The organism is Pontixanthobacter luteolus (assembly GCF_009828095.1).
Lineage (GTDB): Bacteria > Pseudomonadota > Alphaproteobacteria > Sphingomonadales > Sphingomonadaceae > Pontixanthobacter > Pontixanthobacter luteolus.
Genome location: NZ_WTYP01000002.1, coordinates 227,410 through 342,752 on the forward strand (window position 1 = coordinate 227,410; position 115,343 = coordinate 342,752).

Here is a 115,343-nt window from a genome sequence, read left to right on the forward strand (position 1 = left end):
GCAATCACCCGCCCGACGCAGTTGCTGGACGCAGTGCTCGCCGCTGGCCGCAAGGGCCTGTCGAGCCAGCGCTACAAGGGTCTGGGCGAAATGAACGCGGAACAGCTGTGGGAGACCACTCTGGACCCGGAAAATCGCGCATTGCTGCAGGTCAAGGTGGAGGATGCGGACGTTACCGACGAGATCTTCACCCGGCTTATGGGCGATGTCGTCGAGCCACGCCGTGAATTCATTCAGGACAACGCTCTCAACGTCGCCAATCTCGACGTTTAGAGGCAGGCGACGGGTATGAGCAAACGCCTGTCGGAGCGGCTGCGCAACCCGTTCGCCCGGAATACGGTCACGCCTGCGAAGTTCGGCATGTCGCGGCAAAAATCCGAGAACCATCCACTGTGGCTGGCACTGGCCGCAGCGATCATCATCGTTCTGCCAAAACTGCCGCTCGGCAATTACATAATCTATCCGTTCATGATCCTGACCACGTGGTTTCATGAGATGGGGCACGGGCTGACGGCAATCCTGCTGGGGCACGAATTCAAGGAGCTGGTAATCTTTGCCAGCGGGAGCGGATACGCTCTCACAATGTCGCCGCCAGACACCTTTGCGTTGTCGCAGGCACTCATCAGCATGGGCGGACCGCTGGGTCCGGCGATTTTCGGATCACTGCTGATTCTGGCCTCGCAAACCGACCGGGCACGGCGGCTGGCGCTGTACACGCTGGGTTTCGTGATCATCCTGTCGACTGCAATCTGGGTCAGGAGCCTGGTCGGCTGGCTGGTCCTGCTGCCGATGGGTGCTGCGATCCTTTTCACCGCGCAGAAAGCCACTCCGGAAATCAGCCGCTTTGCAGTGCAGTTTCTGGGCGTGAATGCGGCGATCAGCATGTTCGGGCAGTGGCGCTATCTGTTTTCGGTCGGCGGAACGATTGGCGGATCGCATCAGAAATCCGATACCGCAGCGATTGCAGATCAGCTGCATTTGCCGCACTGGTTCTGGGCAAGCGGGCTGATCCTGATTGGCTTGTTGATGATTGGTGCCAGCCTGTACCGTGTCTTGCGCAAGCGGGACACGCAGTGGACGGTCCATTGACGACCCGCAGCAACGAAGCGCGGGGCAGGCTGATATACGGGGAGGGCCAACAATGACGGATCAGACAAGCAAGATCGGCATCGAACGGGGCGGTTTCATCCTGTTCCTTGCGTTGGTCACTCTGGGTGTCATCCTCGTGGTGCTGCCTTTTGCGCGCCCGCTGTTGTGGGCCGCGCTGGCTGCGATCATGTTCCAGCCGCTATACCGATGGATGCTACCCCGCTGCGGCGACAGCCCGAACAGGGCGGCAATTGCCACCTTGCTGATCATTACCTTTGCCGTGGTCCTGCCTACATTCCTGATCGGCAGTGTGGTTATCGAAGAAGCGGTTGCGGTGTTCTTTGCCTTTCGCGACGGCAATATCGACGTGTCGGCTTGGTTCACGCAGGTGTTTGACGCATTGCCCGGCGGCATCCAGTCCGCGCTGGAAAGCTTTGGCCTCGGCAATCTCGACGGGCTTATCAACCGCACGCAGGATTTTGCTCGCGAAAGCACCGGCATGATCGCCCAGCGCGCTGTGGCCATCGGCAGCAGCGCCGCAGGGTTTGTGCTGGCATTCGGCGTCGGACTTTACGTCACCTATTTCCTGCTTCGCGACGGGAAGAAGATCGGAGCGGCTGTCGTGGCAGGGCTGCCGATGCAACCCGCGATTGCAAATGAATTGGCGGAAAAATTCCTGTCCATCGTTCGCGCCACGATCAAGGGATCGGTGGTCGTCGGGCTGGTTCAGGGCGCACTCGGGGCGATCACTTTCTGGATCGTCGGGATGCCATCGGTGATGCTGTTCGGCCTGCTGATGGCAGTGTTCTCCCTGCTCCCCGCACTTGGCCCTGCGCTGGTATGGGCACCGGTTGCGATTTACCTGCTCGCCACGGGGGCTATCTGGCAGGGGGTCGTGGTCATCGCCTCCGGCGTGCTGGTGATCGGCATGGCGGACAATGTCCTGCGGCCCATTCTGGTGGGGCGGGATACCGGCATCCCCGACTGGATCATCCTGATCACAACGCTGGGCGGAATTGGCCTGATGGGTCTTGCCGGAATCGTGGTCGGCCCGTTGCTTGGCGGCCTGTTCCTCGCCGGATGGACCATCGCGCGGCAGCAGCGCGAAGCCGAAGCGGCCGTCTTATAGCGTGACCTGTGGCTGATCGCGTGACCTATGATGCCATCATCCTTGGCGGCGGAGCTGCCGGCCTGTTCTGCGCCGCACGTGCAGGGCAGCGCGGCAAGCGTGTACTGGTGCTCGAACGCGCCGCCAAACCGGGGAAGAAAATCCTGATTTCAGGCGGCGGGCGGTGCAATTTCACCAATATCGGCGCGGGGCCTGCCAATTACCTTTCCGCCAATCCCCATTTCGCCAAGTCTGCGCTCAGCCGTTACACGCCCCGCGATTTCCTGGACCTTGTCGAAAGCCACGAAATTGCCTGGCACGAGAAAACTCTGGGCCAGTTGTTCTGCGATGACAGTGCCAAACAGATTGTCGCGATGCTGCTGTCCGAATGCGAAAAGGCGGCCGAGTTCGGCGGACAGGTCGACCTGCTGTGCGATCACGAAGTAACCGATGTGGCGTACGAAGACGGTGCCTATCTGGTAACTGCCAATGGTACACTGTTCGGTGCGCACACTCTGGTCATTGCGACCGGCGGGCCGTCGATCCCGAAAATGGGCGCGACCGGATTTGCCTATGACCTTGCGCGCCAATTCGGTCTGAAAGTGGTCGAGCCCCGGCCTGCGCTCGTCCCGCTGACGCTGGGCGGCGAAGATGTGCTGTTCCGCGATCTGTCCGGCGTCGCGGCTCAGGTCGATGCGCATTGCGGCAAGACACAATTTCGCGAAGCGGCACTGTTCACGCACCGGGGGCTTTCCGGCCCATCGATCCTGCAAATCTCGTCTTACTGGCAACATGGCCGACCGATTGCGATCAATTTTCTGCCGCAGCACGGCGAGGGGTGGCTGCTCAATGCCAAGAACGAGCAGCCGCGAAGCACCCTGAAATCCCGCCTCAAGGAAGACTTGCCTGATAGGCTGGCGACTACGCTGGCTGAAAGGATCGGCATCGAAACCGAGCTTGGCAACACGCCGGACAAGGCACTGCGGCAGGCAGAGGCCCGGCTTGCCCGATGGGAATTTTGCCCCAACGGGACCGAGGGGTTTGCCAAGGCTGAAGTCACTGCGGGGGGAATCGATACTGCCGAACTTTCATCAAAGACGATGGAGTCCAGGAAGCAACCCGGCCTTTACGCGATTGGCGAGGCGGTCGATGTCACCGGCTGGCTGGGCGGCTATAACTTTCAATGGGCATGGGCATCTGCAGAGGCCGCAGCGCAGGCGATCTGACTGGCTGTCTGACAGGCTGGCTGAAAGGCGGCGCGGTCTTTACATCGTCATCTTGAAGCACCACCGACACTTCATGACATTTTTGCCCCGCACATCGCCCCGTATATCGCCCCGCGCATCGATTGCCGCCGTCTTGTCTGCCCTTGCCTTGTCGGCCTGTTCGACATTGCCCGATGCAGCGCCGCGTGCCGCGCCGGAACCAGCGACTCTCAAGATCGTCGGGCTGAATGATTTCCACGGCAACATCGAACCGATCCGCAGACCGATAAACGTAACCGACAATGCTGGCGAGACGCGGCAAGTGCACGCGGCTGGCGCGGCCTATCTGGCATCGGCGGTGCGCAAATATCGTGAGGGCGGAGATTACAGCCTGGTTATCGCAGCGGGCGACCTGATCGGCGGCAGCCCGCTTGCCTCTTCCATCTTTCTCGATGAACCGGCCATTGGCGCGATGAACCGGATCGGGCTGGATTTCAACGCAGTCGGCAATCACGAATTTGACCGCGGCTGGCGCGAACTGAAACGCATTCAGAACGGCGGCTGCGAGAAAACCGGTCTGCGCGAACCGTGTCAGGTCGAAAACCCCTATCCGGGCGCTGAATTCCGCTTTCTGGCCTCGAATGTCATCATGCCCGACGGGACCACACTGTTCCCGTCATACGGCGTACGCCGCTTCGGCGAAGGCGCTGCTGAACTGGCAGTTGGCGTCATCGGTCTGACGCTGAAAGATACACCGACCCTCGTCACCCCGAGCGGAGTCGCAGGGCTGACCTTTGCTGACGAAGCGGCATCGATCAATGCAGTCGTCCCTGAGCTGGTGAAGCAGGATGTCGACCTGATCGTGGTGTCGATCCATCAGGGGCTTTACACCGAAGTCGGCTATAACGACAAAAGCTGCGGCGGCGTTTCCGGACCGCTGATCGACATTCTGAAACAGGTCGATCCGCGAGTCGATGTGGTTATTTCGGGCCATACACACCGCGCCTACGTTTGCGATTTTTCCGCCATCGACCCGCAGCGCGAATTCCTGGTTACCAGCGCCGGATATGGCGGATCCATGCTGACCGACATCACGCTGACGGTCGATCCGGTGAGCGGCACGGTGCTGAGCAAATCGGCCGACAACATCGTCGTGCAAATCGCGGGTGAGGATGATGCGGCAGACGCATCGCTGGAAATATTCCAAGCCGACACCGAAGTTGCCGCTTATGTCGCGCAATACGTGGCCGCCTCAAGCGCGGCGGCACAGCGCCCGGTAGGGAAAATCCCGGCTCCGGCTGATGATCCCGGCCCGTCAACCGAAGAAACCGCGCTGGGCAATCTGATCGCGGATGCCCAGCTGTTCGGCACGCTGGATGCCGGCGCGCAGATCGCCTTCATGAACAATTCGGGTATCCGCACGGGATTGCGCCCTACCGATGACGGCACGATCACCTTCGGCGACATCTACACGGTCCAGCCGTTCGGCAACACGCTGGTCACGAAAAGCTTTACCGGGGCGCAATTGCTGGCCCTGCTGGAACAGCAATTCGACGATCAGGGATTTGTTCAGACATTCTCCGCCTCGCAAGGTTTCACGATGAGCTGGGATATGTCGCGGCCCATGGGTAGCCGGGTTGTTTCAGCGATGCTGAATGGCGCGCCTATCGATCCCGCTGCGACTTACCGCATCACCATGAACAGCTTTCTGGCAGCAGGCGGCGACAGCTTCACGGTGTTTGAAGAGGGAACAGATGTCGTGAACGGGCCGGTCGATCTGGACGTGATGCAAGCCTATCTGGCGCAGCAGGAAGTCACGCCATTACCGGCGATCGGACGGATGCAGGATATTACTCCCGGCAGCTGACCATTAACTGGCCAATCGGGCAAACAATCCGCCTCAGGCGGAACGCAGGCCGGTAACACCGCGGGCGCCGCCATCTTGTGCGCTAAGCCCGGCAAACATGGTGTCGATAATCTGCGCCAGCTTGTCCAGCTGCAGCCTGTCTTCCAGCATCATCAGCATTTGCGGCGAGGTGTAGCAGACCACCATCTGGTTAATCAGCGTCAGCGCGCGGTCTATCTTCAGCCCTTCGAAATACCCTTCGGCCTGCGCCTGCGCGACCAGTTCGCTGAGGTAGTGATCGGCCAGATCGATATATCCGCGCACCTGCTCGAAACGGGCGGTGCCCAGCTCGCAATAAAGCGCGAACGTATCGGGGCTGCGGCGGTAGCGTTCCTGTTCGCGCACGAACCGGCGGGCGTAAAATTCATAGAATTTGCGGCGGATCGGAAGGTCTGACGCCAGCACCTCTTCCATGATTTCGATGTCGGGGGCGAACCAGTCTTCGACGATGGCGTCGAACAGGTCGCTTTCTTCGGGAAAAATCGCCTCGATCCGGGCACGCGAAACCTGCGCTTCATGCGCCAGAGTGACGCGCGTCACCTCGGAACCGCGGCGTTCGGTTACTTCGAGCGCCAGAGCGGCAAGCCGCCTGCGTTCTTTTTCTGCATCTTCGCGCGTCATCGAACCTTCCCTGCCGCACTTGGCGGTGAGGGCTATTTAGGGTCGATCGCCGGGGACTCAACCTCTTGTTCCGCCTGTATTTGGCGGGCCTGCTGTTCCAGCACCTTGTACCTGCCATATTCGGGGCGCTTCGACAGCATGAATTGGGCTATCTTGGCCAGATCTGCGCCGTAATCCCCAGTCGGGTAAATCGGCGGACCAAAGCCCAGCATCATATCGTCGTTGCAGACCCAGGCCGGTACGATGGGGACATTTGCGGCCATGGCAATATGATAGAACCCGGATTTCCAGCTACCGTCGCTCGCGCGGGTGCCCTCAGCCGCGATCACCAAGGCGAGCTGATCGCGCCGGGTAAATTCGGCGGCGACCTGATCGACCACATTGGCGCGTTTGGTCCGGTCGATGGGAATGCCGCCCATGTCGAGCATGAAGTTGCGCATGAAACCCTTGAACAGGGTGTGCTTGCCCATGAAGTTGGGATGGACGCCCTCTTCCTCGGTCGCGCCGAGGAAAAACACGAAATCCCAGTTGGACGTATGCGGCGCACCAGCAATGACAAATTTCGGCAGGTCGGGCAGGTGGCCGTCCAGCTTCCAGCCCTTCCAGTGATACAGCCAGATGATTATCCGCCGCACGATCCGCGACAAGACGGATCGTTGGCGAACCGGCTGGCTCGGCGATGTGTCGGACATGTTCTCTCCCAATGCCATCTGCCTAGCAGTTACGTAGGGGAATGCGAGAGGACGCACGCAAAATTCTGTTCAAGCGGGATACGGACTGATGCACCGGGCAAAGTCTCGGCGAAGCGGTCATTCTCATTGGCGGCGCGGCTTACTTGCTAAAGCGTTTTCCCCACCCATTCAGGCGACGGGTCCACCATTTTTTCTTCGCCCGCGATGATGGCATCCATGATCACATCCTGAACACGCCGAATCGCGGTTTTTCAGCGATTGGCGCCTCCAGCGTGGCGGCGAAGGCGAGGCCCAGCACGTCGCGGGTTTGCGCGGGGTCGATCACGCCGTCATCCCACAGGCGCGCGGTGGCGTAATAGGGATTGCCTTCGTCTTCGTATTTCTGGCGGATCGGCGCCTTGAACGCCTCCGCTTCGCGCTCGTCCCATTTGTCCGCATCGCGGTGGACCGTGGCGAGGACCGACGCCGCCTGTTCGCCGCCCATCACCGAAATACGCGCATTGGGCCAGGTGAACAGGAAACGCGGGGAATATGCTCTGCCGCACATGCCGTAATTGCCCGCGCCGAAGCTGCCGCCGATGACGACCGTTACTTTCGGCACGGTCGCGGTGGCAACGGCTGTGACCAGTTTCGCGCCATGTTTGGCGATGCCTTCCGCCTCGTATTTCCCGCCGACCATGAAGCCGGAAATGTTCTGCAGGAACAGCAGCGGGATGCGCCGCTGACAGGCGAGTTCGATAAAATGCGCGCCCTTTTGCGCGCTTTCGGAAAATAGCACCCCGTTATTGGCGAGGATCGCGACCGGCATTCCCCAGATATGGGCGAAACCGCAAACCAGCGTGCTGCCGTAATGCTGCTTGAACTCGTGGAACTCGCTGCCGTCGACCAGCCGCGCGATTACTTCATGCACATCATAAGGTGCGCGCACATCATCGGGCACGACGGCATAAAGATCTTCCGCGTCGAATTTGGGTGGGCGCGGGTCGCGCAGTTCGATGTTTTGCGCCTGCGCGAAATTGTCGCCCAGATGGCTAACGATATCGCGCACGATGGTCAGCGCGTGCTCGTCGTTTTCGGCCAGATGATCGACCACGCCCGATTTCTTCGCATGCAGATCGCCGCCGCCCAAATCCTCTGCGCTGATTTCCTCGCCCGTTGCCGCCTTCACCAGCGGCGGCCCGGCCAGGAAGATCGTGCCCTGATTGCGCACGATCACCGTTTCGTCAGACATTGCGGGCACATAGGCGCCGCCCGCGGTGCAGCTCCCCATCACACAGGCGATCTGCGGGATACCTTGCGCGCTCATATTGGCCTGATTGAAGAAGATGCGCCCAAAATGGTCGCGGTCAGGAAAAACCTCTGCCTGATGCGGCAGGTTCGCGCCGCCGCTATCGACCAGATAGATGCACGGCAGGCGGTTCTCCATCGCAATTTCCTGCGCGCGCAGGTGCTTCTTCACCGTCATCGGGTAGTACGTGCCGCCCTTTACGGTGGCATCGTTGCACACGATCATCACCTGCCGGCCCGACACCCGGCCGATGCCCGCGATCATCCCTGCAGCAGCGATATCGTCCTTGCCATACATGCCGTTCGCGGCGAGTTGGCCGACTTCAAGGAAGGGTGATCCCGGATCGAGCAGCCGCTCGACGCGTTCCCTCGGAAGCAGTTTCCCGCGCGACATATGGCGCTCTCGGCTGCCCTCGCTACCGCCCAGTGCAGCCTTGGCGACATGCTCGCGCAAATCTGCGGCGAGCGCCTTGTTATGCTCGAAACGTGCCTTGGCGTCGGGGGTCTCGCGGTCGAGCGTAGATGTGAGAACGGGTGCGGTCATTTTCTCTCCTTGAAGCCGCCCTAAACATGTTGCAACCTCAGGCCAAGATTGAAGGGTTCGCAAAATGAAGTTTCGTCATCCGGCAATTATCTGTGCCGCCACCTTGGGCGCTACTTCGGTTCCGGCAAGCGCGGATATCTCAGCGCTTTACGAAGTCGAGTCGTACGAAGACGAGATTGACCGCGCCGTCGATTTCGCGATGACGATCGAAGTCAGCGATGAAGGCCATGCCCGCCTGCACCTGTCTGGCCGGTCGAGCTATTTTCTCATCCGCGAAGGGGCAGTTTATGCGGTCGCACGCGGGATCGACGGGCCATATGCCGAAAGGCTGGATGACCTCGAGGCCGTGATCGAAAACGCAGGGCAGGCAGGCGGAATCTCGCTCGAAATACTCGCCCAATTGCCGGAGATCGAACTGGTAAAATCCGGGACGGTGAAGGTCGGAACTTGGAAAGGGCAAGGATACGCGCAGCGCGATTACGATGATGAAATAGGGCGGCCGGAGCTGGTGGTTACCGAGGACGGGAGCCTCCGGCCAATCGGCAAAGCTTTTGCGCAGCTGATGGAAGGACGGTTCGGCGCACTGCGAAGCTTGTCTCTAACCGGCCTGTTCGGCGGTCTTGGCCTTTACGATCAAGGGGTCCGCGATTTGCTGAAGGGAGGAACTCCGATACGCATCAGGCACCTCGAATTGTCCGAAGTGTCATCCCAGGATATCGACCCTGCCCGGTTCGAACTGCCGCCGCGCGTGCTCACCCGAGACGAGATCCGTTCACAGAACGAACCGTTCGAGTGGGCACCCGCATTCGGCCGTCAGCCCGAAGGTTAACTAGCCCGCAGCCCCGATCAGTTCGCGCCCGATCAGCATCCGCCTGATCTCATTGGTGCCTGCGCCGATATCCAGCAGCTTGGCATCGCGCATATAGCGTTCGACCGGCCAGTCCAGCGTGTAGCCCGCGCCGCCCAATGCCTGCACGCTTTCCGCGGCCACCTTGAACGCATTTTCCGAAGCCAGCAGGATCACGCCCGCTGCGTCAAAGCGCGTTGTGTTACCCGCATCGCACGCGTTGGCCACCGCATAGGTGTAAGCGCGCGCCGATTGCAGCGCGACATACATGTCGGCAACCTTGGCCTGCATCAGCTGGAAACTGCCGATGGGTTTGCCGAACTGGGTGCGCTCACGCAGATACGGGATCACGGTGTCGAGGCACGCCTGCATGATGCCCAGTTGCAATCCGGCCAGCACGACGCGTTCATAGTCGAGCCCGCTCATCAGCACGCCGACGCCGCCATTGACCGGCCCCATCACGCGGTCCTCCGGCACGAAACAATCGTCAAACACCAGCTCTGCCGTGGGCGAGCCTTTCATGCCGACTTTCTCGATTTTCTGGCCGATGGAAAAACCCGCATCGCCCTTCTCGATCAGAAATGCCGTGATACCGCGCGATCCGGCGCTGCCATCGGTCTTGGCATATACCACCAGAGTGTCCGCTTCCGGCGCATTGGTGATCCAGAATTTGGTTCCGTTGAGCACAAAACCCTCTTGCCCGTCTTTCGACGCAGCCTCTGCCTTGAGCTTCATCGAAACTACATCCGACCCCGCAGACACTTCGCTCATGGCAAGGCTGCCGACATGCTCGCCAGAAATCAGTCCGGGCAGATACTTCGCCTTCTGCTCATCATTGCCCCAGCGGCGGATCTGATTGAGGCACAAATTGGAATGCGCGCCATAAGAGAGGCCAAGCGAGGCACTGGCCCGGCTGACTTCCTCAACCGCGATGACATGTTCCAGATAGCCGAGGCCAAGCCCGCCGTTTTCTTCTTCCACCGTGATCCCGTGCAGACCCAGATCGCCCATCGCAGTCCACAATTCAGCACGCGGAAAATAATCCTCACGGTCGATCTTTTCGGCCAGCGGGGCAATTTGTTCATCGGCAAAGCGGGCGGTGGTTTCACGAATCATTTCGGCAGTTTCGCCAAGCTGGAAATCGAAATCGGGTGTAGCGCGCATAAGAACTCCTTGTTGTCAGCGCGCATAGCGGAGCGCGGCCAAGCCCGCAAACGGGAGATAATTCAAATAAATCAATGGAGCTTCGCGTCATTTGGTCAGATTGGCAAAGTCGTTGATATGGCTGCATAATACCGTTACTGTTGCGCCATACGCAATGAAGACAGACTATCTAAAGCCGTGGCCCGCAGGTGAGCCCCCCGCGCCAGCGATGTGCGGCGAAGAAACGCGCATTTCGGTGCTCGCCGCCTATGGCCTCGACGCGCTGGAAGATGATCCTGAGCTGTCGGAAATAACCAATTATGTTTCGCGTCTGTGCGATGCTCCGGTTGCTCTGGTCAGCCTGGTCGAATCTGAACGCCAGCGCTTCCTGGCCCGCGCAGGTCTGGAAGAACGTGAAACACCGCGCCCGACATCATTCTGCGCACATGCCATGCTGGAACCGGAACCGATGATCGTGTCTGACGCGTTGGAGGATGACCGGTTCGAAGCTAACCCACTGGTTGTAGGGCATCCGCATATCCGGTTTTATGCCGGCGCCCCGCTGATCTCGCATGAAGGTGCGCCGCTTGGTTCTCTGTGCGTCATCGATACCAAACCGCGCCCCGAGGGGCTGACTGATCTGCAAAAGGACGGCCTGCAGGTATTCGCAGCTGCCGTGATGCGCAGACTGCGCCACCGCCGCGAGAATCTTGAACAGACAGCAAAGATTGCCGAAAGCGAAGAGCGGCTGAGAACGCTGATCGACAGCCTGCCGCACATCGCATTTTCGATTACGTCGGGCGGGAAGTTCGATTACGTCAACGCCAGGTTCGGCGAAATCGTGGGGGCTGGCGATCCCAAGACTGCCGATGACTGGCGCGCGGTGATCCATGAAGACGATCACGAGCCATTGTTCACCGACTGGTACAAGGCATTTTCTGCCGAGCAGCCGTACGAAGGACAATTCCGGCTCAAGCATAACGACGGTACTTGGCGCTGGGCTGTGTCCCATGTCATCCCGGTCCGCAGCAAAACAGGCATCAGCTGGTTCGGCACGGTGACCGATATCGACGACGCGCACCGGGCAGCCGATGCGCGCGAATTGCTGACCAACGAACTGACCCACCGGATCAAGAACATTTTCGCGGTCATTGGCGGGTTGGTCACGCTCAAGAAGAAAGAGCATGACGACACCGGTAGCTTTGCCGCCGATCTCAGCGCCACACTGCAAACTCTGGGCCGCGCGCACAGTTACGCCACGCAGGAACAGGATGCGCAGCAGGACACGCTGCACGGGCTGATCGGCAAACTGCTCGCCCCATACGGCGATCGATCGGGCCAGCGCCTGTCGCTGAACGGGGACGATGTGCCGGTACGGTCGAGGTCGGCAACGCCGCTCGCGCTGGTGTTCCACGAACTGGCGACCAATTGCGCGAAATACGGCTCGTTCTCCGAAACGAACGGCAGGGTCAGGATTACCACCGACGTAGAAGATGGGCGGATCACCATAAGGTGGGAAGAACACGATGGCCCGCCAGTCGTTAAGGCCGAAACCGAAGGGTTCGGATCACGCCTGGTGGAAGCCACGGTCAGCGGACAGTTGAACGGTTCGCTATCGCGCGAATTCACGCCGGACGGGCTTGTGGCCACACTCAACATCGCAGTCGATTCGATCTGAGCCCGATCTGGCTTTGACCTGATCCGGCTTTGACCTGGTCCGGGCTAGGCCATAGGGTCGCGCGGTGCCATCCACGCAGCCCGCTCTCTCTTTTCGCGAAACAACCAAGCGCTTTGGCGAAGTGGTGGCGGTGAACCGCATATCGCTGGACATCGAAGCTGACTCATTCGTCGCGCTTGTAGGCGAATCGGGATCCGGCAAATCGACCTTGCTCAAGACTATCAACCGTCTGGTGGAACCAGATGAAGGCAGCGTCCTGCTCGAAGGAGAGGATGTCCGCGAGGCCGATCCGCCGATGCTCCGCCGCAGGATTGGCTACGTTTTTCAGGGCGTGGGGCTGTTCCCGCACATGAACGTCGGCGAGAATATCGGTATCGGGCCGCGACTGGCCGGCAGCAAATTGTCTGCCAGCCGTATCGGCGAATTGCTGGACGGGGTTGAGCTGGATGCAAGCTATGCCGGCAGAATGCCGGACGAACTTTCCGGCGGCCAGCGGCAACGCATCGGGGTCGCCCGTGCGCTGGCCGGCAATCCGCACATTCTTCTAATGGACGAACCGTTCGGCGCACTGGACCCGGTTACCCGCGACGCGCTGGGCGGCCGGGTACGCAAACTGCACGACACGCTGGGGCTGACCACGGTGATGGTAACGCACGACATGGCAGAGGCGCTGCTGCTGGCCGACCGCGTGCTCGTCATGTCGGAAGGGCGTATTGAAGCCGATTGCACACCGCATGAGTTGCTGGACGGTGCGGGCGGATTGATCGCCCAAAAACTTGTCGCCGTGCCGCGAGATCAGGCCGCGGCGCTGGCGGAACTGGCACAATGAGCGAGATTTTCGGTGCCTTGATCGGGCTGGGCGACAAGCTGGCGGAACATGTCCTGCTGGCCGCCGCCGCCATCGCGCTGGGCATCCTGATCGCACTTCCGCTGGCGGTCTGGGCAGGCCGTTCGCAAACAGTGTCCCGTTCCGTGCTGACTTTCGCCAGCCTTGTGCAAACCATCCCCGCTCTCGCATTGCTGGCGCTGTTTTTCCCGATACTGCTGAGCCTGCGCGCGGTTTTTGGCGCAGGTCTGCCGACACTCGGCTTCCTGCCCGCGCTGCTCGCGCTGGCGCTGTATGCGCTGCTGCCGATCCTGCGCAACGCAGTCACTGCGCGCGAACATATGGCCCCCGGCGTACTGGAGGCAGCGGACGGCGTCGGCATGACCGGTTGGCAGAAACTTCGCCTCGTCGAAGCGCCTTTGGCCGCGCCCTATATCATGGCGGGGATCAGAACCGCTGCGGTTTGGACCATCGGCGCCGCCACGCTTTCCACCACTATCGGTCAGCCGAGCCTGGGCGATCCGATTTTTGCAGGACTGCAAACCCAGAATTGGGCGCTGGTTCTGGCGGGCTGTATCGCATCGGCTGGGCTGGCGATCGTGGTCGATACATTGCTCGGCATGGTCGAAAGCGGTTTCGCGAAACGGCGCAAGTGGATGGTGTGGGCCGGCATCGCCGCTGCGCTGGCGGGGGTTGCAGGGTCCGCCTGGTCGCTGCGCGAAGAAAGCGGCGGCGACACCATCGTAATCGGGGCCAAGAGCTTTTCTGAACAGTACATTCTGGCTCAGCTGGTCGGGCGGCAATTGGAAGATGCGGGTTTCCGGGTCGAATACCGCGACGGGCTTGGCTCCGCCGTGGTCCATAATGCTGTGACCACGAGCGAGATCGACATTTCGTTCGACTATACGGGCACGATCTGGACCAACCAGCTGGGGCGGACCGACAATCCCGGGCGTGGGGAGATTTTCCGGACGATTGCGGATTGGGAACAGGAAAGCACCGGCACGTTGGTGCTGGGCAGGCTGGGGTTTGAAAATGCCTACGCGCTGGCGATGCAGCAACAGCGCGCTGCGCAGCTCGGCATCCGCACGATCGAGGATCTCGCCCGCGCTGCGCCGTCACTCACGATCGGTGCAGATGTGGAGTTTTTCGAGCGGCCCGAATGGATCGCAGTTCGCGATGCCTATGATTTGCGGTTTGCTGACCAGCGCAATTTCACCTCCACATTCATGTATGATGCGCTGACCGGGGGCGAGGCCGATGTCATTTCCGCTTACACGTCGGATGGGCGGATTGCGGCTGACCGGCTGGTGATTGTCGAGGATAGCAAGGGCGCTTTCCCATCCTATGATGCGCTGGTCCTCGTATCGCCCGATGCGGCGCAAAACCCGGATTTGCTGGCAGCGTTGAAGCCGCTGGTCAGCGCCATCGACGTGGACGCGATGCGCCGGGCCAATTTTGCCGTCGACCGACTGGAGAACAAGAAATCCCCGCGCGAGGCGGCTGAACAATTGGCGCAAGAAATCGGGCTTTAGCCTGCTGGTTGTTCAGCGAGGCAGCCGATCAGCCGTTCTCAAATCCCACCCCTACCGGCCAGCCGGGTGCCGAAAGCCCCATGACCTTGAACAGGCTGCCCATTTGATCGTCGGCAATCAGGCGATCCTTCGCCTGCTGGATTTCATTGGCATATTGCGGCGCGTGCGCGGCCAGGCTCTTGGCACGGGTTTCGATGCCCAGGGCGCGTAGCCAAGCCCCCTGCGTCACCGTGCCCATATGGTGCACATCACGCGACTGGGCGATGCGGGCCAGCGTGGCAAAATCGACATGCGCGGTCAGGTCTGCGCCGCCCGGATCGGCGAAGGGGTGAACCTTGCGGTGATTGCACACCGCCTGGAATGTAGATCCTGTGGTCAGCTTTGAATGACCGTAATCGATGAACAGCGCAGCCCCGCCCTGCTCCGACAAACGGCCTGCCACTTCGTAGAGAATCGCAGCCGCCGCAGGGCAGGTTTCCAGGATAGCGCCCTCTTCGGCATTCTTGAATTCGATCGGGACTGCCGGGTCCATGTTCTGTCCGCCCGCAACGAAAGCGAACTGATCACCGTCCAGCCCGACCATCCGCTCGCGCCAGCCTTCCGGCCCGCGCACCAACTGCCGGATCGGCAATGCATCAAGAAATTCGTTGGCGACGAACATGACTGGCCCTTCGACCGGGATTGTCGAAAGATCATCGTGCCAGATTGCGCCGGGCATGGATTTAAGCTGCACATCCTTGAGCGCTGGCGATGTTTCGACAAAGTGCACCCGGGGCGCAAAGCCGTATTTCTTGGCCGAGCGCAGGGCATCTTTCGCCAGAGTTCCGCGCCCCGGCCCCATTTCAACATAGTGAACCAGTTCGTCGCGCCCGCTGCGAATCCACAGATCCGCCAGCCACAAGCCAATCAGCTCGCCAAACATCTGGCTTATTTCCGGCGCGGTAATGAAATCACCAGCATTCCCCAGCGGGTCCTTGCCCGAATAATACCGGGCATTCGCCTCTCCCATGAACTGGGTGAGCGAGATTGGCCCGGTGTTCCGGATCAAACGGCGGTAAATATCCGCAAGGCTTTGCTCGCGTTCGTCCATCAGCCGGCGGCCTTCGCTCCTCCGCTAGCGAGCGGTTCCTTGCGCAAAGCGACCAAAGTTACGACCAGCCCCAGCAGGATCAGCGGGATGGTCAGCCACTGGCCCATCGAAAGGCCGGTATTCGCCGCAAACTCGGCAAGATGTGCATCGGGCTCGCGGAAGAATTCGACGATGAAGCGCCCGCCGGCAACACCGACAGTGAATATCCCGACCAGCAGGCCGGGCCGGTAACGCGCCCGTGTCTTCCAGAACATCAACAGCAGGATAATCAGCAGAACCAAACCTTCCAATGCAGCCTCGTAAAGCTGCGAGGGGTGGCGCGGCGGCCCGGCAATCAAGGTACCGTTATAAATTTCGGGGAAGCTCATGGCCCATGGCACATCGGTGGTCCGGCCCCACAGTTCACCGTTCACGAAATTGGCCAGACGGCCCAGCATCATGCCCATCGGCACGTTGACGGCGATGTAGTCACACACGCGCATAAACGACAGATTGCCCTGCCGGCTAACCCACGCAATCGCGAGCAGGACGCCGATCAATCCGCCGTGGAAACTCATTCCGCCGTCCCACAGACGCAGCAATTTCCAGCTGACGAATCCATCCCCTTCGAAACCGACAAATAATTCCGGTTTGTAGAACAGCGCATAACCCAGCCGTCCGCCCAGAATGATGCCGAGGGTGCAATAGAAAAACAGATCATCCGCGTGGCGCTGAGCCATCGGTGCGCCCGGCGCCTTGATCATCTTCGACAGATGCCAGTAACCGAAAATAATCCCGCCGAGATAGGCGAGGGAATACCAGCGCAGGGTGAAAAACCCCAGTTCAATCCCTTCGGTAAGCCCAAGATCGGCCCATTGAATTGCCGGTCCGACGGTTTCCGAAGCTGCCGTGGCAGCCAATAGTGACAGCAAGTGCCTTACCCCCTAAGTAGCACGGTGAAACTGGATTCCGTGCGGGTCAAATCAGCATGGCTATTGGCATAGGCAGGGCTTTGGGGAAAGTCCGCTGTTGCCGGTCCACACTAAAAGATGGCGTGATCAGCCGCCGCCAAGAGGAGAGAAAACAGGATGCCCACAGAACTGGACAATGATCTGAACGCGATCATGGACGAACTGATCAAACCCGGTCAGGTTTTCGAAACGGTCGACTTTGAACAATTCGGCGTGAAAATGCCCGCGTTCAAAAATGCGCCGCCAAGTCTGGCGCATTATTTTGCCCACTTCTGCAACGAGAACAAGGAACAGACATTCCTGGTCGACGGCGACACTCGTCTGACATTCGGTGAATGCTGGGTTGCCGCGACACATGTCGCTGCCGGCCTTGCCAAGGATCACGGGGTCAAGAAAGGCGACCGGGTCGGGATCGCCGCACGCAATTCTGCCAACTGGATCATCGCCTATATGGGCGTGATCATGGCGGGCGGCTGCGCGACACTGCTCAATGGCTTCTGGACCGGTGACGAGCTGGCTTACGGCATCCGCCTTGCCGAATGCGAACTGGTGCTGGCCGATGAAGGCCGTGCCAAACGGCTCGAAGGAACGGATCACGGTGCAAAGATCGCCGTGTTCGGACATGATGGCCCGCCGTCGAACGGGCTGGCACCGATCTGGGGTGAAGGCGACACCGCCATGGCCATGCTGGGCGAACTGGGTCCAGATGATCTCGCGACGATTCTTTACACATCGGGCTCGACCGGCCAGTCGAAAGGTGCATGGTCCGATCACCGCGGGGTAGTCCAGGGCGTCTTCAGCTACATCTCGCAAAGCGCGATGGCCAAGATGCTGATGGAAGGCCGCGGCGAGGATGTGAGCGCGCAGGCCTGTGCGCTGATCGCGGTTCCGTTGTTCCATGTAACCGGCGAAGTTCCGCTGTTCCTGCAAAGCTTCGGCATTGGCCGCAAACTGGTGCTGATGCCAAAATGGGATGCGCGTGAGGCGCTGCGCCTGATGGAAGCTGAAAAGGTCAGTTATTTCGTCGGCGTGCCGCTGATGAGTTATGAAATCGCGACCCACCCGGAACGCGACCAGTTCGATATTTCTTCGTGCAAAAGTTTCGCCGCCGGCGGCGCTCCGCGTCCGGTTGACCACGTCACCAAGATCAAGAAAGCCTTCCCTGAAGGCTTCCCGCTGCTTGGCTATGGCCTGACCGAGACCAACGGCGTGGGTTGCGGCAATTTCAACGAAAACTATCTCGCCAAGCCCGGCAGCACGGGCCGGGCCAGCCGCCCGCTGGTCGAAATCGCGATCCTCGATGATGACGGCAACAAATTGCCGCAGGGCCGGGTCGGCGAAGTCTGCTTCCGCACGGTGGCGAATTTCCGCGGCTACTGGAAGAATGACGAAGCGACCGATGCGGCGTTTACCAGCGATGGTTTCTTCCGGACGGGTGATCTGGGTTATCTGGACGAAGACGAATATCTGTTCATCGTTGACCGCAAGAAAGACATCATCATCCGCGGCGGGGAGAACATTTCCTGCATCGAGGTGGAAGAGGGAATTTACGCTCACGAAGGCGTGGCGGAATGTTCGGTCTTCGGTCTGCCTGACGAACGGATGGGCGAACTCCCGGCTGCAGTCTATTACATGAAGCCCGGCCATTCGATGACGCCGGAGGAACTGCGCGATTTCATGTGCAGCAAGCTGGCCCCCTTCAAAGTGCCGCTGCTTGAGCATATCTGGCAGTCGGACAAAGCGTTGCCGCGTCTCGGCACGCAGAAAATCGACAAGCGGACCGTGCGCACCATGTATGCGGACGAGATGTCAGCGTAATCAGGCAGGATAACCATTGAACCAGGCGAAAATTCCCAAGCAGCGCAAGATCATTGATCGGAAAAAGCTGAGTGGGGATATTGCCGCGCTGGTGGCAGAACATGGCGAGAAAGCGCGTCAGCCGATCATCGATCTGCTGCGCGCTGCACTCGATGCCGGGCGTGACGAACTGGCAGAACGGCTGGCGAAGAAGCCGTCTTCCGGTCACGAATGCTCTGGCGGGCAGTCTTTCCTGATCGACCAGATCGTCAGGCTGATCCACGACCATGTGATCGAAAACGTCTACCCGCCGGGCAATCGGTCAGCCAGCGAACGCATGACCGTGACGGCGGTTGGCGGCTATGGCCGCGCAGAGATGGCGCCCCATTCAGACGTCGACATCGCTTTCCTGACGCCGTCACGCCGCACCCCGTGGTGCGAACAGGTGATCGAGGCGATACTCTATTTCCTGTGGGATCTGGGCCTGCAGGTCGGCCATTCCAGCCGCACGCTGGACGAGATGGTCAAGATGGCCAAGAGCGACCTGACCATTCGCACAGCATTGCTCGAAGGCCGCTATGTCTGGGGCGACCGCGAATTGTATGAAGAGGCCGGTCGGCGCTTCTATTCCGAAGTGGTGAACGGCACCGAACAGACATTTGTCACCGAGAAGCTGCAGGAGCGGAACGAACGGCATAGGCGGCTTGGCAACAGCCGGTATCTGGTCGAACCCAATGTGAAAGACGGCAAGGGCGGCCTGCGCGACCTGCACACGCTGTACTGGATCGGGAAATACATTCACAAGGTTCGCAGCGCATCCGAACTGGTCGATGTCGGCTTGTTCACCCCGCAGGAATATCGTTCTTTCCGCCGCGCCGAAGGGTTCATGCTGGCGGTCAGATGCCACTTGCACATCATCACTGGCCGCGCCGAAGACCGGCTTACTTTCGACATGCAGCGGGAAATCGCCAGCCGGATGAATTTTGCCGACCGGACCGGCAAGAGCGCAGTCGAACGCTTCATGCAGTTCTATTTCATCCAGGCCAAACGGGTCGGCAGCCTGACCGGCATATTCTTGGCTCATATCGACGAACAATTCGCTCAAAAGCGGGCCCGCAAGGGTTTCTTTGCCGGGTTCACAGTACGGCCGCGTATGCTCAAGGGATACCGCGTCTATGGCGGCAAGATCGCCGCGCCGGGCGACAAATGGTTTCAGGATGACCCCGTCCGCCTGATCGAGATTTTCCAGATCGCAGAGTCTGAAGGGTTGGAAATCCACCCGGAAACGATGCGCCAGGCGGATCGGGATTCGGCGCTGATCAAGGCCGACATCCAGAACGATCCGCGTGCAAATGCACTGTTTCTGGACCTGCTGGCTGGTCGCAATGACCCGGAAATGGTCCTGCGCTGGATGAACGAGGCTGGCGTTTTCGGACGCTTCGTGCCCGATTTCGGCAAGGTCAATTCGCAGATGCAGTTCGACATGTATCACCATTATACAGTCGACGAACATACAATCCGCGCAATCGGCCTGCTCAACCGGATCGAGAAGGGTGAACTGACAAAGGATCACCCACGATCCGCCAAGTTGATTCACCGCGTCAATTCACGGCGCGCCCTGTATGTGGCGGTGCTGCTGCACGATATCGCCAAGGGCCGCGGCGGCGATCATTCGGTGCTGGGCGGGGATGTGGCGGAAAAGCTGTGCCCGCGTTTCGGGCTGGATGATCAGGAAACGTCGCTGGTCGCATGGCTGGTGAGGCAGCATTTGTTGATGAGCGCCACTGCTTTCAAACGCGATCTGACCGATCCGAAAACGATCGAGGATTTCGTGATCGAGGTGCAGAGCCTGGAGCGTCTGCGCAACCTCATGATCCTGACCGCTGTCGATATCCGCGCGGTCGGCCCTGGCACATGGAACAGCTGGAAAGGCCAGCTGCTGGGCGAACTGTATGACAATGCGCAGGAACGCTTGCGGCTTGGCCATGTCAGACACGGGCGCAAGGAACGCGTTGCCGCGAAGAAAGCGGTGGTGGCCGAAGAACTGGCAGACCGCAGCGAACTGGTCGACGAGGTCGGCAAATTCTTTGGCGATGCCTACTGGATTGCCGAGCCCGAAGACGTGATCTCGCGCAATCTGGTGCAGTACAAGGTGGCTCGCGGGCTGGAAGAACAGCTGTCGATCCACTGCGAATACTACGCCGCGAGAGGTGCGACGCTGGTCAGCGTTATCGCGGCCGACCACCCTGGGCTGTTTTACCGCATCGCCGGCGGTATCCATCTGGCTGGCGGCAACATCATCGATGCCCGCATTCACACCACGCAAAGCGGTTGGGCGGTCGATAATTTCCTGGTTCAGGATCCATCAGGTTCACCATTCCGGGAGGAACGCCAGCTGGGCCGCATCAAGACGAGCATCAGCGATGCACTGGCCAACCGGATTGAACTGGCACCGCAGCTCGCGAAACGGCCGCTGCCAATCTCGCGCTCCAAGGCTTTCGTTGTCCAGCCGAGGGTTATCTTCGACAATCGCGCGTCGAACCGTTTTACGGTGATCGAGGTGAACGCCCGCGACCGTCCCGCGCTGCTCAACAGGCTGGCCCGCGAACTGTTCGAAAATCAGCTGATCGTTCAATCCGCGCACGTTACAGCCTATGGTGAACGCGCCGCAGACACATTTTACGTGACCGATTTGCTGGGGCAGAAAATCACCAGTTCAGAACGGCTTGCATCGGTTGAGAAGGCCTTGCTCGACGCTGCAAGCGACCGACGCCAGGCGGAGCTGGAAAGCGTTTAGTCGGATGGCGGTTGTGTTTTAACACATTTTCCCTAGAGGCCCCGCGACACGTTTCAATCTAGGGAGAATTCTACGTGAAATCTTATTCCTCTTTGCGCGCCCTTGCTCTGCTCGGTGCGGGCATGGCGCTTATGCCGCAGACTGCTCTGGCGCAGGACGCCAACGACCAGGAAGAGCAGTCCGAAGGCCGCGCAAGCGCACTGGATAGCTTCGACGTAATCGTTGTTACCGGCACCAAAACCAAGGACGCCGAAGACGTGCAGGATGCACCTGTCGCGATTACCGCGTTCAACGCGGAAAGCCTCGAAGCACTCAAGGTTCGCGACGTGCAGTCGCTGACGTATTCCGCCCCTAACGTTTCGCTCGACCAGGTCGGCACCAGCCGTGGTACCGCGAACTTCTCGATCCGCGGTCTGGGCATCAACAGCTCGATCCCGTCGATTGATCCGACCGTCGGCGTGTTTGTCGATGGTGTATACCTCGGCTTCAATGGCGGCGTCGTGTTCGATCTGTTCGACCTAGACAGCGTTGAAATCCTGCGCGGTCCGCAAGGCGTGCTGTTTGGTCGCAACGTAACCGGCGGCGCGGTTCTGCTGAACACCGGCAACCCGACCGAAGAATTCCAGGGCAAGTTCCGTGCAGCCGTTGACGGTCCGTTCGTCGATGGCGGCCGCGGCGGCGCCAACTACACCGTCAGCGGTGTCGTTTCCGGCCCGATCGTTGAAGATACGCTGCTGTTCAAACTGGGCGCGTATTACAACAAGGATGAAGGTTACTTCACCAACCTGTTCAACAACACCAACCACGGCGCAGCGGAAACAAAGATCTTCCGCGGCGCATTGGAAGGCCGCTTCGGCGACCTGACACTGACCGGCAAGCTCGACTATTTCGAGAGCGATGGCGATGGACCTTCGGGCCAGAACCGCGGCCTGTTTTCGCGTGACACATTCGACATGTCGATCGACGAAGAAGGTTTCTACGCGAACGAAATCTGGACCGGCAGCCTGACCGCTGAACTCGAAGTTGGTCCGGGCACCCTGACCAACATCTTCGGCTACCGCGAGTATTCCGCCGTCACACAGGGCGACATCGATTCGCTGCCGATCTTCGGCTTCCACTCCGGCACGGAAACAGAGCAGGAGCAGATTTCGAACGAACTGCGCTATGCCATGAGCTTCGACGGTCTCGAACTGACCGTTGGCGGTTTCTATTTCGACCAGTCGATTGCTTACACTGAAACCCGCGATCTTCCTCCGCTCAGCCCGCTGACTTTCTACGGTGGTGGTCAGCAGGATCACGAAGTCATCGGTGCCTTCGCACAGGGCCAGTTCTACCTGACCGACGCGCTGAGCGTGATTGCCGGTCTTCGGTGGTCGCGTGAAGAAAAAGACGCAGGCGTCACTTATGTCCGCCCGCGTCCGGCATGTTCGGTGGTTGACGGCACCTGCCCGACCACGGGCACGAACCCGTTCATCCCGACAGAGAATAACGGCTTCACCGACAATGAAAGCTGGTCGAACTGGTCGCCGAAAATCGGCCTGCAGTACGAATTCGACAACAGCCAGCTCTACGCACACTGGACCCGCGGCTATCGTTCGGGCGGATACAACTTCCGTATCACCAACGCGACCGTGTTCGAAAACGTGGTCGTACCGGCAACCGGCGGCAACTTCGCGTTTGATGAAGAGCGCGTCGATAACTACGAAATCGGCGGTAAATTCCAGACCTTCGATCGTGCTTTGACGCTGAACGCAGCCGCTTACATCACCAAGATTTCCGACATGCAGCGCGAAGTGAACCAGTCGTCGGCAACCGCCGGTGTCTCGCAGTTCATTCTGAACACTGCCGACGCAACAATCTTTGGTGTTGAAGCGGAAGCCCGTATGCGCGTTTCGGACAGCCTGCTGTTCACCGCCAATATCGGCATCATCAACGCGGAATACGATTCTGTCGCATTCGACATTTCGGGTGACGGCGTGATCGACGGTAACGATCTGGCGCTTAAGCTGCCGCGCGTTCCCGACATGACTTGGGGTGTTGGCGCGATCCACGAACTGGATCTCGGCAGCAGCTCGGTCGTCAGCCGCGTGAACCTGCAGTACCGCGATGAATTCGCCTATACCGACAACAATTTCGGTTACATTCAGGACATGACCAGCCTCGACGCTAACGTGACCTGGAATACCCCGATCGACGGTCTGGCGTTCTCGGTTTACGGCAAGAACCTGCTCGACGGCGTTCAGGCCGGTGGTGACACACAGCTGCCATTCGGCGGCCCGCTGTCCAACGGCGTGAACCGTCCGTTCGACGAAAACCCGGCTGGCGGCACACTTTCGCCGCTCAGCAAGGGTCGTCAGGTTGGCGCAGAAGTGACTTTCCAGTTCTGATCCAACTGCAAACTGCAAATTGCAATCGAAGAGGGCGTCCCGATCGGGGCGCCCTTTTTGTATTCAGTCCTGTGCCGCCAGCAGGAGCAGCGCGATCTTCTGATCATCGAAACCGACGAACGCCCATTCGACGTTCGCGGCCGAAACGGGATTCCAGCCAAAATCCATCCGGTTGGTCAGGATCGTACGGGAACGGGGTTCGAAGCAGGCCAGAAATTCGCGGCCGCATTGCCTGGCCCGTCCTTCGCCCAGCCAGCTGCGCCTGGGCAAGACCATGTTCTGGCTCAGCGCGTCTGCAAAGAATGCGATGGCAGACCGCGGCGCGCTGTCATCGTCCGACGGGTCGAGCATTTCCCAGTTCGCGCCAATCGGCCTGAGCCCTTGCGACTGGACAAACTGATCGGCCACATCCGTATGCATGATCGAAGGAGCATCCAGCTCCCCGGCCGCGAACAACACGCCCGCCTGCTGTTCCAGCGGTTCGCGCCAATCGGCGATAAACCGGTCCAGCGCGGCGGGCCTGCTTGTCATCCGCGCTCGCCGAACAGTGCCGTGCCGACGCGGATGTGGGTTGCACCCAGCATGATTGCGACCGGGTAATCGCTGCTCATCCCCATGCTCAGCCCTTCCAGACCGTTGTCTTCGGCCAGCTTGGCAAGAAATGCGAAGAACGGTGCCGGCTCGATACCGGCGGGCGGAATGCACATCAGGCCGGCGACCGGAACGCCGGCGCTGCGTGCCTGCTCGATAAAAGCAGGCAGTTCGCCAATCGGGCAGCCGCCTTTCTGATCTTCATCACCGATATTGACCTGAATGAAACACGGTACCCGTTTGCCGGTTTTGTCCATTGCCTTGGCCAGAGCCTTCAGCAGGCTGGGCCGGTCGAGCGAGTGGATGCAATCGAACAATTCGACGGCATCTTCCGCCTTGTTTGACTGCAATTGCCCGATCAGGTGCAACTGCGCATCGGGATAGTCCTGCTTCAGCGCTGGCCATTTCTCCTGCGCTTCCTGAACGCGGTTTTCACCGAAGACCCGGTGCCCTTCGGCCAGTAGCGGCGAGATCTTGTCTGGCCCTTGTGTCTTGCTGACTGCGATCAGGGTTATGTCATCGGTATCGCGGCGGGCGATCCTGGCCGTCTTGGCGATTTCTGCATTTACCGTTTCCAGCGGGCTGGCGGAGGATTTGGGTGTATTGTCCATGGCGCGCCGCTATAACGTCCGCGTGGCGCAAGACCAGACCCCCCGGCCCCTGCCAGAGCTTTGGCTGCTGAGTGATGCGCGCAACGATGCGGTCCTGGACGAGGTTCTGGCACAGCTGCCGGAACAGTCCGGCTTCATCTTTCGCCATTATCATCTGGACCCGGCGCAGCGGCGAACGAGATTTCAACAATTGCAGGAAATCGCGCGCAAGCGGCGGCATCTGGTCGTCGTCTCCGGATCGCCGGTTCTGGCCCTGAAATGGGGCGCCGACGGGGTATATGGCCCGGCTGAAGCGATGCCGCACGGCGGCGATCTGCTCAAGCTGGCGACCGCGCACAATGCCAAGGAGATCGTCTCAGCCGACAGGACCGGGGCGGATGCGATACTGCTTTCGCCTGTCTTCTCCACTGCATCGCATCCCGGCGCGAAACCGCTTGGCCCGGTTCGTTTCCGTCTGCTCGCCCGCAAAGCGAAAGCGCCTGTGATCGCATTGGGCGGGATGAACCGGGATACTGCCAAACGGCTCGGCTGGCCGCGCTGGGCGGCGATAGACGGCCTGTCCTAGGAAGGCCGCGCTACGCAGTTCGTCGCAGGGATTCTTGACGCACGAGTCCTGCGCAGTCCATGGTGCAAATTCACGGGTTCAAAGGGGTTTAATATGGCCAGCCGCGCCATCGGAAAGTCAAACACAACGGATTGGCGCGCCGCTTTCCGGCGTTCGCTGCGCCGTGCGGTGCAGATGACCGGCGCCGCAGCCCTGTTTGGCGGGACAGTGTTCCTCGGCCTCGCGCTTGCCAGCTATACCCAGACCGATCCTAGCCCCTCCACCGCAGCGGCATCCACCGATGTGGCAAACTGGATGGGCAGCGCCGGAGCATGGGCATCGGAGCGGGTGCTGTTCCTGTTCGGCCTCCCCGCAATTCTGCTGCTGCCGCTGATGTATGTGTTTGCCCGCAAGCTGTGGCGCGATGTCGAAGACGAAGACGTGCAGAACGACACCCGCTGGTGGGCACCCGTCGGCATGTTGCTGCTGGCCATGGCGCTGCTGGCAACCGTGCTCTCGCTCGCGTTCGACGGACCTGGCGGAACGCTACCAGCGTCGCTTGGCGGGATCACCGGATTGCTTGGTGCCAACGGGATCGAGGCCGTTGCCGGGCGCTTGCCCGAAGGCGCGGGCGGCTGGGCGATACTGGGCCTTGCGCTTCTTAGCCTGGCGGGCGGGGTTGCGCTGGTGACGCGTGTATTCGCGCTCGACTGGGCGCAATTGCTGACCCTTCCGGAGTTTCTGAAGCGGCGGCCTTCGCTGCCTGAAACCAGCATTCCATTCCTGCCCAAGCCGGAAAAGAAGGCGCGCAAGGCGGAGGCGAAATCTGAACCGGTGATCGACGAATCCCCGCGCCGTGCACCGACTATTACCGATCCGACACGGCCCCCGAAAAAGGCACCGCTGGCCAAGGCGAAACAGCGCGACATGTTTGCCGATTTCGAATTACCCAGCCTGGATCTGCTGGCCGAACCACCCGCCGAAAGCGCGCCCAAGCTCGACAAGCTGGCGTTGGAACGCAATGCGCGCCTGCTGGAAACCGTGCTCGATGATTTCAACGTCAAGGGCGAGATTACCGCCGTGCGCACCGGCCCGGTTGTCACGATGTACGAACTGGAGCCCGCACCCGGCGTGAAGGCCGCCCGGGTTATCGGCCTTGCCGAAGATATCGCGCGCAATATGTCCGCGATCAGCGCGCGCGTGTCGCCCATCCCGGGCAAGACCGTGATGGGCATCGAACTGCCCAATGCCGACCGCCAGATGGTCGCCTTGAAAGAGCTTGCCGCGTGCGAGGATTTTGCCGAGGCCAAGGGCGCCCTGCCAATCATTCTGGGCAAGGATATCGCCGGCGAACCGGTTGTCGCCGATCTGGCCGCAATGCCGCATCTTCTGGTCGCCGGTACCACCGGTTCGGGCAAATCGGTTGGTCTCAACTGTATCCTGCTATCGCTGCTCTACCGCTTCACCCCCGCCGAATGCCGCCTGATCCTGATCGATCCGAAGGTGTTGGAGCTGAAGACGTACGACGATATCCCGCACCTCTTGTCGCCCGTTGTTACCGAACCGCACAAATCGGTCCGCGCGCTGAAGTGGGCGGTCGAGGAGATGGAGCGCCGCTACCGGATGATGAGCAGCGTCAATTCGCGCAATATCGGCGGCTTCAACGAGAAGGTGCAGGCCGCGGTCGCCAAGGGCAAACCGCTGGGCCGCCGTGTGCAGACCGGGTTCGATCCGGATACCGGTGAAGAACTGTATGAAGAAGAGCAGCTGGACTACGAACCGCTGCCACTGATCGTTCTGATCGTTGACGAACTGGCCGACCTTATGGTCACGGTCGGCAAGGAAATCGAGGTTCTGATCCAGCGCCTGAGCCAGAAATCGCGCGCCGCCGGTATTCACCTGATCATGGCAACACAGCGCCCGTCGGTCGATGTCATCACCGGCGTGATCAAGGCCAACCTGCCCACCCGGATCAGCTTCAAGGTCACCAGCCGCATCGACAGCCGCACGATTCTGGGTGAGCAGGGGTCGGAGCAGCTGCTTGGCAAGGGCGATATGCTTTACAAGCCCAACACCGGGGCGATGGTCCGCGTGCACGGCCCATTTGTGTCGGACGAGGAAGTCGAGAGCGTGGCCGACCACTGGCGCGCGCAGGGTAAGCCGGATTACGTCGACGCCGTGACGGAAGAACCGGAAGATGGCGGCGGTCTGTCGTTCGAAGACGAATTCACCGCCAGCGATGATCCGAACGAACGCAAATACCGGCAGGCTTGCCAGATCGTGATCGAGAACCAGAAAGCGTCCGGTTCATGGCTGCAGCGGCAGATGGGCGTAGGATATAACACCGCCGCCAAATGGATCGAACGGATGGAAGAAGAGGGGCTGGTCGGTCCGGCAAACCATGTTGGCCGGCGAGAGATTTTCCGCGATCAGGATGGCAACCCACTCTAGTTAGATTGCGAGGGGTCTGACTTGCGCACCCGCCAGCGCATCTGTGCCGCCAAACGGCGTTATCCCACGCGGGAGGATGCACGGGAGGCTGCGGAGCAGGCCGATGTCGTCCTGCGCGCCTATCACTGCGATCGATGTTTCGGATACCACCTGACCAGCCGGATCAGGGCAGGCAAATAGAATTTTCGCCAGTGGACTGCCCGCTTGTTGGTTGCCGCGATCGCTGCGACTGCCGCCACGCCGCCCGTTTCCGATCACCCTGAAACACGAAGCGCCGCCCCTGCGTGATGCAAGGGCGGCGCCTGTTCCGGTATGAACCGGGTTCTGATTACTTCAGTTCGTCAGCCGTCAGAACTGTGAACTCGGTCGTCTTGGCAAGGTTCGCGGCGCGAACATCGTCAGGCGAAGCGACGAGGCCGATCTTGGCAAGCGGTCCGTCCTTGTCCCAGCTCTTGGCCCATTCTGCGACGTATTCGCGCAGGCCCGGGATCGCATCGAGATGCGCCTTCTTCACATACATGAACAGCGGACGTGCGCCGGGATATGCGAAGCTGGAAATGTTCTCATAGGTAGGTTCGCTGCCGTTCATCGGCAGACCCTGTACCTTGTCAGCGTTCTCTTCGAGATAGGAGTAACCAAACACGCCGATTGCTTTCGGGTTGCTGCTGATCTTCTGGACAATCAGATTGTCCTGTTCGCCCTGAGCGACATATTTCTGGTCGCTACGGATTTCGGTGCAGGTCTTGTCGTAAGCGTCTTCGTCGCTTTCCTTCAGCGCCTTCATTTCGGCATTCTGCTTGCACGCGGCTTCGAGGACCAGTTCCTGCAGCGCATCGCGCGTGCCCGAACCCGAAGGCGGGCCGTAAACCAGAATAGGTTCAGCAGGCAGCGAGGCATCGACGTCTGCCCATGTTTCGCTAGTCTGTTCCTGACCATAAGGGTTGGCCGCCAGCGCGCGGTAAACGATGTCCGGGGTAAGGTTCATCATCAGGCCGCCTTGGGCCGAAGCGAATGCAATCCCGTCGAGGCCGACCTGGATTTCCACCACATCGGTTACGCCGTTTGCTGCGCAGGTTTCGAATTCGGATGTCTTCATGCGGCGCGATGTATTCACAACATCGGGGTGTTCACTACCAACGCCGCCACAGAACAGCTTGATACCGCCGCCGCTGCCGGTTGATTCGATCAGCGGCGAAGCCATGCCCGGATTGGCGCGTGCGGCGTTTTCAGCAACAGCCTTGGCGAACGGGAACACAGTGGAAGAGCCAACGACCTGAACCGATTCAGGGGCAGTGTCGTTACACCCGGCCAGCGCGAGTGCGGAGGCCGCTGCAAGTGCGAATTTGGTGGTGATACGCATGGGTTTTATTCCTTGAGTGAATGTTGGTTTGGCCGTTATCGCCTGAGTGTGACGCGTTTGTGACAACGCCGGTCAGCTTCGCGTCTTAAAAGTCGACTTGGGCACGAACGCCCACGACATCCACGCCGTAGGATGTGTCTCCGCCCGCAGCCGGGAATGCGGCGTCATCGTAATTCAATCGGCCGTAATTCGCGAGCAACATGGTGTAATCGGTCGGCTTCCAGACCAGCGACAGGAAGAAGCCGTTCTGCTTGCCGCCGAGTATCCCGCCATCATTCAGGTCGAGATAGTCATAGCGCGCATTGACCTGGACCGACCCGGCCCCGCCTTCGCCAACCGGGTTGGCCGGTTTCGTGCGGTCGAACTTGCCGCCTTTGTATCCGCGTGTGTCGCCGGATGTGAGGAAATAGCCGACCTCGGCATAGCCGCCGAAGAATGTCGGATCGGTCAGCGCACCGGGGCGGCTGACTTCCTGCCAGAAACCTTCTGCGGCAAAATGCAGCGGACCGGCAATCGCGGCGGCTTCCAGGCCCAGACCGAATTCGCTGGTCGCGGCAAGCCCGCCGGTGTTGACGAAACGATCGCCGGTGAAATGCACAAGCGGACGTTGGCGGTAACGCACCGTGCTGCCGCTTTCGAGGTCGGTGTAGTGGACCGAACCACCAAGGTGCAGCTGCGTGTCGCCGACCTTTGGCATAAACACCACGCGGCCATCCGCGCTCCAGTTCTTGTTGGAGAGGTCTTCCATATTGTCGGTAAAGACACCGGCCTGGACCAGCACGTCGCCGCTGCCGAACTGGGCCGATGCACCGACGCGGCGTTCAAATCCGAACGCGTCGGTGAACGCGGCGCGTTCGATGAAGCTGGTGTGGAGCGAGCTGGTGAGTTCTTCGAGCGACTGGAAATTGTTGAACTGGCCAACGGTGATTTCAGCGTCACCTGCTTCGTAGGAAATGAGTGCGTCGGTCACCGCGACATCGTTGCCCGCAAAATCGACTTCGAATTTGTATCCGAAACCGCCCGGCATATCGCCCGACACACCCAGACGCGCACGGCGGGCTTCGCTGCCGAAACCGCCACTGCGGCCGGTTGAGGAAGGCACGCTGGTGAAACCGGCATCATATTGCAGGCGGCCGCGCGGCTTGAAGCTCCAACCGCCTTCGCCCTTGATTTCGGGCGCGCCCTTAAACGCGATTGCAGGCTGCTTCTTGTCAGCAGCGCCATCGCCATTCACCAGTTCTTCTGCCTCCGCGGTGGCCGCATCGGTTGCTGCAGCCATTGCAAAGTCGGCCTTGGCGTCAGCTTCGGCGAGCTCGCCCTCAAGCGCATTGATACGCTCTGCCATCGCAGCCATTTGCGCGCGCATTTCAGCAAGTTCTTCGGCAACAGACGCCTGGTTTGCAGTTTGAGCCATGGCTGGCTGCACCCACCCGCAACCCAGTGCGATGGCAAGCGCCGAACCCAAAGCGCGATTCCGAGAATACATGAGCAAACCTTTACAGTTCAGTGAAACATTCCTGACGCACTTATGTCCGCTATATGACAGTTTCGGGACTATCCGTAACACTCCTGCCGAGCGCCGCCAGCCGGGAACTTCGCTTGCCCCGCAGTTGTTTCACTTGTAACCGGTTTCGAAATTTCAGGAGTCCTCCCCCATGCGCATCGGTTGTCCCAAGGAAATCAAGAACCACGAATATCGCGTCGGCCTGACGCCGGAAAGCGCGCGAGAATTAATCGCGGACGGCAACGAAGTCTGGATCGAAAGCGGTGCAGGCCTGGGAATCGGCGCGACCGACGCCGAATATGTCGACGCCGGCGCCAAGATCGTCGACGGACCCGACCCGATTTTTGCCGAGTGCGAAATGGTGGTGAAGGTCAAGGAACCGCAGGCGGTAGAACGCGCGAAACTGCGCGAAGGCCAGATCCTTTATACCTACCTGCACCTTGCCCCGGATCCCGAACAAACCAATGATCTGGTCAAATCGGGCGTGACCGCGATCGCCTATGAAACCGTAACCGGTCCGCGCGGCAGCCTGCCGCTGCTCAAACCGATGAGCCAGGTTGCTGGCCGGATGAGCATTCAGGCAGGTGCCAATGCCCTGCAAAAGGAACACGGCGGACGCGGCGTTCTGCTGGGCGGCGTGCCGGGCGTATTGCCGGGCAAGGTCGTGGTAATCGGCGGCGGCGTTGTCGGTTTCAACGCGGCGCAGATGGCCGTCGGCCTTGGCGGTGATGTGGAAATCCTCGACCGCGATCCCGAAGTGCTCGAAAAAGTCGGCACCTTCTTCGAAGCGCGCGCCAGCACCCGTTTTTCCAACAAGACCAATCTGGAAGACGCCGTGCGTCAGGCCGACCTGGTAATCGGCGCGGTGCTGATCCCCGGTGCTGCTGCGCCCAAGCTGATTACCCGCGAACTGCTCTCGGAAATGAAGCCCGGCGCAGTGCTGGTGGATGTCGCAATCGACCAGGGCGGCTGTTTCGAAACATCCAGAGCCACGACGCATGCCGACCCGACCTATACCGTTGATGGTATCGTGCATTACTGCGTTGCCAATATGCCCGGCGCGGTGGCCCGCACCAGCACCTATGCGCTGAACAATGTGACCCTTCCCCACGCCCTACGCATGGCCCGCAATGGCTGGAAAGAAGCCATGCGCCGCGACCCGCATCTGGCAGAGGGGCTGAATGTCCATGCCGGCAAGGTTACCTACAAGGCAGTGGCCGACGAATTGGGCCATGAATATCTGCCGACCGCAGATGTGTTGAACCAAGACTGATTTTTCTGGATTTTTTAACCGGGTTCTAACCGGTTTGCAGATATTGGCGGGGCCATGACATGGGGGGCCCGTTCCACGCTGAGTGCGTTCGCGCTCGCGCTGTGCTGCATTCTTGCAGCAGTGCGCCCTGTGTATGCGGCGGAGGCACCCCGCTCTGCCCCCTGCTGGCAAACCCTGCCTTTATCGGCGCAAGCATCTGACTACCTTGCAGAACTCGGCCCCTGGACTTGCGAGGAAAGCGCCCCCCCGGTCGGCAATTACCGCATCGCCCTGACATGGAACGATGTGCAGGCCAGCGAGCCAAAATTTCTGGTCAGCCGGATCGGCCATTTCGGCAATGTGACGCTCGCCAGTCAGGACAAGACGGGCCGCTGGATCACCTCCCGGCACAAGGCCAATGACGCGCAGCCCCTGACCGATGGCCCGCATTTCAAACTGGCACTGCCCCAACCTGCCGATGGCAGCATCCGGACTGTCGTAATCTTCGATCGTCCGCTGCACCTGTCCACGATGACCGCTGCAAAGCTGCTGGCGGAAGATCCGGCGCTAGATCCGGATTCGATCGCTTATCAATTGCTGATCGCCGGATTGCTCGGAATCATTCTGATCCCCCTGTTTTTCGACCTCGTTTTTTGGCGTGTCCTGCGCCAGAACTTCCTGCTGTGGCACAGCGCGCTGATCGGATCTTTCGCGTTGCTGCTGCTAAGCCAATCCGGCCTCGTCAATCACATGGTCGACCTGCCGATTGAGGTTTGGCGCCGATCCCTGATCATGTCCTTCGGGGTGGCGCTGGCGGTGTCGTTCATGTTCACCCGTGCCTATATCGAAGACGACAAGATCAGTCCGGTCATGCGGCGATGGGTACCATATGCGGCCGCATGGGCCCTGATTGCATCGGCAATTCACGCGGCATCATTCGACTTCATGCGCCCGTTCGGATCGTCATTCCACAGCGTTGCCCTGGCACCGCTGATGATCCTGATACTGGCGATAATGATCGATGCGTGGAGACGCGGCAGCCGTGCTGTTCGTTTCCAGATGGTCGGATGGACACCGCTGTTCGTTGGTGTCAGCATTCAGTTGGTCACCTACATAACCCCGTTGGCGCCGCCCAACGACGCGCTGCCCATCTTCTTCTTCGGGATGCTGACAGAATCGCTCGCCACCGCGCTGGGCGTGGCCGACCGGTTCCTTGCCATCCGCCGCCAGCGCGACAAGGCGCAAGACCGCGTGGCAGCGCTTGATGCCCTGTCCAGCGTCGACCCGCTGACCGGGCTGTATAACCGGCGCGCACTCGACATTCGCATGGGCAGCCTGCGTGCCGACGGCTTCAACACGTTTGCGCTGCTTGATCTAGATCACTTCAAGACCGTCAACGACACTATCGGCCATGCCGGCGGCGATGCGGTATTGGTGGAGGTTGCAGGCATCCTTTCAGCCGACAATCAATCGCTCGGCTTCAGATTGGGCGGTGAAGAATTCCTGCTGGTGATGAAAGGCGACGATTCGCTCGATCGGGCAGAAAAGCTTCGGCAGGCAATTTCCCTGCGTGTTGCCCGCCAGATCGACGGGTTGGAGCGCATCCTGACCGCGAGCGTCGGGGCAATCGTCTTGCCCAAAGACCGCAAGGAAGCGGACATTTTCAGCGATATCTATTCGCGGGCCGACAAGCTTTTGTACGAGGCAAAGGAAGGCGGCAGAAACAGGTTGGTGTTCGAAAAACTGCGTCTGTTCAGCCCGCGCCAGCCGGATCGCAGACGCGCAGCAGCCGGCTAAGGCTCAGTTTGCTGGTTCAGGGTGCCCGGTTCAGGATGTCCCTTCAGGACCGGGCAGCACGCCACTTGCGATAATTCTTCGCCCGTTTTGCTGCCCGCATCTGGTCGGCGATCAGCGCCTTCACCGGCCAGCCGCCCATGCCGGGTTTCTTGCCCGCCGCCATCCGTTCGATCTGAACTTTGGTCAGCGCCATTACCGCGAGGGCTGACAGGGATTTGTTGGACCAGCCGACCTGCGGCAGATCGACATCTGCATTGTGCTGGCCTTGCCAGTGATTGGGCAAGTCCGGATCGCTGGCGAGCGCGCGGGCAATGCCGAGCATTTCAACGCCGAAGCCTTGCTCGTCATGCTCCAGTGCTGCCTCGGCTACTTCCAGTCGGGTAATTCCCCCCGTGACCATGATCGGCATGTCTGCAACCTTGGCAATGTCTCTCGCAAAATCGACAAAATAGGCTTCGCGCGCCTCGGTCGAATTTTTGGGGCCAGCGTCATCCTGCGGATTGCCCTGCATGGCCGGGCTTTCATAGCTGCCGCCCGAAAGCTCCACGAAATCAAGCCCGTGACCATTCAGCCACTCGACCACCTGCCTTGCATCGTCAGCGCCGAAACCGCCGCGCTGAAAATCCGCCGAATTCAGTTTCAACCCGACCCCGAAGGACAGCTTCACCCGCGCCCGCACAGTCTCCACAATACGCATCAGGAAACGGGCGCGGTTTTCCAGGCTGCCGCCCCATTCATCGTCCCGCTTATTGGTAAGCGGGGATAGGAACTGGCTGATCAGATATCCGTGCGCACCGTGAATTTGCACGCCGTCAAAACCGGCTTCCTGTGCCGCTTCGGCGGTGTCGGCAAACCGGTTTATGATCGTTTCGATCTCTGTAGCTTCCAGCCGCCGTACCGGCGCGAACATGGATGAGAACTTGCCCAGATCCAGCGCGACAGCCGACGGTGATACCGCGGTTTCGCCCAGGCTCTTGTATAGCTGCCGTCCGGGGTGGCTGATCTGCAACCAGAACTGGCCGCCGCCCGATTTGCCTATCTCCGCCCATTTCCTGAACGGCGCAAGATCGGTGCCTTTTTCCAGCACAACGGCGCCCGGCCCGGTCAGTGCAGTCGGATCGACCATGACATTGCCCGATAGGATCAATCCGGTGCCACCCTTTGCCCAGCGGTCATACAGCGTGAACAGCCGCTGTCCCGGATACTGGCCAGGCTGCTGGGCCAGGTTTTCCTCCATCGCCGCCTTGCAAATGCGGTTGGGCACAGTGCTGCCATTGGGCAGTGTGAGGGGCGTGAAAAGCGATGTATCGGTGATGGTTATTCTCCCGGATCGGAGCGGAAAGGTGCGAGCACTTCGGGCCGTACGCGGGCGAGCCGCCCGGTTTCGCGGTGCAGCATGGCCCATGTGGTGGCGGCCGAAACGATGATCTTGCCATCGGCATTGCGAAAATCGACCCGGCGCAGGCTTTTTGCGCCCTTGGCCTCATCCGGAATCCAGGTTTCCCCGGTCACGGTTTCGCCCTGTCCGATATTGCCGCGATAATCGATTTCGTGGCGGATCACGAGCCACACGAACTCGGCCGCATGGGCAGGATCAGCGACCGCATCCCAGTGTGCGGTCGCCATGTCCTGCACCCACTGCACCCACACCGCATTGTTTACATGACCCATCACATCGATGTGCTGAGGCCCGGCGATGAAAGTCTTGCGAAAGGGTTCGCTCACTCATCAATCCCGAAATGCGAGAGGATGAACGCGTATTCCTCTGCCGCTTCGTACAGCGAGGTGAAGCGGCCCGATTTGCCGCCGTGGCCTGCGCCCATATTGGTCTTCAGCAGCAGCTCGTTATTGTCGGTCTTGGTGTCGCGCAATTTGGCGACCCATTTGGCCGGCTCCCAATAGGTGACGCGCGGATCGTTCAGGCCTGCGGTTACCAGCATGGGCGGATAATCCTGCGTCGTCACCTGATCATAAGGCGAATAGCTGAGGATGTAGGCGAAGGCCTGCTTGCTTTCGATCGGGTTGCCCCATTCGGGCCACTCACCCGGCGTCAGCGGCAGGCTGGTGTCGAGCATGGTGCTGAGCACATCGACGAACGGCACGTCAGCCACGACCGCCTTCCACAAATCGGGATCAGTGTTGACCACCACGCCCATCAGTTCGCCCCCTGCGGACCCGCCGCTGGCGCTGATCATGCCTTCCTCGGTATAACCCTTGGCTGCCAGCCCCTTCGCGACGTCGACGAAATCGTTGAACGTGTTGGTCCGGTCATTCAGCTTGCCCTGCAGATACCATTTGCGGCCCAGATCATCGCCACCGCGGATATGCGCGATGGCATAGGCCATGCCGCGATCGAGCAGGCTAAGGCGGCTGGATGAAAAGCCGGGCGAAACAGCATAGCCATAAGCGCCGTAGGCATAGAGGTGTAGCGGACCCGCGCCTTCGGGGCGATCCTTGCGCATTACCACGCTGACAGGAACCTGCGTTCCATCGCGTACAGTGATTGTCTCGCGCACGGTGATGTAAAGCGAGGCGTCATATCCGCTGGGGATTTCCTGCTGCTTGAGCAGTTCCAGCGAAGCGCCGGATACGTCGTAATCATACACCGAATCGGGCGTGACCATGCTTTCATAGGAAAGGCGCAGCTTGCTCACGTCATATTCGGGATTGTTGGATAATCCGGCAGTGTAGCTCGCCTCGGGAAATGCGATCGGCGTGACTTTTGCCGAATCCGCGTAATTCCTGATCTGCACCTGATCGAGCCCGCCAAGACGGCCTTCGGTGACATAGAAATCCTTGAACAGTTCGAAATCGGTCAGGTAGAATTCGTCCGCCCCCTCGATCAGCGTCGACCATTCGGCCGGACTTTCGAACGTCGCGGTGGCAAGGCGAAAATTGACGTGGTCGTCATTGGTATGGACGAAGATTATTCCGTCGCGCAGGTCGACCGAATATTCGATGCCCTTTTCGCGCGGCCTGATCAGTATCTGTTCGCCCAGCGGGTTATCTGCGCGGACCAGACGGACTTCGTTTGTCTCGTTGTCGCCAGCTGAAATAACCAGCCAGTCTTCCTGTGCCGACAATCCCGCACTGACGCTGAAACCGATGTCTTCCTCGGTGTAGATCTGCACGTCCTGATCCGCAGATGTGCCGATGGTGTGGACGCGGACATTGTCGACCCGCCAGTTCTCGTTGGCCTTGCCATAGACGAGCATCGTGTCATCCGCCGACCAGACGAGGCTGGTGCGCGTCTCGGTGATCACATCGTCCAGCAATTCGCCGGTCTGCAGGTCCTTGACCCGCGCTGTGTATCGTTCAGCCCCGTTGTCATCGAATGAATAAGCGAGATAGCGCCCGTTCTTGCTGACGGAAAATGCGCCGAGGCGGTGATATTCCTTGCCCTCCGCCATCTGGTTTTCGTCGAGCAGCAATTCCTTGTCGCCGCCGGCAACCGGCTGCCGGTACCACAGGCGGTATTCCTTACCCTCTGCCACTTCAGTCCAGTAGAGCCAGTCACCATCCTTTTGCGGGACGGAGGAATCGTCTTCCTTCACCCGGCCCTTGAGTTCTTCGAACAGCTTTTCGACCAGCGGTTTGCGGCTTTCCATTTCCTGTTCGAACCAGGCATTTTCCGCCTTCACATAGTCCAGCACATCCTCGTCATCGACCACCGGATAGGATTGGTCTTTCAACCAGTGGTAAGGATCTGAAATGGTGATGCCGTGGTGGCTGTAACTGTGTTCCCGCTTCTCTGCGACAGGCGGAGCGGCAATTTTCTTGTCAGACAAACTTGTTTCCTCGGTTCGGGATGCATCCTGCGCCGATAGCGGCATGGCGAAAGACAGCGTGGCGATCGCAATGGCAGCGGAAGAGGCAATTCTCATGGCGGATGTCCCTGTTGGAATGATGCGACCTATGGTAATGGGTTCAGTTGAAACTATGTCGCCGGATGTACCGCGACAAGCACCGATTGAAATTCAGGACCGATTATATGCTCATGCAGACCCACGAAGCCCGCCTTTCCGCTCTGCGGGAAGAAATGAAGCGCCAGAAACTGGACGGTTTCGTGGTGCCGATTTCCGATGAGCACATGTCCGAATATGTCGGTTCCTACGCTCAGCGGCTGGAATGGCTGACCGGGTTTGGCGGTTCTGCCGGCAGCGCAATCGTGCTCTCGCATACCGCCGCGATTTTCGTCGATGGGCGCTATACCATTCAGGTCCGCGAACAGGTGGACGGGAAGCTGTTCGATTATCAGTCGACGCTGGACACCACCCATGCAAAATGGCTCGCGGCCAACGTTACCAAGGGTGCTCGCATCGGATATGATGCATGGCTCCATTCAAAGGGATGGGCCGACAGCCTTTCTGCCGCGCTCGCGCGGAAGGGCGCGGAACTGGTCGCTGTCGAAACCAATCCGATCGATGCCGTGTGGGGCGATCAGCCGAAACCTTCGAAAGCCCCTGCAATCGTCCATCCGCAGGAATTTGCCGGGCAATCTTCCGCCGAAAAACGCGCGATCGTGGCCGATTGGCTGAAGGAAGAGGAATACGACGCTGCTGTCATCAGCGCGCTCGATTCCATCGCCTGGATGCTGAATATTCGCGGCGCGGACGTGGACCGTACCCCGGTCGCGCTATCGTATCTGATCGCGCACTCCGACGGCACTGCCGAGCTGTTCATCGAACCTGAAAAGGTCACACCAGAACTGGAACAGCATCTGGGCAATGCTGTCACCATTCGGGACCGCGCCGACTTTACCCCTCACCTGAAAGATTTCGCCGGCAAGACCGTGGCCGTCGATCCCGATTACGGCGTGGCAGCGATCTATCAGGCCCTGGAAAAGGGCGGCGCAACAGCGGTTGCGGTGCGCGATCCAGCAATCCTGCCCAAGGCGATCAAGAATCCGGTCGAACAGCAGGGGCACCGTGATGCGCAGGCGCGCGACGGTGCTGCGGTCGCCAAATTCCTGCACTGGCTTTCGTATGAACCATCCAAAGGCGGCCAGACGGAACTGTCAGCAGCCGCCAAGCTGCGCGAATTCCGCGATGAAACCGGCGTTCTCAAAGACCAGAGCTTCGACACGATTTCCGCCACCGGCCCGCACGGCGCGCTCTGCCATTACCGGGTCGATGAAGACAGCAATCTCGGTATCGAGCCGGGCAGCGTTTTCCTGTGCGATTCCGGGGGCCAGTACCTCGACGGTACGACCGACATCACACGCACGGTGTGGATCGCGGGCGAAGGCGACAAAGCCCAGCCGACAGCCGAAGTGCGCGACCGTTATACCCGCGTGCTGAAGGGCCATATCCAGATTGCCCGCGCGATTTTCCCGCAAGGTACAGTTGGCGGCCAATTGGACGCATTCGCGCGTCAGTATCTGTGGGAAGCGGGCGTCGACTACGCCCATGGCACCGGCCACGGGGTTGGCAGCTTCCTCGGCGTGCACGAAGGGCCGCAGCGCATTGCGAAGGCATCGGGCGGCCAGCCGGGCACGGATCAGGAATTGTTCGAAGGCATGATCCTCTCGAACGAGCCGGGCTATTACAAGGACGGCGCGTTCGGCATCCGGATCGAGAATCTCGTGCTGGTAGAAAAGCAGGAAATCGACGGCGCAGAGGGCACCTATCTCGGGTTTGAAAACCTCACCTGGGTTCCGATGGCGCGCGATATGCTCGACCTGTCGCTGATGACCGCGGAAGAGAAAGACTGGTGGAATGCGTATCACGCAAAAACCTACGAAATCCTCGCTCCGCAGCTGGATGGCGATGTTCTCGATTGGCTGAAGGACGCTTGCGCCCCAATCTGAGCGTCCTTGTGAGCCGCTAAATGTTCCTGTATTGTTCCGATGTTGCGAGTCGCGATTAGGAGGATACTATGCTGGGATATGTAACGCTGGGAACGAACGACCTGCCGCGGGCAGCCAAGTTTTATGATGCGGTTGCGGGGGAAATGGGCGTCGGGCGAATGATGGAATTCGATCAGTTCATTGCCTGGGGCGAAGCTGGCGGAGCGCCGGGCATTGCTGCAACAAAGCCGTTCGACGGGAACGAGGCGACCGTCGGAAACGGAACAATGGCCGCGTTGATGGTCGACAGCACCGACAAGGTGCAGGCCGTATACGATGCGGCGCTGGCCAATGGCGGAACCGACGAAGGCGCACCGGGGCCGCGCGGTGATGACGGGTTTTATGCCGGATATTTCCGCGACCCGGATGGCAACAAACTCAACGTCTTCACGATGACGAAATAGGCCACCTTCCGGTGGACGCCGCGAGAAAGCTGTCCGAAAGCTGGGTGCATTTGGGCCTGGGGGCGAGCGCCAGCCCTCAGCCGCCCTTCGCGGGGATGGAATGGTACGACGCTTACGCCAAGCGGACTGCCAGCGACGGTGCCGAAGGCAGGCTGGTCAGCCAGCACAGTTTCAGTGAAGGATGGCCCACATGGGAAATGCACCCTCACGGCGCAGAGGTGGTAATCTGCATCGATGGTGAAATGACGCTGACGCAGGAATTTCCGGACGGGCGCGAAGTCCAGGTGATCCTCACGCCGGGCGATTATGCGATCAATCCGCCCGGGGTCTGGCACATTGCCGACATCGATTCGCATGCCACTGCGATCTTCATAACCGCCGGGGAAGGCACGCAGCACAGGCCGCGGTAGCTGCAATCCGCCAAAATTTCAGCTGCATGAACGGCTGTCATTTGCTGCGACAATTTGCGACATTTCAGGCCGCAACCGGGATATTCCTGCGACAATGGGTCACTAGAAAGGTATCACGAGTTGCGGCGACCCTTGATCTCCCCCCCTCCCTGACGGGGTTGCCGCAGCTCAATCGAAACGACGATTGGAGAGACTTATGAAGACCCCCACCAAGAAGATTACTCTGGCCCTTTCTGCAGCAGCTCTCGCCCTCGTTGGCGGTACCGCAATCGCAGCCCAGCAAAATGACCGCCGCGGCGCCGATGCGAACGGCGACAAGATTATAACCCTTGCCGAACACAATGCCCATGCAGACACGATGTTTGCCCGGCTGGATGCCGATGGAAATGGTGTCATCAATACGGAAGACCGTGCCGCGCGCAAGGAAGCGCGATTTGCCCGGCTTGATGCGGATGGCAATGGCGAAGTGACCAAGGCTGAAATGGATGCTGCAGCATCTGAACGGCGCGCAAAGCGTGCTGATCGTGCCGATGCGCGCTTCGCAAGGCTTGATACCGACAATAGCGGCGGTATTTCCGCAGCTGAAATGGACGCAGCCCGTGAAATGCGCAGCGAACGCCGCGGCAAGCGCGGTGACCGGATGGAAGCACGCGGCAAACGCGGCGGCGACAAGATGGCCCGCGGAAATCGGGGTAAGCGCGGAAAACAAGGCATGGCTATGCTTCGGCAGGCTGACACCAATGGCGACAAAGCCATCAGCCGCGCCGAATTCGACGCTGCGATGACCGCCCGCTTCCAGAAGATGGACACCGATAATAGCGGCTCGATCTCTCAGGAAGAACGCCAGGCTGCGCGCGCAGAGCGCAAGGCAGCCCGGCAGGCCCGCTAAATTCCGGCTGGCAAGCTTGCGCTTGCTAGGCACCTCGTCGCGGGTCTAGGCGCGGTAAGGAACTCATGACTGACACCGCGCCCACCCAATTGCTGCTCGTCGACGACGAAGCCAGTTTACGCGAACCCCTGGCGGAGTATCTTACCCGCCAGGGGTTTGTCGTGCGCGAAGCGGAAAGCGCCGCCAGCGCACGCAGCGTGCTGATGGAATTCACCCCGAACCTGATCTTGCTGGATATCATGATGCCCGGCGAAGATGGCCTTTCGCTGTGCCGGCATCTGGTGGAAACCCGCGAACTGCCGGTCATTCTGCTGACGGCCAAGGGCGAGGCGACGGACCGGATCATCGGGCTGGAAATTGGCGCCGATGACTACGTGGTAAAGCCGTTCGAGCCGCGCGAACTGGTCGCGCGCATCCGATCCGTTCTGCGCCGCACCGGCAAAACCGGTTCGAAGCCGGCACCGGAAGAAGACGCGATTTATGTCTTCGAGGAATGGCAGCTCGATCCGCTGAAACGGCGCCTCACTGATCCCGATGGGGTGGTCATATCCATTTCGACTGCGGAATTTCGCCTGCTTCAGGCGTTTCTTGAAAATCCGCGCAGAGTGCTCGACCGTGACCGGTTGCTGGACATGGTGCAGGGCCGCGAAGCGCATTTGTACGACCGGGCAGTCGATAATCAGGTCAGCCGCCTGCGCCGCAAGATCGAGGCTGACAGCCGCAATCCCGAACTTATCCTGACTGTGCGCGGGGGCGGTTACCGCTTCGCCGCCGATGTCCGCCGCCAGCCAGCGGCCCAGAGCTAAGACCATGCGGTTCTGGCCCAAGAGCCTGTTGGGGCAGGTGCTTCTCGCAGTCGCGCTGGCCTTGCTGGTGGCACAAACGATTTCCGCAGGTCTGTTATGGCGCGCCGCCGAGACGAGGCGGGACGAGGCCTTGCTCAATTCTGCTGCGTTTCGCCTGGTGGTGCCCGAGCGGCAGAACGCCCGCCGCGATCTTCGCGGTGCCGATAACAGGCCGCGCAACGATTTGCGTAATCGCACTCGCCGGTTTCCGCGCCCCTTGCGGCTGGAAACATCCGCCAGCTTCGAGTTGATGAGCGGCGAGACCCGCGAGACGCAGCTGGAAGAACAACTCGCTGGCATTCTGGCTGACCAGAATTTCTCCGCCGCAGAGTTGATCGTGATCGAACGATTGGCGCTCGATGATCCGTTCGTGCTTGGCCGCCCACGACTGATGCGGCGGGTCATCGACCAGGATCGTCCGGTCACCAAAGTCCTTGTCGCTGCTTTGAAACGGACCCCGGACAGCCAGTGGCAAATTGCGCGGGTTCCGATACCGGAGTCCAACGGAGCGGCGCTGCGCACAATCGTCTTGCAGACGCTGATTATCTATCTGGTGCTCGTCGGCCTCCATTTTCTGCTGCTCCGGCGTATTACAAAGCCGCTTGCCGCGCTGACCCGGCGCACAGAAAATTTCGGCAATGGCGGACAGATGCAAGAACCGCTGGAACCCAATGGCCCGCAGGACGTGCGCCGTCTGGTAACTGCGCATAATGCAATGGAAGCACGGATCGCCGCATTGCTCGATGAAAAAGACGTGATGCTTGGAGCGATCGGGCACGATCTGAAGACACCGCTAGCCGCGCTGAGGGTGCGCATCGAAAACGTCGAGGATGAAACCGAGCGCCGGAAAATGGCCGCCGGGATCGAGGATATCACCCGCTCGCTCGACGATATCCTTACTCTGGCGCGGATCGGCAAATCAGGCGAACCGCCCGAGCGTGCCTCGCTTTCCGCACTGGCCGCGGCAGTCGTCGAGGAATTCGAGGATCAGGGCCAACCGGTCACGCTCAATACCAATGGAAAAATCGTCCATCCGGTTTACCTGACCTGGCTGAAACGTGCGCTGCGCAATTTGATCGGAAATGCCCTGAGATACGGCGGCACCGCTGCGGTTACCCTGCGCGAAACCGGCACCCATGTCGTGCTCGAAGTGGACGATAACGGTCCCGGTATTGAAGAGGCCCGCATCGCCGAAATGCTCGAACCGTTCAAGCGCGGGGAGGCATCGCGCAACCGTGACACCGGCGGTGCAGGCCTTGGTCTGACAATCGCACGGGCTGTTGCCGAACAGCACGGGGGACGGCTGATTTTGGCGAACCGGCCCGAAGGCGGACTTCACGCAGAAATCCGGCTCCCGAAAGGTTGAGACTTAGGCGGCTCTGCGTGCAGCAGGAAATTTATCGCCTTTGCCATTCCGGCCAAGGCATCCAGCCATCCGCACCGCCAACCCCATCGCTGGCTGATGCAGACATCTGGTGCCTTGCGTCTAGCGCATCAGGCCGCCGATCAGATTGCGGACAAACCGGCCGGCAATCGGCCCGGCTAGATCGGTCGCGATCGATCCGGCGGCAGAGGTCACGCCCGATGCCATCGGGTTGGCGCGCGATTTCTTGCCCAGCACCGCAGCAGCAGCGGCGCCGGCTGCCGAACCTGCCGCAACCTTAGCCCCGCGGCTGAAGGCCTTTTCCCACAGGCTGGGCGTCTTGCGCGATTGCTTACGCACTTCGTCCTCGCCCTTTTCCTCAACTTCTTGCGCGGTCTGCGCGGCATCGGCCGCCTTGGCCGCGAGCACTTCTTCAGCGCTTTCGCGGTCAACCGCCGTGTCGTATTTCCCGTCAACCGGGCTGACGGAATTGATGATCGCGCGTTCTTTCGCGGTGATCGGACCCAGCCGGCTGCGCGGCGGCTTGATCAGCGTGCGCTGAACAACCGAAGGCGCACCGTCATCCATCAGGGTGGAGACCAGTGCCTCACCCACACGCAATTGCGTGATTGCCTCTTCCACATCGAGATCGGGATTGATCCGGAAGGTGTCGGCAGCCGCCTTGATCGCTTTCTTGTCACGCGGAGTGAACGCCCGCAGCGCGTGCTGCACGCGGTTGCCCAGCTGGCCGGCCACTTCCTCGGGAATGTCGATCGGGTTCTGCGTTACGAAGAAGACGCCGACGCCTTTCGAACGGATCAGGCGGACGACCTGTTCGATCTTGTCCTCCAGCGCCTTGGGCGCATCGTCGAACAACAGATGCGCTTCATCGAAGAAGAATACGAGCTTGGGCTTTTCCGGGTCGCCGACTTCTGGCAGCGATTCGAACAGTTCGGCGAGTAGCCACAACAGGAATGTCGCATAAAGCTTGGGGCTGCGCATCAGCTTGTCTGCAGCCAACACGTTAATGTATCCGCGCCCCTGTTCGTCGGTTTTCAGGAAATCGTCGATCTCCAGCGCGGGTTCACCAAAGAAATTGTCCGCCCCTTGCGCCTCGAAGCTGAGCAGCTGCCGCTGGATCGCGCCAACGCTCTGCTTGCTGACATTGCCGTATTTCGCAGAAAGTTCTTTCGAGTTTTGCGAGGCGTGCAGGAGAATCGACTGCAGATCGGCAAAATCGAGCAGCAGCAGACCGTGTTCATCGGCATATTTGAAGACGATCTGCAGCACGCCTTCCTGCGTGTCGTTCAGATCGAGCAACCGCGAAAGCAGCAGCGGCCCCATCTCGCTGATTGTCGTGCGGATGGGATGGCCCTGTTCCCCGTACAGATCCCAGAAGATCGCCGGGTTATCCGAATAGGCATAGTCTTCCATGCCCAGTTCTTTCGCGCGGCCTTCCAGCTTGTCGGCGTGCTTGAAAGTGGGCGATCCGGGCATCGAAATACCCGACAGATCACCTTTCACATCGGCCACGAATACCGGCACGCCATTGGCGGAGAAACTTTCTGCAAGCCCCTGCAGCGTGACCGTTTTACCCGTGCCGGTCGCGCCCGCGATCAGTCCGTGACGGTTCGCACGCCCCAGATCGAGCGATTGTTGCTCCTGATTTTCGCCTAGCCCCAGAAAGATGCTGCCCATTTTTGTCTTGCTCCGACCCTGAAATTGTATGCTGCGGCTGTGGCGCAGACACTGACTTGCGGTCAAGTATCTCGACTTGCGCGGCCAAGACGCTAAGGCTGGGCGAATGGCCGAACCTGAGCCCTTTGTACTGCTGGACGATGCGCGAGAAGACGGCGCAGCAGACGCGCATATCTTCGAAAAACCGGCCAGGATATTCGCCGCTAGGCGCGCCTCGGAAGTCGCCGATGTGCTCGCTGCTGCCGATGCCGAACGGGAAAAGACCGGCGGAACGCTGGCCGGGTATATCGCTTATGAAGCGGGTCTGGCGTTGGAGCCGCGCCTCACCGGCCTTGCCGATAAGCGTGCAGGCGGAAACGGCCCGCTGGTCTGGCTTGGCCTGTTCGAGAAAGAGCATATCCTGCCGCCGGATGCGGTTCACGACTGGCTGGCCGAGAGAGCGCAAGGCGGCGCTTCGATCGGGCCGCTTGACCCGCAATTGTCGCCCGGCGGCTATGTTGCCGCGTTCGAGAAGATGCAGGATGCGATTCGCGCCGGCGACATTTATCAGGCCAACCTCACCTTCCCGCTTGCAGGTTCATATCGCGGTGATCCGGTGGCGCTGTATTCGGCGCTCCGGCCAGCGGCGAACGCCGGTTATGGCGGGCTGATATTCGACGGCTCGCATTGGCTTCTCAGCCTGTCGCCGGAACTGTTTTTCTCCCTCCACGGAGACGCGGCCAAAGTTAAGCCGATGAAGGGCACGCGCCCACGTGGGCCGACGCCCGATGCGGACAAGGCGCTTGAGAAAGAACTCGCCGGGTCGGTCAAGGACAAGGCCGAGAATCTGATGATCGTCGATCTGATGCGCAACGATTTGTCGCGCGTTGCCGATGCCGGCAGCGTGCAGGTCGATGCGCCGTTCGCAATCGAAAGCTATCCGACAGTCCATCAGATGGTCTCGACCGTTCGGGCAAGGCTGAGCGAGGGCAAGACCGCCAGCGATCTGATCCGTGCGATATTCCCCTGCGGATCGATTACAGGCGCACCGAAAATCCGGGCGATGGAGCTGATATCAGGGGCCGAACGTGATGCGCGCGGCCCGTATTGCGGCGCAATCGGGCGGATTGGCCCAGATGGCGATGCCGCCTTCAACGTCGCAATCCGCACCTTGCGGCTTACCCCGGTCGAGAACGAACGCGGCACTGCGGTGCTGGGCGTCGGATCCGCCATCGTGGCCGACAGCCAGCCGATGGATGAATGGCGCGAGAGCATCCTCAAAGGCGGTTTTGCGCGCCAATCCTCACCAGCGCACAGCGCGCCGCAGTTCGATTTGATCGAAACCATGCTGTTCGATCCTGAGAGCGGAATCGAACTTCTCGAACTGCATCTGGAACGGATGAAGTCGAGCGCGGCGGAGCTGGGTTTCTCTTTCGACAGGCACGCGGCGCGCAACCAGATTCATGCGCTGTGTTTCGAACTGGAAAAACGTTCGAAAGTCCGCCTGCTCGCCGCCCGCAGCGGCGCGACCTCGCTGACCACGAGCGAACTGCCCGTGGGCGCTTCCGGCACATTTGACTGCATCGCCCTGCCGATCCCGGTTGATCCGGCTGACTGGAGGCTGCGGCACAAGACAACCGATCGCGGATTTTATCAGGACGCGCTGGCCGCAGCGCAGGATGCCGATGCGCGCGAAGCGATCCTTGTGCGCGGCGACGGCCTTGTAACAGAAGGTAGCTGGACCAATATCTTCGTTGAACGCGGCGAGACGCTGCTCACCCCGCCAGCTTCACTCGGATTGCTGCCGGGTGTCCTGCGCCGCTCGCTGATTGAAAGCGGCCGCGCGCAAGAGGCGGAGCTGACACTCGACGATCTTGAAAACGGCTTCCTGCTCGGAAACGCAGTGCGCGGCCTCATTCCCGGAAAGCTGAAACAATGATTTCTCCCCCTGTGCTCGCGCAAATCCCGATTGTTTACGAAGACGGCGAAGCGCTGGTTATCGACAAGCCCGCCGGTCTGCCGGTCGATCCGCCGCGCAATGGCGGAACCTGTCTGGCGGATTATTACGAAGGGCTGAAACTGGGCTTCATGCGGCCGCCCGTGGCAGTGCACCGCCTGGATACCGACACGTCCGGCTGCCTTCTGCTCGCGCGCAACCCCAAGGCGGTGAAACGCTTTGCCCGCGCGTTCGAGGAACGGCTGGTCGCAAAACGCTATCTCGGGATTATCGGCGGCGAGCTGGACCAGGAAGAGGGCACGATCGACCTGCCACTGGGCAAAGTCAGCAGCGCCGAAATGGGCTGGCGCATGGTTCACGATCCTGACGGCAAGCCTTCGATTACACACTGGAAGGTGCTGAAGGTAGAAGGCGGCAATTCGCTAATTGAGTTCAGGCCTGAAACCGGGCGCACCCACCAGATCCGCGTCCATGCCGAATCGGGGCTGGGTAAACCATTGCTGGGCGATCCGGTTTATGGGCCAGAACACGGCAAATCGGTTGGCGCGCGGCGCACAATGTTGCACGCGTCCGCAATTACCGTTCAGCGCGCAAACAAGCCGGAGATTGCCGGAATCGCTCCGATGCCGGCCGATTTCATCGATCTCGGGTTTACGGATGGATGACCTGATCGAACGGGCGCTGTCGCAGGTCGAAGAAAGCTTCATCGCCAGTTCCGGCCCGGGCGGGCAGAACGTCAACAAGGTCGCGACGGCGGTGCAATTGCGCCTCAACGTGTTCGCGCTGCGCCTGAGCCCCCCGGTTTTCAACCGCTTGAAAACCCTCGCGGGGAACCGCATGACGTCCAAGGGCGAGATCATCCTTACGGCGCGGAATTACCGCACGCAGGAGGCGAACCGCGAAGACGCCCGTACACGTCTCACCCAATTGCTGGAGGAAGCCCGGAAAGAGCCGAAAAAACGCGCCAAGAGCCGGGTCAACCGGGTCGGCAAGGAAAAGCGGATCAAGGCCAAGAAGAATCGCGGAGAGGTGAAGGCCAATCGGGGCAAGGTCAGCCGGCGCGACTGGTGACACTGCTTGACTTTTCCCCGTGAATCACCCAATGGGCGCGCCGGAACGGCGGTGCTTACTCGCGCCGCCCTTATTTTTTCGGCCATCCCCGGCCTCATTCGATTTTAGGAATACGTCATGGCGAAGCCAGCAACCGTCAAGATCAAGCTCGTCTCGACTGCAGACACGGGCTTCTACTACACGACGAAAAAGAACCCGCGGAACATCACTGAAAAGATGACTTTCCGCAAGTACGACCCCGTCGTGCGCAAGCATGTCGAGTTCAAGGAAGCCAAGATCAAGTAAGCCACGGCTTGCTTGGTACCTGAACTGCGGGAACCGTATTAGTTCAGTGACGGTTCAACGCTCTGACGCTATCAGCCGGAGCATGAACACAATGACATCCCTTTCGAAAAAGCCACTGCTCGCCGCACTTGCCGGTGCAGTGGCTTTTGCTGTGCCTGCAACATCGTTTGTAGCACCGGCGCCCCTTGCCGCCCAGCAATCCGACCTCGACCGAGCGGTCACCGCAATCCGCGGGATCAGCACGATGAAGGCCGATTTCACGCAGACCGACCGCAACGGCCAGACCGTGGCGGGCGTGCTGACACTGAAAAACCCGGGCAAGATCCGCTTCGAATACGAAAAAGACGTTCCGCTTCTGGTCGTCTCCAACGGCAAATCGCTGACCATGATCGATTACGAGGTCAATCAGGTCCAGCGCTGGCCGATCAAGAAATCGCCGCTCGGTGCGCTGCTTGATCCCAGCCGCGACGTCGCGAAATTCGGCAAACTGGTGCAGACCGGAAATCGTGATGTCGTCAGCATCGAAGTGCGCGACAAGAGCCGGCCCGAATTCGGCGTGATCACGCTGATTTTCGTTCGCGACGGTTCAGCGCCCGGCGGGCTGCAGCTGACCAATTGGGTGGCGCTCGATTCGCAGAACAACCGCACCACGGTTCGCCTGCGGAATCACCGTTATGGAGTCGCGGTTTCTGACGGTGCTTTCACCTACAAGGACCCTCGCCGTTCATCTCGCCGCCCCAGATAATCATTTCACCGATTAGCCGCCTTGTCGCTGCGACGGGCTGCTGCTGATTGTTCATTGGCTAGAAAGCCTAACAGGCATATTCTCTGACTTAGCAAAGCAGCTGGAGACATTGGTTCCCCCCTGTTGCCTCAGTCTTCGGTACGGCTGCTTTGTCAAAGCGTGACGAACGCTAACATGGAACCCTCGTGTCAATGCCCCCGACACGAGGGTTTTTTGTTGCCCGGATGCGTTTCTGTGCGCGGCCCGCCCCGCCGCAATAGACACCGCCGCGCCGCATCCCTATCTCCTGCGCATGGTTTCTGTAGCTTCCTGGAATATCAATTCCGTCCGCCTTCGCATGCCGATCGTCGAACGTTTCCTGACTGAGCAATCGGTCGATGTCCTGTGCCTGCAGGAAATCAAATGCCAGGAACACCAGTTCCCCTACGAGGCGTTTCGCAAGCTCGGCTATGAGCATTTCGCGATCCACGGGCAGAAAGGGTATCACGGCGTGGCAACTGTCAGCCGGATCCCGCTTAAGGAATTCAGCCGCCATGACTGGCAGGACAATGGCGAGGCACGCCATGTCGGCGTGGAACTGACCGGTCCGGGGCAGGACATGGTGATCGAAAATGTCTACGTGCCTGCCGGCGGCGATGTGCCGGACCGCGAGGTAAATACGAAATTCGGCCAGAAGCTGGATTTTCTGGAGCGGATGACCCGTTGGGCTGATGCGATTGACAGACCGACGCTGATCGTCGGCGATTTCAATATCGCACCGCTCGAAAGCGATGTCTGGAGCCACAAACAGCTGCTCAAGGTTGTCAGTCACACCCCGCTCGAGGTCGAAACGCTGGGCAAGTTCCGCGATGCCCACGGATGGACTGATATTGGCCGCGAATTCATCCGCGATCCGGACCGCTATTACAGCTGGTGGAGCTATCGTTCGAAAGATTACCGTGTGGGCGACCGTGGGCGGCGGCTCGACCATATGTGGGCGTCCCCCGACCTCGCCAAGATGGCGACTGCGCATCATGTTCACGAAGACGCGCGCGGCTGGGAAAAGCCGTCTGATCATATCCCGCTGGTGACGGAGTTCGATCTCTGAGCGAGACAGGCCCTTCTGCTTCGCGGCGCGTTGCCCGCGCGGTCGATGCGCTGCGCCATGGGTGGGCAATCGAGATTGATGGCGGACCGCTGCTGCTGCCGGTCGAAACGGCCATAGCTGCGGACGCAAAATCGCCGCGAATGTTGATATCGGCAGCCCGTGCCGTGACTCTGAAGATGGCGAACCAGCGCGAGGCGGCAGCTCCGCACGCGCCGGTCCTGATCCGGGGTGCGGAGCCGTTCGACCTGCCGACGGCGCGCCCGATTGCAGATCCGGCGCTCGACCTGCTCAATCCGATGAAAGGTCCGTTCAAGGCCGAGCAAATCGAGTGGCAAACGCAGGCGGAAACGGCGATGGAGCTCGCGCGGATTGCGGGGATATTGCCGGCATTCCTGGTGGCACCGTCCGGCGCAGGCGAGGCGGAATGCTTGGTGTCCGGCGATCTCGCGGCATGGTCCGACACCGCCCAGCTTAGGATCGCGACCCAGGCCAGATTGCCGGTCAATGCGAGCGAGGACGCGCGTATCATCGCGTTCCGTAGCGCTGACGATCTGCGCGAACATGTCGCGCTGGTAATCGGGCAGCAATCGGCCGACTCGGTTCCGCTGGTGCGTTTGCACTCGGAATGCCTGACTGGGGATATACTGGGCAGTCTGAAATGCGATTGCGGTCCGCAGCTCGATGCGTCCCTGGCCGCAATGGCGAAGCAGGCCGATGCAGGCGGCTGGGGTATTCTGCTGTATCTGCGGCAGGAAGGGCGCGGCATCGGGCTGATTAACAAACTGCGCGCGTACCAGTTGCAGGATCAGGGTTTCGACACGGTCGAGGCGAACCAGAGGCTTGGCCTGCCAGATGAGGCACGAGATTTCCCTGTTGCCGCAAGGATGCTGGAACTGCTCGGCGTGAAATCGATCAAGCTGATGACCAACAATCCGAAGAAAGTCGATGCGCTGGCAAAGGCGGGGGTTACAGTGGCCGAACGCGTGCCGCACCAGCTACCCGACAACCCGCATAATCGCCGCTATCTGGCGGTGAAGCGCGACAAGTCGGGGCACTTGCTTACGTGAGTGCCGTTACCCTCAGGCCCGAAAGACCGGGCGATGAGCCATCCATTCACGCGCTGACCGAGGCCGCGTTTTTGGGCACGGCGTTCAGCGACGGTAGCGAGCCTGATCTGATTGGCCAGCTGCGCAGCGACGGTGATCTGGCGTTATCGCTGGTTGCGGAGCGAGCCGATCACGGCCTTGTCGGCCATATCGCGTTCTCGCGCGTAACAATCTCAAACAATAGCGCCGACTGGTATGGTCTGGGCCCGGTTTCGGTGCTGCCCGAATTCCAGCGCAGCGGGATAGGTACCGCATTGATCAATCAGGGCATAGCCGAACTGCGCCAAGCCGGTGCATGCGGCATCGTGTTGCTGGGTGATCCCGGGTATTACGCCCGTTTCGGCTTTGAGCACGATCCTCAGCTTAGCTATCCCGGGCCGCCAGCAGAGTATTTCCAGCGTCTGGTGCTGGATGGACCGCCCCCGTCAGGCGTAGTACACTATGCCGATGCGTTTTCCGCGGCTTGACGGGTAAATTTACCCAGCGATTGGCCCATGCGAACAACGGTCAACGGCTCCAGCCCTTCGGACCATTCGACTGTGCCGGGCTCAAACAGCAGGATAACGGTAGAACCGAGCAGGAACCGGCCCATTTCATCGCCAGCGGCAAATCTGGGTGCATCTTTGCCGGCCCGCGCAAAATCGGTGCGGATCACTTTCTTGCCATGGGGCTGCACCAGACCGCCCCAGACAGTCTCGATACTTGCCACGATCATCGCCCCCACCATCACGCTGGCAACAGCGCCGCGCGGCGTATCGAACACGCAGGATAGGCGTTCGTTGCGCGAAAACAGCCGCGGCACGGATTGCGCAGTCGCCGTGTTGACCGAAAACAGGTCGCCCGGGATATATGTCGTGTGATCAAGCGTGCCAGCCGCTGGCATGTGCACCCGGTGGTAATCGCTCGGCGACAAATAGATCGTTATAAAACTGCCGCCTTCGAATTTCTTCGCCAGTTCTTCGTCACCGCCAAGCAGTTCAGCCGCGGTGTAGCTTTGACCTTTGGCCTGAACGATGCGGCCCTGCTCGATTTTGCCGAGCTGGCTGACGGCGCCGTCGGCGGGACAGAGCACACGCTGCGTTCCATCTGCCAGCGGGCGCGAACCGGGCTTGAGCGCGCGGGTGAAGAAATCGTTGAAGCTGCGATATTCGCCCTCTGGACGGTCGGCCTGCGCCATATCGACGTTATAGGTTTTGATGAAGCGCCGGATCATCCGGTCGCGCAGCCACGCGCTTTCGCTGCGGGCGAATTTGCCAGCAATCTTGGTCAAGATATGCTGCGGGGCAATATGCTGCAGCCAGATAAAGGGGGAACTCATCGAAGCTGGCTATCCTTGCTGCCGCGCCGGTTGATGGCGCTGCGCTGCACTTGGCCATCGCGGGCCGATTGGCAAGCCACGCAGGTACGAGTTCCGGGTAAAGCCTTGCGCCGCTTCACCGGGATCGGCTCCCCGCAATCGTCGCAATATTTCGCGCCGTTGCCCTCGGGCATCCGCGCACGCGCTGCCTTGACAGCGTCGCTCACCGTGTCGTCGATTTGATCCTGTACGGCGCCATCGCGCGCCCATCCGCCTGCCATTGTAATCTCCTTGCCCAATCAACGGCGCAGAGAGCGACAATGTTCCTATCGGCGTTCGAAGCGCTGCAGGCCCTGACCCAGATTGTTGTCGCGGATCACCAGATCATCGCCTGACCAGTCCGCCACGAACACCGTGCTGCGGCGAACAGACGGCGCCAGCCGGGCATCGTTTCCGGCAATTTGCAGGCCTCTGGACGGATGCAGGCGGTCTTCTGCCCCGACCGCGATGAAGGCCGAATAATTTTCCTTGTCCTGCCCCTGCACGAACCAGTTGTTTGTGATCTGGCCGGTCGCTCCTGCGGGCAGGTCGATCATGTAATTCGTGCCCCGGCCCGCTGAATCGTCAAAGCTGGAAGACGCGATGTCGACCCGCGCCGCACGTGCTTTCACATAATGTCCGCCGCGGCCCTTTTCGAACCGGCTGCGGGTAACCCGCAAATGGCCATAATCGCCGATATAGATCGAATGCGCGCAGCCGCCGCTGCCTTCGCAGGTTCCAAGACCGGAGAATGTCGACTTGTCGATCACGATCCTGCCGCCGCTGTCGTTGGCGGTCAAAATCCCCTGCTGGCTGTTCATGAACCAGCTTTGCGCGACGGTCAGATTGCCTTGCTCCAGCCGGATGCCCGCGCCGTTGAAATCGGGAACCGCCATGTTGCGGAACACCAGACCTGAAACGCTGGCGTCCCGTCCGCGCAGGACGAGCGCCGCCTTGCCTTCGCAAGTCACACCGTCGAACACGGCTTTGCCAGGCTCACTCGCCATGTAAGAGATCGCGCCCGCTGCCTGGACCGCGCATTGCCGGTAGGTGCCCGGTGCAACCGCTATTGTGCCTGTGCCGCTGCCAATCGCGTCGACGGCCTGTTGCAGGCGGTCAAAACTGCGGCCTGTCTCGACCACCGTGAAACCGCCCCGGTCCTGCGCAAAAAGCGCGCCGGCAGGGATTGCTGCAATCGCAAGCGCTGCCAGAACCAGAATGAATTTCGATGATGGCCGGCTTACTGGATATTCGAGCGGCGAAGGGTGAGCATGGTCTTCCATGCCTCTCGCGATAGCGAAAAAGGGTTAATGCCCCGCTAAGGCTTTTGGCTGCGCACCACGGACAGGAATTCGCTGCCATATGCCTCCAGCTTTTTGCGGCCGATTCCGCTGATCTGGCCTAGCGCTGCAAGATCGGCAGGGCGCCGCGATGCAATTTCCCGCAAGGTGGCATCATGAAAGATGACATAGGGCGGCACCCCCTGATCCTGCGCAAGCTGGCGGCGCAGATCGCGTAATGCGTCAAACAGCGGGTCACCGACCGGATTGGCCGCCGAATTGCCGCGCCCGCGGCCTTTGCTGCGTTTGGGCGGGATTACGATCTCTACCGGAATTTCGCCCTTGAGGATCGCAGGGGCTTCACCGCCAAGGGCCAGCCCGCCATGTTCGGTGGCAACCAGTGCGCCGCGCGCCTGAAGCGCACGTGAAAGGGGTTGCAGCATGGCCGCCTCTTCCCCGGCAACAATACCGAACACGCTCAGTTGGTCGTGCCCGCGCCCCTCGATCCGATCGTCCACGCTGCCGGTCAGCACCTTCTGGATATGTCCAAACCCGAAGCTTTGCCCGGTCCGGTACACCGCCGACAGCAACTTGCGCGCAGTCTCGGTCGCATCGGTAACTTCCGGCGGACTGAGGCAATTGTCGCAATTTCCGCAGGTTTTTGGCGGATCTTCCCCGAAATGACGCAGCAGCACAGCGCGGCGGCAATGCGGCGTCTCGATCAGGCTCGCCAGCATATCGAGCCGCGCACGCTCGTCATTACGCCGCTGTTCGGGCATATCGCCCAGTCGTTGCCTGGCCTGGGCAAAATCGCCTGCGCCCCAATACATCACTGCCCGCGCAGGATCGCCGTCGCGCCCCGCGCGGCCCGTTTCCTGGTAATACGCCTCGATCGATTTCGGGATTCCGACATGCGCGACGAAGCGCACATCGGGTTTGTCGATTCCCATGCCGAACGCGATTGTCGCCACAATCACCATGTCTTCCGATGCCACGAATGCGGCCTGGTTCGCGGCGCGCACGCCCGGTTCCAACCCTGCGTGATAGGGCAGAACAGGCCGGCCTGTTTCCGCCGCCAGTTTTGCCGCGATATCCTCCACCTTGCGGCGGGTCGGCGCATAGACAATGCCCGGGCCGGGCTGTTCGTTCATCAGATCGACTAACTGGCGAACCGGGCTGTCACGGTGAGTGACCTGATAGCGGATGTTGGGCCGGTCAAACCCGGCGAGGACCAGCCCCTCCTGCGGGATGCCGAGCTGTTCCAGAATGTCCTGCCGTGTGCGGCGATCCGCAGTGGCGGTCAGCGCCAGCCGGGGCACTTGATCGAACCGGTCGAGCAGCGGCCTGAGCTGGCGGTAATCCGGGCGGAAATCATGCCCCCATTCGGAAACGCAATGCGCCTCGTCGATCGCAAACAGCGCAATCGGCGCCGCAGTCAGCAGGTCGCAGAATTGCGGCTGGGTCGCCCGTTCAGGCGCAACATAAAGCAGGTCGAGCTCGCCCGCGCGAAACGCATCCATCGTCTCGCGCCAATCGGCATCGGCACTGGTCAGCGTTGCGGCGCTGATCCCGTTGGCCCGGGCCGAACGCAGCTGATCATGCATCAGCGCGATCAGCGGAGAGATGACGATGCACGTCCCTTCCAGCATGGTCGCTGGCAACTGGTAGGTCAGCGACTTGCCCGCCCCCGTGGGCATGACCGCCAGCGCCGATTGGCCGTCCAGTATCCGGCTGACGACTTCGGCCTGCCTGCCCCGAAATGCATCAAAACCGAATACGCTGCGCAGCGTTGCCCGTGCGGTTTCGAGGGGCGCGCCGGATGCATCGCGGAGAGCAGCCTCGGGCGGACTGACTGGATCGGCGTCGTTCATCATGCCGCCCGCTATGGCAGAGCAACCGCCGGACTTGAATTCCACGCACGTCAAAATTGGATTTGCGGCGGGGATAAGCGGCGGCTAGTCTGGATTATCGCACCCGTAGCGTTACCGCGGGACCAGTTTTGATTTTGGGAGCACACCTGATGAAGAAGATCGCTTACACTGCATTCGTATCGTCCGCCGCGCTGGCGCTCGCCGCATGCGGATCAGCCGAAGACGCCTCCACCGAGGCAGAAGCGGAAAACGTGGAAATGGCAGCTGACGAAGCGTTGGAAGACGTTGTCGAAGAGCCTGCCGAAGACGCGGAAGCTGCCGCTCCTGACGATGCAGAGCAAAGCGTGTCGGAAGCTGTCGAAGCGGAAGCCGATGATGCCGGCGCTGCTGCCGCTGCTGCTGCTGCGGACGTGATGGCCGCCGCAGAAGGCGAAGCCAACGCAGTTGCCAGCGACGTTGCCGATGCAGTCGACGACGCCCAGGAAGACGCCGAAAGCGCGATGTAATCTGCCGCGTTCCACCCGGCTGGACAATTTGGGAAGCGGGCGAGTTGCACAGGCAGTTCGCCCGCTTTTCCTTTTCAAACGGTGCGCTATGGTGATGCCATGAGGAACCTCTTGATAATCGCTGCAGTGTGCCTGACGGCAGCCTGCGGGAAAGCCGATAACGAACCGGGGCCGGGCGGCGTGACGGTGGGCGAGGCCCGCGCACTGGACGAAGCCGCCGAGATGATCGAAGCACGGCGCCTGCCAGAAGCGGCGCTGGAGCAAGAATCCAGCGAAGAGCCGAAGCAGCAAACCGAATAACAAGCACCGACGCGCCCCTGCGTCACTGAATCAGCCAGCCAAACGAGTATCCCGCACATGTATCAGCTCCTGTCCGGACTTTCGGTTATCGAGGTTTCCAGTTTCGTCGCATCGCCAACTGCGGGGCTTTACTGCGCGCAGATGGGCGCCGAAGTGATCAGGGTCGACCAGATCGGCGGCGGATTGGACTATGATCGTTATCAGCTGACAGAGGCTGGCCGTTCGCTGAGCTGGGAAAACCTGAACCGGGCCAAAAAAAGCGTCGCGCTGGATATGCGAACCGGCGAAGGGCGCGAACTGGTTCAGGAACTTGCCCGCAAGACCGGTCAATTGATCACCAATGTTCCGGAAAAAAGCTTCCTCTCGCACGCGGTCCTCAAGGAAGGTCGCGGCGATATGATCACGGTGCGGATCATGGGCTGGGGCGATGGGCGCCAGGCGATGGATTTCACCGTCAATGCGGCCAGCGGATATCCGCTGATGACCGGCCCGGCGGAATGGGATCCTGCAACCGCCCCGCCGGTAAACCAGTTGCTGCCCGCATGGGATTTCCTGACCGGCGCGTATACCGCATTTACTCTGCTGGCAGCACTCCGGCACCGCGATGCAACCGGCGAAGGCGGCGAAATCCGCATTCCGCTGGGCGATGTGGCGATCGGCACGGTCGCCAATAGCGGCGCGATGGCGGAAATGCTCTATCGCGGATCGGACCGGCAGCGGCTCGGAAATGCGATATGGGGTGCGTTCGGGCGCGATTTCCGGTCGAAGGACGGTAAGCGCTTCATGGTTGCCGCGCTCACATCGAAACAATGGTCGGGACTGATCGAAGCATTCGGCGTGGCCGAACAGATCGCCGCCATCGAAGCGAGGCACGGTGTCGAATTCGCGCACAGTGATCACAACCGCTTCACTCACCGCGAAGAGCTTTTCACGCTGTTCCAGTCGGTTGCCGATACGATGGATTACGATACGCTGGCCGCGCGTCTGGCGGCAGCGGGTACCACGTTCGAAAGGTACCGGACGATGCACGAAGCGGCGACCGATCCGGAACTGGTCACCAACAACCCGTTGTTCGGGCCGTCGCCTGAAAATCCCAGCGGGTTTGAATATCCGGCACCCGGACCGTTCGCCAACCTGCCCCAGCAGGATCGCGGTGCGCCGAAACCCGCGCCCTATCTCGGGGCGAACAGCGAGGAAATCCTTGCCGAGCGGCTCGGGCTTGGATCGGGTGAAATCGGCAAACTAATCGATTCCGGTATCGTCTCAGGCAGCGACAAAGGCGATTTCTGAAGCGCCGGGTGGCCGCGCGGTCAATCGATCGGGAAATCGTCAATCGGCTCGATAACTGAATAGGTCTCTGTCATTGGAGCATGGCCGAGGTCAGGAAATTCCAACGCTGGCGGCTCTATATGGGTGTCCGGCAGCCGGTCGAGCAAATCGCGGATTAGCGTTAGCCGGCCGCGTTTCTGATCATTGAAATCGACCAATGTCCACGGGGCGTGTTCAGTATGCGTCGCCCGCAGCATTTTTTCGCGCGCATCGGTATAGGCCGCATATTTTTCCCGCGCGGCAAGATCGATAGGCGACAGCTTCCAGCGCTTGAGCGGGTCCTCCAGCCGCTCAGCCAGCCGTTCTTCCTGATTTGCCTGATCGGTGGTCAGCCAATATTTAAACAGCAAGATCCCGTCATCCACCAGCATCCGTTCAAATACAGGCGCCTCGGTCAGAAACTGGTCGACACGGCTTTGTTCGGTGAAACCCATCACCTGTTCCACACCCGCACGGTTATACCAGCTGCGATCAAACAGGACTATTTCACCTGCCGCCGGCAGATAGGGTGTGTAGCGCTGGAAATACCACTGGGTCATTTCCGCCTCGCTCGGCTTGGACAGCGCGACGATCCGGCATTGGCGCGGATTTAACCGCTGACTTACGGCACGGATTGCGCCGCCCTTGCCCGCGGTGTCGCGGCCCTCGAACACGACGCAGATACGCGCGCCTGTGTGCCGCGCCCAGCGCGCCATTGCGACCAGCTCTTCCTCAAGCGGCTCAAGCAAATCCTCGTATTCCTTGCGCTTCAGACTGGGCATTCCTGCTCTCCTAATTCCGCCTTAACCCGCGCGGCGATAAATGGTATCAATGGAAACTATGGCCACAATAGCAGAACCACAAAGCGATTTTACCACCCTGCCGGAGATGCCGGCCGATGTCTTCACCGCTCCGCTGAAAAAGCCCGGGCATCTGGGTGACGATTGGCTGGAACCGAGCCAGGCGCAGTATGATTCCGATCAGGATGCAATCTGGAACGACCTTTTCGAGCGTCAGATGGGTGTTCTGCCCGGACGCGCGGCAACCGCTTTTATGCAGGGGACCGAGAAGCTCGACCTGGGCCGTGGCGGCGTACCTGAATTCAAGCGATTGTCTGAAGAACTGGACGCGCTGACAGGCTGGAGCGTGGTTCCGGTACCGATGCTGATTCCTGATCACGTGTTTTTCTGGCATCTGGCAAATCGCCGTTTTCCGGCCGGAAACTTCATCCGCACACGCGAGACGTTCGATTACATTCAGGAACCCGATGTATTCCATGATGTGTTCGGCCACGTCCCCATGCTGACCGATCCGACCTATGCCGATTATATGCAGGAATACGGCAAGGCCGGATGGAAGGCGATGAAGTACAACCGCCTGAAGGCGTTGGGTGCGCTGTACTGGTACACGGTTGAATTTGGCCTGATCGAAGAACAAACGGGCGACATTCGCGCCTATGGTGCGGGTATCCTGTCAGGCCCGACCGAAGCCGTGTTTGCTGTGGAGGCGGAAAGCCCCAACCGGATCATGCTGAATGTCGATCGGGTCATGCGCACCGACTATGTGATCAGCGACCTGCAGCCGACATATTTCGTTATCGAAAGCTTTGAAGACCTTTATCGGCAGACCGTGGAGCGCGATTTCGACAAGCTTTATCGTAACCTGCCGCCGGCATTTACCTATGCCAATTCAGCGGTCATCGATGTGGATTATGTGGTGAACCGGGGAACGCAGGAATATCTCCTGCGTGGTGGCCGCGGAAGCGGCGCGAAGCCTGCCTAAAGCGGCTCAGAGCCCGGTGTTGAGATTGCGGCGCACCAGATGCGCCAGCGTGATGCACAGCACCGCGCCTAACGTCGCGGCAATCACCGATGCCCCGCTGACCGCGCTCAATGGAGAGCTGGACGCAGCATAAATGCCTGCGGCAAGCGCACCGAACACGCTGGCGGTGATGTAGAGCGCCTTCTCGCGCCGCTCGTGAACGGCGACGACGATCGAAGACAACCAGCCGAGGATGCCCCCGACAGCGAGAAGAATTACTAAACCCATTTCCATTTCCAAAATACGTTACAGTGAAGAAACGCGGGGAAACGGTGAATCGTTCCGGGATGCCAGAGTCTTGCCTAGAAGATGATCAATAGCGCGATACCGAGCGCCACCCGGTAAATCACGAATACAAGCATCGAGGCTTTCCTGAGGAAGTTCATCAGGAACACCATTGTCAGCAGTGCAGCGACAAAGGTGAACGCCCCGGTCAACAGCGCGTCCATCTGCATCTGTACGGACAAGTCAGCTAGGTCGAACGCCGCCAACAATCCTGCGCCTGCAACTGCCGGAATAGCCAGCAGGAAAGAAAAACGCGCCGATTCGAACCGGGAATAACCGAGCGCACGCGCTGCGGTCATGGTTGAACCTGACCGGCTGGTACCAGGGATCAGAGCCATCGCCTGTGCAATCCCCACCAGAACCGCGTCGCGCAGCGTCAGGTCTTCGTAGCTTTTGTCCTGGCGGCCCCAACGGTCAGCCGCACCCAGCAGCAGCCCGAAGATAATCAGGTTGGTTGCCACCAGGTCGGTCGTCCGGAACCCCTCCATATAACCGCCGGTCTTCAGGAACAGGCCGGCGATCACCGCCGGGATCGTACCGGCGAGCACCCACATGAACAGCTTGCGCTGGACCGGATTGTCACCCAGCCCGATTGTCGCAAAACCGCCGCGGGCGAGACCCAGCACGTCCTTGCGGAAATAGATGATGATGGCCAGCAGCGACCCGATATGGACCGCAACGTCGATCAGCGGCCCCTGATCGGGAAGGTCCGTCAGATGCGGGATCAGGATCAGGTGCCCCGACGACGAAATCGGCAGAAATTCGGTAATGCCCTGAACGATCGCGATCAGAAGCTGCTGGAACAGTGTCATGGTCTGGCAGAATCCCTGCAAAAAGCCCGGGTAACACAGGCTCATAGAAAAGGCCGGATCGCACCACTGCAATCCGGCCCGTTCCATGGCCTTTTCAACCGTAGCAGGCAAGCCGTCTCGGCTCGCTGGTTCCGGATTTCAGGCTGGCTGTTACCAGATCGAAATGCGCTGTTCCGGGGGAATATACATCGCATTGTCGGGGGTCACGCCGAACGCTTCGTACCAGGCATCGATATTGCGAACGACGCCGTTAACCCGGTATTCTTCAGGGCTGTGGCTGTCGGTGCGCAGACGGTTGCGATAGTTTTCTTCGCGCTGCGCCGAACGCCATACCTGCGCCCATGCGAGGAAGAAGCGCTGATCGCCGGTCAGCCCGTCAATCACCGGCACTTCCTTGCCTTCGGTGGCGATCTTGTAAGCACGGTAGGCAAGGCTCAGACCGCCGAGGTCACCGATATTCTCGCCCAGCGTGAGACGGCCGTTGACGCACGTCTCGCCGTCATCGAGCGGGCAGAACGCATTGTACTGCTCGACCAGCGCATCGCCGCGCTCATCGAACGCTGCACGATCGGCATCTGTCCACCAGTTGCGCAGCATGCCGGTGCCATCGGACTTGGAACCCTGATCGTCGAAACCGTGGCCGATTTCGTGGCCGATCACACCGCCGATTGCGCCGTAATTGACCGCCGGATCAGCGCTGATGCCGAAGAACGGTTGCTGCAGGATCGCCGCGGGGAAGACGATCTCGTTCTTCGTCGGGTTGTAATACGCATTCACCGTCTGCGGCAGCATGAACCATTCGGTCCGGTCGATCGGACCGCCAAGATTGGCGATCATGTCGTTCCAGCCCCATTCGGCCGCAGCCATACGGTTGGCGAGGGGATTGTCAGGAACGATCTCCAGACCTTCATAGGTTTCCAAATTATCGCGGTAGCCGATTTTCGGATCGAAGCTGTTCAGCTTGTCCATCGCCTGCTTCTTCGTTTCTTCGCCCATCCAGTCGATGTCATCGAGGCTTTGAGCGAGAGCGACGCGCAGGTTTTTGACCAGCTCGTCCATCGCAGCCTTGTTCTCCGGCGGGAAGTAACGCTCGACATAGGACGCGCCCACCAATTCACCCAGCGCACCTTCGGTTTCGGCGATGGCGCGTTTCCAGCGTGCGCGCTGTTCAGGCGTGCCGCGCAGGGTTTGGCCAAAGAAAGCAAAATTGGCTTCGTCGAACCGGGTCGGGAGCACTTCTGCATTGGACGAAAGGAAGCCTTTGACCGTCCATGCTTGAAGCACTTCGAGCGGAGTGTTGGCTGCCAGATCGAACATCGCAGGCATACCGCCGCCAATCTTGGCAAGGGTTTCCTCGTCCAGGCCGAGTTCGCCGGCGCGTTCAGCGCTAGGGGGCAGGTCGCTGACAACGAACCGGTCGGTATCTGCAAATCCGCTGGCTGTCAGCATCGCGGCGAGCGGGAAACCGCTGGCCAGATCCGCCAGTTCATCGGCCGTCACAGCATTGTATGTCAGATCGCGGTTGCGCCGAGTGGCGCGGTCCCAGCTGACCTTGCGTGCGATGGCATCTTCGAAATCGTAAACTGCCTGCGCGGTCGCTTCCGGATCGTCATAGCCGGCTTCCTTGAACAGGAATGCCATGTATTCGCGGTACTTGGCCTGGATTTCCTGGCCCTTCTCGGTTTCGTCGAGATAATAATCCCGGTCCGGCAGGCCAAGGCCGCCGGCGCCGACATAAACCGAATAACGGGTCGGTTCCTTCGCATCGACATTCACATAACCGCCCAGAGGCGAGGAATAACCCGGCGTACCCCACAGCGTGGCGAGAGCCGCCAGCGTATCCGCACCCTGGATTGTGTCGATATATGGCTGCGCCATTGTCAGGCCAGCCGCGTCAATCGCCTCGGTATCAAGGAAAGCGTTGTAAGCATCGACTATGCGCTGTTCAGAGGCGCTCAGGCTGCCGTCACGGGAAACCAGTTCGTCCACCAGTGCTTTCACATCAGTGGTCGATTTTTCCCGCAAAAGGTTGAATGCGCCGAAGCGTGAAAATTCGGCGGGCAGCGGGTTCGCATCCAGCCAATCCTGATTGACGTATGCGAAAAAGTCATCACCCGGATTGATCGTGTCGCTCAGCAATTCGGGATCAACACCCCATTCCCCAAAGCTCATGGTCGGGGTTGCAACAACCTCTTCCTTCTTATCCATTTCACCGTGATGTTCGGCCATCGCCGGGGTGGCGGCGATCAACGCAACGGCGCTCGCGCCTGCGGCAAGAATTGTGCGAATCATGTGATTTGTGCTCCCAAAGAATCAGTCCCAGACAGTCCAGCCGGACTATCGATTGAGTGTGTCATACCGCATGCGGTAATTTCCAGCCGACATTCATCGGTTTGATATGCAGCTTGGTCGATTAAGCCGCTTCGCTGGACGCGAATTGCAGGGCCGCCAGCCTGCTGTAAAGCCCGCCAGCATCAGACAATTGCTGGTGCGTGCCCTGCTCAACGATCTGGCCGTCTTCCAGCACCACAATCCGGTCGGCAGCACGCACGGTTGCAAGGCGGTGCGCGATGACAAGCGTAGTGCGGCTCTGCATCAGCCGGTCGAGTGCCTGCTGGACCAATTGTTCGCTTTCAGCGTCTAGCGCGCTTGTTGCTTCGTCCAGCAGCAGAACCGGAGCGTCGCGCAGTAGAGCGCGTGCAATGGCGATACGCTGCTGCTGGCCGCCCGACAGCCGCGTGCCGCTTTCGCCCAGATAGGTATCCAGCCCGTTCGGCAGATCTCGCAGGAAAGACTCGGCATTGGCAGCCCGTGCCGCTTCCCAGATTTCTTCGTCATTGGCATCCCACTGGCCGTAACGCAGATTGTCGCGGGCGTTGGAGGAGAACAGCACTCCATCCTGCGGGACCAACGCAATACGCTTGCGAATCTCCGCCGGATCGGCGCTGGTCAGCGGCACGCCATCGATCCGGATGGTGCCCGCTTGCGGGTCGTAAAACCGTTCCGCCAATTGGAAGATGGTCGATTTGCCGGCACCTGAAGGGCCGACGATTGCAACCGTCTCGCCCGGCTCGACCTCAAGCGTGAAATCCTTGAGCGCAGCGGTGTCCAGCCGCGTCGGGTAACGGAAAGTGACATTGCGGAATGACAGGCTGCCGCGCGGCGGAACCGGCAGTTCCTGCGGCCGCTCTGGCGGGGCGATAGCGGGCCGTTCATTCAGCAGTTCGTTGAGCCGGCTTGCCGCGCCTGCACCGCGCAGTAGTTCTCCGTAAACCTCGGTAAGAGCGCCAAATGCGCCTGCCACTAGGCCGCCAGTGATCACGAATGCGGCGATGGTGCCTCCGCTGATGTCGCCTGTGGTGACGCCAACGGCGCCGCGCCACATTATCAGGGTGATCGAGCCGAAAATGAACAGGATGATGATCGACGTCATCAGGGCGCGCAGGAGAATCCGCTTTTTAGCGGTGTCGAATGTCGCCTCGACGGCATCGCCAAACCGGGCCTGTTCGCGCTTTTCCTGATTGAACGCCTGGACGATTTTCATCGCGCCCAGCGTTTCGGAGATGATCGCCCCAATGTCAGCCACACGGTCCTGGCTCGAACGCGAGATATTCCGAACCCGCCGGCTGAAAAACATGATCGGCCCGACGATCAGCGGAATACCGAGCAGCAGGCCCATGGTCAGCTTGGGAGCGAGGTAGAACAGGTAGATCGTCCCGCCGATCGCCATCAATATGTTGCGAAGAGCGACCGAAACCGTGGTCCCGACAACCACTTCGATCAGCCCGGTATCCGCGGTCATTCGGCTGGCGATTTCCTTGGGGCTGTTTTCTTCATAGAAGGCGGGCGCCAGTAGCAGCAGGTTTTCCTGCACCTTGCGGCGGATGTCGGCGACCACGCGCTCCCCAAGCCAGCTGACGAAATAGAACCGCAGCGCCGTGCCGATGGCCAGAACGCCGACGATCAGCAGCAGATATCGGAACCAGCGCCCGATTTCATCAGGATCGCCGCCAGCGGCAAAACCATAATCAATGATCAGCTTGAACCCGGCAGGAATCGCCAGCGTTGCACCTGCGGTAATCAGCAGCGCGACAAACGCCATTGCCACCTTGCCCGGATATTTGGCCGCTTCCGTCCAGATCATTTTGAGCGGGCCTAGCGTCTTGGCCGGCTTAGGCTCCGAATTTCCGGCCTTCTTGCCCCGTCCAAATCTCCTGCGCCCGGCAGGAGCCTGATCACTTTCTTGCAGTGTCTGATCCGCGTCCATTGCGCTGAAATAGGGAGTGCGATGGGGAAAATCCACCTGCACGGCGCGATATGAACGATAATCGCCTTCAGACGTTGCGCTTGGCAAGAAATAGGCTCATGGTGCAGTGCACAATAGGCCGTATCGGCCAACCTTTCGTCGCAGGGGACTTCATTTGCTTTATCACGCATACGAATTGCAGCGCGCCTGGATGTCCAGCGCAAGCGCCTGGGCATCGATCGGCGCTGAAATGCTGTCCAATCCCAAATTGCCGATGGGCTACATGGGCGTTGGCCCGATGGCGGCATCGGCGCTGGAAGTGTTCGCCCACGCAGCCGCCCCTTATGGCAAACCTGCATTCGGTATCGAAGCTGTGACGGTCGGCGGGAAACAACACCCCGTTTCCGAGGCGACAGTGGTGAACAAGCCCTTTGGCGATCTGAAGCGCTTTGTCCGCGAAGACCTGCCGGAAGGTGCGCCGAAATTGCTGATCGTCGCCCCGATGAGCGGACATTTCGCCACCTTGCTGCGCGGCACCGTCGAACGGATGGTCGACAGCTGCGAGGTCTACATAACCGATTGGGCAGACGCGAAAACTGTGCCGCTGCACGAGGGCAGCTTCGATCTTGATGATTATATAGATTATCTGATCGAATTCCTGGAGCATATCGGCCCCGGCGCGCACATGATGGCCGTATGCCAGCCATCTGTTCCGGCATTTGCAGCAACCGCGATTATGAACCGCGAAAACCACGAGTGCGCCCCGAAGACGCTGACCATGATGGGCGGACCGATCGACACGCGTGAGAGCCCGACGACGGTCAACGACCTCGCCATGGAACGTCCGATTGGATGGTTTCGCGAAACCGTGATTGCGACCGTGCCGCTTAGCCATCGCGGCGCGGGCCGGCGGGTCTATCCGGGGTTCCTGCAGCTGGCGAGCTTCATGAGCATGAATTTGGGCAGCCACATGCTGAGCCACTACGAAATGTTCAAACATCTGACCGCAGGCGATGATGACAGCGCCCAGGCGACCAAGGATTTCTACGACGAATACCGGTCTGTCTGCGACATGACGGCGGAGTTTTACCTCCAGACGGTCGAAGAAGTTTTCCAGACCCACGCGATCCCCAACGGCACGTTCGTTCACCGGGGGAAAATTGTCGACCTGCACGAGATTACCGAAACGGCCATTCTCGCGATCGAAGGCGAGCGTGACGATATCTCAGGGCTGGGACAGACGAAGGCCGCACTAAAGCTGGCAGACAAGCTGTCCGACAAGAAAAAGCGCTATTACATGGCCGAAGGTGCCGGGCATTACGGCATTTTCAACGGCAGCAAATGGCGTGAAAAGGTCGCCCCCGTGGTCGAGGAATTCATCGCCGAACACGGGTGATCTGCCCGCCCTTGCCAATCAGCGCGGTGGCGGGATTTCCTGAGGTTTTCCGAAGCTGAAGATACGCCTGATGATGCGGCGCGCGGTGATCAGCAGCCAGATCGTCAGGGCCAGCAGGACGGCTGCAATCGCTGCCGCCCAATACGGGTATTCATAGGCAGCGTATAACAGCCCCACAGTGGCAACATCTTCTGCGGTGGACACAGCGATATTCGAAACCGGTTCGGGGCTGGTGTTGACCACCGCGCGCGCACCGGCCTTGCCGCCATGCGCAGCCAGTGAAGCACCGCCGCCCAGCATGAACGCGATGACCTGCATGGCCGGGTCTGACGGATCGACAATTGCGAGCGCCAGCAAAGCGCCGCCGATCGGGCGCAGCAATGTATGAACCGTGTCCCATATCGTATCGAGCCACATGACCTTGTCGGCGAAGAATTCGGCAACCGCCCCAAGCGCGGCGATACCCATGACCCACGGATTCTCTAGAATCGCGAGGCTCGTCAGATGTTCCGGCACGGGCAGCGCATCCAGCCGCATCGCCAGACCGGTTGCAAAAATGCACAAATAAAGCCGCCAGCCCGCAAGCAGGCTGACGCTACCGGCGACACCAAGAATCTCTACAATACCCAAACGGCCCACCCTCCTGATCGGAGAATGGGCCGCTGGATAGTTTTAGGCAAGCCCGCCGCAATAGCGCGGGCCCGGCTACAGCTTAGAAGATCTCAAACAGACCCGCCGCGCCCATGCCGCCGCCGACACACATGGTGACGACGCCGTATTTCGCCTTGCGGCGCTGGCCTTCGCGCAGAACGTGGCCGACGCAGCGTGCGCCGGTCATGCCATATGGGTGACCGATAGAGATCGAGCCGCCGTTTACGTTCAGCTTGTCATTGTCAATGCCCAGCTTGTCGCGGCAGTAAAGCACCTGCACGGCGAAAGCTTCGTTCAGTTCCCACAGGTCGATATCGTCAACCGACAGGTCGAAACGCTCAAGCAGCTTGGGGATGGCGAAAACCGGGCCGATGCCCATTTCGTCAGGCTCGGTACCGGCAACGGCCATGCCGACATATCGGCCCAGCGGGTTGAGGCCGCGCTTTTCAGCTTCCTTGGCTTCCATCACGACAACAGCGGCGGAACCATCCGACAGCTGCGATGCGTTACCGGCAGTGATGGTCGTATCAGGGCCGAGAACCGGCTGCAGGCTTTGCAGGCCTTCGAGCGTGGTCGACGGACGGTTGCCTTCGTCCTTGGCGATGGTCACGTCCTGATCGGAAACCTCACCGGTTTCCCTGTCTTTCACCTTGTGGGTGGTGCTGACCGAAACGATTTCGTCGTCGAACAGGCCTGCTTCCTGCGCAGCGGCGGTGCGCTGCTGCGACTGGAGAGCGTATTCATCCTGCGCTTCGCGGCTGATGCCGTAACGCTGGGCGACGGTTTCAGCGGTCTGAAGCATCGGCATGTAAATCGCGCCGTGCATCGCCATCAGTTCCGGGTCCGGCATGACGCGCATTTCCGGGGTCTGAACCATGCTGATCGATTCCTGACCACCAGCTGCGACGATATTCATCCGGTCGGTGATGACCTGCTTCGCGGCGGTCGCGATAGTCATCAGACCCGAGGAGCATTGACGATCGATGGTCATGCCCGAAACGCTGATCGGGCAGCCTGCACGCAGCGCCACCTGACGGCCGAGGTTACCGGCCTGCGCACCCTGCTGCAAAGCGGCGCCCCACAGCACGTCATCGATTTCGCCCGCTTCAATGCCAGCGCGTTCGATGGCGGGCTTGAGTGAGTACGAACCGAGCGTTGCGCCAGGGGTGGAATTGAAAGCGCCCTTATAGGCTTTGCCCATACCGGTACGGGCGGTTGAAACGATTACTGCGTCGCGCATGGCGAACTCCTTCTTTGGTCGTGATTCGGTCGATTTTCCTGGGGAGGGGGTGGAAAATCAGACGAACAGCATGGTGATCCATTCGCAGATCAGGGCGGGTTTATCTTCGCCTTCGATCTCGATCGTGATTTCGCAGGTCTGCTGCCACTGGCCGGGACGCTTCTCTACCATTTCGGTCAGTTTCCAGTGGCCGCGAATGCGCTTGCCGCTGCGGACCGGGGAAATGAAGCGGGTTTTGTTTCCGCCATAATTCACGCCCATCTTCACGCCGTCGATCTTCGGAATATCCGAATTGGCCGAGAGATAGGGGATCATGGAGAGGGTCAGGAAGCCGTGTGCGATGGTGCCGCCGAACGGGGTCATCTTGGCCGCTTCTTCGTTGATGTGGATGAACTGGTGATCGCCGGTCGCGTCCGCGAACTGGTTGATCCGTTCCTGGCTCATTTCGGCCCATTCACTGGTTCCGATAACTTCGCCTGTCTTCGCTGCGATATCCTGTGGGGACATGTGCCTCTCCTTTGGCCGCTTGTGTGAAATCTGGCCGCTACATGGAGCATACAGGCGCAGAGCGCAACGCACTTTCCGTTAACGTCAACCTGACCTTACGGAATCGCGGGCCGCAAGACGGGCCAATTGCAGGAATAATCGGTCGGGCCGAAGCCCGGCACGCAGGATCAGGATGCGGCGGGCGCTTCCGGTTGGGCCGCAGCACGGCCATCAGCCGCCCTTTGCTCTCCAGACTGCAAGCGCGTTGAAGCCAGCTTCCGCTGTTTCGCTTGTTCCGGATCAGTCCGCTTGAGATAGCTCCACAATCCGCATTGCAGCGCAACCAGCATCAACACAAATGGCTGATAGGCGATGCCCTGAAACAGAGATCCCACGAGATAGATGATTTGCGCATATTGCAGCGCGGTTGCGAGCGGGGCCTGCCATTGCTGGTCCGGCCCGGTCCTGCCCCGCCAACGGCGGCGCAGCCGTTCCATCTGCCACAGTCCCAGCGCGTGCAGCCACAGCCAGAGAAACAGGCCCGGCCAGCCCTGTTCGCCGAGCATTTCGAAAATCGCCGAGTGATATGCGCGGCCGTTATCGGTCACCTCGCGGTATTCGACGGAAACTGTATTCCCGTCGAGATTCTCCTGCTTGACCGGCATGTCATAGGTGAACTTGTTTCCGCGATAGGCATCAAAACCCCCGCCCACCGGGTTGTCCTGCACATATTCAAGCGTCCATGTCCAAACCGCGACACGGGTCGAGGCGGACTGATCACCTTCATGACTGGTGATGGTCGACATCCGTTCGTAATAGCTTTGCGGAATGAACGGCAGCGCGACCAGAGCCAGCGCCGCGCCGGAAACGATAAACACCAGCCTGCGCTTCACATCGCGCATCGCCAGGCCGATCAGCACGGCGATACAGATCAGGCCTGTCCGCGCCTCTGTCCCGATTGGCATCAGCAAACATGCAAAGATCAGGGAATAGGCAAATGTCTTGACCCGCCAATCGGGTTTGAAAATTGTTCCGTGTTTCGTGAACCAGATAATTACGGGGATGCTACAGATGGCGACAGTCGCCAAGGTGGAGCTTTCGTAAATGCCGCTGTTGTCGTTGACGAAGAACAGGTTGCGTTCGTAGCCGCCGCCACCCAGCACGGTTTTCATACCCGCTGAAATCACGATCGCGGCAACCGTCAGGACCATCACCAGCAGCGCGCTTTCAATCCGCAGCCGGGTGATCATGGTGAAGGGCAGGAATATGGCGAAAAACAGCGCCTTCCATACCCACTGCCATTTCTCGTCCGCGAATTCGGGGAAGTCAGCATTGCCGGTGGTCCACATGCAATAAAGCAGCAGCACACCCATGATCGCCTGTCTTAGCGTGAATCGCGCTTCGCGCTTCGAATCGGTCAGCAGCCACCCTGCAAACGCCGCGCAGAAGGTGATCAGCGAGATCTGGATCGCGGGCATGATCGTGTAGCCCATCCGGCCCGGGCTGAGGATATCGACGTAGATATAGGCGAGCACCCAGATGAATGGTCGCCTGAAACCAATCAGCATGACCGACGCGATGAACGCGAACAGCGCAAGATCAATCATCGCCAGCAACCTCGCCCGATTGCCCGGAGTTACGAACTCTTCGACGCGACGGTTTCGCGTCGGTTTCCCGGTCCAGATCGTCCCGCCCGGCAATGCGGATCAGCGCAAGCAGGAGCAGGCCGTGGATCAGGGCAAGGGCGAAATAGTCGATCAAGGTGCGTAAAGCTCCGGTGGGTTGGACTGCCGCCCTAACAAGATGGAGTTGACGCGCCGTTAAGCTTGTTCTGGCATTCGACCATGCATGACGCGCGTTTTGCACATTCTGGACCACTCCCTGCCCCTCCACAGCGGGTACACTTTCCGCACGCGGGCAATTCTGAAGAGCCAGCAGGCCGCCGGGCTGGAGGTGCGCGGAATCACCGGACTTCGCCATGAAGCTGACGGACCGGATGTCGAGGAGGCGGACGGCCTATTGTTCCACCGCACCAGTGGAAAGGCCGAAGGGCCCGCTGGCGTGCGCGAGTGGCGCGAAATCGGCGCACTCGCTTCTGCAATCGAGGAGCTTTGTCAGGAATGGCGCCCGGATATTCTGCACGCCCATTCACCCGCCCTGTGCGGGCAAGCAGGGCTGAGAGCCTCGCGAAGGCTCGGCATACCGCTTGTCTATGAAATCCGCGCATTCTGGGAAGACGCGGCAGTGGGCAACGGAACGGGTCGAGAGAACTCGCTAAAATACCGCCTGACCCGCACGCTCGAAAATCGGGTGGTCGCCGGGGCCGATGCGGTATTCACAATCTGCAATGGCCTGCGCGACGATCTGATCGGGCGCGGTTTCGATGGCGGCAAGATCGGTATTTCGCCCAACGGCGTCGACCTGTCGCTGTTCGGCGATCCGCCGGCGCGCGACGATGGGCTTGCGCGTGAATTGGGCCTGGAAGACGGACCGGTCATCGGATTTATTGGCAGCTTCTACGATTACGAGGGGCTCGACGATCTGATCGACGCGATGCCCGAACTGCAGGCATCGCACAGCGGTGCGCAATTGCTGCTTGTGGGTGGCGGGCCTCGCGACGAATCGCTGCGTCAACAAGCGGCCGCATCCAGTGCAGCCGGCAAGATTCATTTCACCGGCCGCGTTCCCCACTCGGAAGTCGAACGCTATTATTCGCTGATCGACGTACTTGCCTATCCGCGCAAGGCAAGCAGGCTGACCGATCTTGTGACACCGCTAAAGCCGCTTGAGGCGATGGCGCAGAAGCGTCTGGTCGCGGCATCAAATGTCGGCGGACACCGTGAACTGATCGAGCACGAACAGACCGGAATACTTTTTCCCGCAGACGATCCGTCAGGCATTGCTGGCGCGCTGGATGAACTGATCAGGCACCGTGGAAACTGGCCTGCCATGCGTGAAGCAGCGGTGAAACATGTCATCCGCAATCACGACTGGGCGCAGAACATTCATCGTTATCAGTCTGTTTACCATCATTTGCTAACCCGAGGGTCCAATCGGGAAATCTCGGCCGCCGCATAGGCGCGACGGGCATTCCCAGCGGATTGAACGAGGACAACAAGTGGCAGGCACAAATAAAAGCAAATCGGCGAATCAAGCTGCGATAAGCGCCCATCCGGCGTTTCCGGCTGTCGTCGCCTTGTGGTTTGCAGCGCTGCTTGGCCTCGGCAGTCTGGTTCTGCCGATCGCGCTGCTTGAAAAAGCGGTCACCGCAACCGGCATCGCATCGATCTGGCAATCTGCCGCACCGCCGCTGGGCGTGACTGCGCGTCTCGCGATCGCCATTTCTGCTGCTTTGGCAGGGGCTGCCGCCGGTCTGTTCATCGCCCGCAAGGTCGCGCAAAGCCAAAGCACCCCTTCACCGCGCAAGGCCGATGCCAAAACCGGTGACGAGCGCACCGTAGCAACTGATCTGCCAATGCGCGCGCCGATCTCAGCCCATGAGGAGCTCGGTTCCGAAGGCTTGGACGAGCCGCTTGAAGAACCGCACATTGCGCGGGAAAACTTCGGTGGCCGGAGACGCGCGCTTGCGGTGACCGACGACAGCGGACCCAGCGATTTCTTCGAATCCGCCCCCCTCCCTGGCGGCGATGCAATCATCGATGACCATGAAGATTACGATGGCAGTGATGGCGCGGCACAGAACGCAGAGCACAGCACGAATATTGACGATGAGCCGAGCATAGCTGCCGAACCGCTTGAGCTGCATGAATTGGCCCTGGCGGAACCCGCCGCTGAGGCTGTTGAAAGCCCGTTTGCGCAGCCGATCGAGAACGAAGTTTACGAACCGCGTCCCTTCGGCGCGTCCACTGCAAGCGAATTGGCGCAGCCAGCCATCGCCGCATTGAAGAACGGCGCCCAGTCGGCGTCCGTAGAACCCGAAGACAGCCATTTTCCAAAACAGACCCCGGCGGAAATCCCGCATGGGGAGCGAGAGCCAATGTCCAGTCAAACACAGCCGTCCATGGTACCCGCACACGAACCCGCCCCGTTCGCCCCGCCAGCATCGGCCACCCCGCCTGAACAGCAGTTCACTGCGCCGGTTGAGCCAGCCGCACCGCTGGGTGAGAGACCGCTAAACGAACTGGGAATTGCGGAACTGGTGGAACGGTTCGCCATGGCGCTGCAGTCGAAATCCAATCACGTTTCTGCCCCTGCGGCTGAAGTTGAGGATGCCCGGCTGGATGATGTCCCGGCGCCAGCGTTCATTCCTGAGGCCGAAGTGGCCGCAGAACCTGAGCCGGCAGCATCGCCTTTGGTTTTCCGCCGATCCAATCCTGCGGCAGTTGAAAGCCAGCCGCAGCCTGAACCGCAGGCCCAGCCGCAATTTGCGCCTGCTGAAACCAGCCAGCCGGAACGGTTCAGCTTTTCAGCGACAGCAAACGCTTCTGTGAACAGCTTGTCTCAGGCGAGTGCAGCCATGCCCGCAGCCTTGAGGCCCCTGGGCTTCGACGACGTGCCTGATGACGACGACCAGGACGGTGATCTTGATCTCTCGCTTTCCTTTGCCCGGGCAGCCGGTCCGTTCGCTGACCCGGCAGGTGGGCCCGCAACGCCGGTCGCGGAAGACAATTCGCTACCGCAATTTGCCGCTTCAATGGCTGACGAATTGGCCCCTGAGGAGCCCGAGCTCGAAGACAATTCTGCCTACAGTTCACTGCTCTCCATGAGGAGCCAACTGGGCGGCGGGCAAGAGTTCGTCCGGATCGATGATGACTTGCCCAGCGAAGAAACCGCCGGAGTGACGGAACCAGTCGTGGTATTCCCCGGTCAGGAACAAAGTGCAGTAGCGGCTCCGGTCTTCAGCTCTGCGAGAAGCGAACCTGCCGCTGCACCGCGCCCGTTTGACGCGCCGCCTGTTGCCGGCGCACCCAAACCTGCACCGCATACGATCAGCAATTCGGCGCAGCCCAATAACGCGATGGAAACCGAGCGCGCGTTGCGAGAGGCATTGGAAAAGCTGCAGCGCATGAGCGGCGCCGCCTGAACCAACGCACACTAGAGAAAGCGCAGGAAGCCCGCCCTAGGTTTGGCGGGCTTTTTTGCGTCCGGGCTACCGAACGACAATCTATTGCCGTGCATACGATAACTTGGCCCTTCGCAGTTGCAAAAATCATTTCATGTCGCCATTACGGTGTTTCGCGACATTTTCCGTGCGTCACCTGCGGATTCGATGCGCAACATTGCCGGATTTGGCCTAGGGAGCCCTCAATCCGGCACCTGGCATGATAGGAAGAATTGAATGGGATACCCTGCGCCTGAAGGGCTGTACGATCCAAGGAACGAACACGATGCCTGCGGCGTCGGCATGGTTGCGCATATCAAAGGCAAGAAATCGCATTCGATTGTTTCGCAGGCGCTGGAAATCCTCGCCAATCTGGATCATCGCGGCGCGGTGGGCGCAGATCCCTTGCTGGGCGATGGTGCGGGCATCCTGCTGCAGGTACCCGACCCGCTTTTCCGCAAATGGGCGGATGAAAGCGGCTATGAGCTGCCGGCACCGGGCGATTATGCCGTGGCCCAGTGTTTCATGCCGCAAGACGAGGCCGCGCGCGACTTCGTAACCGAGCAGCTCGAAAAATTCGTCGCGAAGGAAGGCCAGACCGTTATCGGCTGGCGCGATGTTCCAACCACGCTGGACGGGCTTGGCAAGGCCGTGATCGAATCGATGCCGGTGATGCGGCAATGCATTGTCAGACGCGGCGAAGGCTGCGCCGACCAGAGCGCCTTCGAACGCAAGCTGATCGTCATCCGCAAGCAAACGCTCAATCCGCTCGCCCGACTGGCCGAGAAGCACGGGCTTCCGGATCTGGTCAAAACCTACATTCCCAGCTTTTCCAGCCGTACCATTGTGTACAAGGGGCTGTTGCTGGCGAACCAGGTTGGTTCGTTTTATGATGATTTGCGCGATGCCGACTGCGTGTCCGCACTCGGGCTGGTCCACCAGCGCTTCTCCACTAATACGTTCCCGAGCTGGCGTCTTGCCCACCCGTACCGCTTCATGGCGCATAACGGCGAAATCAACACGGTTCGCGGCAATGTGAACTGGATGAACGCCCGCCGCCGGACCATGGAAAGTGAACTGCTGGGCGCCGATCTGGACAAGATGTGGCCGCTCATTCCGCATGGCCAATCCGACACGGCGTGTCTCGATAACGCGCTCGAACTGCTGCTGGCTGGCGGATACAGCCTGGCGCATTCGATGATGATGCTCATGCCCGAAGCCTGGGCCAAGAACGCGCTGATGGGCCCTGAACGGCGCGCGTTCTACGAATATCATGCCGCGCTGATGGAACCGTGGGACGGGCCGGCGGCAGTCTGTTTTACCGATGGCCGCCAGATCGGCGCGACGCTGGACCGAAACGGCCTGCGCCCCGCACGTTTCTGCGTCACCACCGACGATATCGTCTGCCTGTCATCAGAGAGCGGCGTGTTGCCGTTCAAAGAGGAAGACATCACTCGCAAATGGCGTCTGCAACCCGGCAAGATGCTGCTGATCGACCTTGAAGAAGGCCGGATCATCGAAGACGCTGAACTGAAGGCCGATCTGGCCGAGGCGCACCCTTACGCCAAGTGGCTGGAGCAGGCGCAGTACAAGCTGGAAGACCTCGACGTGATCGAGCCCGAGCTGTCCGAAGTGCCAGAACCGATCGACAGCCTGCTGCAGCGCCAGCAAAGCTTTGGTTACACGCAGGAAGATATCTCCAAATTCCTAGAGCCTATGGGCCTCAGGGGCGAAGACCCGATCGGATCGATGGGCACCGATACTCCGCTGGCGGTCTTGTCCAACAAAAGCCGGCTGCTGTACGACTATTTCAAGCAGAACTTCGCGCAGGTAACCAATCCGCCGATTGATCCGATCCGCGAAGAACTGGTGATGAGCCTGCTGTCCATGGTCGGCCCACGCCCCAATCTGCTCGGCCGTGATGCCGGCACGCACAAGCGTCTCGAAGTCAGCCAGCCGATCCTGACAAATGACGATCTGGCCAAGATCCGCTCGGTCGAGGCGGCGCTGGACGGCGCATTCCGGACCGAAACCATCGACATCACCTGGGATGCGAGCAAGGGCGCAAAGGGCCTGAAACTGGCGCTGAAGGAAATGTGCTGGGCCGCCACCGAGGCGGTGCTTCAGGATCACAACATCCTGATCCTTTCCGACCGCGCACAGGGGCCGGACCGGATTCCCATGCCCGCACTGCTGGCAACCGCAGCCGTCCATCATCATCTGGTCCGCCAGGGCCTGCGGATGCAGACCGGGCTTGTGGTCGAAACCGGTGAAGCCCGCGAAGTGCATCATTACTGCGTCCTCGCAGGGTACGGCGCGGAAGCGATCAACCCCTATCTCGCGTTTGAGACCCTCGAACAGATGCGGGCGGAGAAATTCCCCGAAACGCCGCAGAGCGAGGTTGAAAAGAACTACATCAAGGCTGTCGGCAAGGGCATCCTGAAGGTCATGTCCAAGATGGGCATCTCCACCTATCAGTCTTACTGTGGTGCGCAGATTTTCGACGCGGTCGGCCTCTCCAGCGACCTGATCGATACCTATTTCAAAGGCACCGCGACCACCATCGAAGGAATCGGCCTGAAGGAAGTGGCGGAGGAGGCGGTTCGCCGCCATGCCGTCGCCTATGGCGACAATCCGCTCTACAAGGGCATGCTCGATGTCGGCGGCATCTACCAATACCGCTTGCGCGGCGAAGACCACGCCTGGACGCCGGGCAATGTCGCCAGCCTTCAGCATGCCGTGCGCGGCAACGATCCGAAGAATTACGAAGATTTCGCCCGTTCGGTGAATGAACAGTCAGAACGTCTGCTGACCATCCGCGGCCTGATGGAATTGAAGCCGGGCGAAAAAGCTGTCCCGATCGACGAGGTCGAACCCGCGGTCGAAATCGTCAAACGTTTCAGCACCGGCGCGATGAGCTTCGGCTCCATCAGCCATGAAGCGCACAGCACCCTCGCGATTGCGATGAACCGCCTTGGCGGCCGTTCGAACACCGGCGAAGGCGGCGAGGAAGTCGAACGCTTCACTCCGATGGCCAATGGCGATTCGATGCGCAGCCGGATCAAGCAGGTCGCATCTGGCCGGTTTGGTGTGACCGCCGAATATCTTGCCAATGCAGATGATATCCAGATCAAGATGGCACAGGGTGCAAAGCCCGGTGAAGGCGGTCAGCTGCCCGGCCACAAGGTTGACAAGCGGATCGGCGCGGTGCGCCATTCGACACCCGGCGTGGGCCTGATTTCCCCGCCGCCGCATCACGACATCTATTCGATCGAAGATCTCGCGCAGCTGATCCACGACCTAAAGAATGTGCAGCCCAGCGCGCGCATTTCGGTGAAGCTGGTTTCCGAAGTCGGGGTTGGCACGGTCGCCGCCGGTGTGTCGAAGTGCAAGGCCGACCACGTTACGATTTCGGGTTATGAAGGCGGCACCGGGGCATCCCCGCTGACCTCGCTCACCCATGCCGGTAGCCCGTGGGAAATCGGCCTGGCCGAAACCCAGCAGACCCTGCTGATGAACGATTTGCGCAGCCGTATCGCGGTGCAGGTCGATGGCGGTCTGCGAACCGGCCGTGATGTTGCCATCGGCGCTCTGCTGGGCGCGGACGAATTCGGCTTTGCGACCGCGCCGCTGATTGCGGCCGGCTGCATCATGATGCGCAAATGCCACCTCAACACCTGTCCGGTTGGCGTCGCAACGCAGGATCCGGTCCTGCGCAAGCGTTTCACCGGCACGCCCGAACATGTCATCAATTACTTCTTCTTTGTCGCGGAAGAGCTACGCCAGATCATGGCCGAAATGGGCTTCCGCACGATCGAGGAAATGATTGGCCGGGTCGACCGGATCGATATGAAGCGGGTCCACCGTCACTGGAAAGCTGATGGCGTCGATCTGGGCAAATTGCTCCACGTGGTCGATGTGGAAGAGGGCAAGAAACTCTACCACACCGAAACGCAGGATCACGGCCTCGCTGCAGCGCTCGACAATATACTGATCGAGAAGGCGCAGGGTGCGATCCAGAACGGCGAGCCAGTTCAGATCGATATGGAAGTGCGCAATGTGAACCGCACAGTCGGAACGATGCTGTCCGGCCTGATCGCCAAGGCGCACGGCCATGCAGGACTGAAGCCGGAAACCATCCGCATCAATCTGACCGGTGTTGCCGGGCAAAGCTTCGGCGCATGGCTGGCGCATGGGGTCACGCTCGACCTGACAGGAGACGCCAACGATTATGTCGGCAAAGGATTGTCAGGCGGACGGATCATTGTGAAACAGCCAGACAATGCGCCTCGCAAACCATCGGAAAACATCATCGTCGGCAACACCGTTCTGTACGGGGCAATCGCTGGCGAAGCCTATTTCAACGGCGTCGCGGGTGAACGTTTCGCGGTGCGCAATTCAGGGGCCATCGCGGTTGTCGAAGGCGCCGGAGATCATTGCTGCGAATACATGACCGGCGGCGTCGTGTGCGTGCTGGGCAAGACCGGGCGCAACTTTGCCGCGGGAATGTCCGGCGGTATCGCCTATGTGTACGACGAGGACGGCAGCTTCGCCGACCTTTGCAACATGGCCCAGGTCGATCTGGAAGAAATCTCCGCCACCCCGGACGAAGAGGACGGCACTGGCCGCCCGCAGCACCGGGCATCCAACGTCAATGATTTCGGAATGGGCGATCCGCTGCGCCATGACGCAGAGCGGCTGAAGATTCTGGTCGAACGGCACAAGCTGCATACTGGCAGCCAGCGTGCCGCCGACCTGCTCGACGATTGGGACAACGCACTCACCAAATTCAAGAAAATCATGCCGCGTGATTACGCCCGCGCGCTCCGCCAGTTCGAGGCAGAGCGCGAAGAGGCCGCAGCGGTCGCAGCGGAATAAGGGTCAGAAACCATGGGCAAGGACACAGGCTTTCTCGAAGTAGACCGGCAGGACCGGACCTATCTCGATCCCGGCGAACGGCTGAAGAACTACAAGGAATTTGTGGTTCCTCACGATGAAGAGGCGCTGAAGGCGCAGGCTTCGCGGTGCATGGATTGCGGCATCCCGTATTGCCACAATGGCTGCCCGGTGAATAACATCATCCCCGACTGGAATGATCTGGTATACAAGGGTGACTGGAAGAATGCGCTGGAAGTGCTGCATTCGACCAACAATTTCCCCGAGTTCACCGGCCGCGTCTGCCCTGCTCCGTGCGAGGCAAGCTGCACGCTCAACATCATCGATAAACCGGTGACGATCAAAAGCATCGAATGCGCCATCGTCGACAAGGGTTGGCAAGAGGGCTGGATCAAGCCCCAGGTGCCTGAGAAACAGACTGGCAAATCCATTGCTGTAATCGGATCGGGCGCCGCCGGGATGGCCTGTGCACAGCAGCTCGCACGCGCTGGGCACGCGGTGACAGTGTTCGAAAAGAGCGACCGCATCGGCGGCCTGCTGCGTTACGGCATCCCTGATTTCAAGATGGAAAAACATCTGATCAATCGCCGCGCCGTGCAGATGGAGGCGGAAGGCGTGACCTTCAAAACCTCGGCCGAGGTCGGCGTGGAAGTTTCTTTCAAGGCGCTTCAGGAAAACTTCGACGCGATCGTCCTGTCGGGCGGCGCGGAAGAAGCGCGTATGCTTGATGTGCCGGGTGCTGAATTGCCGGGCGTTCGCTTTGCGATGGAATTCCTGACCCAGCAGAACAAGCGCAATGCCGGCGATGATGAAGTCCGTGCGGCCCCTCGCGGCACGCTGACCGCGAAGGACAAGCACGTAATCGTGATCGGGGGCGGCGATACCGGCAGCGACTGTGTCGGCACATCCAACCGCCAGGGCGCGAAGAGCGTTACCCAGCTGGAGATCATGCCCCAGCCTCCCGAAAAAGAAGACAAGGCGCTGACCTGGCCCGATTGGCCGATGAAAATGCGCACGTCGTCCAGCCACGAAGAAGGCGCCAGCCGCGACTGGTCGGTTCTGGCCAAGCGTGTGATTGACGATGGCGGCGAAGTGGCCGGCCTGGAATGCATCCGCGTCGAATGGAAAGATCGCCAGATGGTCGAGATCGAGGGCAGCGAATTTACGCTTCCAGCGGATCTGATCCTGCTCGCGATGGGCTTCATCGGCCCCAAGAAACGCGGCCTGCTGGACCGTGCCGGTGTTGAACTGGACCCGCGCGGAAACGTGGCCGCCAATACGGTCGATTATTCCACCAGCGAGCCGGGCGTTTTTGCCTGCGGCGACATGCGGCGCGGCCAGTCACTTATTGTCTGGGCAATCCGCGAAGGGCGCCAGTGCGCGCGCGCGGTCGACGAAGCCCTGATGGGGTCCAGCGAACTGCCACGCTGAGCGTCATACTGATTGCTGACCCGGCTCTGCCGACCGGCCGATCTGATGCATCCGGCCAGATTTGTTGAAATTTAACGCTTTTCGCGGGCAGAAAGCGCGTATAAAGAATACTGACAGTAAATTGGTGCCGCATTTCGGGCGTGTGCAGTACCGATGGGAGGAATTGAATTTATCGAGCGTTGCCATGCAAGTGCCGCCGCTAAATTCCTGATATTGGTCGCTAACACCTTGATGAAAAAAAAGAATAAGTTGCTCACTCGATCAGCCTTTTGTTCAGCTTTGCTGGCGACATCCGGGTTGAGCGCGTTGCCAGCAGGCGCACAGGATGCCGCGGCAATCACCGCAGATGCGCCCGAGGCAGCCGCGCTACCCCCGGCAAAACCCGAGCAAAAGGCCCCTGGTCCGATCAAAACCCGCGTGTTGTGGTCTCAATTCACCGACATCGTAGTTTCGGGTGATGCCGATGACACGCTACGGTATGGCGGCAAAATCGATGCGTATGTCGATATCGGCGGCAGCACGGTGGGGCTGGACGACAGCATCTCGCTGCATGTGCATCCGGAATTCAAATACGGCGAAAGCAGCAATGGTGAAGTCGGCCTGATCCCGGCCAACACATTGCTCTTCTATCCTGATGAAGGCGATGTTTTCGACCTGGATATCAACATCACGAAACGCTGGAAGAGCGGGACCAGCCTCACTGTTGGCAAGCTCAACATTCTTGATCTTGCTGCGCGCATTCCTGTGCAAGGCGGCGGCGGGCATGAAGGCTTCCAGAACCTGGCACTGGCCCTCCCGCCAAGCGCAATCGTGCCTGGTTCCATAACCGGCGCGATGCTGAATGTGCCGACCGACAAGCTGATCTACCGTGTGCTGGTGTTCGACCCCGAACTGCAATCCCGGCGCAGCGGGCTGGAAGACCCGTTTTCCAAGGGCGTCGGTGTACTCGCTTCGGCGACATTGCCGGTAAAGATCGGCGGAAAGCGGGGCTATTACGCGCTCAAGATTGCCGGTTCGACACGCAGCGAAGTTGCCGCCGATGCTTTACCGGCTGCCCTCATACCGGCGCCCGGATCAAGCTTCGGCAACCGGAAAGGTGAAATCAGCGCCATTCTGGCGTTCGACCAATATATTTTCGAAGATAGCCAGAACCCCGGCAAAGGGATCGGCATTTTCGGCCAGATATATATGTCGAACGGCGATCCGACCTTCCTTGACGCAAGCGGCTTCATCGGAATCTCGGGCAATCCCAAGGGGCGGCCCACCGACCGGTTTGGCCTGACTTATTTCCGGTATTCACTCGCGGACGGCCTGGTTGATGTCCTCAACAACCGCGTCGCTCTCGAAGATGAAGAGGGCGTCGAGGCCTTCTACACGGTTCAGGTGGGCAAGCCGTTCCGCCTCACCGCCAATCTTCAGGTCGTGGATTCGGCAGTCAGCGTGCGCGATGTAGGCGTGACCGCCGGGCTGCGGCTGACCACTGCTTTCTAGCACCTGATCGCATTACCGCCTGAAGCGGGCGCAGCTTGCAACATTTGGGCAAGTGCCCGACAGGTTTGCCTGAATGAAACGGAGCAATTCTTCTCAGCGCGGTCTCGGCCTAGGGCGCAAGGCGCGTAACGCCGCCCGCTTGCTGCGCAACCGGTTGGCGATGACTTCGGGTGAGGATGCGGCACTTTCGCAAATCGCGGATGTCACGCGCCACGTGGAAAGCTTCGCCGCGCATACTGGCAAGGACCCTGCTCTTTCCACAGTTCTGGAGATCGGATTTGGCGCGCGGCCGCGGCGCGCATTCCTATTGTCCGGGTTTTTCGAACGGGTTTACGCGATCGACCTCGATGCACCCGTTCTGTCGCTCCGCGATGCCGCACGGACCTGGCGCAAAAATGGCATGGAGCGCGCCCTCAAAAGCGCGGCGCGGCACATGCTGTTCGACGCGCGCGACTGGCCGCGCTTCCATGAAACCGCAAAGACTGCTCTCCCGAATTATGCCCCCGACAAGGTGCAATTCGCCGTGGGGTCGGCAGGTGAACAAAGCGTCTGGAACGAAATTCCGCCGATCGACTTCGCATTTTCCAGCGATGTGTTCGAACATATCGAGCCCGGCGATCTGGACCGGATGCTAGGCCTGCTCCGCACAAATCTTGCGTCAGACGGTCTGGTTGTCACGCTCCCGATGGTGTTTACCGGAATACTTGGCGGGCACGATCCCGCCTGGACCCGCTGGACCGCTGACCGGATGCCTGCCGATCAGGCCTGGAGGCACCTGACTGATCCTGAGTTCGCGCCGGACACCTATCTCAACCGGCTCAGCCGTGCGCAGTTCGCGGACGCTTTTCAGCAAGCCGGATTTGAAATCCTCAAGGATCACGCTCTGCTGGGGCGACTGGGGGAACGTCATCTGACAGCGGAAAAGCGCACCGCACTCCCATTGCAGGATGATTACGAGCTATTTTCCAACCGGGTGGAGTTTCATCTGGCCTGATCCACCAACCTAGCCGGCGCGCAGGCAGTGCTGTTGTTAGCCGAGCGACCAGTCGATTGGCCGGGATCCATTCGCTTCGAGAAATTTGTTCGCCGCGCTGAAAGGCTTGCTGCCGAAGAAGCCGCGATAGGCTGACAGCGGACTCGGATGGGGACCTTTCAGGACCAGATGGTTCGGCGCCTGTCCAAGTGCGGGAATACGCGCGGCCTTCGCCTGCGCATGGCTCCCCCAAAGTATGAACACTGTTGGCGTGCCGCGCTGCGCGACGGCTGAAACTGCGGCATCGGTGATCGCATCCCAGCCCTTGCCCGCATGGCTGCCTGCCTGACCTGCTTCCACCGTCAGAGTATTGTTGAGCAGCAGAACACCCTGCCGCGCCCAAGGTTCGAGATTGCCATGGCCCGGCGGCGAGATTCCAAGGTCACTTTCCAGTTCCTTGTAAATATTGACCAGTGATGGCGGCACCTTGACGTCCCGCGCGACAGAAAAACACAGCCCGTGCGCTTGCCCCGCACCGTGATAGGGATCCTGCCCCAGTATAACGACCTTCACCTGGTCCAGCGGCGTCAGTTCAAGCGCGCGGAGGCGCTGTCCGCGCGGCGGGAATATCTGCTTGCCTGCATCCTCCTCCGCCTGCAGCCAACCACCCAGCTTGCGCGCAGCGGGCGCAGTCAGCGCAGGCTCGAGCGCGCCGCGCCAGCTATCCGGGATTGCCTCGTTCATGGCAGCCAGATTACCCCTGCATGCAAATCACCGCCAGCCGCCTCTTTCCCTTAATCCCCAATCGGCCTAAGGCGCAGCCTATGGCAGTTCATTTTCACGAAGAAGATCTACCCGAAGGCGTGCTCGCGCCGGGTCCGGTAGCGGTTGATACAGAAACCATGGGGCTGATTACCCACCGCGACAGGCTGTGCGTGGTTCAGATCAGCGATGGCAAGGGCGACGAACATCTGGTCCGCTTTGCCGTTGACAGCACATATGATGCGCCCAACCTCAAAGCGGTGCTGGCGGATCCGGAACGCCTGAAGCTGTACCACTTCGCCCGGTTCGACCTTGCCGCGATCGAATATTACCTCGGCGTGGAAGCCGGGCCGGTATTCTGCACAAAAATCGCCAGCAAGCTGACCCGCACCTACACCGATCGGCACGGCTTGAAGAATCTGGTCGTCGAATTGCTGGGCGGCGACATGTCGAAGGCGCAGCAAAGTTCCGACTGGGGCGCGCCCGTAATTAACGAGGCGCAGCGCGATTACGCTGCATCCGACGTCCGTTTTCTGCACCGCCTTTACGAGGTGTTCGTCGAACGGCTGGCGCGCGAGGGGCGTACGGAAATGGCGCAGGCCTGTTTCGATTTCCTGCCGACCCGTGCACGGCTCGATATTGCCGGCTGGCCGGAACACGATATTTTCAGCCACGCTTAAGCGAACGGAGATCAGGAACCGGCCATGGTCATCAAACGGCGGATCGAAACGGACAAGGCGAAGGAGCTGCGCAGCGCGCGGCAACATTTCGCAGCGCCCGGCGGTTCGCATGACAGGCTGGTAAGCGTTCTGGGAAAAGTGCTGCCGATGGCGGTTGGCGTTCTCGCGGCGCTGATGGTGATTACTCCGCTGTCTCCGCGCGGCGAAATTAGTTTTCTGCTGGACCGTAACAAAGTCGCCGTGATCGATGAACGACTGCGCGTCGACAATGCGCTCTACCGCGGCCAGGACAACAAGGGCCGCCCGTTTTCACTGACCGCCGACGAGGCGGTGCAGAAATCTAGCAAGGAAGGGATCGTCCGGATGGATGATCTGGTGGCCCGGATATTGCTGCCCGAAGGGCCTGCCATACTGGAGGCTGATGACGGCACCTACATGATCGACGATGAAGTGGTGGCTGTACCATCAACCATCACCATGATCGCCGCCGACGGTTACAGGATGACGGCCAAGAACGTGTCTTTCAGCCTGGCAGACAAACAACTGACCGGCGAAGGCGGGGTCGAAGGTGCAATTCCCGCAGGCACTTTCTCGGCCAACCGGCTTGAAGCTGATTTGACTGAAAGAACAGTTGCGCTGGAAGGCAATGCAAGGCTGCGGATGATACCGGGCAAGCTAAGGATACCGTGATGCACAAGACACTTCGTAATGCAGCCCAGTCTGCTCTGCTCGGTTTCGCGGTCACAGCGGCGGCGCTGGGCGGAATGCAGCTGCATGCGCAGGCGATCGCCTCTCACAATTCCAACGCGCCGGTAAATTACGCCGCAGATCGGATCGAGTTGCAGGACCGGCAGAACCGCGTCGTGCTGTCTGGCAATGTCGACATCACTCAGGCTGGCCTGCGCGTACAGGCGGCCCGCACGCTGGTGAATTACAGCGACGCCGGATCGCTCAGCATCCAGCGGATTACCGCAACCGGCGGTGTGCGCGTTACCCGGGGCAGCGAATCGGCCAGCGGCGATGTGGCCGTGTATGATTTTGGCCGCCGGATCATCACCATGGCCGGTAATGTCCGGCTGCGCAGAGGCACCGATACGCTGAACGGCGGACGGCTGGTTATCGATCTGCGCACCGGCGTATCGAGCGTTGACGGTCGCGCATCGGGATCGTCCAGTGTCACTGGAGAAACAGGAACGACAACTTCGGGCGGCCGCGTAACCGGCAGCTTCACAGTTCCGCAGGACTGAACTGGCGCGCGGCGTGGCGCGGATTGACAGAAAAGCAACCGGCCGCAAACTGCTGCGGCTGCTGGGCAGGACCGAGCACCAAAGAAATCTGATCATCGAGAATGATCAGGAATGGAGCGACCTTCTCGCTCTCGCCAGCGAACACCGACTGATGCCGCGGCTGCATGCTCGGCTCGAACGCGGTGAAATTGCCCTGAGCCCGCCTGATGAACACCGCGAACGGTTGCGGCAGGCACACAGGGAAAGCGCCCTGCTCAACCTTGCATATCGCACGGAAATGTTTGCCGCAGTCGAAGCGCTAGCCGCTGCCGGAATGCAGCCCGTCTCGCTCAAAGGTGCGTGGCTGGCATGGTATGCTTACCCCTCGGCCGCAGAGCGTCCGCTGCGCGACATCGACCTGCTGTTGCCAGCTGAACAAGCGCTGCCCGCGTTCGAATTGCTGCGGGCCAGAGGATTCCGCCAGACCGAAGCATCCGCGTCAGCCCCAGCGGAGATGATCGGACGCGCCAAGCATCTCCCGCCGCTGACTTCGCCATCGGGGGTGGAATTCGAGCTTCACATGCACGCCTGGGAACCCCGTGGCGCGGTGGAATGGCCGATGCCCCCGCTGATAGACAACAGGATCATTGCAAATGCGCGGCCTGGCGGCGCAGGTGATCCGTGCCTTTATCCCAAGCCGCAACACATGCTGGCGCACCTGTGCATCCACGCCGCCTACAGCCACCGCTTCGATGTCGGGCCGCTTGTGCTCAGCGATATCCAGGCGTTGATCCACCGCGAACAGATCGACTGGGCGAGCTTTTGGCGCGATGCGCATGACGGCGGCTGGCACCGCGGGGCGGCGCTGGTCATGCGGCTGTATTTCCTCTGGATGCAGCGCGATATTCAGGTTCTGTCCGGCAGTGAACCTCTCGCCCCGATGGACGCGGTGGATGCCGCAGAATGCCTGCTGTTCCAGAACCCCGCACAGCGCCACGATCTGGGCGCAGCAGCTTCGGTTTACGCCAAAGGCGGCGTTTTCTCGCGAATTGGCCAGATCAGGCGGCGTCTCGCTGGCGGAAACCGCGCCCGTGTGCCGGCCGGCGGGGAATCTTCAGAAAGTTTCCCGGCATGGATTTTGCGCAGGGGCAAGCAATCGGCATCGTCCATTGCGGACAGGAACCTCCGCGCAGCGGCAAGGCAACATGCGCGTATCGGCGAGTGGCTGGACGAAGGCAAAGCGTAGACAATTCACAGCCCGATATTGCCCGGACCGCGTGATCCGCTAGGCCATACACATGGCAAATGAAACCAAACGGGCATTGGTCACCGGGATAACCGGGCAGGATGGTGCGTATCTGGCGCAATTGCTGCTCGGCAAGGGATATGAAGTCCACGGCATCAAGCGCCGCTCGTCCTCGTTCAACACGGGCCGGATCGAGGATATCTATCAGGACCCGCACGATCCCGACCCTCGCCTGATCCTGCATTATGGCGACCTGACCGATGCAACCAACCTGATCCGCATCGTGCAGGAAACACAGCCGCACGAAATCTATAATCTGGCCGCGCAAAGCCATGTTCAGGTGTCGTTTGAAACGCCGGAATATACCGCCAATTCCGATGCGGTCGGGACGCTGCGGCTGCTTGAGGCGATCCGCATTCTCGGCCTGGAAAAAACGGCCCGGTTCTATCAGGCATCGACGTCTGAGTTATACGGGTCGGTGCAGGAGGTGCCCCAACGCGAAAGCACGCCCTTCTATCCGCGCAGTCCCTATGCCGTCGCAAAACTGTACGCCTACTGGATCACGGTGAATTACCGCGAAGCGTACGGCCTGCATGCGTCCAACGGGATTCTGTTCAATCATGAGAGCCCGCTTCGCGGCGAGACATTTGTCACGCGCAAGATCACCCGTGCGGCGGCGGCGATCTCACTTGGCAAACAGGAACGGCTGTATCTTGGCAACCTCGATGCCAGCCGCGACTGGGGCCATGCGAAAGAATATGTCCGCGGAATGTGGCTGATGCTGCAACAGGATGAGCCGGACGATTTCGTTCTCGCGACAGGTGAAACAACGACCGTCCGCGAGTTCGCTCGATGGGCATTCGAGGATGCCGGAATCGAATTGGAATTCCGCGGCCATGGTGCCGAAGAAAAAGCCTATTGCCGCAAGACCGGCAAGCTGTTGATCGAAATCGATCCGCGATATTTCCGCCCGACAGAGGTTGACTTGCTGGTGGGCGATCCGGGCAAGGCGCATCAAAAGCTCGGCTGGAAACACGAGACAGGCATACGCGAAATCGTGCGCGAAATGGTCGAGGCCGATCTGCATCTGATGGGCAATGAACGGCGTTAGAACCCGGCTGGTCCAGGCGAGCGGCGCCAGCGGGTTAAGCTTGCTGGCCCGGATGCTGGAACAATTGCTGCTGGTTCCCGTACTGCTGGCGGCCTGGTCTGCCGATCTGTTTGGCGAATGGCTGCTGATTGCAGCGATCCCGATATACCTGTCCCTGTTCGATCTGGGCGTGGTCCAGTCCGGTTCCAACGAATTGGCGCGCAGGGCAGGCGAGAATGACGACCAAGCCGTTCGGAGCTTCTTCCGCGACTACACCTCCTTCTTCGTGAAATGGTCGGCGGCTATTTTCGTTGGACTGGCCATCACCGTCACGCTCAGCCCTGTCGCCGATTGGCTTGGCCTGTCGATCATCGACAATGCACAGGCCGGACAGATTTTTCTGATGCTGATCGGCGCGACGCTCATCTCGCAGAATTCGATGGCGCTTCTGGGCGGCATGCGGGCGAGGCGGATATTGCCGGCCGGGCTTTTGATCCGCGCGCTGGGCGCGTTTGCCCGGCTCGGTGGAGCATTTCTGGCAGTCAGCCTGATGGACGCAGGACCTGTCGCGCTTGCCGCAATCATGCTGTCATCAAGGGCAATCGAATACGCTGTCCAGGCAGCGCTGCTCAAACGGCAGGATCTGTCCGTTTCGTTCAACCCGTGGAGGAAAAGCGAAGAGAGCATGCGGCCATTTGTGATCAGCGGGCTCGAATTCCTCCTGTTCCCGCTGGCACAGGCCATCCTGCTTCAGGGCGCGATCGTGGTCGCCGGGCTAACCCTGGGCAGCGCAGCGGTGGCAATATTCGCGACGCACCGCACCCTGGCGCGGGTAACATCGCAGATTGTCCGTCTGGTCGCAGTGCCTTTGCGGGCGGAATCGGGGCTAATGCAAAGCAAAGAGAACCTGCCTGAGTTACGCTCCATCCTGCTCAGTGTTTCCCGGCTGACATTCTGGGCAGCGCTGGCCTGCGCGGGAATCCTGTGGTTTGCCGGAAAACCGGTTTTCGACGCCTGGACCGGCGAAAAGATCGCCTATGCCCCCGCCTTGTTCGCCGCCATGATACTGGCAACCATCTTTGAAACGGTGTGGTCAGTTGCAGCGTCAATCCGGCTCGGCAGCAATCGGCACCGTCCCATTGCATGGGGGTATCTGACCATCAGCCTTGCAGCCCTGGCCGCAATGGCGGGATTGGCAGAGAACGGCGGTCTGGAGGCGCTGGGCTGGATTGCTGCCGCTGCAGAACTCGCCATGCTGGTGCTTACCATACCCGTGACTGTCGCCCTGTTGGGCGTGCCGGTACGGCGGTTCATGCTGTCTCTGATCATTCCGCCACTGGCCGAACTCCGCCAGCTTGCTACCTTTCTTTTCAGCAGAGCGCGGCGGACCCAATGATTTTCAGCATCCTTGTTGCGGACCAGTTGAAGGCTTGCCATGCTCTGCCAATGGGTAAGGGGCCGCAGTGAAATTCCAGCTCGCAGGGAAACGTGTTTTCGTCGCTGGCCACCGGGGGATGGTGGGATCGGCCATTGTCCGCCGTCTGGCCAGCGAAGAGTGCGAGCTGCTGACAGCCTCGCGCGCCGAGCTGGAATTATTGGATCAGGCGGCGGTGCACGACTGGTTTGCGCAGAACAGGCCGGATGCCGTGTTTCTGGCCGCTGCCAAAGTTGGCGGGATCAAGGCCAATTCGGAAGCGCCGGCTGATTTCCTGCACGACAACCTATCGATACAGACGAATGTGATCGAAGCTGCGCACCGCCATGATACCGGCAAATTGCTGTTCCTCGGCTCGTCCTGCATTTACCCGAAACTTGCCACTCAACCCATCTCCGAAGATGCGCTGCTGACCGGTCCACTGGAACCGACCAATGAATGGTATGCAATCGCCAAGATTGCCGGGATAAAGCTTTGCCAAGCGTACCGAAGGCAATACGCGCGCGATTTCATTTCCGCCATGCCCACCAATCTGTACGGACCAGGCGACAATTATGATCTGGATACGAGCCATGTGCTGCCCGCACTGATTGCAAAGGCGCATCATGCGCGCCAGGCCGGTGAAAGCGACCTGGCAATTTGGGGCAGCGGCACACCGCTTCGCGAATTTCTGCACGCCGACGATCTGGCCGATGCGCTGGTCTTTTTGATGAAGAATTATTCCGAGGAAGATCACATCAATGTCGGGAGCGGAGACGAAATCACCATCGCCGGTCTTGCGCGCATGATCATGGGCATCGCCGGTCTGGATGGAGAGCTGCGCTGCGATCCGGCCAGGCCTGATGGCACCCCCAGAAAACTGCTCGATATATCGCGCCTGACACAATTGGGCTGGTCGCGCACAATTCCGCTGAGCGAGGGCGTCGCCGCAGTATATCGCGATTACACCGGTAGGGTTTCGGGCGGCGCGCATGGCTGACGCGAGCAGGAGCCTTCCTCTGGCCGCCACCGTGTTGCTTGTCGCAGCGTTGCTGGCGGGCGGCACGGCGCGGCCACTGAACGATCTGCTCGTCCTGCTGGCATCACTCCCGCTGCTTTATGTCCTGCTGGTCCAGCAGAATGCGCCGAAAATGGTGTGGACCGGCAAACTGGCTTTGGCGCTTGCTGCGCTCGCATTGGTGCAATTGATCCCGCTCCCTCCAGCTATCTGGACGTCTTTGCCGGGACGGGATCTTGCCGCAGCATCGCTGATCGCATCGGGTAGTGAGATCGGGTGGCGGCCCATTGCCCTCAATCCCGCCGCTGCGGTCGGGGCGATGCTGTTTCTGGTCGCTCCGATTACGGCCCATATTGCCGCTTCCCGTTTGCAGCCTGCTGACATGCGCAGGCTGTTTGCGGTTGTTGCTGGGTTTGGTTTGCTGAGCGCAGTTCTGGGCATCGTCCAGCGGCTCTCGGGAGGACTTAGCCTCTATGATACAGAGCATATCGGTGCGGCTCTTGGCCTGTTCGCCAACCGCAATCACCATGCCGATCTTCTGATCGCCGCGATGCTGCTGGCCCCCGCGCTTGTCCCCCATGCGCGCCTGAGGCAGCACCGCATCACTCTGACCGCGCTGCTCGCGCTGCTGGTATTCGCTGTCATCGTCACGACATCCCGCGCAGGCATTGCGCTGGCGATACCCGCCGCGCTGGTCTCGCTCGCGGTGATCTGGCGGCCGCAGCCGCGCCAGGCAGCCATCCTGATCGGCACAGCGGCGATTGCCGGCGTAGCGATCATGTTCATCCCGGCCTTTGGCGAAATATTCGCGCGGTTCGGCGTTGCTGGCGAAGATCAGCGCCTGACCATGGCCCGCGATACACTGGCCGCGACACGTGCGATGTGGCCGGTCGGATCGGGGTACGGCAGTTTCGTGCCGGTCTACATGGCCTATGAAGACCTCGACATGATGCAGGCACGATATGTGGTGGCGGCGCACAACGATTACCTCCAGCTGGCATTGGAAGGCGGCATCGCAGGTATCATCACGGCGCTTGCCGGGCCGGTTGCGATATTGTTTCTGGGCTGGAGCCTTATCCGCAGGAAAGCGCCTGCGCTGATCTGGGCGGCATGGGTGGTCGCGGTGATCATTCTGCTCCATTCCGCGGTCGATTTCCCGCTTCGAACGGCGACGCTCGCTGTCATTTTCGGTTTGTGCACAGGCGCAGCACAAGGCGGCACCATGCGATTGCGCGATGGCGTGCGAAATGGCATCTAAAGCGAACTGGATGATGCCCGCGGGCTCGCCAAGAGGGACGCGCTATGATTAATCGGTTGGCCGCAGTGGTTCTGGCCTTGCTGCTCGCATCTTGCGCTAGCGGCCCGGCCCCATCGTTGCCTTCAGGCAGCGCGGCATATGATCAGGTGCCGCCCGGCGATGTCCTTGCCCCGAGGATGTCCGTGATTGCTCCGAATGATGAGTTGTCGGTCCTCATTTTCAGGGAACCCGATCTGTCGCAAGAGCGCGCGATCGTTGACTCCGATGGCAAGGTTCAAATCCCGCTGCTGGGTCCGGTTACTGCGGCCGGGCTGACTGCCTCCGAATTTGCGCAGGAACTGCAGCGGCAGTTGGGCGCGCGCTATCTTGTCGATCCCAGTGTAAACGTCGCCATCACTCAGGCATCTCTGCGGCGCGTGACGGTAACAGGCGCAGTCACGAAACCGGGCATGTACGACATGAACAGCCGGATATCGTTGATTGATGCCGTTGCCCTTGCTTCGGGACCGACAAACACGGCAAAGTTCAATCAGGTGGTGGTTTTCCGCCGCGCCGAAGGTGAACGGATCGGTGCTGTTTTCGATCTGGGCCTGATCAGCGCGGGCAAGGCCCCGGATGTCGAGATTCTCCCGGGTGACCAGGTGATCGTCGGCAATGACGGCCTGAAACAGCTTTACCGCGATGCGCTGACTGCCGCACCGCTGATCAGCATTTTCAGGCCTTTCAACTGATGGTCGGAGTGAGCGGAGCATCCAGCCAATGAGCGCATCACCCTCTTCGGACCAATCCCCTCCGGCCATGCCGCAAGGCTCGTACGGCTATCCCGGTGCCATGCCGACAATCGGGATCGATTTGCGCCGCGTCGCAAGCGCGCTCTATCGCAACCGGTTTATCGTCGGCGGGATCATGCTCGCCGCGCTGGTTCTCGGGGTCGTCGTCACCCTGTCCACTACCCCCGTATACCGGGCTGTGGGAACGGTTCAGATCGATAGCCAGGTCAGCGAAGTTCTGGATGAAGATGCTGCCGCAACGCCGGTTGAATGGGATGTAGAACGCTTCCTTCAGACACAGCTCGACGTCCTGTTGAGTCGCGACATGGCCGGAAAAGTCATCGACCGGCTGGGACTGGCCCGGGACGACACATTCTTCGACCGGATGGGGATCGCGGCCCCGGCAATTGCCGCACCGGGCAAGACCATGGCGGAAACCCGCCGGGACATCATCGCATCGTCATTGATCGGCAATGTCGATGCGGAACTTCCGCGATACAGCCGCGTGGTCGATGTCAGCTTTGCCAGCCCTGATGCGAAATATTCATCGACGATTGCCAACGCCTATATCGACAGCTTCATAGCTTCCAACCTGCAACGGAAATTCGATTCCTCGTCCTACGCCAGAGAATATCTGGAAGGGCAACTGGACCTGGCGAAGGAAAGGCTCGAGGCGAGCGAGCGCCAGCAGGTTGATTATGCGCAGCGTTTCGGCCTGATCGATCTGCCGGAACCGGGCGACCGCGATGGCAGTGTCTCCCTGGTGCAGACAAATCTTGCGGAAGCCAACAGTGCGCTGAACCGCGCGCGCACTGCCCGGTTCGCGGCAGAGGAACGATACCGCGTGGCACGGGCCGGCAGCGCTTTTGCCATTCCCGATGTGCAGGACAACGGGTACATTCAGGGGCTGCAGCGCGAGATAGCAGCTGTTTCCGCGCAGATTTCGAGCGACGCCGAGCGGTACAAACGCGATCATCCGGTGATGATCGAACACCGCGAAAAGCTTGCCGGACTGCAGCAGCAATTGAACGCCGCTGTCGGCAATGCGCGCGGCGCGCTGCAACAGGAATACCAGGCTGCACTGCGCAATGAACAGCGCCTCGCATCCCAGGTTTCCTCGCTCCGATCCGGCACTGCGGCAGAGCAATCGCAGCGCATCCAGTACAACATCCTCGCGCGCGAGGCTGGCACCAACCGGGCAATGTATGATGCACTGCTCCAGCGTTACAAGGAAGTCAGCGCATCAGCTGGCGTTTCGACCAACAATATCCAGTTGATCGACCGGGCTGCGGTGCCCGGTGCACCCTTCCGGCCAAACCCAGTGCTCAACATCGCGCTGGCTTTGGTGGCAGGCGTTCTCCTCGCCGCCATCTATACGATCCTGCGCGAATTCATTGATGATGCTGCTCGCACCCCGGAAGATGTGACCGACCGACTTCGCCTGCCCTTCCTCGGCACTGTACCCAAGATCGAGAAGGGCGCGGATATCGTGACCGAGCTGGAAAACCCGAAATCCAGTTCCTCGGAATCCTTCGCCGCACTGCGAACCTCGCTCGGCCTGCTGTCCGCCGAAGGCTTGAAAACGATACTGATCACCAGCAGCCAGCAATCGGAAGGCAAGAGCCTCGTCGCTTACGGTATTGCCCGCAGCATGGCGCGTGCGGGCCAGAAAGTGCTGGTGGTCGACACAGATATGCGGCGCCCGTCGCAGCACCAGATTTTTGCGACCTCGCGCGAAGAAGGGCTTACGAACATTCTCACCCGCCAGAAGACCTGGCGCGAAGTGCTGCACGAGCCGCAAGACAATCTCCACCTGATTCCCACCGGGCCGCTGCCGCCATCGGTGCCTGAATTGCTCGCGAGCAGCAGCTTCGAGGAATTCCGCGACGAAGTGTCCGAGCTTTACGATGTGATCATCTTTGACGGCCCACCCGTTCTGGGCCTTGCCGACACGGTCCTTCTTGCTCAGCGTCTGCAACATCTCGTCTTCGTCACCGAAGCCGGCCGCGCAACGCATGGCCGCGCGCAATCGGCAATTCGCAGACTGCGCGAAAACGGCATCCAGATCGACGGCGCAGTGCTTAATAAGTTTGATCCGCGACAGTCGGGCTACGGCTATAATTACGGTTATTACTACTCCTATGGGCAGGACGCTGCTGGATGAGGGCTGCCTGGGCAGCCACGATCACGGCAGCCACCTGCCTGGCAGGGGCACTCGTCTGGGGCTTCCAGATTTACGGACAGATTACCCTGATCGATGCCGCACGGCTTGCCCATTGGGATAACGGGGTTCAGCGGGCCGCCGCCAGTAAAGCCATCAAATCAGGCGATGCAAGGCAAGCCGCCCGGTTTGGAAAGGCCGCCGTTTCGGCCATGCCGTTTGACCAACTCGCTTTGGCTGCTTCGAGCGGCGATGCCCCGCAGGAAAGGCGTACGAGCGCCCTGAACACAGCAGCCGGACTCGGCTGGCGCGATGCGGTTACCAACATTGCACTCGTGGAAGCCGGTCTCACCGAAGGGCGAACGGATATTGCCGCTGCACGTGTGGACGCCATCGGTCGTTCGATCGGCGCAGAGGCAGCAGCTCCGCTCGCTGACCGGGTGCTGGCTGCGAATGGCGGCGTCGCTGCTCTTGCGGACCGCGCCGCATACCGCGCGAACAATGCGTGGTGGGAGGGTTGGCTGCGAAGTCAGCCAGCATCGCGGCAAGTTGCCGGCCTGCGTTCGGCCATGATAAAATCAGTGGCAGCAGACGATGGTACATGGCTGCGCAATATCGTCCGCGATGCGGAGCTCGGGTTTTCAAAGGCGGGATACCAGGCAGAAGGGTTAACCCTGTGGCAAAGCACCCTCGCCGAACCGCAGCGTTTCAGTGATGCCGTTTACGACTCCGAATTCCGTTTGCTCGGCACCGCCATGCCGGCCGTTGGCGGCGAATGGCAGATTGCTGGAAAGTCGCCGGCAGCGGCCGAACGTCTGCCAGAGGGCGGCGTGCGGATTGAAAGTTTTGGCACGGGCAGCGGCGCGATATTTTCCCAGGCGATCTCGCTGACACCGGGGCGCCATGCGCTGACGGTTGATAGCGACGACCCGCAACAGATGCTGACATGGAATTTCCAATGCCGCGATCCTGGTTCGCCAATGACTGCGGAACCAGCCGCCCGTGACAGCGATCAAATCCGTCAGGTCATAACACTCGCGTCTGCCTGCCAGTTCGGAGTGCTTACAGCCGGTGTGACAGCAAATGCCGGCGGCGAGGCGCGCAGTGCCGTCATCCGCAGCGTGAAGCTTGAGCGGCTGCCGTGAGCGAGCCGCTGGACGCAGCAAAGAGCAGGCCGGTATCAGGCGGCCCCAGCTTCTCATTCGTAAATCGGGCTGAACGGGCTCTGTGGCGGGCGGTTTGGTTTCTTCTGGGCAGGGCCGTACCGCCTCCGTTCGGGCATCATTGGCGCCGGTTCCTCCTGCGAGCTTTCGGGGCGCGGATGGGAACGGGGAGCGTAGTCTATGCGAGCGCCACGATCTGGCTGCCGCGCAACCTCTCCATGGCAGAGCGGGCCACGCTCGGCCCGGGCGCTGAATGCTACAATATCGCGCCGGTGACACTTGGGCCCGGAGCCATTGTTTCGCAGCGCGCATTCCTGTGCACCGGCAGCCACGATTACGAGGATCCGCATTTCCAGCTGACCGCCCGGCCGATCGTTCTGGACGCGAACTGCTGGATTGCTGCGGAGGCATTTGTTGGACCGGGCGTCGAGGTATGTGAAGGCGCTGTATTGGCAGCGCGCGGATGCGCCGTGTCTAATCTGCCGGCCTGGACTGTCTGGGGCGGCAATCCGGCGCGTCAAATCGCCGAGCGCACCAGCCCCGATCAGTCTTCGATTAATCGCGCGACCGATTGAGCGAACACCGCGGTGTCGCCGCGCGGCGCAATCTCGCGCGATTCATTTCGCAGCATGTGCCAGTTCGCCTCGTCGCTGCCAATTCTCAGCAACAGCCCGGTCAGCGTGCCAGTATCGCGCGGGTCGAACACGAAACCGCTTTTCCCATGAACGACAAGCCTGTCAGCAGCGCCGCACTGGCGGCTGATGATGATCGGCAGATCAACCGCAAGCGCTTCGGGAACCACATTGCCGAATGTTTCCGACACGCTTGGCAGGATCAGGCACAGGGCATCACGCATTAGCGGGGCGACTTCACGGCTCTGCACAAAGCCGAGCCAATCAATCCTGTCCGCGACACCGAGGTCCAATGCCTGCCGCCTGAGTTCGCTTTCCAACGGGCCATCGCCTGCAATCTTCAAGCGGCGCGGCAATTCCGCCTTTCCGCAGTAATCAGCGTAAGCCCTGAACAGCGTGGGGAAATTCTTCTCATGGATCAGCCGTGCAACGACGAGGAACGAGCGTTCGCTGAATTCCGGTGACGAGTTCTGGTTCGCTGCCGCCAGGTCGCGAATTCGTTGCTGGTGGACAGTGTTGTAACCGCCGAAAACCCTGGCTGGCGGCAGGCCCAGATACCGCATGTAGTCCGTCGATCTGTCATCCGAACCGATCCCGCCGTGATACGGCCGGTAGAATTGACGCTTGATCATTTCCCGAACGGGTCTGCGCGGCGCATCGTCGTATTTGGAACAGCCCATGGTAAACAGCGACACCCCCGATGCTCTGAGGAGAATCGCGGCGATCAGGATGGCGGTCTTGTCATAGTGACTGAGGAACACGGTCTCGCAGCCTGCTTGCCTGACTGCCGCGGCGATCGACCTGGCAAGCTTCAGCGTGCCGATCGTTCCCCAGCCGCCTTCATCAAACAGAGTGATCTTTGTTATGTTCTGCGGTTTCGGTTTTTCCCAGCTGTACAGCTCGCTTTTGGCGAACAGCTCGATCGCCAACACCTGCGCCTTGCCGCCAAAATGCCGGGCGACCGCCTCGCACCGGTCGATGTGAAGCGGTCCGAAATTGTCCCAGACAAATGCGATGCATCTGGCGTCCATCAATCGCGGGCCCAGGCTGGCGGCGATGCCTGATGAAACACATGATCGCGCGGCGCGATGCGGTCGTGCAGCCGTGCGATCGTCATCGCTGGATGAGTAAGACGGTAGAGATTCTGCCTCAATCTACGGACGATTGCATCCCGCGGCCCGCGTTCCCTGCGCATTTCATCGCGGAAGTAGCGGGCATGGGTCCTCTCGCTTTCACCTGCATAACGCTGGCTGACGGTGATCGAATTCGGCTGCATTCTGAACAACGACCAGTAACCGCCGGCATTGGCGATTGACCAGCCGCTGCGGTCCAGATCGACAAGCAGTTCGGCATCCCAACTGGTCGTGTTGGCCAGGTTGAAGCCCCCGACCTGGCGAAATGCCTCCGCCCGGTAAAAGGTCGATTGCTGGAGTGCAAACGCCGTTCCCTGGACAAACCGGCGCGCGGTGAATGGGGTCGAAATTGCGCGGCGGATATAGCGCCCGTGCTCATCGACGATGTAACCGTTGCCGACAATCGCGCCCGCGTTCCCGTTTCTTGCAATTGCTGCAGCGGCCTGAGTGAAAGCTCCGGGCAGAAAAACGTCATCCGCATTCAGATATATGAACCAATCGCCGCTGGCTCGTTCAAACCCCCGGTTGAGACCGTCGGCAGGCCCCGAATCGGCATCCCGGATCACAGTGATACGGCCCGGATACCGCTGCTGAAGCATTTCCAACACCTGCACCGTGTTATCGGACGAACCCGGCTCCATGATGAAATATTCGATTTCGGGGCCTTCCTGCGACAGAACGCTTTCTGCCGCAGCGGCGAGATACTGCCCCTGATTGAATGCGTTGGTAACCACAGAGATTTTCATGAAGCACCCACGATATGCGATACATCGAAAATGCTGAGACGGCGGATACCGGCGACACAGTGATCGACCGCAATCTGATTTTCAGTGCGGTTCCAGCGTGGATGCAGGTCGCACTTGGCGTCGCTATCAGTTGATGAAACACCGTCACCAATCCGGGCGATATCTTCGCGCAGATTGCGGCTGCGGTTCCACAGGATCAGCGACATCCAGCCGCCCTTGTCGGGATAGGTGTCGGTGACCAGCCAATCGTGAGAGCGCGCGACCATCGGGTGGCCATCTACATCGAGCGAAGGCCAGCCGAACTTTTCACGGCGACCGGTATCTACATCAACCGCGAAATAGGATTCCGCCAGAACCCGCTTCTTCCACCGGCCGCTGAATTTCCTCGCCAGGTTGACTACCGGCCGGAGCCATGGAGAATTCAGCCGTCCGCTCGCGCGCATCGCAGCAAGACCGCCGCCGGTATATCGCGCCCAGACGAGCAGTGTATCGTCATCGAGCCAATCGAAATGACTGACCTTTTCTTCAGCAAGCACCGCCATGTTTCGGCCTTGCGGGTCGCAGCTTATCAACCGCGTAAACGAGCCTTCATCTTCAGCAAAGAAGCGGTGAAGGAAAACGATCCGCTGTCCACTTGGGCTGATGCTCGGGTGGGTCAGGAAATGGCCGTCGGTCGGCAAGCCGGGCTTCCATCGCTCAATCACGTCGGCGAGAGAAATCAGCGTGCTCACTTCACCGTTTCGAAGATCGATCCGGGTAATCCCGGCATCGATATTGCCCTGCCCCCTCGGTTTCTCAGGGTCTGTCAGGCTGGCATAGCCATAGGCTGGCCAATTTCGTGTGAGGGTTTCGAAATCCGGTGCCAGCGCCCATGTCGCGCAAGGCGAGATCGCATAGATGCCGCCTTTGATGTGCCGGGTAACCTCCCCATCCGGATTGGCGATAATACCAGTGCAGGAGCCGGCGTTGTCCAGCCGATTATATGCGATGCGGCCCGATCCGTCAGGTAACCATTGCTGCCTTGCTGCCTGCTGGAAGTTCCAGCACTCGGTCTGGCCGACGGGGGTTATCTGGCCTTCATCTGAATCCCATAGGCAGACTTCGGCAGTCTGCGCGGTATCGGCCATCGATTGCCATTCGGGATCCAGGCGCAGGCAAAGCAACCGCGAACCATCGGGCGACCACGGGGAGATGTCGTGAAAGCCGAAGAAGATATTTTCCCCAGCCGGTGTGTGAGCGGCCAAGCGTGCCGACGGATTGAGGGCGCCGATTGGACCATTGCGATCAGCCATCCATCACCCGTTCTTCCAGAAACCCCCGGATAGCGAGACCGCTTTGCTGTTCCAGCCGGTCGAGCCGCTCCTCCGCATTCTCCGCACCGCGCATTGCCCGCTCCAGCTCGAACTTGGCCGCATCGACCTGGAACCGGTACCAGAAGCCCTGCAGCACGTGATAGATCAGCCCTTCGCGGCCATCCAGAAAACCTAGCTGAATGAAATAGCGATAGATGAAATAGAGAAGCGGCCCGACCCCCAAGGGCAGGCGATTGTAAAAACCAAGCTTGGCAGATCGTTTGGATGCAGCTTGGCGCGTTGAAGCCAGACTGGCCTGCGACGGCCCGGCCAGATTGTATTTCGCGATCAGAACATCGGCTGCTTCACGTACGGCATAGCCAGCGTGCTTGGTGATAAAGAATGTGAGATCGCCGAGATTCTCATCGATGAATTGGCCGGGCAAATGCTCGATCCGTCCACCAGTCAGCTCGATATGCTCGTCCATCCATCGCTGCTCGATGTGTCCGACACCGGTTCTCCAGATCCTCAGCAGCCGGAGCGGATAGCGCCCCCCGTGCCTGATCCATTTGCCCATGAAAACATGACGGCGATCAAGACTGAAGCCGGCCAGATCGTTCGGCGCTTCAGGTAGGCGGCGTGAAATTGCCTCGCCCAGATCGGCGCCAATCCACTCGTCCGCATCCAGCCGCATGACCCAGTCTGTGTCGATTGCGCAATTGTCCAATGCCCACTCGAACTGGGCAGCGTAGTTGATCCAGTCACGCGTGTGAACTTCGGCACCAAGCTGTGCGGCAAGCTCGCGCGTTCCGTCACTCGATCCAGAATCGACGACAATGATGCGGGCGGCGATTGCGGCGACAGAAGCGATCGCTCTGCGCAAATGATGGGCTTCGTTCTGGGTCAGGATGATGACGGTTAAAGATAGGCCGTCCGCATTGGGCCGTTCTCGATCAAGAACCTCGTCGTTTTCGTGTGCTGGACCCATGCCTCGACTGTATGAGGCATGGGTCCGCATTGGAAGAGCGCCGCCGATGAATAGTCGGCGATTTGATCTGGCTAGATGCGCCCGATTTCCCGCAAGTGCTGTTTGAGCATGGCGGCATTGACCTGACCCAGGGCGCGGTGGCCTTCGGGCGAAGGGTGATAGCCATCAGAGCCGACATAGAGGTCGGCGTTACCCCAGCCGGTTGGCGCGGCTGTGCTGCCATTGCCGGTCAGATAGCAGGGCGCCACCTCGCGAACCGGCTCGCCAGCGGTGTGAGCGTACTGGAACTCCCCATCGAAGGCATAGACGAACCGCCCGCCAGAGATCGCACTGGCAGTAATTACGGCACGTTCTCTTGTCCCACCGGTTCCGATTTCCACCGTGGCTCCAACGCGAAGATTTGTGTTGGGCGTCGTGCTCGACGTGTTGACGCGAAAGCCGCATTGACCGGCAATTATGTCCGGAGTGCCGCCGTTACCCGGCCGGCCAGCCGATACGGAATCCATCAGGCTTGCACCCTGCCCGATCTGGGCTGCGCTGACCCCGTACGGCAATTCCAGTGTGCTAAGCCACGCGGCACCGTATCGCTGGAAGGCTGACTTTGACGCGTTGTAAATGTCGAGCTTGTCCGCCCCCCAGAATTCAGCACCGTACGGGGTATTCATACCGCCAGCGATGACGCAACCCGGCAACGCAGATCGAATTTGCGCAAGAGTATCGCACACAGCTTCGTAGACTGTGCCGGGTTCCTCAGACAGATCGTTGACGCTGCCGTGGAGGAAGACGACATCGGGTTCATATGCGATGACATCCGCCGCAACCCGGTCGCGCCAGTTCAGGGCGAGGCCGCCTGCATCTTTGGCGTATCCGGTTCCGCCGATTCCGGATGTCCAGACGTCATCCCAGCCAAGAGATTCTGCGAACCAGTTGGTCCAGCCATCTGCGTCCGCGACTGTGAAACTGTCGCCGACGCAGATCACTCGCGGCCCACGAATGGGCGCGGCGTAAATGGTATCTCCAGCGCCGGTACGGACACCGGCAAATGCCGATTTATAGGTAATCAGGTCGAGCCTTCTTAGCTTGCGGGGCCCGAGATTGATCAGGCTGTAGGTCTGGCCTGATGTAACCTCGGGCGTGAGCGACAGGTATTCACCGTCGATCTTCAGCAGATAGCCGCGTTCGTTATTCTGGAAATGAAGTTCGAGCCGGTCACCTTCGTGAAGGAAGGAGAACTGCTGGCCGGAAGGCACCCTCTCACCCCCAACGCTTGTGGTAACGACAGGGGCTGGCCGAAACCCCAGAGTTGGCCCGTCAGTGTCGCCAATTCCCCGGCAAAAAGTAAAGTGGCCGCCAACAGCGTGAGACGCGAGTTGATAGGAATTGGACCCGCTGCCAGCATTCCATACCTTTGGCAGGGACGGCGAGGTTGCCACCGTAATCTGCGGAGGAGAAGCCATGATGCGCGGCGCATCGTGATCCGAATTGACCGTCCAACGCGCAGGTGCGCTGGCAGTACGCGGCATATGAAGCGCGCGCATCAGTCAAGCACCCAGGCATTGAAACTGGCGGTTGTGCCGGCTTCCGCAATACTGCGCACGGCAAGCGGCAGCATCGTGACGCCGGCAGAGAAACTCAGTGGCAACTGCGAGCCGTCGACAAGTTCGAGCACGACTGTTCCATCGATACTGCAGTCGATGAGCACCACGCTGCCAGGCGCCACATTGGTGCCGGGGATGAGAGCACGAACCGCAGCCAGCGGCTTCTCTGCGCAAGGTAATGGGTTCGCATTCGAAATGGGCACTGCGGCAGAGCCGCTTTCGCCGGTGGCGATCGCTGTCAGCGGAACAAACTTGGCAGGATGTCGGATATAGGGAGTTGATTCGGGCATGAAGTTTCCTTTCGCCCGCGAGTTAACCTTTTTGGTTATTTGTAGGAAAGATATTTTCCGTTTCGGCTTATCTCTTGGCGTGACTCAATATTTCAACGAGCTCCTCAGCTGTCCGCGCGATATTAAACTGTGTCTGAAAAAGCCGCTTTCCGCGTTCACCCATTGCTTCGCGCGCTCCAGCATCCAATCGGAAAAATCTGGTCATTGCCTCGGCCACAGAAGCACGCGTATCATGGCAAATAATTCCGGCCTGCGCGCGTTGGACGTCTCCGGAAATATTGACCTGGTCGGAAATTATAACGGGGCGGCCGCAGCCCAGTGCCTCAGCCACAACGACACCGAAATTTTCCTGATGTGATGGCAGGATCATCGCGTCACACCCGTACAAGGCACCCCACTTTTCGTCACCTTCCAACATCCCCGGCCAATGTATCCTTTCCGCGCATCCGGATTTTGCGGCAAGCTCTCTGAGGGTGGCTATGAATGAAGCATCACCCGGCCCTGCAATAACCAAATGGGCGTCACTGCCTTCCCAGAAATCGCCAAATGCGTTGACAAGGATGTCGCCCCCTTTCTTCTCGTGAATGCGGCCCAAGAACAGCAGATACGGCGCAGCTTGCAGCCCGGACACACGGCCCTGAAAGGCGTCCTTCATAGATGGGCTCTCGGCAGGCGGGGCCGCCGTGCCGTATCCGACGACTTGCTCGGTAATGCCCCACGGTCGCCACAAGGCCTTGGCTAGATCGCGTTCTCGCTCGGTTGTGAATGCTGCCGCAGCAGCCCCCCGCATCAATGGGCCTTCGTTGAACTGCCACAAGACAGACTTTGCCAAATGCTTGAGCGGATAGCGGGAGCGAAACCACGGATCGAGCATGCCATGGCTGAACACGATGTAAGGCGTACGCGAACGCTGTAACCCAAGGCGCGCGACTCTGGTCGAGAAATTCCACAAACCATCAACGATCACACCGTCATATTCATCGGCATGCTCGCGAAGCCAGTCGACGGCCGCGGGCGAATAGCGGGACCAGTTCAGTGCTCTGCTCGCTATTCCTGCGCTGACTGATTTCTTGCGGCCAAGTGCATGAACGACGCTGGGCGCATCACGAACAGCCGCATCATCGGAATGATCGAGCGTCAGTAATTCCTGCTCATGGCCCATTTCCCGAAACGCATCGCCAAGACGAAAAACGCCCTCCACAGGTCCGCCTTCGGTCCTGTCACAGCTGGCGATGACGTGCAGGATATTCATCGCGCCAGCATGGCACTTGGATCATTCCGGCCAGTTTGAACGGGTAGAAATTGGGCAACCGTGTCCGGGCTGCGGATTACCCAGAACAATGCGACCAGCTGGAAGGCGACGATAAAGCGTTCCGTCGCCCCGAATGGGGAGAATGGGATGGCCCATATAAGCCCCATGGCAAGATATACGACGAGAGGGAGCATCCTCTCTTTACGCCGCAATAGCCGGTAGACTGCGACCGCTGGCAAACACAGGACATAGAGCCAGAATATCGCGCCGATGACGCCTGCCTCCACCCATGCGCCCAGAATATAGCTGTGAGTGGGGATCAGTTCGCGGGTGAGAAAGTAATTGTCGTGAACGGGCATCCCCAGCCGCAGCCTGAGTGAACGATACAATTCCACATAGCGCCGGTCTTTGGCCCAGCTGCCGTGGCCAATTACCGGAGAATCGCTGATGGCTCGTGCGGAAATCAGGCTCTCGGAACGACCGCCCAGAAGAAGCGGCACATTGCCCGCAGTCTGAATGTCATACTTATATTTTGCGTCGTCACCCAGCGCTCCTGACCCGGCAAGTGAGCCGTAACCGGCACTGACCAGGCCTGCACCCACTGCACCGAAGATAAGGAGGAGGCCGAATAACGGTGCACGAATACTTCGCTGCAGCGCAGGCCAGCGCTCGACTGCGATCACCGCGCCGCAAATCCCGGCAGCGAGCACAATGGTGATGAAGGAAGATCGTGCATTCTGGAACATGACGACAAATGCGAGAAGACCGAGCAGGACCGGACTGGCGGTCCGCAGAGCGGGAAAGCGCGGCGCCAGCAGACAGGTCACACCAATGAGGCTGAACGCGGCGGCACGGTCATACCCGAACTTCCATTCATAGCCCGCAAACCGTTCAGGAATGCCGAAACCCCATGCGATGGCTGCACCGAAAGCGAACGCGATGAGGTATGCGCGGCGCCGAGGCAGGAACAGCCACAGCGCAGCGATTTGCGTTCCGAAGAATATGATCTTGGCCCAGCCGCGCAGGAAATCCTCTGGCGGTGTCTGCCGGATCAGATCCGTGACGATCAGGCTCGCGAGCCACAGGCCCATCAACGCAAACAGCAATTTGAGCTGGGATAGACGCTCGATAAAGTCGGGCGACTTGGCCATGAAAGCAAGAAGTGCCAGACCCAGCAAATCGGTCAGATAAAGCTGACCGACCAGTTCGAACACGATCAACTGACTGAGCGGATAGAGAAACGCGATTACCACCCACGGATCAAACCGGGTTTGTCCGGCAGCCCGTATTGAGGGTGAAGGTGGATTGATGACGCTCAATTGCTCCCCCGTTCCGCGTGAGCTTTCTCAAGCTCTACCGCGAATTGATCCAGCAATACAGTTGGTGCCCATCTTTCTTGCGCGCGGCGCAGCGCAGCCCGTCCAAGACGCTCCAGTTCTTCCGGACTATCCACCAGCTGCTCGATAGCTGCGGCAAATGCGCCGCCGTTCCCCGGCGGAACCGCTATGCCGCAGCCTTCGATCTCTTCGGCAAGTGCAGTACCAGAGGCCGCAGTCGCGATAACCGGACGTCCGGAAGCAAGCATATTGGTCAGCTTTGATGGCAAAACGAGGTCTGCTGCGCTGGCGATTTGGGTCAGAAGATGGATGTCCGCCATCGACAGGAGCGCGCCAAGTTCAGACCGCAGCACGAGATCATGAACATGCAAATTCGGAAGCGTTCTGGCCGCTCGCTCCAAGTCAGGCCGGGCGCTCCCCGCACCGCGAATCACGAATTGTATGTCCTGCCTTCGTGCCAACGATTGCGCAGCTTCGGCAATCAATCCGCTCCCCTGTTTCAGCGAGAGATTGCCTGAATATAGCGCAATTCGGCCCTCCGGAATTCGCAGCCGTGCACGCAGTTCAGCGCCAGCCTTCTGGTCGATTTTCAGGCCGGGTTCAGACCAGTTTCGCAATTCGATCGTGGACGCTGGATCCGCACCTTTGTCACACGCCTTGCGGGTCATGGCTGCCGAGATGGAACTGACGCGGTCAAAACGCGATACAACTGATCGTTCGAAGCTCTTCGCCAGTTTCGCGAGCGGGCCCTTGGACAGCAGGCCGGTGGCGAGTGCTGCTTCCACCTCGAAATCCTGAATGTGCAGCCAGCTTACAGCATCAAACCGCTTTGCCGTCCGCAAGGCGATTGGCGCCGCAATAAGCGAAGGCGCAATTGCCAGCACCAGATCGGCAGCGCTGACCATCCGAGCTTGCCGCAGCGCATTGCGGGCAAAACTGAGGTGGTGGGCGACACGCATCGACCCGGTCGGCTTTACGGGTATGAAATGCGGCACGCGGCACACGCGCACGCCATTCACCATTTCCTCGCTTAATTCTTGCTTGTACCCAGCGCCGAGCCGCCATTCCGGGTAATAAGGGTTGCCCGCTATGACCGAAACTTCATGCCCACGACTGAGCATAAACTCGGCCAGATTGGAGGTGTACGGCCCGATGCCGATCTCTTCCGGCGCATAATTCAAACCGAAAATCAGAATGTTCACAAACTTGCACCCGATCTCCGGCTTCAAGCTGCATTATTACCCGACACCGCGCGAAAAGGCCATAATCCAAGCCAACACTGACGGTTTATGTCACCTGCAAAGATTAGTTCATGACTGGTTCAAATCTAGGCTATAGGAAGTTGGTATGAGAACTGGCTTGTCTTCAGTTGTTGCACTTTCCATGCTGTTCGCCGTGTCTCCGGCAACGGCGGAGCTGCGCCCGGAGGCAGCAAGCTTTGCGATAGTGAGCAATGATGACGAAGTCGGCCTGGAGGAACCAGGCTGGTTCTGGGTCGGTGCCGGTATCTTGCTGGGCTTGGGTTTTCTAGTCCTGTTGTCAGACAGCGAGCCCAACAGCCCTCGTTAAAATCTGACGGATTTAGTATGCTCGATCATGAGACAGGACTGTCAAAGTCCTGATCATGATGGCCACGTCGTGCATCAGGCTCCAGTCCGAGATATATTCGAGATCCGACCGCAGCCTGGCCGACAGGTCATCTTCCTGTTCGGTGTTGCCACGCAAACCGCGCACCTGGGCCAGTCCGGTCATGCCGGGTTTCAGCGCATGGCGATGCCAGTACCGGCCATCCACCTCCCAGAAAAGCTTGTCCCCTGCCTGAGAGCCGAGCGCATGAGGCCGCGGCCCGACTATCGACATTTCGCCGCGCAAGACATTGATCAGTTGCGGCAGCTCATCGATACTGGTTTTCCTCAGGAATGCGCCGATGCGGGTTACGCGGGCGTCCTCCCTGCTAGTGGATACGGCTCCTTCGCGGTCGCCGCCGGATTCTCGCATGGTCCGGAATTTGAGCACAGTGAACAGGCGGTTTCCGCGCCCCAGTCTGCGCTGCACGAACATCACCCGGCCCCCGTCGGATAGCTTGATCGCTGCTGCTGCAATAATCAGAACGGGCGAAAGTATGACGAGCGCGCTGCCGGCCGCAGCCAGATCGAACAGCCGCTTGGCAACCCGCGCGCGCAGGCCCAGCGGCCCGACAGAAACAATCAGGCCGGCACAGCCCTGTCCCTCGTAATGTTTGATACCCAATGCACCAAGGTGCTGTGCCGTGTCGCTGATCACTTCGCCGTGAACCCCGGACGCCTTCAGGATCAGCGCCCATTTTTCCCGCCTTTCCGCAGGGCAGGAAACAATCACTTCCTCCTGATTTTCCAGAACCCGTGCGAGATGGTCACGCATATGCGGATCGGACGGATCAGGCCTTATCCCGTATTCGCTCGCGTCCAGATGGGCCGCCCATTTCATTTCCAGCGCGGGTCCGCCGTCATGCAGAACGAGGATGTTGCGCGCGACAGGCCCCCATCGGCGCCGCAGAACTCTGGCTGAAACCGACCTGACAGCAACCATGAACAGGGTAGATAGCACCAGGCCCAAGGTGAAGGTCACGCGTGAAAACGATGTGTTGAATTTCGCGTAAAATGCCAGAAAGTTGAGCAGCGCCGCTGCGACCACTACCGCCATGCAAATCCGCAGTGCCGCATGCTGCGCATCGGTCAGCGACCTGATTGAATAGACCCGCTGATACAAGGCAATCGTGAGGAATAGCGGCAGGAACAACTGCGCCTCCATCAACGCCTGCGTATCGGGCAGGTCACCGCGATAGATCAGCCCCCCGATGGCGAACCCGGCAAGTATGGAGATTACGTCTGCAACGAGTAGCGCGATGTATGCCCTGAGCCGTTTACGCTCGAGTGAAGGCACCGCGACGGGTACGTGCCGCGCTTGCGCCTCCGATAGGAATGAGGGTGCATTCATGTGACCTCGCGAACCCGGACTGGCTGGATGATTGGAAATCACCGCGCACTAGCCGTTACGCAGAATCCCGTATCGCCTCGCGGGTGTCAAGCCGCGGTTCAGCGCTTGGGCGCGGCCGCACGGGCAATTTCGGTCAGCCCCTGCGCCAGCAGCAGCTCTGCCGACTGGCTGTTTGAAAGCAGCGCACGGTGCATTTCCACCAGCTTCCCGATCAGCCGGTCCAGCCGCTGTCCGCGCCACCGCCTTATCTGAACTGACAGATCTCGCTCGTCTTTCCAGAAAATCCGGCGCGCCCGCTTTTCGGCATCGATGGTCGCCGTGATATCGCCGCGCGGGCCGATTTTGGCCGACAGCTGGGCCAGCTGGGCAGCGCGCCTTTCCATCGCGAGCAGCAAGCCGACCGGGTTGATCGATAATTCCTTCATCCGCAGCAGTTCTGCCTGCAGCTTCCCTGTTTCGCCCGACAGCACTGCATTGACCAGCGGCATGAAACCGTCATCTTCGGTCTTGGCCCCGATCAGCTCAAGCGTGGCAACATCCACGCTGCGCGGGGACTGAGCGGATGCATCGAGATACAGCGACAGCTTTTCGACTTCGGATTGGGCGAGCCGCACATCCAGACTGGCTGCACGCGCGATCCGCTCTGCAATGTCACCATTGAGCTGCAAACCAGCAGCATCGGCCATCGTGCGAACCGAGGCTGAGACAGACTTCAGATCCGGCGGCCAGAACATGGCGACCAGCGCATCGTCGCGCTTTTCCAGCAGCTTGGCCGTGCGCGATTTGTCGGTTGCCGAAGTGGCAACGATCAGCACCGGGCACGCCTCCCCTTCACCGAGCAACAAATTGCCGACCGAATCGAGAGCTTCATCACCGCTTGCCCGCACGATGATATGCCGCGAACTGCCGAATAGAGAGGAGGACCGAGCTTCGTCGCCGAGCAGAACAGGGTCTTTCTTGAGGTCTGAGCCGGACATATCGACCCGCTCGCCCGGTTCATCGAGCAGGGAAACGATCTTGTTGCAGGCAGCAGAAGCGCCGGCCTCGTCCGGGCCGCAAAAGAAAAATACGTTGCAGGATTTGGCGGCGCGCTGCGCAATCCCGCCAAAATTGCTTTGCGTCGCCTTCACGGCGTCTCGCGCAGTGTCAGCGAGACCTGCCGCACAATCTGGTCAGCGATTTCACGCGACAGGTTTTCAAGCGCGGTCTGTTCCGCCGCAATCGTCGCATATTCGCTCGACACAACGTCGATACCGGCGTCAGAACCGGCGGTCGCATCCAGCACGATGTCGCCGCTGGCAAGATCAACGAGCTGATAGCGCGCGCGCAAGATCCGCCGTTCGCGGCTGATCGTGTCATCGCTCAGAACGCCGAGTCCCTCCAGTGCATCGTCCAGGCGAACAACCAGCCGGTATTGCGCCGCCGATTGGCCCGCGATCCCGATCCGGTCGCGCACGGCATTGCGCACCAGCCAGCCCGCCTGCCCTTCGATCGGCGCCACTTCGATGGCGCTCAATCCGCGCGCGACCGCACCGCTGCTGCCACCGGCATACATCGGCTGCAGACCGCAGGCAGAAAGCGCGAGAAGACCCGCGAGAAGGGCGAGAGCGCGCATCATGTGACGATATTCACCAACCTGTCGGGCACCACGATCACCTTGCGAACTTCTGCTCCATCGATTGAACGCTGGACCTTGTCGCTGGCAAGCGCAAGCGCTTCCAGTTCGTCTTTGGGCAGACCCTTGGCGACAGTCAGCGTGTCGCGCAGTTTGCCTTTGTGCTGGACTGCAATGGTGACTTCGTCGTCGACGAGCAGCGCCTCGTCCACTTCGGGCCATGCGGCTTCTGAAATCAGCCCGCCGGAGCCGAGCGACTGCCAGGCCTCTTCCGCCAGATGCGGCATCATTGGCGATGCCATCAGCAGGACCGAACGGATCGCGTCATTGCGGCTGGCGGATGGCTGCGCCTTTTCAATCGCGCCGGTCAGTTCATAGAGGCGCGCGACAGCCTTGTTGAAAGACAACGCCTCGATATCGCTGGCAACAGCGTCAACGGTCTGGTGCGACTTGCGCGCCAGTGCCTTGTCTTCGCCGGTGGCCCCTTCTTCATACTGGCCGAACAGACGCCACAGACGCTGGACGAAACGCCAGCAACCTTCGATGCCCGCTTCCGACCATGGCAGATCGCGTTCGGGCGGGCTGTCGGACAGCATGAACCAGCGCACCGCGTCGGCGCCGTACCTGGCGATGATTTCGTCCGGGTCGACAACGTTCTTCTTCGACTTGGACATCTTGATCACGCGGCCGATTTCGACAGGTTCGCCGCCGTCTTTCAGAACCGCGCTTTCGCCGCCCCGGTCAACCTCTGCCGGGCTGTAGAAAACCTCCCGCCCGCCTGTCTTGCGACTGTAAGTCTCGTGCGTGACCATGCCCTGCGTAAACAGCGAGGCGAACGGTTCCTTCACATCGATCAGGCCGATATGGGCAAGCGCGCGGGTCCAGAACCGGGCATAGAGCAGATGCAGGATCGCGTGCTCGATCCCGCCGATATATTGTTCAACCGGCAGCCATTTGGCGATTTCGTCCCGGTCGAACGGCTTGTCACCGGGCTGGCTGGCAAAACGCAGGAAATACCACGAACTGTCGACAAATGTGTCGAGCGTGTCCGTCTCGCGCTCCGCCTTCCCGCCGCATTCGGGGCATTTGGTGTGTTTCCAGGTCGGGTGCCGCACCAGCGGGTTGCCCGGCGTCTTGAAATCGACATCTTCAGGCAGCGTGATCGGCAGGCTGTCCTTTGGCGCTGGCACAACGCCGCATTTGTCGCAGTGGATGAACGGAATCGGCGTGCCCCAATACCGCTGGCGCGAAACGCCCCAGTCGCGCAGCCGCCAGACGGTCTTGCCCGCGCCGCTGCCCTGCGCCTCGATCCGGGAGATGACTTCGCGCTTGGCCGTATCGACATCCATACCGTCGAGGAAGCCGGAGTTCACCAGCACACCTTCACCGGCTTCTGCTTCGCCCGCGAAAGGTTTCGCTGCATCATCGGCACTTGCGGCAACGACGCGCGGAATTGGCAAGCCGTATTTGGTCGCAAATTCGAAATCGCGCTGGTCGTGGCCGGGGACCGCCATGATTGCGCCGGTGCCGTAATCCATCAGTACGAAATTGGCGATATAGACCGGCAGGTCGGCCCCGGTGAACGGATGTTTCGCGGTGATGCCGGTGTCGTAACCCAACTTTTCTGCGGTTTCGAGTTCCGCCGCCGTGGTTCCGCCGCGCTTGCACAGTTCGATGAACGCCTGCGCATCACCATTGCCCGCAGCAGTGCCCTGCGCCACCGGATGGTCTGCCGCAACCGCAACGAAGCTGGCGCCAAAAATCGTATCGGGCCTGGTGGTATAGACCGGCAATTTCTCGCCATTCGACAGGTCGAAGCTGAATTCCAGCCCCTGCGACTTGCCGATCCAGTTTTCCTGCATCAGCCGCACCTTGTCGGGCCAGTTTTCAAGATCGCCCAAGCCGTCGAGCAGTTCCTCGGCGAAATCGGTTATCTTGAGGAACCACTGGTTAAGCTTGCGCTTCTCGACCTCTGCGCCGCTGCGCCAGCCCTTGCCGTCGATGACCTGTTCGTTGGCGAGCACGGTGTTGTCGACCGGATCCCAGTTGACGGTGCTTTCCTTGCGGTAAACCAGCCCGGCATTGAACAGATCGATAAACAGAGCCTGTTCGTGGCCGTAATATTCCGGATCACAGGTCGCGAATTCACGGTTCCAGTCGAGCGCAAATCCGATACGCTTCAGCTGCGCTTTCATGTTGGCGATATTGTCGCGCGTCCAGCCGCCAGGATGCACGCCCTTTTCCATCGCCGCGTTTTCGGCGGGCATCCCGAAAGCGTCCCAGCCCATCGGATGCAGCACCTCGTGCCCGCGCATCTTCTTATAACGCGCGAGCACGTCGCCCATCGTGTAATTGCGGACATGCCCGATATGGATACGGCCGCTGGGATAGGGGAACATCTCGAGCACGTAGCTTTTCGGCTTGGTGCTGTTGCTATCGGCTTCGAAGCAGCGGGCATCATCCCACGCGCGCTGCCAGCGTTCATCAGCCTGCCCCGGGTCAAAGCGGGCTTCGAAACGGCTATCGGTCATAAAATCTGGGTCCGTCTGGTCGGCCGTTCCCGGGCCACTATTCGCCGGCAGGAACGCGCCTGATTAATCCTTAAAGCGACTGTCGGCGCAGTTCGCGGGCCTTGGTCAGGATGATGTCTTCCAGCTTCTGAACCGTCGCTGCCTGAACCGGTGCGTCGACCCATGCGCCGCCTTGCGCGACCTGCCGGCTGGCTGCGACACGAAGGGCATCGGCACGCAGATCCTGATCGAGGATGGTGATCGTCATCTTCACGCGTTCACCGGCATTGCCGGGGTTCGTGTGCCAGTCGGTCACGATAACGCCGCCCGCGCTGTCTGCCTGCAGCAGCGGTGCGAAGCTGACCGTTTCCAGCGCAGCACGCCAGAGATAGCTGTTAACACCGATAGTGGTGACCTGCGATGCAGCCAGATCGGCTGTCGGGCGTTCTCGGCCGCCGCAAGCAGCAAGGCTTGCGATCGCGGCTGTGGCTAGAACGATGCGGGTCGTGTTTGTGCGCGTGATCATGGTGATTTCCGGATAATCCTGTCTTTGGCCTTTGCGCCTCTATAACCCGCCACAGCATTGCAGCAAGGGGCTGCGGCCTAGCGAAAGATAGCGCGTGAGCGATTGTGCGGTCGTACTGACTGTTTGGCGCTTGTGGACGATTCGCCCGTGAACCCTTGCTTAATCCGCTGCGAATCTGTGTGACTCCTGCAACAGTGACTCCGCAGAACAGCTTCGGCCTGTGGAAAAGCTGGCAATGCTTTCGTCACAATCCTATCGTTTTGAATGACCTCAGCGACTCACGAGTCCTTTTTGGTCAGGAACAGTTAAGGCCCATATGGGTCTATAGAGGTAGAGGTAACCGAGCAGGTATCATGGCGAAGCCGGATAACAGCACTGGATTTGGCAAAGTGGCTCTGGCGCTCGTCGTCACGGCCGGCATTGCCTTGGCTGTTCCGTCCGCCGGTTTCGCGCTCGGCGGCACTGACGACGCGGCCTCTTTCTCGGCAAACGATTTCGCCACATTCACCCCGGCCACGGTCGATCCTGCGCTGGCACAGCGTGTGGCGGCAAGCGTTCGGGCCAAAGGTCTCGATTTCAGTTTCACACCGGCCAGCAACACTGCAGCCCGTGACAAGACTATTACCGTCGCCGTTCGCGTTGACGATGAAACCGCCCGTGCAATTTCGGTCCGCTCCGCCATTTCGGGCGCGCAGACGCAGCAGGCCAGTTCGCGCAGCGTGACAATCGCGCCGACCCGTTACAATCTGGGTGTTGCACGCGGTTATCAAAGCTTCGCCAAAACCGAACAGGGCATTGCCACCGGTATTACGGCTTCTGGCTTCCGCAACGTGAAGATGCCCGATCTGGCGGCGTTCAAACCGTCCGAAGGCACGGCTGACAAGCCGAGCCGGTTCCAGCCGCGGATCGCGTTGGAGCAGGAAGGCAAGCTTGGACGCGCGCCTCGCACACTCGAAGGGCTTGGTGAACAATCGCTCGACCTTGGCGGTGCTTACCGTGTTGCCAAGAACCTGGACGTGACCGCAGGTGTTCGTCTGTCACAGGAACGTGACCGCCTCGATCCGCTGACCGATAATGTTCAGGACAGCCAGGCTGTGTATGTCGGGACCCAGTTCCGCTTCTGATCGCGCAGCTCTGAACCAGAAATTGGTATGCAAGACCCCGCTTCGGCGGGGTTTTTCTTTGCCTACTCTCGCTGCCGTAGCGTAAAGATAGCGCTGCGGAGAGTTTGTAAGGGGTGAAATGCATGGCACGCGTAGCAATTGTAACTGGCGGGACCCGCGGCATCGGCCGCGCGATATGCGAAGAACTGAAGCAGGGCGGCATGACGGTTGTCGCCAATTACGGCGGCAATGATGAAGCTGCCAGGAACTTCACTGCGGAAACCGGGATCGTGACTTACAAATGGGATGTCGGCGACCACCAGGCGTGCCTCGAAGGGTGCGCCAAGGTCGAACAAGAGGTTGGTCCGGTCGATGTTGTCGTCAACAATGCCGGGATCACGCGCGATGGCACGCTGCACCGGATGAGCTTCGACGACTGGAACGAGGTTATGCGGATCAACCTTGGCGGGTGCTTCAACATGGCAAAGGCATGCTTCCCCGGGATGCGCGAACGCGGCTGGGGCCGGATCGTCAATATCGGTTCGATCAACGGGCAGGCCGGGCAATACGGCCAGGTGAATTACGCCGCTGCGAAATCAGGCATCCATGGCTTCACCAAGGCGCTGGCCCAGGAAGGCGCAAAATTCGGCGTAACGGTCAATGCGATTGCGCCGGGTTACATCGATACCGACATGGTCGCCGCCGTACCCGAGCCGGTACTAGAGAAAATCGTCGCAAAGATCCCCGTGGGTCGGCTCGGCCATGCAGAAGAAATCGCCCGCGGTGTCGCATTTCTGTGCGCGGAAGACGCCGGATTTGTCACCGGTTCGACGATGAGCATCAATGGCGGGCAGCATATGTATTGACCGTGCGGAAGTGCTAGGGCCGACAAATGAGTGACGCGCCCTACCATCCGCCGGTGAAACGATCGATCCAGATCGAACGGCACAAGACCTCGATCAGCCTCGAGCCGCTGTTCTGGGATATGCTGAAAGACGCCGCCGCACGCGAAGGCGCGGCGATCAATGCGCTGGTCGCACGGATCGATGCGGAACGGATCAGGTCAGAGACACCGCCTGGGCTCGCCAGCGCAATTCGCGTCTGGCTGGTGACGAATTCCCCTTAATCGTCGCCGACGCGCTCGATATCGGCACCGACCAGCTGCAGCTTCTCCTCCAGCCGCTCATACCCGCGATCAAGATGATAGAGGCGGCGCACCTGCGTTTCACCTTCTGCCGCAAGACCGGCAATCACCAGACTCATCGAAGCGCGAAGATCGGTTGCCATCACTTCGGCCCCGGTCAGCTTTTCAACGCCGCGAACAACAGCGGTGCGGCCATTGGTTTCAATGTTGGCACCCATGCGGTTCAATTCCGGCACGTGCATGAACCGGTTTTCGAAAATTGTTTCGGTCAGCACGCTGGTGCCTTCTGCCTTGCACAGCAGCGCCATCAATTGTGCCTGCATGTCGGTTGCCAGACCCGGGAACGGTGCGGTGGTCAGATCCACCGCCTTTAGCGGTGCGTTCGCTGCGACTGTCACGCCGTGCTTGTCGCTTTCCACCTCGACGCCGATATTCCGCAGTGCCTGCAGGCTGGAAATCATGTCGTTCGCCTCTGCGCCTTCCAGCCGGACTTCGCCGCCGGTGATCGCAGCCGCGCAGGCATAGGAGCCGGCCTCGATCCGGTCGGGCATTACCTTGTAAGTCGCGCCGTTAAGCCGTTTGACGCCGTTGATCGTAAGGTTGGAGGATCCGATCCCCTCAATCTCGGCACCCATGGCGACCAGCAGATTGCACAGGTCAACAATCTCCGGCTCGCGTGCAGCGTTGGTCAGCCGCGAGGTTCCGGTGCACAGAACCGCCGCC

The 115,343-nt window shown here is 60.2% G+C and carries 102 protein-coding genes (2 of these 102 only partly in view); 58 read left to right on the top strand and 44 right to left on the bottom strand.

Annotated features, from left to right (window positions below):
• From gyrB to GRI43_RS09665, 5 genes are all read left to right on the top strand, one after another.
• On the top strand, nucleotides 1-273 hold the end of the coding sequence (gyrB, locus tag GRI43_RS09645; RefSeq protein ID WP_202391691.1) for a DNA topoisomerase (ATP-hydrolyzing) subunit B. Its footprint begins 2,259 nt before the window's first position; the window shows 273 of its 2,532 coding nt (coding positions 2,260-2,532); the start codon falls outside the window, past its left edge; its stop codon occupies nucleotides 271-273.
• A gap of 15 nt (nucleotides 274-288) precedes the next feature.
• Nucleotides 289-1,089, top strand: a complete 801-nt coding sequence (locus GRI43_RS09650) for a M50 family metallopeptidase (protein WP_235903719.1) — start codon at nucleotides 289-291, stop codon at nucleotides 1,087-1,089.
• A 52-nt stretch (nucleotides 1,090-1,141) separates the two neighbouring features.
• Nucleotides 1,142-2,218, top strand: coding sequence for an AI-2E family transporter (locus tag GRI43_RS09655; protein ID WP_160730917.1), 1,077 nt, complete (start codon nucleotides 1,142-1,144; stop codon nucleotides 2,216-2,218).
• A 20-nt stretch (nucleotides 2,219-2,238) separates the two neighbouring features.
• Nucleotides 2,239-3,423, top strand: coding sequence for an aminoacetone oxidase family FAD-binding enzyme (locus GRI43_RS09660; RefSeq protein WP_160731676.1), 1,185 nt, complete (start codon nucleotides 2,239-2,241; stop codon nucleotides 3,421-3,423).
• 73 nt (nucleotides 3,424-3,496) lie between these two features.
• Nucleotides 3,497-5,269, top strand: a complete 1,773-nt coding sequence (locus tag GRI43_RS09665; protein WP_160730918.1) for a bifunctional metallophosphatase/5'-nucleotidase — start codon at nucleotides 3,497-3,499, stop codon at nucleotides 5,267-5,269.
• 33 nt (nucleotides 5,270-5,302) lie between these two features.
• Here GRI43_RS09665 and GRI43_RS09670 read toward each other — a convergent pair whose 3' ends face one another.
• The 3 genes from GRI43_RS09670 to GRI43_RS09680 all read right to left on the bottom strand — a co-directional run bounded on the left by GRI43_RS09670 (nucleotide 5,303) and on the right by GRI43_RS09680 (nucleotide 8,452).
• Nucleotides 5,303-5,929 carry a hypothetical protein gene (locus GRI43_RS09670; RefSeq protein WP_160730919.1) on the bottom strand — a complete coding sequence of 209 codons (627 nt, stop codon included), beginning with the start codon at nucleotides 5,927-5,929 and terminating at the stop codon, nucleotides 5,303-5,305.
• Nucleotides 5,930-5,961: 32 nt separating this feature from the next.
• Nucleotides 5,962-6,621, bottom strand: a complete 660-nt coding sequence (locus tag GRI43_RS09675; protein ID WP_160730920.1) for a lysophospholipid acyltransferase family protein — start codon at nucleotides 6,619-6,621, stop codon at nucleotides 5,962-5,964.
• Between the two features lie 220 nt (nucleotides 6,622-6,841).
• Nucleotides 6,842-8,452: a carboxyl transferase domain-containing protein gene (locus GRI43_RS09680; RefSeq protein WP_160730921.1), complete on the bottom strand. Its 1,611-nt coding sequence runs from the start codon at nucleotides 8,450-8,452 to the stop codon at nucleotides 6,842-6,844.
• A 64-nt stretch (nucleotides 8,453-8,516) separates the two neighbouring features.
• On the opposite strand from GRI43_RS09680, the gene GRI43_RS09685 reads away from it, so the two are divergent.
• Nucleotides 8,517-9,281, top strand: a complete 765-nt coding sequence (locus GRI43_RS09685) for a hypothetical protein (protein WP_160730922.1) — start codon at nucleotides 8,517-8,519, stop codon at nucleotides 9,279-9,281.
• Here the strand turns inward: GRI43_RS09685 and GRI43_RS09690 are convergent, their stop codons facing one another.
• Nucleotides 9,282-10,463 (bottom strand): acyl-CoA dehydrogenase family protein, encoded by a 1,182-nt coding sequence (locus GRI43_RS09690; protein ID WP_160730923.1) that lies wholly within the window; start codon nucleotides 10,461-10,463, stop codon nucleotides 9,282-9,284.
• Between the two features lie 154 nt (nucleotides 10,464-10,617).
• On the opposite strand from GRI43_RS09690, the gene GRI43_RS09695 reads away from it, so the two are divergent.
• From GRI43_RS09695 to GRI43_RS09705, 3 genes are all read left to right on the top strand, one after another.
• Nucleotides 10,618-12,120: a GAF domain-containing protein gene (locus GRI43_RS09695; protein WP_160730924.1), complete on the top strand. Its 1,503-nt coding sequence runs from the start codon at nucleotides 10,618-10,620 to the stop codon at nucleotides 12,118-12,120.
• A 64-nt stretch (nucleotides 12,121-12,184) separates the two neighbouring features.
• A complete protein-coding gene (locus GRI43_RS09700) occupies nucleotides 12,185-12,949 on the top strand; it encodes an ATP-binding cassette domain-containing protein (RefSeq protein WP_160730925.1) in 765 nt (254 codons plus the stop codon).
• Nucleotides 12,946-14,481, top strand: coding sequence for an ABC transporter permease/substrate-binding protein (locus tag GRI43_RS09705; RefSeq protein WP_160730926.1), 1,536 nt, complete (start codon nucleotides 12,946-12,948; stop codon nucleotides 14,479-14,481). Before GRI43_RS09700 ends, GRI43_RS09705 begins: the two co-directional genes overlap by 4 nt.
• 28 nt (nucleotides 14,482-14,509) lie before the next feature.
• Here GRI43_RS09705 and GRI43_RS09710 read toward each other — a convergent pair whose 3' ends face one another.
• A complete protein-coding gene (locus tag GRI43_RS09710) occupies nucleotides 14,510-15,571 on the bottom strand; it encodes a class I SAM-dependent methyltransferase (protein WP_160730927.1) in 1,062 nt (353 codons plus the stop codon).
• A complete protein-coding gene (lgt, locus tag GRI43_RS09715; protein ID WP_160730928.1) occupies nucleotides 15,571-16,482 on the bottom strand; it encodes a prolipoprotein diacylglyceryl transferase in 912 nt (303 codons plus the stop codon). Before lgt ends, GRI43_RS09710 begins: the two co-directional genes overlap by 1 nt.
• 156 nt (nucleotides 16,483-16,638) lie before the next feature.
• Here lgt and GRI43_RS09720 point away from each other — a divergent pair, with 156 nt between their 5' ends.
• The 3 genes from GRI43_RS09720 to GRI43_RS09730 all read left to right on the top strand — a co-directional run bounded on the left by GRI43_RS09720 (nucleotide 16,639) and on the right by GRI43_RS09730 (nucleotide 23,502).
• A complete protein-coding gene (locus GRI43_RS09720; protein ID WP_160730929.1) occupies nucleotides 16,639-18,339 on the top strand; it encodes a class I adenylate-forming enzyme family protein in 1,701 nt (566 codons plus the stop codon).
• 16 nt (nucleotides 18,340-18,355) lie between these two features.
• Complete coding sequence (locus tag GRI43_RS09725; protein WP_160730930.1) at nucleotides 18,356-21,115, top strand: [protein-PII] uridylyltransferase; 2,760 nt, start codon at nucleotides 18,356-18,358, stop codon at nucleotides 21,113-21,115.
• A 74-nt stretch (nucleotides 21,116-21,189) separates the two neighbouring features.
• The gene (locus GRI43_RS09730; RefSeq protein WP_338090032.1) at nucleotides 21,190-23,502 is read left to right on the top strand and encodes a TonB-dependent receptor; all 2,313 of its coding nucleotides are present in this window, start codon (nucleotides 21,190-21,192) and stop codon (nucleotides 23,500-23,502) included.
• 63 nt (nucleotides 23,503-23,565) lie between these two features.
• On the opposite strand, the gene GRI43_RS09735 is transcribed toward GRI43_RS09730, so the two are convergent.
• Together GRI43_RS09735 and GRI43_RS09740 are read right to left on the bottom strand one after the other, a co-directional pair.
• On the bottom strand, nucleotides 23,566-24,033 hold the full coding sequence (locus GRI43_RS09735; protein WP_160730931.1) for a hypothetical protein: 468 nt from the start codon (nucleotides 24,031-24,033) through the stop codon (nucleotides 23,566-23,568).
• Nucleotides 24,030-24,704, bottom strand: a complete 675-nt coding sequence (locus GRI43_RS09740; RefSeq protein ID WP_160730932.1) for a YggS family pyridoxal phosphate-dependent enzyme — start codon at nucleotides 24,702-24,704, stop codon at nucleotides 24,030-24,032. Before GRI43_RS09740 ends, GRI43_RS09735 begins: the two co-directional genes overlap by 4 nt.
• On the opposite strand from GRI43_RS09740, the gene GRI43_RS09745 reads away from it, so the two are divergent.
• The 3 genes from GRI43_RS09745 to GRI43_RS13885 all read left to right on the top strand — a co-directional run bounded on the left by GRI43_RS09745 (nucleotide 24,703) and on the right by GRI43_RS13885 (nucleotide 27,879).
• A complete protein-coding gene (locus GRI43_RS09745; protein ID WP_160730933.1) occupies nucleotides 24,703-25,269 on the top strand; it encodes a thiamine phosphate synthase in 567 nt (188 codons plus the stop codon). The genes GRI43_RS09740 and GRI43_RS09745 overlap by 2 nt on opposite strands.
• A gap of 93 nt (nucleotides 25,270-25,362) precedes the next feature.
• Nucleotides 25,363-27,699 (top strand): FtsK/SpoIIIE family DNA translocase, encoded by a 2,337-nt coding sequence (locus tag GRI43_RS09750; RefSeq protein WP_160730934.1) that lies wholly within the window; start codon nucleotides 25,363-25,365, stop codon nucleotides 27,697-27,699.
• A 21-nt stretch (nucleotides 27,700-27,720) separates the two neighbouring features.
• Nucleotides 27,721-27,879, top strand: a complete 159-nt coding sequence (locus GRI43_RS13885; protein ID WP_202391692.1) for a hypothetical protein — start codon at nucleotides 27,721-27,723, stop codon at nucleotides 27,877-27,879.
• Nucleotides 27,880-28,027: 148 nt separating this feature from the next.
• On the opposite strand, the gene GRI43_RS09755 is transcribed toward GRI43_RS13885, so the two are convergent.
• Nucleotides 28,028-29,059 carry a substrate-binding domain-containing protein gene (locus tag GRI43_RS09755; protein ID WP_160730935.1) on the bottom strand — a complete coding sequence of 344 codons (1,032 nt, stop codon included), beginning with the start codon at nucleotides 29,057-29,059 and terminating at the stop codon, nucleotides 28,028-28,030.
• Between the two features lie 85 nt (nucleotides 29,060-29,144).
• A complete protein-coding gene (locus GRI43_RS09760) occupies nucleotides 29,145-30,473 on the bottom strand; it encodes an OprO/OprP family phosphate-selective porin (RefSeq protein WP_235903720.1) in 1,329 nt (442 codons plus the stop codon).
• 241 nt (nucleotides 30,474-30,714) lie between these two features.
• Here GRI43_RS09760 and ald point away from each other — a divergent pair, with 241 nt between their 5' ends.
• Nucleotides 30,715-31,836 (top strand): alanine dehydrogenase, encoded by a 1,122-nt coding sequence (gene ald, locus GRI43_RS09765; RefSeq protein ID WP_160730937.1) that lies wholly within the window; start codon nucleotides 30,715-30,717, stop codon nucleotides 31,834-31,836.
• Between the two features lie 54 nt (nucleotides 31,837-31,890).
• Nucleotides 31,891-33,612 (top strand): GGDEF domain-containing protein, encoded by a 1,722-nt coding sequence (locus GRI43_RS09770; RefSeq protein WP_160730938.1) that lies wholly within the window; start codon nucleotides 31,891-31,893, stop codon nucleotides 33,610-33,612.
• A 43-nt stretch (nucleotides 33,613-33,655) separates the two neighbouring features.
• On the opposite strand, the gene GRI43_RS09775 is transcribed toward GRI43_RS09770, so the two are convergent.
• Genes GRI43_RS09775 through GRI43_RS09785 form a run of 3 tightly spaced genes read right to left on the bottom strand, consistent with a single transcriptional unit; the run spans nucleotide 33,656 to nucleotide 37,496 of the window.
• Complete coding sequence (locus tag GRI43_RS09775) at nucleotides 33,656-34,933, bottom strand: NADH:flavin oxidoreductase/NADH oxidase family protein (protein ID WP_338090057.1); 1,278 nt, start codon at nucleotides 34,931-34,933, stop codon at nucleotides 33,656-33,658.
• On the bottom strand, nucleotides 34,930-35,337 hold the full coding sequence (locus tag GRI43_RS09780; protein WP_338090033.1) for an acyl-CoA thioesterase: 408 nt from the start codon (nucleotides 35,335-35,337) through the stop codon (nucleotides 34,930-34,932). The genes GRI43_RS09775 and GRI43_RS09780 overlap by 4 nt, the downstream gene beginning before the upstream one ends.
• Nucleotides 35,334-37,496 carry a S9 family peptidase gene (locus GRI43_RS09785; RefSeq protein ID WP_160730939.1) on the bottom strand — a complete coding sequence of 721 codons (2,163 nt, stop codon included), beginning with the start codon at nucleotides 37,494-37,496 and terminating at the stop codon, nucleotides 35,334-35,336. The genes GRI43_RS09780 and GRI43_RS09785 overlap by 4 nt, the downstream gene beginning before the upstream one ends.
• Before the next feature lie 107 nt (nucleotides 37,497-37,603).
• On the opposite strand from GRI43_RS09785, the gene GRI43_RS09790 reads away from it, so the two are divergent.
• The 6 genes from GRI43_RS09790 to GRI43_RS09815 all read left to right on the top strand — a co-directional run bounded on the left by GRI43_RS09790 (nucleotide 37,604) and on the right by GRI43_RS09815 (nucleotide 43,374).
• Nucleotides 37,604-39,421 (top strand): aminopeptidase P family protein, encoded by a 1,818-nt coding sequence (locus GRI43_RS09790; protein ID WP_160730940.1) that lies wholly within the window; start codon nucleotides 37,604-37,606, stop codon nucleotides 39,419-39,421.
• A 68-nt stretch (nucleotides 39,422-39,489) separates the two neighbouring features.
• The gene (locus tag GRI43_RS09795; protein WP_160730941.1) at nucleotides 39,490-39,864 is read left to right on the top strand and encodes a VOC family protein; all 375 of its coding nucleotides are present in this window, start codon (nucleotides 39,490-39,492) and stop codon (nucleotides 39,862-39,864) included.
• 11 nt (nucleotides 39,865-39,875) lie between these two features.
• Nucleotides 39,876-40,274 (top strand): cupin domain-containing protein, encoded by a 399-nt coding sequence (locus tag GRI43_RS09800; protein WP_271439865.1) that lies wholly within the window; start codon nucleotides 39,876-39,878, stop codon nucleotides 40,272-40,274.
• A gap of 196 nt (nucleotides 40,275-40,470) precedes the next feature.
• Nucleotides 40,471-41,163 carry a hypothetical protein gene (locus tag GRI43_RS09805; RefSeq protein ID WP_160730942.1) on the top strand — a complete coding sequence of 231 codons (693 nt, stop codon included), beginning with the start codon at nucleotides 40,471-40,473 and terminating at the stop codon, nucleotides 41,161-41,163.
• 65 nt (nucleotides 41,164-41,228) lie between these two features.
• Nucleotides 41,229-41,969: a response regulator gene (locus GRI43_RS09810; RefSeq protein ID WP_160730943.1), complete on the top strand. Its 741-nt coding sequence runs from the start codon at nucleotides 41,229-41,231 to the stop codon at nucleotides 41,967-41,969.
• Between the two features lie 4 nt (nucleotides 41,970-41,973).
• A complete protein-coding gene (locus GRI43_RS09815) occupies nucleotides 41,974-43,374 on the top strand; it encodes an ATP-binding protein (RefSeq protein WP_160730944.1) in 1,401 nt (466 codons plus the stop codon).
• Nucleotides 43,375-43,494: 120 nt separating this feature from the next.
• On the opposite strand, the gene GRI43_RS09820 is transcribed toward GRI43_RS09815, so the two are convergent.
• Nucleotides 43,495-45,069, bottom strand: a complete 1,575-nt coding sequence (locus tag GRI43_RS09820) for a helicase HerA-like domain-containing protein (RefSeq protein ID WP_160730945.1) — start codon at nucleotides 45,067-45,069, stop codon at nucleotides 43,495-43,497.
• Nucleotides 45,070-45,175: 106 nt separating this feature from the next.
• On the opposite strand from GRI43_RS09820, the gene pabB reads away from it, so the two are divergent.
• The 8 genes from pabB (at nucleotide 45,176) to GRI43_RS09860 (ending at nucleotide 51,766) form a co-directional block, all read left to right on the top strand.
• Nucleotides 45,176-46,987 carry an aminodeoxychorismate synthase component I gene (pabB, locus tag GRI43_RS09825; RefSeq protein WP_160730946.1) on the top strand — a complete coding sequence of 604 codons (1,812 nt, stop codon included), beginning with the start codon at nucleotides 45,176-45,178 and terminating at the stop codon, nucleotides 46,985-46,987.
• Nucleotides 46,984-47,670, top strand: coding sequence for an RluA family pseudouridine synthase (locus tag GRI43_RS09830; RefSeq protein WP_160730947.1), 687 nt, complete (start codon nucleotides 46,984-46,986; stop codon nucleotides 47,668-47,670). Before pabB ends, GRI43_RS09830 begins: the two co-directional genes overlap by 4 nt.
• Nucleotides 47,663-48,076: an alternative ribosome rescue aminoacyl-tRNA hydrolase ArfB gene (arfB, locus tag GRI43_RS09835; RefSeq protein WP_160730948.1), complete on the top strand. Its 414-nt coding sequence runs from the start codon at nucleotides 47,663-47,665 to the stop codon at nucleotides 48,074-48,076. The genes GRI43_RS09830 and arfB overlap by 8 nt, the downstream gene beginning before the upstream one ends.
• A gap of 117 nt (nucleotides 48,077-48,193) precedes the next feature.
• Entirely contained in the window at nucleotides 48,194-48,361 is a 168-nt protein-coding gene (gene rpmG, locus GRI43_RS09840; RefSeq protein ID WP_160601956.1) for a 50S ribosomal protein L33, read from the top strand.
• An 82-nt stretch (nucleotides 48,362-48,443) separates the two neighbouring features.
• On the top strand, nucleotides 48,444-49,106 hold the full coding sequence (locus GRI43_RS09845; protein WP_160730949.1) for a LolA family protein: 663 nt from the start codon (nucleotides 48,444-48,446) through the stop codon (nucleotides 49,104-49,106).
• Nucleotides 49,107-49,398: 292 nt separating this feature from the next.
• Nucleotides 49,399-50,193, top strand: a complete 795-nt coding sequence (xth, locus tag GRI43_RS09850; protein ID WP_160730950.1) for an exodeoxyribonuclease III — start codon at nucleotides 49,399-49,401, stop codon at nucleotides 50,191-50,193.
• Nucleotides 50,194-50,357: 164 nt separating this feature from the next.
• Nucleotides 50,358-51,260, top strand: coding sequence for a GTP cyclohydrolase II (gene ribA / locus GRI43_RS09855; protein WP_338090034.1), 903 nt, complete (start codon nucleotides 50,358-50,360; stop codon nucleotides 51,258-51,260).
• A complete protein-coding gene (locus GRI43_RS09860) occupies nucleotides 51,257-51,766 on the top strand; it encodes a GNAT family N-acetyltransferase (RefSeq protein ID WP_160730951.1) in 510 nt (169 codons plus the stop codon). Before ribA ends, GRI43_RS09860 begins: the two co-directional genes overlap by 4 nt.
• Here GRI43_RS09860 and asd read toward each other — a convergent pair.
• Genes asd through recQ form a run of 4 tightly spaced genes read right to left on the bottom strand, consistent with a single transcriptional unit; the run spans nucleotide 51,739 to nucleotide 55,786 of the window.
• Nucleotides 51,739-52,617, bottom strand: coding sequence for an archaetidylserine decarboxylase (gene asd, locus GRI43_RS09865; RefSeq protein ID WP_160730952.1), 879 nt, complete (start codon nucleotides 52,615-52,617; stop codon nucleotides 51,739-51,741). The two genes, GRI43_RS09860 and asd, sit on opposite strands and share 28 nt — an antisense overlap.
• Nucleotides 52,614-52,877: a DksA/TraR family C4-type zinc finger protein gene (locus GRI43_RS09870; RefSeq protein ID WP_160730953.1), complete on the bottom strand. Its 264-nt coding sequence runs from the start codon at nucleotides 52,875-52,877 to the stop codon at nucleotides 52,614-52,616. The genes asd and GRI43_RS09870 overlap by 4 nt, the downstream gene beginning before the upstream one ends.
• Before the next feature lie 45 nt (nucleotides 52,878-52,922).
• On the bottom strand, nucleotides 52,923-53,918 hold the full coding sequence (locus GRI43_RS09875) for a right-handed parallel beta-helix repeat-containing protein (RefSeq protein WP_160730954.1): 996 nt from the start codon (nucleotides 53,916-53,918) through the stop codon (nucleotides 52,923-52,925).
• Nucleotides 53,919-53,953: 35 nt separating this feature from the next.
• A complete protein-coding gene (gene recQ, locus GRI43_RS09880) occupies nucleotides 53,954-55,786 on the bottom strand; it encodes a DNA helicase RecQ (protein WP_160731682.1) in 1,833 nt (610 codons plus the stop codon).
• A gap of 149 nt (nucleotides 55,787-55,935) precedes the next feature.
• Between recQ and GRI43_RS09885 the strand changes: the two genes are divergently transcribed.
• From GRI43_RS09885 to GRI43_RS09895, 3 genes are all read left to right on the top strand, one after another.
• Entirely contained in the window at nucleotides 55,936-56,292 is a 357-nt protein-coding gene (locus tag GRI43_RS09885; protein WP_160730955.1) for a hypothetical protein, read from the top strand.
• Between the two features lie 99 nt (nucleotides 56,293-56,391).
• Nucleotides 56,392-56,592 carry a hypothetical protein gene (locus tag GRI43_RS09890; protein WP_160730956.1) on the top strand — a complete coding sequence of 67 codons (201 nt, stop codon included), beginning with the start codon at nucleotides 56,392-56,394 and terminating at the stop codon, nucleotides 56,590-56,592.
• A gap of 57 nt (nucleotides 56,593-56,649) precedes the next feature.
• Entirely contained in the window at nucleotides 56,650-57,882 is a 1,233-nt protein-coding gene (locus tag GRI43_RS09895) for a CoA transferase (RefSeq protein WP_160730957.1), read from the top strand.
• Nucleotides 57,883-57,902: 20 nt separating this feature from the next.
• Here GRI43_RS09895 and ppk2 read toward each other — a convergent pair whose 3' ends face one another.
• Nucleotides 57,903-58,682, bottom strand: a complete 780-nt coding sequence (gene ppk2 / locus GRI43_RS09900; RefSeq protein ID WP_160730958.1) for a polyphosphate kinase 2 — start codon at nucleotides 58,680-58,682, stop codon at nucleotides 57,903-57,905.
• A gap of 58 nt (nucleotides 58,683-58,740) precedes the next feature.
• Between ppk2 and phhA the strand changes: the two genes are divergently transcribed.
• Nucleotides 58,741-59,682 carry a phenylalanine 4-monooxygenase gene (phhA, locus tag GRI43_RS09905; protein WP_235903780.1) on the top strand — a complete coding sequence of 314 codons (942 nt, stop codon included), beginning with the start codon at nucleotides 58,741-58,743 and terminating at the stop codon, nucleotides 59,680-59,682.
• 6 nt (nucleotides 59,683-59,688) lie between these two features.
• Here the strand turns inward: phhA and GRI43_RS09910 are convergent, their stop codons facing one another.
• The 4 genes from GRI43_RS09910 to GRI43_RS09925 all read right to left on the bottom strand — a co-directional run bounded on the left by GRI43_RS09910 (nucleotide 59,689) and on the right by GRI43_RS09925 (nucleotide 64,962).
• Nucleotides 59,689-59,949 carry a GlsB/YeaQ/YmgE family stress response membrane protein gene (locus GRI43_RS09910; protein ID WP_160730959.1) on the bottom strand — a complete coding sequence of 87 codons (261 nt, stop codon included), beginning with the start codon at nucleotides 59,947-59,949 and terminating at the stop codon, nucleotides 59,689-59,691.
• Between the two features lie 74 nt (nucleotides 59,950-60,023).
• Nucleotides 60,024-60,818 (bottom strand): undecaprenyl-diphosphate phosphatase, encoded by a 795-nt coding sequence (locus tag GRI43_RS09915; RefSeq protein ID WP_160730960.1) that lies wholly within the window; start codon nucleotides 60,816-60,818, stop codon nucleotides 60,024-60,026.
• Nucleotides 60,819-60,968: 150 nt separating this feature from the next.
• Nucleotides 60,969-63,110 carry a M13 family metallopeptidase gene (locus GRI43_RS09920; RefSeq protein ID WP_160730961.1) on the bottom strand — a complete coding sequence of 714 codons (2,142 nt, stop codon included), beginning with the start codon at nucleotides 63,108-63,110 and terminating at the stop codon, nucleotides 60,969-60,971.
• Between the two features lie 121 nt (nucleotides 63,111-63,231).
• Nucleotides 63,232-64,962: an ABC transporter transmembrane domain-containing protein gene (locus tag GRI43_RS09925; protein ID WP_235903781.1), complete on the bottom strand. Its 1,731-nt coding sequence runs from the start codon at nucleotides 64,960-64,962 to the stop codon at nucleotides 63,232-63,234.
• Nucleotides 64,963-65,239: 277 nt separating this feature from the next.
• Here GRI43_RS09925 and GRI43_RS09930 point away from each other — a divergent pair, with 277 nt between their 5' ends.
• Nucleotides 65,240-66,460 carry a polyhydroxyalkanoate depolymerase gene (locus GRI43_RS09930; RefSeq protein WP_160730963.1) on the top strand — a complete coding sequence of 407 codons (1,221 nt, stop codon included), beginning with the start codon at nucleotides 65,240-65,242 and terminating at the stop codon, nucleotides 66,458-66,460.
• An 18-nt stretch (nucleotides 66,461-66,478) separates the two neighbouring features.
• Here GRI43_RS09930 and GRI43_RS09935 read toward each other — a convergent pair whose 3' ends face one another.
• The 5 genes from GRI43_RS09935 to GRI43_RS13890 form a co-directional block, all read right to left on the bottom strand.
• On the bottom strand, nucleotides 66,479-67,090 hold the full coding sequence (locus tag GRI43_RS09935) for a DUF4126 domain-containing protein (protein WP_160730964.1): 612 nt from the start codon (nucleotides 67,088-67,090) through the stop codon (nucleotides 66,479-66,481).
• Nucleotides 67,091-67,172: 82 nt separating this feature from the next.
• Complete coding sequence (locus GRI43_RS09940; RefSeq protein ID WP_160730965.1) at nucleotides 67,173-68,351, bottom strand: acetyl-CoA C-acyltransferase; 1,179 nt, start codon at nucleotides 68,349-68,351, stop codon at nucleotides 67,173-67,175.
• Nucleotides 68,352-68,408: 57 nt separating this feature from the next.
• Nucleotides 68,409-68,858, bottom strand: a complete 450-nt coding sequence (locus GRI43_RS09945) for a MaoC family dehydratase (RefSeq protein WP_160730966.1) — start codon at nucleotides 68,856-68,858, stop codon at nucleotides 68,409-68,411.
• A gap of 167 nt (nucleotides 68,859-69,025) precedes the next feature.
• Complete coding sequence (locus tag GRI43_RS09950; protein ID WP_160730967.1) at nucleotides 69,026-70,444, bottom strand: DUF5935 domain-containing protein; 1,419 nt, start codon at nucleotides 70,442-70,444, stop codon at nucleotides 69,026-69,028.
• Entirely contained in the window at nucleotides 70,437-70,598 is a 162-nt protein-coding gene (locus GRI43_RS13890) for a hypothetical protein (RefSeq protein ID WP_202391694.1), read from the bottom strand. Before GRI43_RS13890 ends, GRI43_RS09950 begins: the two co-directional genes overlap by 8 nt.
• A gap of 87 nt (nucleotides 70,599-70,685) precedes the next feature.
• Here GRI43_RS13890 and GRI43_RS09955 point away from each other — a divergent pair, with 87 nt between their 5' ends.
• From GRI43_RS09955 to GRI43_RS09980, 6 genes are all read left to right on the top strand, one after another.
• Nucleotides 70,686-71,915, top strand: coding sequence for a TIGR04063 family PEP-CTERM/XrtA system glycosyltransferase (locus tag GRI43_RS09955; protein ID WP_160730968.1), 1,230 nt, complete (start codon nucleotides 70,686-70,688; stop codon nucleotides 71,913-71,915).
• Between the two features lie 40 nt (nucleotides 71,916-71,955).
• A complete protein-coding gene (locus GRI43_RS09960; protein ID WP_160730969.1) occupies nucleotides 71,956-73,881 on the top strand; it encodes a hypothetical protein in 1,926 nt (641 codons plus the stop codon).
• Between the two features lie 255 nt (nucleotides 73,882-74,136).
• Entirely contained in the window at nucleotides 74,137-78,777 is a 4,641-nt protein-coding gene (gene gltB / locus GRI43_RS09965) for a glutamate synthase large subunit (RefSeq protein WP_160730970.1), read from the top strand.
• A gap of 12 nt (nucleotides 78,778-78,789) precedes the next feature.
• Nucleotides 78,790-80,226, top strand: coding sequence for a glutamate synthase subunit beta (locus GRI43_RS09970; protein ID WP_160730971.1), 1,437 nt, complete (start codon nucleotides 78,790-78,792; stop codon nucleotides 80,224-80,226).
• A gap of 297 nt (nucleotides 80,227-80,523) precedes the next feature.
• Complete coding sequence (locus GRI43_RS09975) at nucleotides 80,524-81,717, top strand: carbohydrate porin (RefSeq protein WP_160730972.1); 1,194 nt, start codon at nucleotides 80,524-80,526, stop codon at nucleotides 81,715-81,717.
• 73 nt (nucleotides 81,718-81,790) lie between these two features.
• Nucleotides 81,791-82,711, top strand: a complete 921-nt coding sequence (locus GRI43_RS09980) for a methyltransferase domain-containing protein (protein WP_160730973.1) — start codon at nucleotides 81,791-81,793, stop codon at nucleotides 82,709-82,711.
• A 36-nt stretch (nucleotides 82,712-82,747) separates the two neighbouring features.
• On the opposite strand, the gene ung is transcribed toward GRI43_RS09980, so the two are convergent.
• A complete protein-coding gene (ung, locus tag GRI43_RS09985; RefSeq protein WP_160730974.1) occupies nucleotides 82,748-83,434 on the bottom strand; it encodes a uracil-DNA glycosylase in 687 nt (228 codons plus the stop codon).
• An 80-nt stretch (nucleotides 83,435-83,514) separates the two neighbouring features.
• Here ung and GRI43_RS09990 point away from each other — a divergent pair, with 80 nt between their 5' ends.
• From GRI43_RS09990 to GRI43_RS10045, 12 genes are all read left to right on the top strand, one after another.
• Nucleotides 83,515-84,132 carry a ribonuclease D gene (locus GRI43_RS09990; protein WP_160730975.1) on the top strand — a complete coding sequence of 206 codons (618 nt, stop codon included), beginning with the start codon at nucleotides 83,515-83,517 and terminating at the stop codon, nucleotides 84,130-84,132.
• 24 nt (nucleotides 84,133-84,156) lie between these two features.
• Nucleotides 84,157-84,822, top strand: a complete 666-nt coding sequence (locus GRI43_RS09995; protein WP_160730976.1) for an LPS export ABC transporter periplasmic protein LptC — start codon at nucleotides 84,157-84,159, stop codon at nucleotides 84,820-84,822.
• Nucleotides 84,822-85,379 (top strand): LptA/OstA family protein, encoded by a 558-nt coding sequence (locus GRI43_RS10000; protein ID WP_160730977.1) that lies wholly within the window; start codon nucleotides 84,822-84,824, stop codon nucleotides 85,377-85,379. Before GRI43_RS09995 ends, GRI43_RS10000 begins: the two co-directional genes overlap by 1 nt.
• Before the next feature lie 13 nt (nucleotides 85,380-85,392).
• Nucleotides 85,393-86,604 carry a nucleotidyltransferase family protein gene (locus GRI43_RS10005; RefSeq protein ID WP_160730978.1) on the top strand — a complete coding sequence of 404 codons (1,212 nt, stop codon included), beginning with the start codon at nucleotides 85,393-85,395 and terminating at the stop codon, nucleotides 86,602-86,604.
• A 52-nt stretch (nucleotides 86,605-86,656) separates the two neighbouring features.
• Nucleotides 86,657-87,715, top strand: a complete 1,059-nt coding sequence (gene gmd, locus GRI43_RS10010; protein WP_160730979.1) for a GDP-mannose 4,6-dehydratase — start codon at nucleotides 86,657-86,659, stop codon at nucleotides 87,713-87,715.
• On the top strand, nucleotides 87,702-89,090 hold the full coding sequence (locus GRI43_RS10015) for a lipopolysaccharide biosynthesis protein (protein ID WP_160730980.1): 1,389 nt from the start codon (nucleotides 87,702-87,704) through the stop codon (nucleotides 89,088-89,090). The genes gmd and GRI43_RS10015 overlap by 14 nt, the downstream gene beginning before the upstream one ends.
• Nucleotides 89,091-89,157: 67 nt before the next feature.
• Nucleotides 89,158-90,108 carry a GDP-L-fucose synthase gene (gene fcl, locus GRI43_RS10020; protein ID WP_160730981.1) on the top strand — a complete coding sequence of 317 codons (951 nt, stop codon included), beginning with the start codon at nucleotides 89,158-89,160 and terminating at the stop codon, nucleotides 90,106-90,108.
• The gene (locus GRI43_RS10025; protein WP_160730982.1) at nucleotides 90,101-91,384 is read left to right on the top strand and encodes an O-antigen ligase family protein; all 1,284 of its coding nucleotides are present in this window, start codon (nucleotides 90,101-90,103) and stop codon (nucleotides 91,382-91,384) included. Before fcl ends, GRI43_RS10025 begins: the two co-directional genes overlap by 8 nt.
• Before the next feature lie 44 nt (nucleotides 91,385-91,428).
• Nucleotides 91,429-92,115 (top strand): polysaccharide biosynthesis/export family protein, encoded by a 687-nt coding sequence (locus GRI43_RS10030; RefSeq protein WP_160730983.1) that lies wholly within the window; start codon nucleotides 91,429-91,431, stop codon nucleotides 92,113-92,115.
• 28 nt (nucleotides 92,116-92,143) lie between these two features.
• Nucleotides 92,144-94,318 carry a GumC family protein gene (locus tag GRI43_RS10035; protein WP_160730984.1) on the top strand — a complete coding sequence of 725 codons (2,175 nt, stop codon included), beginning with the start codon at nucleotides 92,144-92,146 and terminating at the stop codon, nucleotides 94,316-94,318.
• Nucleotides 94,315-95,460 carry a hypothetical protein gene (locus tag GRI43_RS10040; protein WP_160730985.1) on the top strand — a complete coding sequence of 382 codons (1,146 nt, stop codon included), beginning with the start codon at nucleotides 94,315-94,317 and terminating at the stop codon, nucleotides 95,458-95,460. The genes GRI43_RS10035 and GRI43_RS10040 overlap by 4 nt, the downstream gene beginning before the upstream one ends.
• Nucleotides 95,461-95,636: 176 nt before the next feature.
• On the top strand, nucleotides 95,637-96,053 hold the full coding sequence (locus tag GRI43_RS10045; protein WP_235903722.1) for a putative colanic acid biosynthesis acetyltransferase: 417 nt from the start codon (nucleotides 95,637-95,639) through the stop codon (nucleotides 96,051-96,053).
• On the opposite strand, the gene GRI43_RS10050 is transcribed toward GRI43_RS10045, so the two are convergent.
• From GRI43_RS10050 to GRI43_RS10090, 9 genes are all read right to left on the bottom strand, one after another.
• Entirely contained in the window at nucleotides 96,023-97,141 is a 1,119-nt protein-coding gene (locus GRI43_RS10050; RefSeq protein ID WP_160730987.1) for a glycosyltransferase, read from the bottom strand. The genes GRI43_RS10045 and GRI43_RS10050 overlap by 31 nt on opposite strands.
• A complete protein-coding gene (locus GRI43_RS10055; protein WP_160730988.1) occupies nucleotides 97,141-97,989 on the bottom strand; it encodes a glycosyltransferase in 849 nt (282 codons plus the stop codon). Before GRI43_RS10055 ends, GRI43_RS10050 begins: the two co-directional genes overlap by 1 nt.
• The gene (locus GRI43_RS10060; RefSeq protein WP_160730989.1) at nucleotides 97,986-99,281 is read right to left on the bottom strand and encodes a TolB-like translocation protein; all 1,296 of its coding nucleotides are present in this window, start codon (nucleotides 99,279-99,281) and stop codon (nucleotides 97,986-97,988) included. Before GRI43_RS10060 ends, GRI43_RS10055 begins: the two co-directional genes overlap by 4 nt.
• On the bottom strand, nucleotides 99,274-100,269 hold the full coding sequence (locus GRI43_RS10065) for a glycosyltransferase family 2 protein (protein ID WP_160730990.1): 996 nt from the start codon (nucleotides 100,267-100,269) through the stop codon (nucleotides 99,274-99,276). Before GRI43_RS10065 ends, GRI43_RS10060 begins: the two co-directional genes overlap by 8 nt.
• 71 nt (nucleotides 100,270-100,340) lie before the next feature.
• Nucleotides 100,341-101,807 carry an SGNH/GDSL hydrolase family protein gene (locus tag GRI43_RS10070; RefSeq protein WP_160730991.1) on the bottom strand — a complete coding sequence of 489 codons (1,467 nt, stop codon included), beginning with the start codon at nucleotides 101,805-101,807 and terminating at the stop codon, nucleotides 100,341-100,343.
• The gene (locus GRI43_RS10075) at nucleotides 101,807-102,157 is read right to left on the bottom strand and encodes a hypothetical protein (RefSeq protein ID WP_160730992.1); all 351 of its coding nucleotides are present in this window, start codon (nucleotides 102,155-102,157) and stop codon (nucleotides 101,807-101,809) included. Before GRI43_RS10075 ends, GRI43_RS10070 begins: the two co-directional genes overlap by 1 nt.
• Before the next feature lie 67 nt (nucleotides 102,158-102,224).
• Complete coding sequence (locus GRI43_RS10080; RefSeq protein ID WP_160730993.1) at nucleotides 102,225-103,409, bottom strand: glycosyltransferase; 1,185 nt, start codon at nucleotides 103,407-103,409, stop codon at nucleotides 102,225-102,227.
• Complete coding sequence (locus tag GRI43_RS10085; RefSeq protein ID WP_160730994.1) at nucleotides 103,406-104,728, bottom strand: O-antigen ligase family protein; 1,323 nt, start codon at nucleotides 104,726-104,728, stop codon at nucleotides 103,406-103,408. Before GRI43_RS10085 ends, GRI43_RS10080 begins: the two co-directional genes overlap by 4 nt.
• Nucleotides 104,725-105,948 (bottom strand): WcaI family glycosyltransferase, encoded by a 1,224-nt coding sequence (locus GRI43_RS10090; protein WP_160730995.1) that lies wholly within the window; start codon nucleotides 105,946-105,948, stop codon nucleotides 104,725-104,727. The genes GRI43_RS10085 and GRI43_RS10090 overlap by 4 nt, the downstream gene beginning before the upstream one ends.
• Before the next feature lie 145 nt (nucleotides 105,949-106,093).
• Between GRI43_RS10090 and GRI43_RS10095 the strand changes: the two genes are divergently transcribed.
• Nucleotides 106,094-106,315, top strand: coding sequence for a hypothetical protein (locus GRI43_RS10095; RefSeq protein ID WP_160730996.1), 222 nt, complete (start codon nucleotides 106,094-106,096; stop codon nucleotides 106,313-106,315).
• 12 nt (nucleotides 106,316-106,327) lie between these two features.
• Here the strand turns inward: GRI43_RS10095 and GRI43_RS10100 are convergent, their stop codons facing one another.
• The 5 genes from GRI43_RS10100 to GRI43_RS10120 form a co-directional block, all read right to left on the bottom strand.
• The gene (locus tag GRI43_RS10100) at nucleotides 106,328-107,722 is read right to left on the bottom strand and encodes an exopolysaccharide biosynthesis polyprenyl glycosylphosphotransferase (RefSeq protein WP_160730997.1); all 1,395 of its coding nucleotides are present in this window, start codon (nucleotides 107,720-107,722) and stop codon (nucleotides 106,328-106,330) included.
• A gap of 98 nt (nucleotides 107,723-107,820) precedes the next feature.
• Nucleotides 107,821-108,852: a DNA polymerase III subunit delta gene (gene holA, locus GRI43_RS10105; RefSeq protein WP_160730998.1), complete on the bottom strand. Its 1,032-nt coding sequence runs from the start codon at nucleotides 108,850-108,852 to the stop codon at nucleotides 107,821-107,823.
• Nucleotides 108,849-109,337: an LPS assembly lipoprotein LptE gene (gene lptE / locus GRI43_RS10110; protein ID WP_160731684.1), complete on the bottom strand. Its 489-nt coding sequence runs from the start codon at nucleotides 109,335-109,337 to the stop codon at nucleotides 108,849-108,851. The genes holA and lptE overlap by 4 nt, the downstream gene beginning before the upstream one ends.
• Nucleotides 109,337-111,868 carry a leucine--tRNA ligase gene (leuS, locus tag GRI43_RS10115; RefSeq protein ID WP_160730999.1) on the bottom strand — a complete coding sequence of 844 codons (2,532 nt, stop codon included), beginning with the start codon at nucleotides 111,866-111,868 and terminating at the stop codon, nucleotides 109,337-109,339. The genes lptE and leuS overlap by 1 nt, the downstream gene beginning before the upstream one ends.
• 70 nt (nucleotides 111,869-111,938) lie before the next feature.
• Entirely contained in the window at nucleotides 111,939-112,373 is a 435-nt protein-coding gene (locus GRI43_RS10120) for a DUF3576 domain-containing protein (protein WP_160731000.1), read from the bottom strand.
• Between the two features lie 353 nt (nucleotides 112,374-112,726).
• Between GRI43_RS10120 and GRI43_RS10125 the strand changes: the two genes are divergently transcribed.
• The 3 genes from GRI43_RS10125 to GRI43_RS10135 all read left to right on the top strand — a co-directional run bounded on the left by GRI43_RS10125 (nucleotide 112,727) and on the right by GRI43_RS10135 (nucleotide 114,602).
• On the top strand, nucleotides 112,727-113,497 hold the full coding sequence (locus GRI43_RS10125) for a hypothetical protein (RefSeq protein ID WP_160731001.1): 771 nt from the start codon (nucleotides 112,727-112,729) through the stop codon (nucleotides 113,495-113,497).
• 122 nt (nucleotides 113,498-113,619) lie between these two features.
• A complete protein-coding gene (gene phbB / locus GRI43_RS10130; RefSeq protein WP_160731002.1) occupies nucleotides 113,620-114,342 on the top strand; it encodes an acetoacetyl-CoA reductase in 723 nt (240 codons plus the stop codon).
• 26 nt (nucleotides 114,343-114,368) lie between these two features.
• Nucleotides 114,369-114,602 (top strand): ribbon-helix-helix domain-containing protein, encoded by a 234-nt coding sequence (locus GRI43_RS10135; protein ID WP_160731003.1) that lies wholly within the window; start codon nucleotides 114,369-114,371, stop codon nucleotides 114,600-114,602.
• Here the strand turns inward: GRI43_RS10135 and murA are convergent.
• Nucleotides 114,599-115,343, bottom strand: the 3' portion of a protein-coding gene (gene murA, locus GRI43_RS10140) for a UDP-N-acetylglucosamine 1-carboxyvinyltransferase (protein WP_160731004.1). Its footprint extends 539 nt past the window's final position; the window shows 745 of its 1,284 coding nt (coding positions 540-1,284); the start codon falls outside the window, past its right edge; it ends in the stop codon at nucleotides 114,599-114,601. The two genes, GRI43_RS10135 and murA, sit on opposite strands and share 4 nt — an antisense overlap.

Coding starts and splice junctions, on each gene's coding strand:
- GRI43_RS09705 (WP_160730926.1), top strand. CDS start 12,946: ATGAGCGAGATTTTCGGTGCCTTGATCGGGCTGGGCGACAAGCTGGCG.
- gltB (WP_160730970.1), top strand. CDS start 74,137: ATGGGATACCCTGCGCCTGAAGGGCTGTACGATCCAAGGAACGAACAC.
- GRI43_RS09680 (WP_160730921.1), bottom strand. CDS start 8,452: ATGACCGCACCCGTTCTCACATCTACGCTCGACCGCGAGACCCCCGAC.
- GRI43_RS10055 (WP_160730988.1), bottom strand. CDS start 97,989: ATGAAAATCTCTGTGGTTACCAACGCATTCAATCAGGGGCAGTATCTC.
- GRI43_RS09870 (WP_160730953.1), bottom strand. CDS start 52,877: ATGGCAGGCGGATGGGCGCGCGATGGCGCCGTACAGGATCAAATCGAC.
- GRI43_RS09665 (WP_160730918.1), top strand. CDS start 3,497: ATGACATTTTTGCCCCGCACATCGCCCCGTATATCGCCCCGCGCATCG.
- GRI43_RS10025 (WP_160730982.1), top strand. CDS start 90,101: ATGGCTGACGCGAGCAGGAGCCTTCCTCTGGCCGCCACCGTGTTGCTT.
- GRI43_RS09955 (WP_160730968.1), top strand. CDS start 70,686: ATGACGCGCGTTTTGCACATTCTGGACCACTCCCTGCCCCTCCACAGC.
- GRI43_RS09770 (WP_160730938.1), top strand. CDS start 31,891: ATGACATGGGGGGCCCGTTCCACGCTGAGTGCGTTCGCGCTCGCGCTG.
- GRI43_RS09805 (WP_160730942.1), top strand. CDS start 40,471: ATGAAGACCCCCACCAAGAAGATTACTCTGGCCCTTTCTGCAGCAGCT.
- phhA (WP_235903780.1), top strand. CDS start 58,741: ATGGCCACAATAGCAGAACCACAAAGCGATTTTACCACCCTGCCGGAG.
- GRI43_RS10065 (WP_160730990.1), bottom strand. CDS start 100,269: ATGGGTCCAGCACACGAAAACGACGAGGTTCTTGATCGAGAACGGCCC.
- GRI43_RS09945 (WP_160730966.1), bottom strand. CDS start 68,858: ATGTCCCCACAGGATATCGCAGCGAAGACAGGCGAAGTTATCGGAACC.
- GRI43_RS09795 (WP_160730941.1), top strand. CDS start 39,490: ATGCTGGGATATGTAACGCTGGGAACGAACGACCTGCCGCGGGCAGCC.
- GRI43_RS09815 (WP_160730944.1), top strand. CDS start 41,974: ATGCGGTTCTGGCCCAAGAGCCTGTTGGGGCAGGTGCTTCTCGCAGTC.
- lptE (WP_160731684.1), bottom strand. CDS start 109,337: ATGCGCGCTCTCGCCCTTCTCGCGGGTCTTCTCGCGCTTTCTGCCTGC.
- ppk2 (WP_160730958.1), bottom strand. CDS start 58,682: ATGCCCAGTCTGAAGCGCAAGGAATACGAGGATTTGCTTGAGCCGCTT.
- rpmG (WP_160601956.1), top strand. CDS start 48,194: ATGGCGAAGCCAGCAACCGTCAAGATCAAGCTCGTCTCGACTGCAGAC.
- GRI43_RS09940 (WP_160730965.1), bottom strand. CDS start 68,351: ATGCGCGACGCAGTAATCGTTTCAACCGCCCGTACCGGTATGGGCAAA.
- GRI43_RS09950 (WP_160730967.1), bottom strand. CDS start 70,444: ATGATTGATCTTGCGCTGTTCGCGTTCATCGCGTCGGTCATGCTGATT.
- GRI43_RS09720 (WP_160730929.1), top strand. CDS start 16,639: ATGCCCACAGAACTGGACAATGATCTGAACGCGATCATGGACGAACTG.
- GRI43_RS09925 (WP_235903781.1), bottom strand. CDS start 64,962: ATGATCTGGACGGAAGCGGCCAAATATCCGGGCAAGGTGGCAATGGCG.
- GRI43_RS09830 (WP_160730947.1), top strand. CDS start 46,984: ATGATTTCTCCCCCTGTGCTCGCGCAAATCCCGATTGTTTACGAAGAC.
- GRI43_RS09740 (WP_160730932.1), bottom strand. CDS start 24,704: ATGGACAATACACCCAAATCCTCCGCCAGCCCGCTGGAAACGGTAAAT.
- leuS (WP_160730999.1), bottom strand. CDS start 111,868: ATGACCGATAGCCGTTTCGAAGCCCGCTTTGACCCGGGGCAGGCTGAT.
- GRI43_RS09990 (WP_160730975.1), top strand. CDS start 83,515: ATGGCAGTTCATTTTCACGAAGAAGATCTACCCGAAGGCGTGCTCGCG.
- GRI43_RS10035 (WP_160730984.1), top strand. CDS start 92,144: ATGAGCGCATCACCCTCTTCGGACCAATCCCCTCCGGCCATGCCGCAA.
- GRI43_RS09745 (WP_160730933.1), top strand. CDS start 24,703: ATGGCGCGCCGCTATAACGTCCGCGTGGCGCAAGACCAGACCCCCCGG.
- arfB (WP_160730948.1), top strand. CDS start 47,663: ATGGATGACCTGATCGAACGGGCGCTGTCGCAGGTCGAAGAAAGCTTC.
- GRI43_RS10000 (WP_160730977.1), top strand. CDS start 84,822: ATGCACAAGACACTTCGTAATGCAGCCCAGTCTGCTCTGCTCGGTTTC.
- GRI43_RS09890 (WP_160730956.1), top strand. CDS start 56,392: ATGAGGAACCTCTTGATAATCGCTGCAGTGTGCCTGACGGCAGCCTGC.
- GRI43_RS10050 (WP_160730987.1), bottom strand. CDS start 97,141: ATGGACGCCAGATGCATCGCATTTGTCTGGGACAATTTCGGACCGCTT.
- gmd (WP_160730979.1), top strand. CDS start 86,657: ATGGCAAATGAAACCAAACGGGCATTGGTCACCGGGATAACCGGGCAG.
- GRI43_RS09675 (WP_160730920.1), bottom strand. CDS start 6,621: ATGTCCGACACATCGCCGAGCCAGCCGGTTCGCCAACGATCCGTCTTG.
- GRI43_RS10125 (WP_160731001.1), top strand. CDS start 112,727: ATGGCGAAGCCGGATAACAGCACTGGATTTGGCAAAGTGGCTCTGGCG.
- GRI43_RS10045 (WP_235903722.1), top strand. CDS start 95,637: ATGGGAACGGGGAGCGTAGTCTATGCGAGCGCCACGATCTGGCTGCCG.
- GRI43_RS10120 (WP_160731000.1), bottom strand. CDS start 112,373: ATGATCACGCGCACAAACACGACCCGCATCGTTCTAGCCACAGCCGCG.
- GRI43_RS09970 (WP_160730971.1), top strand. CDS start 78,790: ATGGGCAAGGACACAGGCTTTCTCGAAGTAGACCGGCAGGACCGGACC.
- GRI43_RS09685 (WP_160730922.1), top strand. CDS start 8,517: ATGAAGTTTCGTCATCCGGCAATTATCTGTGCCGCCACCTTGGGCGCT.
- asd (WP_160730952.1), bottom strand. CDS start 52,617: ATGAGTTCCCCCTTTATCTGGCTGCAGCATATTGCCCCGCAGCATATC.
- GRI43_RS10075 (WP_160730992.1), bottom strand. CDS start 102,157: ATGCCCGAATCAACTCCCTATATCCGACATCCTGCCAAGTTTGTTCCG.
- GRI43_RS10080 (WP_160730993.1), bottom strand. CDS start 103,409: ATGAATATCCTGCACGTCATCGCCAGCTGTGACAGGACCGAAGGCGGA.
- ung (WP_160730974.1), bottom strand. CDS start 83,434: ATGAACGAGGCAATCCCGGATAGCTGGCGCGGCGCGCTCGAGCCTGCG.
- GRI43_RS09995 (WP_160730976.1), top strand. CDS start 84,157: ATGGTCATCAAACGGCGGATCGAAACGGACAAGGCGAAGGAGCTGCGC.
- GRI43_RS09690 (WP_160730923.1), bottom strand. CDS start 10,463: ATGCGCGCTACACCCGATTTCGATTTCCAGCTTGGCGAAACTGCCGAA.
- GRI43_RS09790 (WP_160730940.1), top strand. CDS start 37,604: ATGCTCATGCAGACCCACGAAGCCCGCCTTTCCGCTCTGCGGGAAGAA.
- GRI43_RS09655 (WP_160730917.1), top strand. CDS start 1,142: ATGACGGATCAGACAAGCAAGATCGGCATCGAACGGGGCGGTTTCATC.
- GRI43_RS10040 (WP_160730985.1), top strand. CDS start 94,315: ATGAGGGCTGCCTGGGCAGCCACGATCACGGCAGCCACCTGCCTGGCA.
- GRI43_RS09920 (WP_160730961.1), bottom strand. CDS start 63,110: ATGATTCGCACAATTCTTGCCGCAGGCGCGAGCGCCGTTGCGTTGATC.
- pabB (WP_160730946.1), top strand. CDS start 45,176: ATGGCCGAACCTGAGCCCTTTGTACTGCTGGACGATGCGCGAGAAGAC.
- GRI43_RS09810 (WP_160730943.1), top strand. CDS start 41,229: ATGACTGACACCGCGCCCACCCAATTGCTGCTCGTCGACGACGAAGCC.
- GRI43_RS09785 (WP_160730939.1), bottom strand. CDS start 37,496: ATGAGAATTGCCTCTTCCGCTGCCATTGCGATCGCCACGCTGTCTTTC.
- phbB (WP_160731002.1), top strand. CDS start 113,620: ATGGCACGCGTAGCAATTGTAACTGGCGGGACCCGCGGCATCGGCCGC.
- ald (WP_160730937.1), top strand. CDS start 30,715: ATGCGCATCGGTTGTCCCAAGGAAATCAAGAACCACGAATATCGCGTC.
- GRI43_RS09695 (WP_160730924.1), top strand. CDS start 10,618: ATGAAGACAGACTATCTAAAGCCGTGGCCCGCAGGTGAGCCCCCCGCG.
- GRI43_RS09710 (WP_160730927.1), bottom strand. CDS start 15,571: ATGGACGAACGCGAGCAAAGCCTTGCGGATATTTACCGCCGTTTGATC.
- GRI43_RS09650 (WP_235903719.1), top strand. CDS start 289: ATGAGCAAACGCCTGTCGGAGCGGCTGCGCAACCCGTTCGCCCGGAAT.
- GRI43_RS10060 (WP_160730989.1), bottom strand. CDS start 99,281: ATGGCTGATCGCAATGGTCCAATCGGCGCCCTCAATCCGTCGGCACGC.
- GRI43_RS10070 (WP_160730991.1), bottom strand. CDS start 101,807: ATGCGCGCGCTTCATATGCCGCGTACTGCCAGCGCACCTGCGCGTTGG.
- recQ (WP_160731682.1), bottom strand. CDS start 55,786: ATGAACGACGCCGATCCAGTCAGTCCGCCCGAGGCTGCTCTCCGCGAT.
- GRI43_RS10135 (WP_160731003.1), top strand. CDS start 114,369: ATGAGTGACGCGCCCTACCATCCGCCGGTGAAACGATCGATCCAGATC.
- GRI43_RS10100 (WP_160730997.1), bottom strand. CDS start 107,722: ATGAATGCACCCTCATTCCTATCGGAGGCGCAAGCGCGGCACGTACCC.
- GRI43_RS09980 (WP_160730973.1), top strand. CDS start 81,791: ATGAAACGGAGCAATTCTTCTCAGCGCGGTCTCGGCCTAGGGCGCAAG.
- GRI43_RS10015 (WP_160730980.1), top strand. CDS start 87,702: ATGAACGGCGTTAGAACCCGGCTGGTCCAGGCGAGCGGCGCCAGCGGG.
- GRI43_RS09755 (WP_160730935.1), bottom strand. CDS start 29,059: ATGCGTATCACCACCAAATTCGCACTTGCAGCGGCCTCCGCACTCGCG.
- GRI43_RS09845 (WP_160730949.1), top strand. CDS start 48,444: ATGAACACAATGACATCCCTTTCGAAAAAGCCACTGCTCGCCGCACTT.
- GRI43_RS09895 (WP_160730957.1), top strand. CDS start 56,650: ATGTATCAGCTCCTGTCCGGACTTTCGGTTATCGAGGTTTCCAGTTTC.
- GRI43_RS09910 (WP_160730959.1), bottom strand. CDS start 59,949: ATGGGTTTAGTAATTCTTCTCGCTGTCGGGGGCATCCTCGGCTGGTTG.
- GRI43_RS10030 (WP_160730983.1), top strand. CDS start 91,429: ATGATTAATCGGTTGGCCGCAGTGGTTCTGGCCTTGCTGCTCGCATCT.
- GRI43_RS09760 (WP_235903720.1), bottom strand. CDS start 30,473: ATGGCTCAAACTGCAAACCAGGCGTCTGTTGCCGAAGAACTTGCTGAA.
- GRI43_RS09885 (WP_160730955.1), top strand. CDS start 55,936: ATGAAGAAGATCGCTTACACTGCATTCGTATCGTCCGCCGCGCTGGCG.
- GRI43_RS09915 (WP_160730960.1), bottom strand. CDS start 60,818: ATGACACTGTTCCAGCAGCTTCTGATCGCGATCGTTCAGGGCATTACC.
- GRI43_RS09875 (WP_160730954.1), bottom strand. CDS start 53,918: ATGGAAGACCATGCTCACCCTTCGCCGCTCGAATATCCAGTAAGCCGG.
- GRI43_RS09820 (WP_160730945.1), bottom strand. CDS start 45,069: ATGGGCAGCATCTTTCTGGGGCTAGGCGAAAATCAGGAGCAACAATCG.
- GRI43_RS09750 (WP_160730934.1), top strand. CDS start 25,363: ATGGCCAGCCGCGCCATCGGAAAGTCAAACACAACGGATTGGCGCGCC.
- xth (WP_160730950.1), top strand. CDS start 49,399: ATGGTTTCTGTAGCTTCCTGGAATATCAATTCCGTCCGCCTTCGCATG.
- GRI43_RS10095 (WP_160730996.1), top strand. CDS start 106,094: ATGAGAACTGGCTTGTCTTCAGTTGTTGCACTTTCCATGCTGTTCGCC.
- GRI43_RS09670 (WP_160730919.1), bottom strand. CDS start 5,929: ATGACGCGCGAAGATGCAGAAAAAGAACGCAGGCGGCTTGCCGCTCTG.
- GRI43_RS09735 (WP_160730931.1), bottom strand. CDS start 24,033: ATGACAAGCAGGCCCGCCGCGCTGGACCGGTTTATCGCCGATTGGCGC.